The organism is Pseudomonas sp. HY2-MNA-CIBAN-0224 (genome assembly GCF_040310285.1).
In the GTDB taxonomy this organism is placed as follows: Bacteria; Pseudomonadota; Gammaproteobacteria; order Pseudomonadales; family Pseudomonadaceae; genus Aquipseudomonas; species Aquipseudomonas helleri.
The window spans coordinates 1-87,248 of sequence record NZ_JBEOPQ010000015.1 but is presented as its reverse complement, the minus strand read 5'-3'; the positions used below and the strand labels follow the sequence as shown (position 1 = coordinate 87,248).

Sequence of the window (87,248 nt, the reverse complement as noted above, 5' to 3'; positions counted from 1 at the left end):
TCCGGAAGGCAAACTTAGCGTCTGCCACCCTGATATGTGCGTTTGTCGGGCAAAGCGAAAGACAGTTGGCTCCTACAGGGCGATTGGGGGTGTCAGGAGGTTGCAAGCGCCTCTGCATTGGCCTTGCGCCGCTGGATGACATACCCCAATACCGCCAGCGGTGCCGTCGCCAGCATCACTTCGACGGTGATTTGCAGCGGCTGACTGATGTAGGTCGAGACCAACAAGCTGCTCAAAAAACACAAGCCAAGCTGTAAGGTGTTTTGCAGCCCGGCCGCTTTGCCCGAGTTCCCGGCAAAGGGCATCAGCGCATTGGCCACCACAATCGGATAGCTCGCCCCGTTAACCAGCGCCATCAGGCAAAACGGTATCAGCAAGGTCGCCAGCGTCGGCTCGGTTTGCGTCGCCACCCAATACAACCCCACCATGCTCGCGCAGTACGCCACCAGCAGCCACGGCAACAGCGTGCGGCCCTTGATGCGCTGCAAGGCACTGCGGCAACCATAACCACCGGCCATAAATGCCAGCGTCGGCAAGGCGTAGCTCAAACCTATATCACTCGGGCTATACCCCATGTCCCCCAGAATGAACGGCGACGCGGTCAGCCAGGCGAAGAAGCTCGCCGAGCACGCCGCAAACATCATCACGTTGCCGCTAAAACTCGCCGAGCACAGTAGCTTCCAGTAGCTGACCTGAGTTGCTTGCGGGGTACTGACCACGCTTCGGGCTTTTTCTTTGAGCAACAGCGTCGGCACGATCAGCAGTAACGCCAACCCCAGCAACACCGCAAAAATCGCCTGCCAGCCTAGATGGTTGAGCACCACGGCGCCCAACAGCGGAGCCAATGCAGGTGACAAGCCCATCAGTGGCATGATCCCGGCAAACACCCGGTTGGCTTTCTCAGACGGATAGCGATCGATCACCAGCGCTTGCCAGGTTACCGCCGCCGCGCAAATGCCGATGGCCTGAATAAACCGCAGGGTCAGCAACAGCGCGGCATTGTCGACAAACAACATCCCCACGCAGCCCAGGGCAAACATGGACAGGCCCGCCAAAAGTACTGGCTTGCGCCCCAGGCGGTCAGACAGCGGCCCCCAGAGCAATTGCCCAAAGGCGAAACCGGCCAGAAAGATACTCAGGCTCGCGCCTACAGCCCCGGCAGACAGGCCCAATTCGCTGCGCAATGTGCCGAATGCTGGCAGGTACATATCCATCGCCAGATAGCCGAGCATGCTCAGCCCGGCGAGATAACAGGTAAAACCAAAAGAATTCTTCATGTGCACCCAAAACTTGCCATCAAACAATTTGTTGACTGACGCGCATTATCCGGCTGAGGATTGCCTTGTGAAGCGAGAATTATTGCCTGATGGCATCAAATATTTCGAAGGCAAGCTATGTGGTCTGAATACTCTCTGGATGTCATTGACGCAGTCGCCCGCCACGGGAGCTTCAGTGGCGCCGCACAAGAGCTGCATCGGGTGCCCTCCGCCGTCAGTTACACCGTCCGCCAGCTGGAGCAATGGCTCGCTGTGCCGTTGTTTGTCCGTCGTCATCGGGATGTAGAGCTGACACCCGCCGGGCGCGTGTTCGTCAAAGAAGCCCGCGTTGTGATGAAAAAAATGCACGGCACCCGGCGTCTGTGCCAGCAGGTGGCCAATGGCTGGAGCGGCCAGTTGCGGGTCGGCGTGGACGCCATCGTCAAACACCCCCGCTGCCAGCAAATGCTGCTGGATTTCTACCGACACTTTCCCGACGTGGAATTGCTCGTGAATTACGAGGTGTACAACGGCGTGTGGGATGCCCTGGTCGACGGGCGCACGGACATCGTCATCGGCGCGACCCGGGCAATCCCCGTCACGGCCAGCTTTGCCTTCCGTGATATGGGTTCGCTGCACTGGCTGTGTGTGGCCAGCCCGGCACATCCTTTGACGTCACTTCAGGGCCCGTTGAATGACGAGCAACTGCGCCCCTACCCGTCATTGTGTATGGATGACACCTCGCGCAGCCTGCCAAAGCGCGATACCTGGACGCTGGATAACCAGCGACGAATGATGGTGCCCGACTGGCCCACGGGCCTGGCGTGCCTGAGTGATGGGTTGTGCGTTGGCATGGTGCCTGCGCACCTGGCGCAGCCCTTGATTGCACAAGGTCGACTGGTCGTCCTGCCGTTGCAAAGGCCCTTCCCCTCCAGCCCTTCTTGCATCGCCTGGAACCAGACTCATCAGTCTCCCGCGATGAACTGGCTGCTGGAGTATTTGGGCGATACACCCACGTTGAACCAGGAGTGGCTCAACGAACACGACTTTGAAGCTAAAGGAGAGATTGCATCAGACTCAGCGTTTTGACGACATGGTTTTCACACCACTTTCACATCGCCAGGGCTACTTTGAACCTACTCCTTTAGTGAATCCCGTTCAGCCCGCTCCCCCCAGCGGGCTTTTTTTTGCGTGTGACAAAGCGCTGTTAATCTTCCAGCGCCTTGACCGCTTTGGCGGGTTTTGCAGGCTTGGTGCCTTTGCCCGGCTTCTCCGGGGCTGCGGCCTCTGGCGGGGCCTGGGTTTCTTTCTCGCTGGCCGGCAAAGCATCGATGGTGGCGAACAATTTAGGGAGGTCGGCATCGCCCTCGCCTTCAAATTTCCTCTCACCGTCCTTGCCGATCAGAATCACCTTGGCCTTATCAATGATCATCCCGGGCTTGAGCCCGCGTATCAGTGACATCGTGGACTGCGTTTCAAGGTCTTTGCCATCGCGCTTGCCGGCAATACCGACAACCTCATAGAGCACCAGGTTACGGTCCTTGAAGCCTTGCTGAATCGCTGGATCCTCCAGTTCCTTCTTGAGAGCGGTCAGTGTTGGGTCAGCCGGTGTACGGGCAACAATGATTAACGGGCGGGACTTGCCGCGATCCTGTTCAAGTGGGCTGGGAACCTCAATGGCCTGGACCGTGCTGGTGACAAGCACACTGGCGAGGATCAATAAACGGATAAACATCCAGATCTCCTTTTCTTATCGGACCGGGTCCGCGAATGTACCGCCAAGGACCTGAAACCCTCGGCGCTGAGCCTGTTGTAGGAAGCATAGGCGCAACCGGTGTCCGGACTTTGCCTTTCACGTTTATTTATTGCAACCACACCTAAATATCTTGAAATACCTGAGTCATGAGACGGTTTTGGCCGTAGAGCGACGCTTGGCCCGGTGATGGCGAATCAGGCCAATGCCCACCATCAATCCGATGACACACAGCGCAATCGGCAATCGGTATGGCTTAAGGTCGCCAAAAACGCCTTGTAAAAACTCCCCGGCCCAATACCCCGCATTGACGAACAGCGTTGCCCAGACCACCGCACCCAGCAAGTTGATGACACTGAATTTCAACGGCGACACCTTGCTCGCACCGATCACCATCGGCCCAACCAGGCGCATGCCGTAGAGAAAACGTACGGAAAAAATCGACACCGTCGGGTACTGGTTGATCAACTGCGATACCCGATCGATGGCGGCTTTCTGCTTGTGCAAGCGGGGCAACAATCGCTCGCCAAAATAGCGCCCGACCCAGAACAGCAACTGATCGCCGAGCATCCCGGCCAAACTGGCATACCCAATCACCGGCAACAGTTTGAGCACATGTTGGTGCGCTGCCATCCCTCCTAGAATCAGGATGGTTTCACCTTCGAGCAGGCAACCAATAAAAATGGCCAGGTAGCCATAAGTGGCCAGCAAGTGGTTCAAATCGATGTGTTCAAACATGTGCGCTCTGGCGCTCCATTCCAATAAAAAGTGTTACTGCTTCCTGCAAGAGGCGCTCTGTTCAGTGCGTGTGCCGGTGATGAATATCCGGAAAATGCGGGTGATTGTGCTCAATTGCCGCATGTTGATGCGTATGACTGTGCGCGATGCCCGCAGGTTCATCCCCATCATGTTCATGCTGATGGTGCTCGTCATGGGTGTGACGGTGCGTATGCACAAGCGGTTGATGCTGATGCAGGTGAGCATGGGATTCGGTCAGGTGCAGCCACACCCCGAACAGCATAAAAGCCGCAGCCAGCCAAAACAGCAGCGAAACCGACTCGCCCAGCACCAGAATCGAGATGGCCGCGCCCAAAAAAGGCGCCGTCGAAAAATAAGCCCCGGTGCGTGCCGCACCCAGGCCACGCAGTGCCAGCACGAACAGCACCAGACTCACGCCATAGCCTAAAAAGCCAATCAGCAGGGTTGGCGTCAACACCTGCATCGGCACCCACTGCGCGCCCAATGTGAGCGCGACCGTACAATTCACCAAACCGGCGAACAAGCCTTTGGAACCGGCGATATACAACGAATCAGAAGCCGATACTTTGCGCGTGAGGTTGTTGTCCACCGCCCAGCAGAAACAGGCAAAAGCGACCGCAATGGGTCCCAGCCACGATTGCGAAACATCCAAGGTGTGCCCGGCTGGCCAGGACAACACAAGGCCGCCGGCGATAATCGCCAACATGCCCAGAACAATTCGGCGGTCAGCATTTTCCTTGAACACTACCCACGCCAACAGCGCGGTCAGCACCGGTTCGAGGTTAAGCATCAGCGACGCGGTGGCACCACTGGTGCGGGTCAGGCCAAACATCAGGGCAACCGGCCCCAACACCCCGCCGAACAGAATCGCCCCGGCCAGCGACGGCCATTCGCCAGCAGGCAGACCCGAGGGTTTCCAGCCTCGGTCGCGCAGACAACGCACCAGCACCAGGCCCACTCCGCAGCCTAAATACAGCAAACCGGCCAGCAGCACCGGCGACACCTCAGCCCCTAACACCTTGGCCAGCGGCGTGCTGGCGCCGAACAGTGCGGCCGCAGCCAATGCATAAATCACGCTGGTATTCATGGTGCCAACCCGTTCAGGACCTGAGTGCATCCTAGCCTACCCATGCAGCCCTGAACGACAGCTAACGCGTGTGATGACTTATGGCGTTGCATCCCGCCATCGAGTCAAAGGGTCAGGCACAAAAAATCGGGCCTGATTCCAATTCATCGAACGCGCAATGAAACAGAACCAGGCCCGGCTTTGCGTGGCAAACCGCTTAGTCTTCTGGATTATTCTCGGCCAGGGTTTTATTCAAATACTCCTTGATGGCCGCCTCAGGCGCACCCAAGAGCTGTGTATTGAATGACTGACCATCAGCCGATCGCGTGGCCAACAAGCCCCAGGCTTTTTTCTTGTCGGAGCTGAACATAACAATCAGCTGATTATCCGCACAGTCATGGGGCTTACACATTTGGCCCAGGGTGTATTTCTGCCCATCAATGACCACTTCTTGCAGCGGCGTCGAAGTGCCTTGGCCGGTGCGCACCCATTCAGGGAACGCCAGCATGTCCTGATAGGCCTGTTTGTACGGGCTCTTGCCCGTCACATCAAACAAGTATTGTGGCGTCTGTGCATTGGCAACACCTGACAGTAAAGAGGCCCCCACAAAAGCCAACGTAATAGCTGTTTTCACTGATTTACTCCTTTTCGACACACTCAACACTGTTCAATCCAGTAATTGATAACTAAAGGTGTGACATTGATTGAACTTGCACTGAACCCCAACCGAGACAAAATTGACCACCCCGATTGCAATCACATAAAAACTGAGCGCACATGCAATAGTCTTCAGGCCCGGATAAAGCCCAATGCTTTTATCGGTGACCTGCTTATTGGCGCCCCAGATAATCAGTTGCAAAGCGATCGCGGTAATCAGACAGAGCGCAATAATCACTGACCAGACCGGCATATGCAGGCCAAACACCGCACTGCCCACATAGGCATGCCCTGGGCGCGGGTAGATATCCAGCAAGGTTTGCCGAACCGAGATAATCAGCAGCAACACCGAAAACGCCAGGCAAATGCCGGTATTGAACCAGGAGTACCCATGCCGCAATTGCTGCATGATCCCGAAACATACACCCAGCATGGCCGCGCGCTGCAACAGGCACAGCGGGCAAGGCAACTCACCGTCGACATATTGCAGGGTCATGGCAGTGGTCAATATCCCCGCAAGCACCGCCATCATCCCCAGCAAATAGACATAGAGCAGCGGCGACGCGTACTCACCCCACCCCGCCGCTAATTTATTAGAAAAACGATTCATGGCATCCGGCGCTCCATCGCTGGTTTTCGAGAAAACTTGATTACGCACGTGTACTGGCCGGGAACTCATTACCCGCGTTATTCACCTGAATCCAAGGCATTCTGTAACCGTATTCCGGGCTATATATTTCCCAGAGAAATAGCTTGATGGCCAAAGCAAAAAACACAAACAGCAGTATCAGCGCCCACTTCCTGCGACCAAACCACCCCACAACCAGCGCCAATGCAAGTACGGCAAAAACGACAAACATCATGGTGGCATCAACTCCCTTTGATTAACCTTGCACTGCATTAGCGCTTACCGAAGAGGCGACTCGCTTTGAATGGCGAAACTGAAGAGCGCCAAGGAAATCAGGGTAGACCAGCACTTTTTAAAAGCAAGATGCCCTAGTGCTCACGCTCTACCCTTCATCGAACCTGGAGAACCATCCGCTTCAAGGTTAGTCCTCAATGCCGCTGGTATTCGCCGTCAGGCCATATTTTTTGTGAGGGGGATGCTGGCTGTGCCTGGCCCATAAACCTCGACTGCCAATACGCTTTTAAACAAACCCGCAGCAATCGCCAGCCCGAGCAGCCACTCGGTCCTACACACAATCGCGATAAATCCGACCAAACCTTTCCGCTAATTCCCTAGCTCTCTGATTTTTCGACGATTTTAATCGAGGGGATTTCAAAAAAACTTGCTTAAAAAGCACTAACCAACTTGCCTCAACGTCGCAGGGTCTATATATTCGTCCACCTGTCACGCAGGCTACTGAGTACTTTGAACGTCAAAGCACCTCCTGCATGACCCGCTTTACAGCGCTACCGCCCGAATGGCGAAATTGGTAGACGCATGGGACTTAAAATCCCCCGTTCGAAAGGACGTGCCGGTTCGATTCCGGCTTCGGGCACCAAACAAATCAAGGGCTTGCACGCTTTCGGCGTGCAGGCCCTTTGTTTTTTGTTCCGCAATTCTGAGAGCTGTTCCGCAATTCCTGATAGTACAAATTTTTATCAGGCCGGTAAGTCGGAAAAACCAATTGCAGAAAGCACTCAAGCCACGCAGCAACCTATGACCGAAAAGAAAGCGCCATAGATAAGTCCGGCCAAGCGCCGGGCTTTTTGTATCTGGCTTAGCGTTTCTCTGTCTGCTCATACACTGAGCCGCGCTCTCGCTTGCCAATAGCAAGCACAAGGATGACAATTCGCTCATCCTCGACGCGATAAACCAATCGGTACCCTGCCCCGCGCAATTTGATCTTGTAGCACTCCTTTAAGCCATGAAGCGCATCGCCAGGCACTCGCGGGCGGCCTTGGCGCTCTTCAAGCTTTCGCAATACTGAAGACGTACAGCACCGTCCAGCTTGCGTAATTCCTTCAACGCCTTTGGGTCCCATTCGACGGTGTACTCAACGGCCATTTGCGATATCGGCCTCAGCCTCGCCAATCAGATCGTCGAGCGATACACGGACAGGCTCCTCGCCCGCCTCAATACGAGCTTTGGCTACTTGCGCCAGCTCAAGGTCGTCCAGTCGCTCAATCATGGCCTCATAGACTTCGGCTGGAACCATGTAACCCATAACGCGGTTATGGTTCAGGACAGCCACAGTGGCGCCGCCTGCCCCGCTCAGCACCGCCGAAGGGTTCTTCTTGAGCTCGGACACGCTCACAGCCACGTCAGCGAAAACGTTTGGCATAGATTATGCCTCCTGAAAAGGTCTTTATTTTGGTCTTTATGCTTAGTTGTGGCAAGCGAATGGCGCTACCTTCTCTCAACTCTCAACTCTCAACTCTCAACTCTCAACGCCAAATGGTGGCCGAACGCCACAAATGGTAAAGTTCCCACTCAACTAAGGAGGGAATGCGAATTGCGCACATATGGATACTTTCTGGTTTTTTGGGCCGTCTTCATGCTTCAAGGCTGCACAGAGAAAGAACTCACTCAGGAACAAAAGGCTTACGTCTCACAATTGGAGAGCGAGCTATCAAAGACGAAGCAAGAAATTGATTCAGCGAATCAGTCGTCAGCCAACTATAGCGGGGGGCTGATAAAGGATCTAATTACTACTCGAGTTGAGGTTCTTAAAACTAATCAAGCACTCTTAGAGCAACGAATATTGGCTGTCCAATCAAAAAGTAGCGTAACCGTAGCTACAGTTGCCTCTAACGCGGATGAGGAACTCGCCAGCAAACTAGCTGCCGAAATAGCACAAACCAAGGTGGATATCGCTTCTGCAAAGGCTGAAGCCGCGCAATACAGTGGAGGACTTATTCAGGCACTGAAGCTTTCAACTATTGCGACTAGTGAGCAAACCCTTGCGATGCTTGAGCAGCAGTACTTGGTTTCAAAATACGGCCTACTCCCTGTTCGCGCAGCTATGCAGGTATTGCCTACAAAGAGCTCAGTCCCTGTCCCCTCGGTTGCGGCAATTCAGCCAGCCGCCGCACCTGATCTTTTACCGACCGGCACAGGGCCTTTCGGTTTTGAGTCAGGTATAAGTGCAGAAATCATTGAGAAAATGACAGGAGAAACTCCAAGGCTCATTAAAGAATCTGAAAATCTGTATTTGCTCGATAAGGCTCCGAAGCCGAACGATGCTTTTGAGCAATACGGATTGGTTATCTCGCCCACGGTCGGGCTTTGCGTGATTAGAGCAATTGGGAAATCTATACAAACGAATGACTTCGGGCATCAGTTACAATCAAGCTACGATTCTATGAGAGATGCCCTGACCGCAATCTACGGAAAGCCAAAAATCTATGACTTCTTGATGCCTGGAAGCATTTGGAAGGACTCAAATGACTGGATGACCAGCCTTTACAAGCAGGATCGAACGTTGGCGGCTGAATGGAAAGGGCCTGGAATTAAGAATGACATCAGCAGCATTGCGATTGATGCCAGAGCAGCTTCCAGAGACAAAGGCTACTTCGTAGTGCAGTACGATTTCAACAATAAACCTGAATGCACAGCTGAACTAAAAAAGCAAAAGAATGATTCTTTGTAAGTCTTAGCTAGAAAAAAGAGCCCGCCGTCGAGCGGGCTTTTTTGTGTCATTTAAAAAGGTGCAGAGTCTGCATCGGGCTCAAATTCGTCTGCTTCGCTCTGACAATATTCATCAGCAACCATTTCCCATTTAAAAGTGATCGTGCCGTCATAAGTGATGATCATACTGACCACCTCAAGCATCCCTAGCGAAATTTCACGCAGCAATGGCTTCGTTAGCCTCGTTCATGCACTGTTCAGGGCGTTAGTTTTGGTCGTTCACCCTAAAAACCAGGCGGAATATAACCGGGAACGTAAGGAATATTCTGGCACTTGCCATGCAGTATTTTCCCGTCCTGAATTTTAAACAGGACTATTTTCTTGGCCTGATTGACCGTCGCTTCCAGTTTGCAGTCCGAGCCATGGCCCACTTGCTCATAATATTCCGTATGAGTCATGCCATTAGCTCCATGGGTCATGGATGTACCGGCCGCTTCGGTAGTCGTCCACTGAGAGGTTTTATACCACGTCATCACAACGAGTTTCCCTCCAGCAGCATCTTGCGTTGCTTTCATGGTATCGGGCCTGCCGAATAAATTCAGTGCCTCTTGGGCATCGCGACCTTCCCAGCGATTCTGAGCAATCAACGAACAGCCGCTGGCCACCATAAAACCGGGCACTAGCATTATAAAAAAAAACGTTTTAAGCCATTTATAAACTTTCATTTCATCTCACCAGGAACGTGCGGCTTATCATTACCCAACATCTGCTCCAACTCTTGCATCGGCGTTTTCGGCGGTGCTTGTAACTCCGCGATAGTTTCCAGCAGCTTTTTATGAGTGAACTTCCCCAACGACAACATGCCGTTGAAGACTCGATCCCGCGGATTACACACAAATCCAAACGTGTATAACAGTGCATTATCGTCCAGCGTGAGCCACTCATTGGACACTTCCAGATCCCGACGTACGTTGCTGGCTCGATCAGTAGATGTGCCTTTAACAAAACGAGCCCTGTGTTTGGCGCATTGAACTTCAATTGTATAGACGTCCACCAGCGGTTTTGATGAATCAGCGAAGATCTGGCTAACCTCGACAAACTGTGTACCGCCCTTTTTAACGGGTGGTGTCATGGAGGTGAGGTCGGCGACAAACACAATGTTGTTTTCCCCCGTGCCGACACTGTAAACAAGCCACCAGTCGCCAACAGGGTCTTTACTGTCGGCCAGTGCCGAATTAAACCCCGTCAATAACGACGCCAACACTATTAGCACACCACCCAACCTGAATATCCCTGACATACACTTACCGAACCTTCCAGAATAATGAGCAGACGTTAAATATTTTTGCTTTTAATCAAAGCACGTAATATTTCGAACATTACCAATACAAGAAAAACGATAACATCAAAACACTCTTCTTCAATTAGCACACCTGTACTAATCCACTCCTGTGGTTAGAGAGTGATTCGCCATTATCGTCAGACTGACCAATACTCTGTGCACTCGGTCAATGAAGGGCGGCACATGGACATCACCATTCATCGAAAGAAGGGGTTTCTAAACAATGCTTTTGGCCGGAGCGCGCCACTTGCCGTCTTTTTTGAGAGCGCGTGTATAGGTCGGTTGGCAACTGGCGAGACCTTGTCCTTGAGCCTTCCAGACGTTAATGGAACATTACAGGTCGGTCTTCTCGACACCAGGAATTCGCCCTACATCGGAAGTGCGCATCAATCGCTCGTATCGATCAGTAATCCGCTTGCCATTTCACACAGCCCCGCCGTTCAGGCGTTTTCAGTGAGGACCCGGGTATGGGTTACTTTTGATGTGATTGATTTGGCGTATTGGGGCCCACTTCGGCGCTGGATATTTGCGCTCGAGCGCCGTGCTGAGGGGTGAGTCAAACCACTGCTGACGAAACGCAATGCGATGTAGGAGCTGCCGAAGGCTGCGATCTGTTGATCTTGAACGTCAAAAGATCGCAGCCTTCGACAGCTCCTACAAGATCTCTGCAGGGCGTACCCTCGACTGTTCACACGCTTCTCTCAGACGCTGCATCGCATCCGGGGCCATGGGGGCGGTCATCATTGATCGGTAGGTCATACACGCTTGGGTGTCGTTAAGTTCGGGCTGTTTTGGCTGATTCGCCGAGCATCCGACCAGGAGGGTCAGCGCCGCCAGGCCTATGAATTTTTTCATTCTCTCCCTCCGTTTCGACGTTGGCTGTAAAACTGTCAGCAGACGAAGTTACTTGGACTCGATGGCACGCCGATAGTTGAGTGTAAATTTACGTATCGGCGAGGGTCTGCCTGAGAAAACTCAAAGCATCTTTGAAGATCTGATGCCAGTTGTCTGACGGTTCACTCATCAACGGGTGCCAAAAAAACCGGAATTCATGCCCTCCGTCATCGTCAGCAAAATGTGCCCACGTCTCGGGGAGTTCCTGGTCAACATGACATTCATGAAACGCCCAAGTGTGCCCCGTTAGCGTCGATCGCCACTCGCCCAGAGCGTGTTTTGCAGTGGCGGTAATCCCCGCTTCTTCGAACAATTCTCGTACAGCTGCCACGTCGGTCGGCTCTCCCGGTTCGACGCTGCCTTTGACCAGTTGTAAGCCTGCCAAAGGGTGCTCAAACGCAAGGATTTCCAGCGTTTGAGCACGTCGTAAGACCACCGGGCACGCTTTGTCTGCTGTCATGCAATGACTCCTTTATTGTTGAATTTCAGGGGCGTGTCGGGCGCGCAGTTTATGGCGAATTCCAACCTCGCGCGCGGCCTCCAGATGGCATTCACAGCACTCGCCAAAAACCTCAAAAACACCTGCAAAACCCCCGTATCCACGGGCTTTCTTAAATTTAATTTCATCTGCCAAAACCCGCTTTTGACTCCGAACTGTCACATAGGAATCGCCTAATTATGTGAAGCGTTTGACGCTTTAATTTCAGAATAATGACGGAGACCGGGATCAATGAAGAAGTTAGTAAGCCCTATGGTGGGGGTCGCCATGGCGAGCTTTATGCTGTCAGCACACGCAGACTTTATCGATGACAGTCACGCCGATCTTACCCTGCTTAACCGTTACCTCAATCAACAGGGTCGCGATGTAGTTAACAGCAACGCGAAGGCCCACAGCATTCGCGATTGGGGCCAGGGCTTTGAATTCAATTTCAAGTCTGGCTACACCGAAGGTCCGGTTGGTTTTGGTCTGGACTTGCAGGGGTTTTATGGTCTGAAACTGGACTCCGGTGGTGACCTCAACGACAAGTCCCACCAGGGTCGTTACCCGGGCAGTATGTTCCCGCTGGATGATGGCAAATCTGCCGATCAGTTCGGCGTTCTGAGCCCTACCTTCAAAATGCGCTTCGCTAAAGATGAGTTGCGCGTGGGTACGCTGTACGGCAACAACCCGGTCCTGGCCAACACTGACGGGCGCCTGTATCAGCAGACCAACACCGGCGTGCAACTGGTGTCCAAGGACCTGACGGATTTCACCTTCACTGCAGGTGACATTCTCAAGACCAAAATCCGTAACGAAACCGGCGATCAGGGCATGATCACCGCTGGCGGTACCAAGGAAAGCGATCGCTTCCTGTTTGGTGGCGCCGACTACACCGGCTTGCCGGGCACCACCGTCAGCCTGTGGTATTCCAACCTTGAGGATTACTACCAGCAGTTCTTCCTCGGCGCCAAGCGCCATGACGCGGTGGCTGTAGGTGCCTTTGACACCGACATACGTCTGTACCGCAGCCTGGGTGTGGGCGGCAACGCCGATGGCGACAAAGACTATGCCGCTGCCGGCCTGTATGACAATGGCGCCTCCAAAGGCCGTATCAACCAGTCCACCGTCAGCCTGCTCGAAAGCTACACCCTGGACGGTCACACCGTGGGCCTGGGCATCCAGAAAAACAGCGGCGACAGCGACTTCCCGTACCTGGATTCCGGCCTGAACAGCGGCGACAACCGTCAAGGCCCAGGTTCGGGCGCCGACACTCCGGCCCTCACCAACATGCAATTGAACAAGTTCCAGCATGCGGGTGAACGCACCTGGCTGGCGCAGTACAAATATGACTTCAGCAAGCTGGGCGTCAACGGCCTGACCTTCGCCACGTCGTATGCCCACGGTGATGACATCCGTACCGCGCAAGGCACCACCAGCGAGTGGGAACGCAACGTTACCCTCGCCTACCAGATCCCGACCGGTACCTTCAAAGGTCTGGGTGTGACCTGGCGAAATGCCCACGCCAGCCCGGATATTACTGGCGCGACCGTGCAAGACGAAAACCGTCTGTATGTCAGCTACGTGGTTCCACTCTGGTAGTCGATACACCCCGTCAGCGGCTACAAAAAAGGGCCTGCACGCTCATCGCGTGCAGGGCCTTTAGCTTTACCGCAGCGTTTACATCCCGAGCCAGTTCGGCAGTGCCAGAGACACAAACGGCACGTACGTCACCAGTATCAAGAACGCCAGCATCACCAGCAGCCACGGCGACACCGCACGCACCACACGGGTCAACGGCATGCCCGTGACCGCCGAGGTCACAAACAGGTTGAGCCCGGTTGGCGGTGTGATCAGTCCGATCTCCATGTTCACCACCATGATGATGCCCAGGTGGATCGGGTCGATGCCCAGCTGCATGGCAATCGGGAACAGGATCGGCGCCAGGATCAGGATGATCGCGGACGGCTCCATAAAAGTGCCCGCCACCAGCAACACGACGTTGACCACCAACAAGAACTCAATCGGCGTGAAGCCCTGTTCAACCACCCAGGCGGTGATCGACTGCGGGATCTGCTCGGTCGTCAACACGTGTGCAAACAGCATGGCGTTGGCGATGATAAACATCAGCACCACGCTGAGCTTGCCCGCCTCGACAATCACCTTCGGGCATTCGCGAAAGGTCATGTCCTTGTAGATGAAGATCGCCACAAAGGCCGCATACACCGCTGCTACGGCCGCTGCTTCGGTCGGGGTGAACATGCCGGAATAAATACCGCCCAGAATGATCACGATCAGCATCAGGCCCCAGCCCGCTTTGCGACCTGCGGTGACGATTTCCTTGAACGACGCTCGCGGCAGCGCGGGCATGTTTTTAACCCGTGCAAGGATGTAGATAGTGATCATCAACACTACACCCAGCAACAGCCCAGGGATCACCCCGGCCATAAACAGCTTGCCCACCGAGGTCTCGGTCGCGGTGGCGTAAACCACCATGACAATCGACGGCGGAATCAGGATGCCCAACGTACCGGCGTTACACACGATACCGGCGGCAAACTCCTGTTTGTAGCCAGAGCGCACCATCCCGGCAATCACGATAGACCCCACAGCGGCCACGGTTGCCGGTGAAGACCCGCTGAGTGCGGCAAACAGCATGCAAGCCATGATCGCCGCAATTGCCAGGCCACCCTTGATATGCCCCACGCAGGCGTTGGCGAAGTCGATCAAGCGACGGGCCACACCGCCGCTGGTCATGAAGGCGCCAGACAGCAGGAAGAACGGAATGGCCAGCAGCGTGTAGTGCTCGCTGGTTTCGAACAGCTTGATCGCCAGAGAACGAACCGAGTCGTTGCTGAAGAACAGGATGGTCATGGCCCCGGACAAGCCCAGGGAAATCGCCACCGGAATGCCGATAAACATCAGCACGAACAGAGCGACAAATAGAAAGCTGATAGTCATTTGGCGTTCTCCGAGGTGTCGTTTTCAGCCAGTTTCACGGCCTCATCCACTTCACTGTGCAAGCCCAGCCCTTGCTGCTTGCCCTGCACAACGCGAATGAACACCTGCAGAAAGCGCAGGAACATCAAAGCAAAGCCGATTGGCACGATCATTACGATCTGCCATTGGCGAATCCCGAAACGGTCGAGGTCTTCAGCGCTGGTGCCGACGGCGTACAGGGTGGCAACCCACTGTTCGCTGGAGTAAGCCATGAGTGCGCAATAGCCAAGGCAGATCACCAAGGCGAGCAACGCCACGCGCCGCTGGTTCTCAGGGCTGAACTGGCGCACCAACAAGTCGATACCAATGTGCGCGCCAATGCGCACGCCCCAGGCCAGCCCGACAAAGATCAGCCAACCGAACATGGCCTTGGTCAGCGCCACGCTCCAGGTCATCTCCTGGGCGATATACAGAATGCCGTCGCCGATGCTGAGCATGGCGTCGTTGGCGAAGGGCAGAGAATCGCCCAAAGAATAAAAAACACCGTAAAGGTTGTTGAAGACCACGTAGGAGAACGTCACCAGGGTCATGCCTGCAAGCAGGAATGCCACCAGTACTTCTTCCACACGATTCCAGACACGAAAAAATGCCTGCATGGGTAATCTCCCCTTGAAAGAGCGGTCGCAAAGCGACGACTAAAACCAATGAAGCCAAGGCGCGACAGACCTTGCAGGCTGTCGCTTTCGCCATTGACGCTGCCGCCGGCAAGCGCTCACGCGATTACCGGCGGCACTTCAGGTCTTAACTGCTTTGGTTGGATTGCTCCGCTGCCTTGATCAGGTCGACGCCGATGTCTTTTTCGAATTTTTTCCAGACCGGACGCATGGCTTCACGCCACTCTTCGCGCTGTTCAGGTGTGAGGGTGATGACTTCGCTGGTGCCCGAATCGACGATGGTTTTTCTGGAGGCCTGGTTCAGTTCCTCGGCCTGTTTGTTCACCTCGACCGTGACCTCAGTCATGATCTGATCCAGTGACGTGCGCACATCTTCAGGCAGGCTGTTCCAGAACTTGGTGTTGGTGATCACCATGTAGTCGATGGCGCCATGGTCAGATTCAGTGAAGTACTTCTGCACCTCGTTGACCTTCTGGCTCTCATAGTTCGACCAGGTGTTCTCGGTGCCGTTGACCACCCCGGTCTGCAGCCCTTGATACACCTCGGCAAAACTCATCTTGCGTGGCGCCGCGCGCAACGCCTTGAACTGCTCATCCAGCACCGCCGATGCCTGCACCCGGAACTTCAGGCCGCGTGCATCCTTGGGCTCGTACAGCGCCTTGTTGGCCGACAATTGCTTCATGCCGTTATGCCAATAACCAAGGCCGGTAATGCCCTTGCTTTCCATGGACTTGAGCAGCCCCTGGCCTTCCGGGCTCTGCTGGAAGCGGTCGAGTGCATTGATGTCGTTGAACAGAAATGGCAAGTCGAAGATCTGGATCGGCTTGGAGTAATGCTCAAATTTGGCCAGCGACGGTGCCAGCAACTGCACGTCGCCGAGCAACAGCGCTTCCATCTCTTTGCCGTCACCAAACAGCGACGAGTTTGGGTACACCTCGACCTTGACCTGGCCAGGCAGGCGCTCTTCAGCCAGCTTTTTAAACATCAGGGCGCCCTGCCCTTTGGGCGTGTGTTCGGCAACCACGTGGGCGAATTTGATACTGATGGGATCTGCCGCACTTACCAGACCGGCATACAGTGGCAGGGCGCAGGCCAAAGCCTTGAGGGTGTGTTTAAACATGGGGCATGTACCTCTTGTTGTTATTGTTTGGTCGTGCTTAGTTTTTCGTGGTGATGCTTTTGAATCAGGCAGGCGTCACGCCGGCCCGATGTAATAACTGTCGGGCATGCCCGATGACGGGCGCGTCAACCATCTGCCCATCGACCACATAAACCCCGCCGCCAGAGGCCACCGCATCCAGCACCCGGCGCGCCCAGTCCAGCTCTTCAGGGCCGGGCATAAAGGCCGCGTGAATCAGTGCTACCTGGCTGGGATGGATGCACAGCAAGCCGCCAAAGCCCATGTCCCGGGCATCGGCAGCCATGCAGGTCATGCCTTCGGTGTTTTTGATGTCGGGGAAAACGCTGTCCAGCGGCGGCGACAAATGCGCCAGGGTGCTGTGCAAGACAATGGCGTAGCGCGCCTGATCGAGCATGCGTTGGGCGCCAGCAGTGCCACTCATCAAGCCCAGGTCGAGGCCCAGATCCAGCGCGCCAAAACTCAAGCGCTCGACCCCGTTGGCACGGGCAATGGCCGGTAACTCAAGCAGACCTTTGGCGCTCTCGATGATGGGCCACACCGGCTTGGCGCAAACCGCCACACGCTCCACCTGCTCAGCGCTTTCGGCCTTGGGCAGCAGCACGGCGACCACGCCGGGGTAGCGAGCACACAAGGCCAGATCAGCGGCCTGCTGCTCATGGGCTGGCGCGTTGATACGTACCAGAATACGCGCCTGTGGGTTGGCCTCCAGATAAGCCTGCAGATTGCTGCGCGCTTCAACCTTGAGGTGTTCCGCCACAGCGTCCTCAAGGTCAACGATGACCGCATCGGCGCCACTGCCCAGCGCTTTGTCGATGCGCTCTGGCCGGGTGGCCGGCACAAACAGTGCCGAGCGGATAGTACTTCTGTCCATGAACTGCTCCATGCAGGAGGTGTGAGGCGCCAGCCTCACACCGCTCCTTGTTCGTGTAGGCGCTGAATGTCATGCGCCTTGTAACCCAACTCCGCCAGCACGCTGTCGGTGTGTTCGCCCAAACCCGGCACCGGATCCATACGCGGCTCGAATGCCGTGTTACGACCCGGCGGCAGCAGCGCCGCCAACTTGCCGGACGGGCTGTCCACTTCACGCCAGCGATCACGCGCCTGCAGTTGTGGATGCGCCCAGACCCCGGCCATGTCGTTGACATGGGCGTTGGCAATCAACGCCGTGTCCAGCCGTGTAATCACCTGTTCAGCCGTCATGTGGGCAAACGTCTCAACGATGAGGGCCCGCAACTCGGCACGGTTCTCTGAACGTCGCGCATTGGCATTAAAGCGCGAGTCGCGTGCAAGGTCAGGTCGCAGCAACACCTTGTCGCAAAACTGCTGCCATTCACGCTCGTTCTGCAAGCCGAGCATCACCGTACCGCCATCCCCTGTGGGGAACGGCCCGTAGGGGTAAATCGTCGCGTGGGCGGCACCGGCTCTGGGCGGTGGCGGCGCGCCTTCGTAGGCGTAATACAGCGGGTAGCCCATCCACTCCACCAGGCTTTCCAGCATCGACACATCGACGCGGCTGCCCTCGCCGGTCTTGTCACGCAGCAACAGTGCCGAGAGCACGCCGGTGTAGGCATACATGCCTGCGGCAATGTCAGCGATCGAACAGCCGGCCTTGGCCATCTCGTTTTCACCCGGCCCGCCGGTCACGGATAAAAATCCGCCCTCGCTCTGGATCAGCAGATCGTAGGCCTTTTTCTGCTCGTAAGGCCCGCCTTCGCCGTAGCCGGAAATATCGCAGACGATCAACCTCGGGAAGCGCTCATGCAGGTCAGCAAACGACAGCCCCATGCGTTGCGCGGCGCCCGGTGCAAGGTTCTGCACCAGCACATCAGCAGTGCTCAGCAGCTTGTCGAGCACCTGCCCGGCCTCATCCTGTTTTACGTTAAGGGTCAGGCTCTCTTTGGAGCGATTGGTCCAGACAAAGTGTGAGGCCAGGCCATTGACGCGCTCGTCATAGTCGCGGGCAAAGTCACCGGAACCAGGGCGTTCAACCTTGATCACCCGTGCGCCCAGATCGGCCAACTGCCGGGTACAGAACGGCGCAGCGATGGCATGCTCCAGGCTGACCACGGTAATGCCGTCCAGCGGACGGGGTTTGGCGGTGTTGTCGTTCATGCTGCGCTCCCGGCAAAGGTTGTGGTTCGCGTCAGCGCGCTCAAGTCATCGAGTTCGCGCAGGTTCCAGACCAGCCCGATCAGGCCCGTTGCCTGCTCGTCAGTGCGTGCCCCGGAGAACGCCAGCAGGCGTCGAAATTTGTCTTCCAGCTCAGCGCGGCTCAGGGTATTGCCCGGATCGCCCTTGGGCTCGTCGATGCGCCCGTACAAGGTCTGACCGGCCAGCGTGGTGACCTCGACCCGGCCCAGCCAGCGTTGCGGATACGCCCCGTCGACTTCCTCGTCCAGCACCATGCGCACCTTGTCTCGCACATCGCTCACCCGCGAATCGGTCAGCGCGTATTGATGAAACTCCGGCAATCCGGCCTTGCCATACACAGCGATCAAACCCAGCACCGTGCCCATGGAAAACTTGGCCTGATGCACGGTCTGCGGCACCTGCACGCGGCCCAGCACATCGATGGCGCCCTGGTGCACGCGGGTGGTGACCCCTGCGATGTCCTCAGCGTTCAGTTGCTCGCGCTGCATCAGCGCCAGCAGTGCATCGGCGGCCGGGTGCGTGTGTCGGCACGAGGCGTGAAACTTGAACGAGGTTTCTACCAGCGCCCAGCGTGTGCCCAAACCGTCTGACAACTTGCCTGGCTGCGCATCGCTGGACATACCGGCCGCCATGCCCTGCTCGCCTTCCAGAATGTTCTGTGCGCCGCTCAGCCCTTCAGCCGTCAGGTAAGCAGCCAGCACGCCATCGGCAGCGGCTTTGGCGGTATGCAATTGTTTGGAGTCTGCGGCGTCACGCAAGAACTCCCACAAGCCTGCCGCCTGGGTACCGGCCGTGCCGAGTACGTGGGTGAATTGCTCCTGGGTAAAGTCCATCAACTTGCCGACACCCACCGCCGCCGCTAACGTGCCTACCGTGGCGGTGGTGTGGAAGATGCGGTAGTGCGAGCGCCCGAGGAATTCACCGATGCGAATGCCCGCTTCATACCCGGCCACTGCCGCAACGATCAATTCGCGGCCGGTTTTACCCAGTGCCTGAGCCGCAGCCAGCACTGCCGGGAAGACCACGGTCGCCGGGTGCAGCACCGAACTGTTGTGCAGGTCATCCTGCTCAACCAGGTGTGAGCTGGCGCCATTGACCAATGCGGCGAAATACGCAGAACTGGTTTTGCCGTTGGCCAAAATTCCAGAAGGGCCGCTGGCGGGGCCCATCATTGCGGCATAGCGCTCGAACAGCGGAATCGGGTGCATGCCCTGGCTGGCCAGCGCCGAGCCCAGCCAGTCGAGAAACAACTCTTCAGTGCGATCAATGACCGCTTCAGGCAACTGCGCGTGATGCAAATTGGCCAAAAATTCTGTAAGCGCTTGCGTGTGCTGACTCATGCAGCGTTCCCCATGAAAGACGAAAGACCGTGGTCAGAAAGAACGCGGCAGTTCGAGCAAATGCTCAGCCACGTAAGACAAGATCAAGTTGGTCGAAATAGGCGCCACCTGGTACAGGCGGGTCTCGCGGAACTTGCGCTCAACGTCGTATTCATTGGCAAAACCGAAGCCGCCATGAGTTTGCAGGCACGCGTTGGCCGCCTCCCAACTGGCCTTGGCCGCGAGGTACTTGGCCATGTTCGCTGCCGCCCCGGCATTGCGCCCGTTGTCGTACTCGTCACAGGCACGCCAGCGCATCAGGTCCGCGGCTTCCAGCTCGATATGGGCTTCGGCAATCGGGAACTGTACGCCCTGGTTCTGGCCAATCGGACGGCCAAACACCACGCGATCACGGGCGTACTGCGCAGACTTTTCGTTGAACCAGCGACCATCACCGATGCACTCGGCGGCGATCAGCGTACGTTCGGCATTGAGGCCGTCGAGAATGTAGCGAAAGCCCTTGCCCTCTTCGCCAATCAGGCTGCTGGCCGGGATTTCCAGGTTGTCGAAAAATAGCTCGTTGGTTTCGTGATTGACCATATTGGCAATCGGTTGCACGGTCAGGCCGTTGCCGATGGCTTCGCGCAGGTCAACGAGGAAAATCGACATGCCATCGGCCTTTCTCTCGACCTCGGCCAGCGGGGTGGTACGCGCCAGCAAGATCATCAGGTCCGAGTGCTGAATCCGCGAGATCCAGACCTTCTGCCCGTTGATCACATATTTATCGCCACGGCGCACGGCGGTGGTCTTGATCTTGGTGGTGTCGGTGCCAGTGGTGGGCTCGGTCACGCCCATGGACTGCAAGCGCAACTCGCCGCTGGCCAGCTTGGGCAGGTAATGACTTTTTTGCTCTTCGCTGCCATGGCGCAGCAAGGTAAACATGTTGTACATCTGGCCATGCACGGTGCCGGAGTTGCCGCCACAGTGGTTCACTTCTTCGAGAATGATCGACGCTTCGGCCAGGCCCAAACCCGAGCCGCCATAGGCTTCGGGGATCATCGCCGATAACCAGCCCGCCTCGGTCATGGCGGCCACAAACGCCTCAGGAAAGCCCTTTTCTTCATCGATCTTGCGCCAGTACTCGGCCGGGAACTCGGCGCACAAGGCGCGCACGCCCTCGCGAATGGCGTTGTAGTCGTCGTTCAGATACGGATTCATCTCAGGTCCTTGTTGTATTTATTGTGCTGAATGCCACGGTCAGTCGAAGGTCACTTCGCCTTGCTGGGCGATACCCTGTGCATTGCCTGCCCACACCTGCGCCTTGCCCTGCGCGGTGACACGCCCGCCGACGACAAAGGGCTGCGGGGCGATCAACGGGTGCAGGCCGCGATACGTAAAACCGCGTAAACGCGCATCCGGATTGGCGCGGCAAAATGCCCGCAGGGCCAGCGTGGCGATCAACGGCCCATGCACCACCAACCCCGGATAGCCCTCGGTTTGCGTCGCGTAAGGCCAGTCGTAGTGAATGCGGTGACCATTGAAGGTGACGGCGGAATAGCGGAACAGCAGGGTTGGATCAGGGTCGACCGACTCCTGCCAAGTGCCAGCAGGCAACGGCTCGCCGCTGGTCAATTTAGGCGGCGTCGGTTCGCGGTAGACGATGTCCTGCTCTTCACGGATCGCCAGTTGGTCGTCTTGCAGGTAGTCATGCTGGACCGTGACAAACAGCAGCGAACCGGTCTTGCCGTGTTTTTCCTGAACGTTGGTGATGGTGGAAACCCGCGTTGCGTCGGTACCCACTTTGAGTGGCGCGTAAAACTCAAAACGCCCGCCCGCCCACATGCGGTTGCGGTTGTGCGCCGGGGGCAAAAAACCACCCCGGGCCGGATGCCCGTCGCCGCCCAGGCCGCTCGATTCAACGGCAGGCTGGAAGAAGCACCATTGCCACAGCGCAGGTAAAGGCTCGCCAGCATGTGGCACACGCTCACCCAACGTCGCGGCGATGCGGGTGACCAGGTTGAGACTGATGTGATCGTGGATCTTTTCAGTACGACCGATCCAGGTGGACAGTTCGTTATCGCTCATCGGTAATGTCCCGTGGCTTGTTGTTTTAGCCAAGATTGCTAAAAGCCCGGCGATCTGTGAATCTGCGATTTCGTAAGGGGGCGTTCGGATTTGCTTAACGCCAAGATTGTGGACCAGCACTCACGCTCAACGGATATCTGCCATGCACTTCGATTTAGTCGACCTGCGCCTGTTTATTCAAATCGCCGAATCCCCCAGCATGACCCAAGGCGCGCGCAAGGCATTCATGTCCCCTGCTGCGGCCAGCGCGCGCATCAAAAGCCTGGAAGAAAGCCTGGCCAGCCGCCTGTTGTACCGTGACAGCCGGGGTGTAGAACTGACACCCGCAGGCAAGCTGTTTTTGCACCATGCGCGGGTGATCATGCGCCAGGTGGACTACATGAAAAACGAGTTCACCGAGTACGGAGCCGAAGCCAGCGGGCATATCAAGATCTTCGCCAACACCACGGCCGCGACCGAATTCTTGCCGGAAATCCTTGCCGGGTTTCTCGCTGAACGACCGGGCGTTACCGTCGACCTTCAGGAGCGGCTCAGCCGTGACATCGTGCGCGGCGTGATGGACGGCTCCACCGACCTGGGCATCATCGCCGGGCCGATCAAGGCAGATGGCTTGCAGGTCATACATTTCAGCACCGACCAGTTGATTCTGGTCACCCCGCTCGACCATCCACTGGCAACACGCAAAAAGGTCAAATTGACCGAGACTCTGGCCTATCCGCATATCGGCTTGCATGAAGGCACCACGCTGCTGCGCTTTTTGAATGAACAAGTCGCCCTGAGCGGCCAGACATTGAACATGCGCATCAAGGTCTACAGCTTTGAGGCCATGTGCCGCATGGTTGAAGCCGGCGTTGGCCTGGCGATCCTGCCGGAATCCTCGGCCCGGCGTCATCAACAGACCATGGGCTTGCACATCGTAGAGCTCGACGAACCCTGGCGCGTGCGTGAGCGCAGCATCCTGGTCCGCGATCTGGAAGCGTTACCCGCGGTGATCCGCGCCTTGATCACTATTTTTCTGACACAAACTGACAAGGTTCAGCGTCGTTCCTGAATACGTCGAGGACACTTTTGAAGCGTTCCCCGCTCAGGGCTGCCCCGATAATCGATCGATCACGGATCCATTATCGAGGCTCATATGACCAGCACCACACCCGGGCACGTCAGCCCTAAAACGCTGAGAAAAGTGATTGTCGCGGCCTCGATCGGCAACTTTGTCGAGTGGTTTGATTTCGCGGTGTATGGCTTTCTCGCAACCACCATCGCCCAGCAGTTCTTCCCCAGTGAGGACGCCAGCGCGGCGCTGCTCAAAACCTTTGCCGTGTTCGCGGTTGCCTTTGCCTTTCGCCCACTGGGCGGTGTGATTTTCGGCATGCTCGGCGATCGCATCGGCCGCAAGCGAACCCTGGCCATGACTATTTTGCTGATGGCCGCGGCGACCACCCTGATCGGCGTGCTGCCCACCTATGCGGCGATCGGGGTAATGGCGCCGATTCTGTTGACGCTGATCCGTTGCGCCCAGGGCTTCTCTGCAGGCGGCGAATACGCAGGCGCGTGCGCTTATCTGATGGAGCACGCGCCGGACCATAAGCGGGCCTGGTACGGCAGCTTTGTGCCGGTATCGACGTTCTCCGCCTTCGCCGCAGCGGCCGTTGCGGCTTATGCCCTTGAGGCTTCGTTGTCGGCAGAAGCCATGAGCAGTTGGGGCTGGCGCGTGCCGTTTCTGATTGCCGCGCCACTGGGGCTGGTCGGCCTGTACATGCGTAACAAACTGGATGAAACCCCGGCGTTCCAGGCGGTCACCGAAGAGCACGACGTCGCCCATTCGCCACTCAAAGAAACCTTGCGCAACCATGGGGCTGCCATCTGCTGTCTCGGCGCCTTTGTATCGCTGACGGCGCTGTCGTTCTATATGTTCACCACCTACTTCGCCACCTACCTGCAAGTGGCCGGCGGTCTGAGCCGCGCCATGGCGTTGCTGGTGTCGTTGATTGCCCTGATCTTCGCCGCCGCCATCTGCCCGCTGGCCGGGCTGTATTCCGACCGGGTGGGGCGTCGGGCCACGGTCATGACCGCCTGCGCGCTGCTGATCGTTGCCGTGTACCCGTCGTTCCTGATGGCCAGCTCCGGCGGGTTCGCGGCGTCTGTCATCGGCGTCATGCTGCTGGCGATTGGCGCGGTGTTGTGTGGCGTGGTGACCGCCGCCCTGCTCTCGGAGACCTTCCCGACCCGCACCCGCTACACCGCCTCGGCCATCACCTACAACATGGCCTACACCCTGTTTGGCGGCACCGCACCGCTGGTAGCCACCTGGCTCATCAGCACCACCGGCAGCAACCTGTCGCCAGCGTTTTACCTGATGGCCGTTGCGGTACTCGCCCTGGCAGGCGGCTTGGCGCTGCCAGAAACATCGCGCATATCCCTGCACGACGTGCCGGGCCCGGAGAAAAAACACGCCTTGCGCACAGCCGCTTTATAGAGCGAACCCCCGCGCAGTCTACAAGCGCTGTTGCAGGCTGCGACCTGGCGCCCTAAGCCAGTGATGCCGTTCCGCCAGCACCCTCGTTATACTGACGCGCTACTGACGCCATATTGTCGACACAAACCTTGGACTGTGTTGTGGCATCTGATCATCGCCCCCTTAACAGAGGTGTTGTAGAAGTGGGTATCCTCCAGCGCAACAACGTTAAGCAATTGCTCCACGCGAATCCCGATGCACCGGTCATCCTTTACGCCCATGGATTTGGCTGTAATCAGGAAATGTGGCACCTCCTCACGCCGGAGTTTGCCGCCACCCACCGGCAAATATTATTCGACTATGTGGGCAGCGGCAGCTCGGATGCGCGCGCATTTGATGCGCTCAGATACAGCTCGCTGGCCGGTTATGCGCAGGACCTGATCGAGGTGTGCGACGCTTTGGGCCTGTCCAAAGATGTGATCTTCGTCGGGCACTCCGTCAGTTGCAGCATCGGCATCCTGGCGTCGATCCAACGCCCTGACCTTTTCTCACAAATGGTCCTGGTCGGGCCTTCGCCCTGTTTCTTGAACGACCCACCCGCGTATAGTGGCGGCTTCGAGCGAGCAGACCTCGAAGCGTTACTGGCCCTCATGGATCAGAACTACATCGGTTGGGCAGAGTACTTTGCCCCCGTGGTGGCTGGCTCACAGGCAGATCCGCCGATCACGGCTCAGTTGGCAGGCAGTTTCTGCTCAACAGACCCGGTTATGGCGCGGCAATTCGCCCAGGCCACTTTCTTCTCCGACATTCGCCAAGCGCTGGGCCGTTGCACAACTCCCAGCCTCATTCTGCAACATCGCCGCGATACGCTGGTGCCCCTGCCCGTCGGGGAGTACCTGAACGAACATCTGAAACACAGCGTCCTGCAAGTTCTGGACGTCTCCGGGCATTGCGCCCATATGAGTCACCCGCACCTGGTGGCTTCGGCTATACATCACTATCTGTCAGGGAGCGACAGTTGTGTTTTACCTTGAACGGTTGCCCTGCCCGGTAGTAGTCACAAACTGTAATGGTCACGTACTGCATACCAATCGGGACTTCAGGCAACTGGTGGCGTCTGAAAACTGCGATTACATGGACAGTTACTTCCCGCCCGCCTCACGTATTTTTCTGCACAGCTATGCCTGGCCGATGCTGCTAAAAAATGGTGAGTTCAGCGAGCTTTACCTGCAATTGCTGACCACCAATGGGCAACTGCTACCGGTGATGACGAACGCGCGGATCAGTCAGACCGAAAGCGAAAAGGTGGTGATCTGGCTGTTTTTCGTGGCCAAAGAGCGACAACGCTTTGAAGCCGAGTTGCTCAAGGCGCGCCAACATGCCCAAGAAGCCGCCTTGCAACTGACTGAAGTGAACACTGAACTGCAGTATGCCAATGCTCAACTGAGCGAGTATGCGCAAGAAGCCAGAATCAAAGCAGACAAGTTCGCCCACCTGAGCCTGACGGACCCACTGACCAACTTGGGTAACAGGCGCGCCCTGACGCGCAATGTCAAACAGTGGATGCTCACCGCAAACAGTCAATCGATCAGCAGTTTGTTACTGATAGACATCGACTATTTCAAGCAGATCAATGACCGGTTTGGCCATGCCGAGGGCGACAATGTTTTGCGCAACGTGGCCCAACGACTGTTAGAAAGTGCTCGCGCGCAGGACAGCGTCATTCGCCATGGCGGCGAAGAGTTTGCCCTGTGGTTGCCCAACTCGGACCTTGAAGGCGCAACACGTGCGGCCAAGCGTGTACACCAGCATATTTCCCGGGTCCAGGTGGCCGGTGAGAGCATCACCGTCAGCATCGGTGTTTCAAGCATGACGCAGAACGGCCACGAAGCCGGAGTACTGCTTGAACATCTACTGGCACAGGCCGATACAGCCGTTTATGAAGCCAAGGCACTCGGGCGTAACCGCACAATCTGCTTTGCCGATCAATCGCAGCCTTCGTGCCTGGGCAGCGACAACGTTGAGGGAAAGGCACTGGCAGAAAGCGCACATTCCCTCCCCGACATTCACCGCATCAACTGACGTTTTTACTCAGCAATCTGCGGAAACATGGCTTTACGAGCGGCAGCATCCATTTCGGTTTTGTAGCTGTGCTGTGTTTTCAGGGCTTCTGCACGCTGAGCTGCCGGGCGGGCATTGATCTCGTCCAGCAGGCGTTTGACGTGCGGCAGTTTTTCCCAGGCATCCTCCCCCAGAATGAAAGGCACCGCGCGGGCCCAACCCCATACGGCCATGTCCACCAAAGTGTATTCATTGCCCAGCATGTAAGGCTGGTTGGCCAGGCGATCGTTAAGAATCTGCCAGTGGCGCCAGGCTTCGTAGGTATAGCGGGTAACCGCGTAGTCTTTGGGCTCCGGGGCGAAGTGCTTGAAATGCACATGCTGGCCAGAGTAAGGGCCAATGCCGGTGGCCACGAACATCAACCAGGACAACATTTCACCGCGGGCTTTAAGGTTATCGGCAGGCAAGAACTTCCCGGTCTTCTCGGCCAGATAAAGCAGCATGGCGTTGCTGTCGAACACAATGTTGTCGTCGTCAACCAATGCCGGCGTCTTGGCGTTGGGGTTGATTTTGAGAAACGCCGGCTCGTGCTGCTCGCCCTTGCGGGTATCGACAGGCACCAGTTCATACGCGAGGCCTGATTCCTCAAGGAACAGCGCGACCTTGGCAGGGTTGGGAGACGGGTGATAGTAGAACTTGATCATGGTGACTCCGTGCAGGGGCTTTTAGTGAGCGTCGCAAGCGCCAAAGGCGTAAGCCCAAGGCTGTTAAGTGCAAGGTCAACCGCGTCTGTGACGCACGCGGGGTCGGGGTTGAGGCGCGCTAAAACGCGAATACCCAGTAACAAACTCAGTAAATGGTGAGCTCCCTGCTTCGCATCAATCTCCCTGACACCATCACCTTGCAGGCTAAAGGCCTGCAGACGGCTTTCGAAAAAACGGCGAATGGTCTCAAACTCTTCTGCGATGGCCTGGCGCAAGTCTGCGTCGTCTGTATTCGCCTCAAGCGCAGAGTTCACCAGCAGGCATCCACGATGAAGCGGATCGTTCAACGTACGATCCAGGACTTCTGTGAAGAATAGAGTGATGGCCGTTCCGGCATCCGGCAGCCCTTCAAGGCGCCGGATCCGCTCACGCACACTGCATTCCAGATAGTGCGTAAGGGCACGACGATACAGGCAGCGTTTGTCGCCAAACGCGTTATAGAGACTGGGCTGGTTGAGGCCCGTACACCTGACCAGATCCCGGGTAGACGTGCCTTCATAGCCACGCACCCAGAAGGCGTCGACAACGGCGCTGAGAACCTTTGCTTCATCAAATGTACGTGGACGCGCCATTGACCGACATGCTCCAGGAAGATGCCGGGGACGATATCACAGGTTTTGTATCAGCCGCCACAGAATGCGACTGATACGTTAACGCCACTGCGTAGCCATTAGATGGAACAGCTGCTGCCGCCATGTTTTTCGAGGTATCGCTGATGCTCTTCATCGGCGAGCACAAACTCAACTAACGGCACAATCACCGTCGCTACAGGCCGGTTCAACGCTCCCGACGCTTCCAGCGCCTGCCTGGCAACCGATGCGACCTTCGCCTGCTCTTCAGACCCGAAAAACAGCGCTGAGCGGTATTTGATGCCGACATCTGCACCTTGGCGGTCCACAGAAGCGGGATCGTGCACGGTCCAAAAGTGAGCGATCAGTTGGTCGTAAGTAATCACTTGGGCATCGAAGTCGACCTGTACCACCTCGATCAACGCCGACTCATCCTCGGCAAAGCGGGCAAAGCCCACCCGGCTGTCAATCACTCCGGGCAATGCCCGGAACGACGCCTCTGCGCCCCAAAAACAACCGGCGCCAAAGGTTGCCTGTTCAGCCAGTGCCTCTTCATTAAAATCCGTCATGCGCCACCCTTCTCTTTTTCTGGCAATAAACTCGAACGCAACTGCGCGATGTGCTCAGGGCCTATGCCGCAGCACCCACCCACAATACTGGCACCGGCCGCCACCCAGGTTCTCGACCAGCTCAGGTAAGCCTCAGGGCCAAGATCACGTCTGATTTCAAGCAACGTGCTATTGGCTTTGGCTTCGCTGCTGACAGGGGGGAAGGCATTGGCGTAAACCCCCAAGTCCAGGGTTTGACTCAGTTGTTCAAGTACCTCTCGCGCTTGCGCCAGCGCAGCGCCCATGACTTCCGGCTGGCTGCAGTTAAACAGCACCGCCTTTGCGCCCAACTCGATGGCCGCCCGCACAGCGTCGGCGACCGCTTCAGTCGAGCGTAAGCGTGGTGGCTCACCGACCTCGTCCAGCAAGGTAAACGACAGCCAAAGCGGTTTCGGATTGTTATCCAGAGCTTCAACCACCGCGCGGACTTCAGCGATGGAGCTTTGGGTTTCCGCCAGCCAGACATCGACATGGGCCTCAAGACCCGCGATCAACTGGCGATGAATCGCCACCGAACGCTGATGGTCAAATAAGTCTGGTCGATAAGAGCCCAAGGCTGGCGGCAACGAGCCGGCCACCGTGACCGGCTCCTTGCTGGCGGATGCAGCCTGGCGGGCGAGCGCCCCAGCACGCCCGGCTAGCGCTAACCCCTGCTCGATAAAGCGCTCATCGCCGATATGAAATGGCACCACCGCATAACTGTTGGTCGTGATGATCCGGGCACCGGCCGCAATAAACGCGCGATGGGCCTCAAGCACATACTCGGGTGCCTCGATCAGCGCAAGCGCTGACCACTCAGGTTGGCGAAACGGTGCCCCGCTCCGCTGTAATTCGCGGCCCATGCCACCATCCAGCAAACGCAAGGAGACGTGGCTCATGGGTTGGCACTCACGGTAGGCGCCGAGGCTGCAAGCCATTGATCAACCGTCGCTGGGTTGGCCTTGATCCATTCTTTGGCCGCGATATCAGCCGGTACTTTTTGCTTTTCGATCTTCAGGATCAGGTCATTCAGCTGCGCCGGGTCAATGGCTACGTTGCGCAGGAACTCGGCAATTTTCGGCGCGCGTTTCTGCAAGGCGGTTGATGCCAGGATATGCACTTTGGCGTCCGGATAAGCGCAGGTGATCTGGCTTTTGTTCAGCCAGTCAGGGTCAACTGTCGGGCTGATGAACTTCCAGCAGCCGTCGGCTTTGTACAGCGGGTCACCCTTTTTGTTGTCCTGGGCATAGCCATCGAACGCAGGCTCTTGCAGACGGCGCAGGTCAAAGGCCGAGAAAATCCAGTCCGGGGTGTAGGCGTAAAAGACCACGCCGCGCCCCGCCTTGTATGCCGCAGCCAGCTTGGCGTAAGTCACGGAGGCTTCGGTGGACACAGACTCGAACTTGTCTGCAAAACCGTAATCCTTGGCCTTGATTTCACCAATGTAGGTCGACTCCCAACCCGCCGGCCCAACCAACAATTGAGCCTTGCCGCCACCCAGCGGTTCGAAGAGCTTGGCGATTTCAGGTTTTTTCAGGTCGTAGACGGATTTAACGCCGTATTTGTCCTGCAAATACCCCGGAATATAAAAGCCTTGCTCACCCGCATAAGGCTTGAGGTTCGGCACCAGTGAGCGGGTGCCACCCGTGACATATTTGGCCCAGGCCGCCGACTGGTTCGGCAGCCAGATATCGGTCAGCACGTCCACCGAGCCATCGCCTTTGGCGGCAGCGCTGAACAGTACCGGGACGTCACCGGCCAGGTACGAGACATCGCCATCGAGGCGACTTTTGATCACCTCGCCGAGGATATTCTGAATAGCAATGGCACCGGTCCAGTTCTGCTCACCAATCACAATTTTTTCTTTGGCAAATGCGCTGGCCGGAAGAATCAGGGAGGCCAGCAGCGCGGCTGCCCCCAATGAACGCAACAGAGGTGTCTTCACGATAAGTCTCACAGTTAATGGTGCGCGCGATCTTGCTTGCGCAAGCTCGATTGAATGATTCGATCCGGAATTAATGCACACAGAACAATCGCCACCCCCGCGAGGATGCCCTCGCCGCCCTTGATGTTGCGCAGCGCCGTCATCACGTCGTAGCCCAGCCCGCCCGCGCCAATCAGCGCAGCGACCACCACCATCGACAAGCTCATGACAATGGTCTGGTTAATCCCCAGCAGCAGCGAACGGCGTGCCAGCGGCAATTGCACTTTGACCAGGGTTTGCCAAGGGCTGGCACCGTGGGCGACAGCAGCCTCGACGGCATCCTTGGGCACTTCCTGAATACCCAGCGATGTCAGGCGGATCATCGGCGCCAGGGCAAAAATGACCGTGGCAATGACCGCAGGCGTCTTGCCCACAGAGAAGAACGCCACGGCAGGAATCAGATACACAAACGTGGGTAGCGTCTGCATGGCATCCAGCAACGGCGTGACCACCCGGCGTATCCGCGCCCGTTTCGCCAGCACAATGCCGGTAGGCACGCCGATGACCAAAGCAATCAAGACCGATGAACCCACCAGCGCCAGCGTGGAAATGGTGCGTTCCCAAAAGCCGAACAGCCCGATGTAGAGCAGCGCAACGCTGCTGGTCAGGGCCAGCCCCAACCCCGCCGAACGCCAGGCCAGCAACACCAACGCCAGTGCCGAGACCGACCATGGCAACCAACCCAAGACGTTCTCTATGCCCTCGATAACCGTGCGCACCGCAACGATCACGCCGACAAACGCACCTTCGAACGCCACTTGGGACCAGCCAATGAATTGGTCGATGCTGTCGGCTGCCAGCAATAACAACTGCCGGTTCGCCGGAAACTCAAACAAGGCGTTGGCCGTGTCCGGGGTAAAGACGCGCCAGATCGCCAACGCCTGGCTGACCAGCAGCACGGCCAACGGTAACCCCCACCCCGACGCATTGCGCCGCACAGGTTGGCGGCTGACAGACAGCGCAGTGAATCGGCTGGCAGCGAACACCACTACCGCCGCCAACACCGCAAGCCACGATGCGCTGAGAATGCCTTGGCCGAACGTAGCCAGGGCTGCCAGTTCAGCGGCAAACGCCAGCCAGAACAAACCGCCTTTGCCGCGGTCGGCCAGCGCTGCCGGCCCCAGTAACAGGGCTTGCCAGCCCCGCAAACCTGGCGCATCCGGTGACGCCTGAGGCTCATTGCCTGGCGCCTGGAGGCTGACACTGGCAGCCTTTTGCGCGACCGAAGGCGCGGGCAGGGAATCACGGAAAAAGTCGGCAACTTCGGCATCAGCGGGGTGTTCGAGCAACGCCTCAGGGGTCCCCACTTGCACTAAACGACCATGGCGCAGCACGGCGATGCGATCCGCGAGGCGTAGGGCTTCTGCCGGGTCATGGGTGACGAGCAAGGTGGTGATGCCGCGCTCGTGCGCCAGCGCCAGAAAGTGATTTTGCAGGTCGCGGCGGATAGTCGGATCCAGCGCACTGAAAGGCTCGTCCATCAGCAGGATGTCTGGCTCTGTCACCAAGGCCCGGGCCAGGCCGACCCGTTGCTGCATGCCCCCGGAAAGCTCGTGGGGATAGTGCTCCCCCCAACCCTGCAACCCCACCGCCTGTAACTGCAAGGTGGCAGCGGCATGACGAACCGGCTCGGGTTCGCCACGCAACTCCAGCGGCAGCGCGACGTTATCCAGCACCGTACGATGGGGTAACAGGCCAAAGTGCTGAAAGACCATGCCGATACGGCGCGAGCGCAAATCCCGCAAGCCTTTGTCGTTCAGCCCGCTGATGGCTTGACCATCAATCAACACATCACCGCTGGTGGGCTCGATCAGGCGGTTGATATGGCGCAACAACGTTGACTTGCCGCTGCCTGAAGTGCCCATCAGGCACAAGACCTCACCGCGCCGCACTTGCAAGCTGACGTCGCTGACGGCCAATAACCCAGGGGCGGCTTTTTTCCCTGAATAGGTTTTGGTGACGCCCCGAAACTCAAGCACCACATCGCCCTTGTTGGCGAATTCGGTAGGCACTTGAAGAGGCCTTTGTGGCGATGGAGTTGGCTCCGCCGCCAAAGGAAGTTGAATGACTGTCACAGGTGCTCCTGACAAACGCCGCTTGAAAACGGGCATCTGGTTCGCCCACAGGCTGCAAAAGTTGAGCGTCAGCGCATGACCTGAGAACAGTTAGCCTGATGCAAAAAAGCGCCGGGCTTAAAGCCCGACGCTGTAGAGAGGCATAAAGCTAAACGATCTTAAAAAACAAAAATAAATACTATTTAATTATTAGCTTAAGCTTCTTAATTATTTCGGTTTGTGACAATCGCGCTGCCACAGTTGATTGTGGAACCGAGTGCCTGAATGTTTGGAATGTGCAGCCGATTATCTGAAGGACTTGGCGCCGTATATTGGCCCTGATCAGCGCCATGGAGCGCTCCACTTCAGAGGTCCCCTAATGAGCATTCTATTTTCTCCCTACACGTTGTCGGGCATAGAACTGAAGAACCGTGTCGTGATGGCGCCCATGACTCGCGCACGCGCGTTGACTACCGTGCCTGACGCATTGACGGTGCTCTATTACCGCCAGCGGGCAAGCGCAGGGCTGATCATCAGTGAAGGGGTTCCGGTTTCCGTTCAGGGCCGCGGCTATCTGTTCAACCCCGGCCTTTACACCCAAGAGCAAGTAGAAGGCTGGAAAAACGTCACCCGTGCCGTGCATGAAGACGGCGGCAAGATCTTCGCCCAGCTCTGGCACGTGGGCCGGGTATCGCACACCACCTTGCAACCCGATGGCGGCGCCCCGGTGTCCTCCAGCGCCAAGCTGGCGGCCAACTCGCTGGCCTATGCCTACAACCAAGACGGTCAGCCCGGACCGATTCAAGCCAGCCCTCCCCGTGCGTTGTCGACCGAAGAAGTTGAAGCGCTCAAACACGACTTTGTCCTGGCTGCCCGCAGAGCGGTTGAAGCGGGTTTTGACGGGGTGGAGATTCATGGCGCGAATGGTTATCTGTTTGAGCAATTTATCAATCCAACGGTCAACGACCGTACGGACCGCTATGGCGGCTCCATTGAAAACCGCATTCGCCTGCTGTTAGAAACCCTTGATGCGGTCGCCGATGCAATCGGTCGCAGCAAGGTGGGGGTGCGGGTTTCGCCCTTTGGCCGGCTGTTTGATATGGCGCCCTTTGATGACGAGGCAGAGACCTGGGTAGCCGTCGCGCGCGAACTGCAAAATCGGCGCATTGCCTATGTTCACCTGAGCGATCAATTGACCATTGGCGCCGAACGCATGCCTGAAGATTTTGCCCAGACCTTTCGCGATTCGTACCAAGGCACCTTGATTGCCGCCGGAGGCTTTGATCGCGAATCGGCCGAGGCGGCGCTGGCGTCAGGTGAGCTGGATCTGGTCGCATTTGGCCGACCCTTTATTGCAAACCCGGACCTGGTAGAGCGGATGAAAAACGACTGGCCGATTGCGCTGCCTGATCGCTCAACGTTCTACGGCAACAGCGGCGAAAAAGGCTACGTCGACTACCCGTTTTATACGCCCGCCCAGTAACCGAACTCACTTGAAGCGCCCGCCCGGGGCGCTTCAAGTCACTATTTTAAACTGCCGCAGGGCCCAAATCCGGTCGAAAAATCAGCACATCACGTTGTGCAAGTGCCAGCAGTTCATCCACGACCATGCGGACCTTGGGCTGAAGATAACGCGTCCGTGACCAGATCACGTGAATCGGCATTTCAGCCCCGGCACAGGCTTCAAGCACCGGGACCAACAGGCCCTGCTCAACAGGTGTTTGCACCAGCCAAGTGGGCAGTTGCGCCAGGCCGCCCCCGGCAAGGGTCAGGTTCAATAACATCTCCCCATCACCCACCTCATGCTTGACCCGCACCTCGTGTTCATGGGTCTGCCCCTTTTCGTCCTTCAACATCCAGGTTTTGCGGGTGCCATTACGCCAGCCGACAATGCAATCGTGATGCAGCAGATCATCGGGCGCCTGTGGCGTGCCATGCGCTTGTAGATAGGCCGGGGTCGCACAAATCAGCAGGCTCTGGCTGCCCAGTTTGCGGGCAACTATTTCGGCGTCATCTTTCAACACACCGATTCTGACCACCAGGTCGACACCCTCGTTGACGATATCTACCAGCCGCTCACTGAAGCTGACGGACAGATCGAGCTGCTGATAACGCACCGCCATGTCGATCAGCGTCGGCAAAATATGCCGACGGCCAAAGGCTGCAGGAAGATCGATGCGCAGCCGGCCGACAGGCGCTTGCTGGCCAGTGGTTAAAAAACCCTGCGTTTCGGCCAGCTCATCCATCACTCGCAGGCAACTGGCCAGATATGCCTCGCCTTCAGCGGTCAACACCAGACGCCGGGTGGTGCGATGCAGCAGCTTCACCCCTAAACGTGCCTCAAGGCGCGTGACACTTTTACCCACCGCCGAACTGGTCACACCCAGCTCAAGCGCGGCTGCCGTGAAGCTTAGTGACTGAGCGGCAGACACAAACTCGCGAATACCGTCAAAAGGGTTTTCAGACATTAGAGGCTCCAGGGCCTGGGGCTGTTTTCAGAATGGGATCGTCCCCCTACCAGCTTGATCGTGGCTTATTCACGGGCATTACGCTCAGGCCAGACCACCTCAAGGCGGGTATGGGTGATGCGCCACTCCCCGTCGATTCGCTGATACTGATCGGCATACAGGCCAAGCAACAGCAACGGGTTTGGATCGGGTTTCGAAGCCGTTTCAAAATCGATCAAGTAGCAGCGACCTTGCGCCGTATCGGGCCCGGTCAACTGGATCCAGTGGTTCACAATGGCATGCATAAAGGGATAACTCCCTTGCTTGTCCCGATCGAACAGCGTGAAAGCCTCAGCCAGGCCAGTACGTATAGCGTCGATGCCATGCATGTTGCCGACCGTGACTTGCACCACGGCGTCTGCCGAAAAAACCTGGTCCAGCGCCGCGATATTGTTGCTGTCCAGATGGTGTGCGTAAAGCGTGCGGAGTGCGCGAATCTCTTCGCGATCCAGCAGTGCCTTGAGTTTGATGTCCATGCCAGTGACCTCTTAAAGATGCATGCCTGGGGATTGGGTGCCAACGCCCAATCAGTAGAAAGGTCACTGTAGTCAAGATTAGGAGAAAGATAATGCGGGATTAATTCCAAACATTATGGAATTGAAGGATGGAATAGAGCACTGACGCAACGGCCAAGAGAGATGTAAGCGCACCCGACAACGATGGTTTTAGTAGGTGCGAAGAAACGAAAAAAGGACCCGAAGGTCCTTTTTTCAACGATTCACAGACTTCAGTTGAACTCTGTGAATCTTTATTTGGAGCGGGAAACGAGACTCGAACTCGCGACCCCGACCTTGGCAAGGTCGTGCTCTACCAACTGAGCTATTCCCGCGTTTTGGTGTTGCGCATTCTATAGATTTCAAAGAATGCGTCAACCCCTTGATTCAAAAAGTTTTATTTATTTTGTCGAGGTGGTCTTCAAATGCGGCCAGGCAGCCCGCAAGTATTGAACCATCGACCACAGCGTCAACCCCGCCGCGACCATCAGTAACCCATAGCCAATCAGGACCCAGAAGCTGAAGTCTGACGGGTTGGCCAGCAAAATGACCAACGCCAGCATTTGCGCCGCTGTTTTCCATTTGCCCATGTTCGACACGGCAACCTGGGCGCGCGCACCCAGCTCTGCCATCCACTCGCGCAAGGCCGAGATGACAATTTCACGGCCAATAATCACCGCTGCCGGCAAGGTCAGCCAGAAGTTGTGATGCTCTTGCACCAGCAACACCAGCGCGACCGCCACCATCAATTTGTCGGCAACCGGGTCCAGAAAGGCACCGAACGGCGTGCTTTGTTCCAGTCGGCGGGCCAGATAACCATCCAGCCAGTCCGTTGCAGCGGCAAAGGCGAACACCGAGCTTGCCGCGGCATAACTCCAGCTGTACGGGAGGTAAAACAACAGAATAAAGAACGGAATCAGAAGAACGCGTAGAACGGTGATCAAATTAGGGATATTCATCGGCACAACTGGCTACGAGGTGAGGGAGCATTCTACTCGCTGTGCAGGTTTGCATAAATCAACTCAGCGAGCTTTTTACTGATACCGGGTGCTTTGGCAATTTCTTCGATGCTGGCACGAGACAGCTCTTGTAATCCACCAAAATGTTTCAGCAGGTCACGGCGACGAGTTGGCCCCACCCCCGCAATCCCTTCCAGGGTTGACGTGTTACGGGTTTTACCACGTCGCGCACGATGCCCGGTAATGGCAAAGCGGTGGGCCTCGTCGCGGATCTGCTGGATCAAATGTAGCGCCGGCGAGTCACCTTTCAAGGTGAATTCATGGGCTGCATCGTTCAGGTATAGAGTTTCAAAGCCCGCCTTGCGCGTCGTGCCTTTGGCCACGCCGAGCAAAATCAGGTCCGGTACGGCCAGCTCATTGAGCACGTCACGGGCCATCGAAAGCTGCCCCTTGCCCCCGTCGACCAGGAGGATGTCGGGCAGCTTGCCCTCGCCTTCCTTGAGCCGACTGAAACGGCGCATCAAGGCCTGGTGCATGGCTGCATAGTCATCGCCCGGGGTCACACCTTCGATGTTAAAACGCCGGTAGTCAGATTTGATCGGGCCTTCCGGGCCAAATACCACGCAAGAGGCAACGGTGGCTTCGCCGCTGGAGTGGCTGATGTCGTAGCATTCCAGCCGCTGGGGGACTTCATCGAGCTTCAAGACTTGCGCCAGCGCTTCAAAGCGCGCCGCAACATGCAGACGGTTGGTCAGGCGCGCGCTCAACGCCTGCTCAGCGTTGGTCACGGCCAATTGCTGCCAGCGCGCGCGGGTACCGCGCACGCGATAACTGATGGCCATCTCGCGCCCGCGCAAGGCTTCAATCGCCTCGCTGATAGCAGCAAAGCTCTCGTGTTCGACGTTGACGATCAACTCGCTCGGCAAATCGCGCTCGGGGCTGCTGATGTAGTACTGCCCGAGGAACGCAGCCATGACTTCGGCCACCTCCTCCTCGATCCCCACCTGCGGGAAGAAGTTTTTGCTGCCCAGCACGCGACCACCGCGCACATTGATCAAATGCACGCAGGCACCGCCCGGGTTGACGAAGGCCGCGACGATATCCACATCGCCGGTGCCACCTTCCATACTTTGTTGGTCCTGAACCCGACGCAATAACGAAATCTGATCGCGTATTTCGGCTGCCCGCTCAAAATCGAGGGTGCTGGCGGCCTGCTCCATCTCGTTACCGAGCTCTTCCGTCAACGCACTACTGCGTCCCTCAAGGAACATCACCGAGTGGCGTACATCCTGAGCATAGACCTCTGGCTCAACCAGGCCCACACACGGCCCCTTGCAACGCTTTATCTGGTACTGCAAGCACGGCCGGGTGCGGTTCTTGAAATAGCTGTCTTCGCACTGACGGACCATGAAGGTTTTCTGCAACAGGCTCAAACTTTCACGGATTGCCCCCGCGCTGGGGTAAGGCCCGAAATACTTGCCCTTCTGCTTCTTGGCCCCGCGATGAATGCTCAGGCGCGGGTATTGACCATCCGACAGAAACACATACGGATAAGACTTATCGTCGCGCAGCAGGATGTTGTACGGCGGGCGCCACTCCTTGATCAGCGTCTGCTCCAGCAGCAACGCTTCGGTTTCGTTGGCGGTGATCGTGGTTTCGATTTGCGCGATACGGCTAACCAGCGCCGCTGTTTTGGGCGCCAGCCCGGTTTTGCGGAAATAGCTGGCCAGGCGTTTTTTCAGGTTCTTGGCTTTGCCCACATAAAGCAGACGCGCCTCACTGTCGAACATGCGATACACGCCGGGCCTGCCGCTACACGTCGACAGAAATGCACTGGAATCAAACACGTCAGTCATCGTCAGCCAGCATCAACCATGCCATGACGAACGGCCAGCAACGCCAGTTCAACATCACTTTTGACCGAGAGTTTTTCATAAATGCGATAGCGGTAGGTGTTGACTGTTTTGGGCGACAGGCAAAGCTTGTCGGAAATGACCTGGACCTTTTGACAGCCGACAATCATCAACGCGATCTGGATCTCGCGTTCAGACAATGCATCAAAAGGAGAATCACTGGCAGGCTGGAAAGACTTGAGCGCCAGCTGCTGAGCCACTTGCGGGCTGATATAGCGCTGCCCGGCAAACACCAGGCGAATGGCCTGAACCATTTCGGCCAAACCAGCCCCTTTGGTCATATAACCCGCAGCGCCTGCCTGCAACAAACGCGTCGGGAACGGGTCCTCTTCACACACTGTTACCGCGACGACTTTGATGTCCGGATGGCTGCGCATCATTTTGCGCGTTGCTTCCAGGCCACCAATGCCAGGCATCTTGACATCCATCAGGACGACATCCGGTTTCAACTCACGCGCCTTGGCGAGTGCCTCTTCACCAGACTCGGCTTGACCGACGACCTGCAGACCATCGATATCCGACAGCATTCGTGTAATGCCCGTACGCACAAGATCGTGATCATCGACCACCAGAACCCGAATCAAGTCGACACCTCGCAAATTGCGTCTAAGTTGGTGCCGACCACCTTAACAAAAAATAGTTGCGTCGACCTCTCTATCATTCTCGCGTGGCTCAATCCCATTCGTCGAACAATACAAAAACGATTCACTTAGAACGACTTATGCGTCATTAGGTTCTTGAAGCTTTCTCACTGATTGAGTAACCGACACTTTCGCCAGGGTGGTAGTCAACTGGCGAATGGCATCCTGATCATCTTTATGAAGGCCCCGGTAATTGACCAAAACTTTTTCTTCCAGTTGAGTCAAATTATCGACCAGCGTTGGGGTACGTGTACCGGTCAATACATATAGAACGTCCACACCCCGCTGCGCTACACGTGACAAATAATCAGCTTTTGGCGCACGATCACCATGTTCATACTTACCTTGGGCATTGGCCTCAACGCCTCCGATCTCGCCAAAAACTTTCTGCGAAAGGCCAAGACGTTCTCTTTCTTGCCTCAAACGCGAACCGATCTCACTCATTTGAATACTAGATCCCATTTTAAACACCCATAAGGATGGTATAATTCGCTGGAATTGAACCTTTTTGAACGGTTTTGAACTATGCCCGGAATCCGCACTGCCGCACAAGCCAAGGCCTGGCTTGAACATCAAGGAAAATCTGTTCAAGAGTTCGCTCGAGAACACGGCGTCGACGCAGCAACGACCTATCAAGTGCTCGCGGGCCGAAAAAAAGGGAAGCGTGGAGAGGCCCACAAGGTGGCTGTTCTTCTGGGAATGAAGGACGGCATCATTGCTCCGTCTATCAGCGAATCAACAGGTAATGAAAAAGACAAACCTGATTGAACGGATCAACTGTTCTAAGGTACAGGCGAGGAACCTGCAATCAGAGTAGCACTTTCTGCTCATCCACCTCGCTCTGTCGCAGATAGGGTGCCAAAGCCGCAGGTTTAAAGACATGATGCCGATAGCAATTTTTAATTGAATCGCGCTATCGCTCTCGAGTAAGCTCCTGACCATTCAGTGGAGAACACACATGTTGCATAACGTACACACAGCCATTAGCAAGCAGGTCGCTACCCAGCGCCAGGCTGCTGCTGTGCGCACGCACAATGCACACTCGACTGCACGATTTTATTTTGGGTATTGGTTTAGCCACTGGCGCGCCTGATACCCATCCGGCGGCCACTTTCAAGGGGTCGCCTACCAGAGAATTCTCACCCCCGGTCGGCTACCCGACCGGGGGTTTTGTTTTTTTAGCCCCTGCAAAAATGACTTATTTGAGGAATGCACACATGAACTACACCACTTATTACCGCTTCGACCTTTGCACTGCCTGGCGATTTATCAGCCGCCGTTCGGGACAGCCTGCCGCCTCCGAACGGACCCACATCGGTGGCACGCATGAACTCACAGCCAGTCTGGCCAATTGTCGAACACCCCAGTAGGGCTGAGCGCGCGGGAAAGCCCGCCGCCTGCCCAGGAAGCACACACCATGAACGCATCTGTATCTGCTCTGCCAAACACCGCTCACACCGACACCAAAGCTGCCCTGACCCAGCGCCTGCCCAGCGCCTCACAGCTCAAACAGCAGTTGCCACTGGGCGCAGAACTCAGCCAGTTGGTGAGTCAGCAGCGCCAAGCCATCCGCGCCATCCTCAATGGCGAAGACTCCCGCCTGTTAGTAGTCGTTGGCCCTTGCTCCCTTCACGATCCGGTCTCGGCACTGGAATACGCCAGCCAACTGGCCGCCCTGTCTCGCGACCTGAGCGAAGACCTGTTGCTGGTGATGCGTGCCTACGTCGAAAAACCCCGCACCACCATCGGCTGGAAAGGCCTGGCCTACGACCCGCATCTGGACGGCAGCGACGACATGGCCCACGGCCTGACTCTGTCGCGCGAGCTGATGATTGAAATGCTGCGCATGGGCTTGCCCGTATCTACCGAACTGCTGCAACCCATGGCGGCCGGCTACTTAGATGACGTGCTGGGTTGGGCGGCGATTGGTGCGCGCACCACCGAATCCCAAATCCACCGCGAAATGGCCAGCGGCCTGGACCTGCCTGTAGGCTTCAAAAACGGTACTGACGGCGGCGTAGGCATCGCGTGCGACGCCATGCGTTCATCCGCCCACGGCCACCGCCACTTCGGTGTCGACAGCCAAGGGCATCCGGCCATCATCATGACCTCCGGCAACCCGGACACCCACTTGGTCTTGCGCGGCGGCCACAGCGGCCCGAACTACGACCGCAGCAGCGTGGCCAAGGCCCGCGCCGGTCTAGAAAAAAACGCCATCCCTGCGCGCCTGATGGTTGACTGCAGCCACGCCAACAGCGGCAAAGACCCTCTGCGCCAGCCGCACGTGTTCAAAGACGTATTGGCGCAACGCCTGGAAGGTGATCACTCGCTGATTGGCGTGATGCTCGAAAGCCATCTTTTCGAGGGTTGCCAAGCGCTGGGCAACGACCTGCGCTACGGCGTCTCTGTGACTGACGGCTGCCTGGGATGGGAAGCCACCGAGCAGTTACTGCGCGATGCGGCAAGCCAACTGCAACTGCAACGCCGTGCGCTGCTGGCCGCCAGCTAAAAATCGTCCTGCCTGACTGAATGCGCACCGCTGGGCACTGCCCACGGTTGCGCGAAGTCGATCCCGTCTGACAGGCAAGCCGACAGATGCCGTCTGAAACACTCCCGACTTTAAACGATTACCGCCCTCGCGCACCTGGAATCATCCAGCGCCCGCTCTGCCTGTAGGCCCACAGCCTGGCGCGGCCGACGGTAATACCCTGCAACCCAATCTGCCCGCTTCATGTTGTCGACTAAGGTGTTTTTATGACCTCAAAACACTCTCTGGAGAAACAACATGCACCGCACCCCCAGCACTCGCTACCCCCTTTTATTGGTCCATGGACTGTTCGGCTTTGAACGGATCGGGCCACTGCATTACTTCAACGGCATCAAAGAAGCGCTGCACGATTCAGGCGCCCACGTATTCACGGCCTCCGTGTCCGCCGCCCACAACAACGAAACCCGTGGCGAACAATTGCTCGCGCACATCCATGACCTGCGCCAGCAAACGGGCGCCAAGCGGGTCAATTTGATCGGGCACAGCCAGGGCGCCCTCACCGCACGCTATGCCGCTGCTGTCGACCCTGAATCGGTGGCCTCGGTGACCTCCGTCAGCGGCCCCAATCACGGCTCCGAGCTTGCCGACCGCCTGCGCCTGGCCTTCACCCCCGGCCAATTGCCAGAGACTGCGGCGGCAGCCCTGATCACCGCCTTCAGCACCTTCATGTCGATACTCAGCGGCAAACCCAAACTGCCCCAGCATTCACTTGAAGCCCTCAATGCCCTGACCTCAAAGGGTGTTGCCGACTTCAACAAAAAATACCCGCAAGGCCTGCCAGCAACGTGGGGCGGTATGGGGGCAGCGCAGGTCAACGACGTGTTCTATTACTCCTGGAGCGGCATTATCAAAGGCTCGTTGCTCTCGGAATCTATGAACCTGTTTGATCCCATGCACAACGCCTGCCGCGTGTTTTCTAGCTTCTTTACCCGTGAAAGCAAAGCCAATGACGGCCTGGTTGGCCGCTTCAGCTCGCACCTGGGCACGGTCATTCAATCGGATTATGAGATGGACCACCTGGACACCATCAATCAAATGGCCGGCATGACTCGCCGCAAGGCCAACCCCGTGGCGCTGTATATCGAGCATGCGCAACGCTTGAAGAACCAGGGCCTTTGAGGCTGAACGCCGGATCATCAGCCCATGGGAACTTTGCCGAGAAAAAAGCCACTGAATCCGGTAGGCTCACCACTTTCTTGAAAGGAGTAACTCCCCATGGCCAAAGCCACTGCCCGTCACATCCTGGTTTCCAGCGAAGCCAAGTGCAACGAACTGAAAGCACAAATCGAAGGCGGCGCTGATTTCGCCGAAGTTGCAAAGGCCAACTCCTCTTGCCCGTCCAGCCGTCAAGGCGGCGACCTGGGTTCGTTCGGTCCAGGCCAGATGGTTAAAGAATTCGACACCGTGGTCTTCAGCGCGCCAATCAACGTGGTGCAAGGCCCGGTTAAAACCCAGTTCGGTTACCACCTGCTGGAAGTCACCAGCCGCCAGGACTAATCCCCCCAGGCTCTGCGTGAAAGCGGCCCACCTTTAGGTGGGCCGTTTCGTATCCGCAGTCGCGAAACGCGTGCTAAGTTTCCTCATCGATGAAATCACCGTGTCTCACCTGAGGAATTGATCATGAGCCTGAAAGGTAAAACCGCCTTGGTTACCGGTTCCACCAGCGGTATTGGTCTGGGTATCGCGCAAAGCCTGGCCAAGGCTGGCGCCGACCTGATACTCAACGGTTTTGGCGACGCCAGCAAAGTCATTGCCGAACTGCAACAGTTTGGCGGCAAGGTGGGGCATCACCCGGCCGATGTCAGCGACCCTGCGCAAATCGCCGACATGATCCACTACGCCGAACGCGAATTCGGCGGCATCGACATTCTGGTCAACAACGCGGGCATTCAGCACGTGTCCAGCGTCGAAGAGTTCCCGGTCGAGCGGTGGGACTCGATCATCGCGATCAACCTGTCCTCGGTGTTTCACAGTACCCGCCTCACCCTGCCCGGCATGCGCAAGCGCGGCTGGGGCCGCATCGTCAATATCGCCTCGGTTCATGGCCTGGTCGGCTCGGTCGGCAAAGCCGCCTATGTGGCTGCCAAGCACGGGGTCATCGGCCTGACCAAAGTGGTCGGCCTTGAAACCGCCACCAGCAATATCACCTGCAACGCCATCTGCCCCGGCTGGGTGCTCACGCCGCTGGTACAAAAGCAAATCGACCAGCGCATCAGCCAAGGGATCGACCCGTACCAGGCCCAGCATGACCTGCTGGCCGAGAAACAACCGTCACTTGAGTTCGTCACCCCGCCGCAACTCGGCGAGTTGGTGCTGTTTTTGTGCAGTGAAGCCGGCAGCCAAGTGCGCGGCGCAGCCTGGAATGTCGACGGCGGCTGGTTGGCGCAATAGTGGGCGCGCAATCCTGCTTGTTAGCCATGCAAAAATGCATGCCAAGCCTGCACGCATCCGGGTTGTCATCAGCAAATTTGCACTGTTAGCATCGACCATCGTTCGCCCGCGAACACATTCTAAAAATAAAGCACAGCAGGGAGTTAGTGATGACTGCTCAGGTTTCATCCTCGCCGACACAGGATGTCGAGCCGACCCAAAGCACGGTACTTGCCGAGGTCCGCAACCATATTGGCCACCTGACCCTCAACCGCCCCAGCGGCCTCAACGCCCTCGACCTGCCTATGGTCCGTAGCCTGCAACAGCAGCTCGATGCCTGGGCAGGCGATGCCAACATCAAGGCCGTGGTATTGCGCGGCGCGGGCGAAAAAGCCTTTTGTGCGGGCGGCGACATTCGCTCGCTGTACGACAGCTACAAACGCAAAGACACCCTGCACACCGTGTTCTTCGAAGAGGAATACGCCCTTGACCGCACGCTGCACCACTACCCAAAACCGCTGCTCGCGTTGCTCGATGGTTACGTTTTGGGCGGCGGTATGGGGCTGGCACAAGGCTGCGATCTGCGCCTGATCACCGAACGCAGCCGTCTGGCCATGCCCGAAGTGGCCATTGGTTACTTCCCTGACGTCGGCGGCAGCTACTTCCTGACTCGCACCCCCGGCCAGATCGGCACCTACCTGGGCGTCAGCGGCGTGCAAATCCGCGCCAGCGATGCGTTGTATTGCGGGCTGGCCGACTGGTACACCGACAGCAGCAAACTGCCTGAACTGGATCAAAGCCTCGACCACCTCCAGTGGCGCCAATCGCCTCTTGAAGACCTCAAGGCGCTGCTCGCCACCTTTGCCGTGCAAACGTTGCCCGACGCGCCGCTGGCCAACTTGCGGCCCTTGATTGATGAAGTGTTTGCCCACAACAGCGTGCCCGAGATCGTCGCTCACCTGCGCGCCGTGACTGCACCGCAACACCGCGAATGGGCCACCGAGACCGCCAACCTGCTGGAAACCCGTTCACCGCTGGGCATGGCCGTCACCCTCGAAATGCTCCGCCACGGCCGTCAACTGACCCTTGAACAATGCTTCGAGCTGGAATTGCACCTGGACCGCCAGTGGTTTGATCGCGGCGACCTGATCGAAGGCGTGCGCGCACTGATTATCGACAAGGACAAGACCCCGCACTGGAACCCGCCGACCTTGAGCGAACTGGACCCCAAGCACGTCGCCAGCTTCTTCACCGACTTCAAAAAGAGCGAGGTGTAAGCCATGCAAGACCTCGAACTGACTGAAGAACAAGTGATGATCCGTGACATGGCGCGTGATTTTGCCCGTGGTGAAATTGCCCCCCACGCACAAGCCTGGGAAAAAGCAGGCTGGATCGACGACGCGCTGGTATCAAAAATGGGCGAGCTGGGCCTGCTCGGTATGGTCGTCCCCGAGGAGTGGGGCGGCACATATGTCGACTACGTCGCTTACGCGCTGGCCGTCGAAGAGATCTCGGCCGGTGATGGTGCGACGGGTGCGCTGATGAGCATCCACAACTCGGTAGGCTGCGGGCCGATTCTAAAATACGGCAGCGAAGCGCAAAAACACACTTGGCTGGCCGACTTGGCGAGCGGCCAGGCCATCGGCTGTTTCTGCCTGACAGAACCGCAAGCGGGCTCCGAGGCGCACAACTTGCGTACCCGCGCCGAACTGCGCGATGGCCAATGGGTCATCAACGGGGCCAAGCAATTTGTCAGCAACGGCAAGCGCGCCAAACTGGCCATTGTGTTTGCCGTGACTGATCCGGAACTGGGCAAAAAAGGCATCTCGGCCTTTCTTGTGCCCACCGAAACACCGGGTTTTATCGTCGATCGTACCGAACACAAAATGGGCATTCGCGCGTCAGACACCTGCGCTGTCACCCTCAATAACTGCAGCGTGCCCGAAGCCAATCTGCTGGGCGAACGCGGCAAAGGGCTGGCCATCGCCCTGTCCAACCTGGAAGGCGGACGCATCGGTATTGCCGCCCAGGCGCTGGGCATTGCACGGGCAGCTTTTGAAGCAGCGCTGGGCTACGCCCGTGATCGCGTCCAGTTCGATAAAGCGATTATCGAGCACCAAAGCGTGGCCAACATGCTGGCCGACATGCAAACCCGCCTGAACGCCGCCCGCCTGTTGATCCTGCACGCCGCGCGCCTGCGCAGCGCTGGCAAACCGTGTTTGTCAGAAGCCTCGCAAGCCAAACTGTTCGCGTCGGAAATAGCCGAGTTCGTCTGCTCCAAAGCCCTCCAGATTCATGGCGGTTATGGCTACCTGGAAGACTACCCGGTGGAGCGTTATTACCGAGACGCGCGGATCACCCAGATCTACGAAGGCTCGAGCGAGATCCAACGCATGGTGATTGCCCGCGAGCTGAAGAACTACCTGATCTGACCCCGCAAACGTGTAGGAGCCAGCTCGCCTCGCGATCTTTTAAACATCAAAAGATCGCGAGACGAGCTCGCTCCTACAGTGGGTTGCGCAGACGCTTAGCTGTTCTTGAACTGCGCTTCGCGCTTGCCGACGAACGCCGCCATGCCCTCTTTCTGGTCATGGGTGGCGAACAGCGAGTGGAAAACCCGCCGCTCAAAACGCACGCCTTCGGTCAGGTTAACTTCAAACGCACGGTTAACGCTTTCCTTGGTCAGCATCAGCACCGGCAGGGATTTTTTGGCAATGGTCGCGGCCACTTTCAGGGCTTCATCCAGCAACTCATCCACCGGGATTACCCGCGCCACCAGGCCCGAACGCTCGGCCTCATTTGCATCCATCAAACGCCCGCTCAGGCACATTTCCATGGCCTTGGCCTTGCCTACCGCGCGGGTCAGGCGCTGGGTGCCGCCCATGCCCGGCAATACGCCGAGGTTGATTTCCGGCTGGCCAAATTTGGCATTGTCACCGGCCAGAATAAAGTCGCACATCATCGCCAACTCACAGCCGCCGCCCAAGGCAAAACCGGCCACCGCCGCAATGATCGGCTTGCGTCGGGTCGATACCCGGTCGCTGTCCGAGAACAGGTCTTCAAGGTAGATCTGCGGGTAGGTCAACTCCGCCATTTCCTTGATATCGGCCCCGGCAGCAAAAGCTTTTTTCGAGCCGGTGATCACGATGCAGCCAATGTTGTTATCCGCTTCCAGGCCGTCCAGAGCGTGATTCACTTCGCTTACCAACTGCGCGTTGAGCGCATTCAACGCCTGCGGCCGGTTCAGCGTGATCAGGCCCACTTGCCCGTGAATGTCCAACAAAATGGTTTCGTAGCTCATCGTTAACGTCCTCAATTCAAAGATTGCGCGAAATGACCATGCGCTGAATATCGCTGGTGCCTTCGTAGATCTGGCACACCCGCACATCGCGATAGATCCGCTCCAGCGGGAAGTCGTTCAAATAGCCATAACCTCCCAAGGTTTGCAACGCCTTGGAGCACACCCGTTCGGCCATCTCCGAGGCGAACAGCTTGGCCTGCGACGCTTCGACCAGCGCCGATTGGCCGCTGTCGCGCAGGGCCGCCGCGTACTGAACCATTTGCCGGGCGACGGCGATTTCTGTCGACATGTCTGCCAGGCGAAACGCTACTGCCTGATGCTCTACCAGCGGCTGGCCGAAGGTCACTCGCTCACGGGCATAATCACGCGCCGCTTCAAAGGCTGCGCGGGCCATGCCAACCGCCTGCGAAGCAATGCCAATGCGCCCGCCTTCAAGGTTGCTCAAGGCGATTTTGTAGCCCTGCCCTTCTTCGCCCAAGCGATTAGCCACGGGTACTTTAAGGTCGGTAAAAAGGATCTGGCAGGTGTCCGAAGCATGTTGCCCCAGCTTGTCTTCTACCCGCGCCACGCTGTAGCCGGGTGAGTCGGTGGGCACGATAAACGCGCTGATGCCGCGCTTGCCCGCCGACGGATCCGTCACCGCAAACACAATCACCACCCCGGCGTTTTGCCCCGAGGTGATGAACTGTTTGCAGCCATTAAGCACGTAATGATCGCCCTCAAGGCGCGCGCGGGTTTTCAGGTCGCTGGCATCAGAACCGGCTTGCGGCTCAGTCAAGGCAAACGCACCGAGCATGGAACCGCTGGCCAAGGGTATGAGGAACTCGCGCTTTTGCTGCTCGGTGCCGTATTTGAGAATCGGCACGCAGCCCACCGAGTTGTGCACGCTCATGATCGTCGAGCAGGCGCCATCACCGGCGGCGATTTCTTCGAGGGCCATCGCGTAGGCTTGATAGCCCGTGTCGCAACCGCCCCACTCTTCGGGCACTAACATGCCGAAAAAGCCCAGCTCGGCCATTTCGTTGACCGCTTCACGGGGGAAACGATGTTGCTTGTCCCACTCTGGCGCAAAGGGTTTCAAGCGCTCTTGGGCAAACTGCCGGGCCGCTTCGCGAATTTGTAAGTGTTCAGATGTAGGCAGCATAAAACTCCTTAATACAGGCATTCCACGGCAATCGCCGTGGCTTCGCCGCCGCCAATGCAGACAGCTGCAATACCGTGTTTTAACTGTTTCTGGCGCAAGGCCGAGAGCAATGTCACCAGAATCCGTGCGCCCGAAGCGCCGATCGGATGCCCCAGCGCGCAAGCCCCGCCGTAGACGTTGACCTTGTCATGGGGGATGTCCAGCTCGCTCATGGTCACCAGAGTCACCACCGCAAACGCTTCATTGATCTCAAACAGGTCGACCTCGGACAGGTCCCAGCCGGTCTTGTTCAACAACCGCTTGATCGCGCCGATCGGCGCAGTCGGAAAGAGCCCCGGCTCGTCGGCAAACGCCGCATGCCCATGGATCACCGCCAACGGCTTGAGGCCACGTTTCTGCGCGTCGGAGCGGCGCATCAGCACCAACGCCGCCGCACCATCGGAGATCGAACTGGAGTTGGCCGCTGTCACCGTACCGCCCTCACGGAACGCCGGTTTCAACGTCGGGATTTTCGCCAGATTGGCCTTGGGAGGTTGTTCGTCATCGCTGATAAGACGCTGTTCTTTGCCCACCGTGACCTGCACCGGCACGATCTCGGCGCTGAAGCTGCCGTCCTTGATCGCTTGCTGGGCACGTGTCAGCGACGCCACCGCAAAATCATCCTGAGCCTCGCGGCTAAAGCCATGGGCCTGCGCGCAATCTTCAGCAAAGGTGCCCATCAAGCGGCCTCGGTCGTAAGCGTCTTCGAGGCCATCGAGGAACATGTGATCGAGCACCCGACCGTGGCCCATGCGATACCCGCTGCGTGCCCGGCCCAGCAAATACGGCGCGTTGGACATGCTCTCCATACCGCCCGCAACGATCACCTCGGCACTGCCGGCCAGCAGTTGATCATGGGCCAGAATGGCTGCCTGCATACCCGAACCACACATTTTGTTCAGCGTGGTGCAACGCGTGCCCTTTTCCAGCCCGGCGCCCAAAGCGGCTTGACGTGCAGGTGCCTGGCCCAGGCCGGCAGACAGTACGCAGCCAAACAGCACTTCATCAACGCTGCTCGGCGCAATGCCCGCGCGCTCAACCGCCGCACTGATGGCTGCGGCGCCAAGCTGTGGCGAGGTCAAGCCTTTGAAGTCACCCTGAAACCCGCCCATGGGCGTTCGTACCGCGCTGACAATGACAATCGGATCATTGGCTAAAGTCATTTCTCACCTCTTATTTGGCGGCCATGCGCAAGGCACCGTCGAGACGGATAACCTCGCCATTGAGCATGCTGTTTTCAATGATGTGGCGTACCAGCGATGCGTACTCGGCAGGCTTGCCCAAGCGCGGCGGAAACGGCACACCGGCGGCCAGCGAATCTCGGACTTCAGGGGGCATGCCGGCCATCATCGGCGTTTCAAAAATGCCGGGGGCGATGGTCATCACACGGATCCCGAAACGAGCCAGCTCGCGTGCGGCAGGCAAGGTCAGGCTGGCAATGGCGCCTTTGGAAGCGGCATAAGCGGCCTGACCAATCTGCCCGTCAAACGCCGCCACCGACGCGGTGTTGATGATCACTCCGCCTTCGCCGTCAGCATCCGCAGCGGTTTCGGCAATGGCTGCTGCCGCCAGACGCAGCATGTTGAAACTGCCGATCAGGTTGACGTTAATCACTTGGCTGAAGCTCTCCAGCCCATGAGGGCCGTTTTTACCGAGGATTTTTTCACCGCGCACAATACCGGCGCAGTTGACCAGGCCATTGACCCCGCCAAATGCCGCAACGGTGGCCTCCACGGCCGCCTGAGCGGCATCCGCCTGGCTGATATCGGCGACCGTGCTCTGCGCGCCCAGCGTACGCGCCTGGGCGGCCACGGCATCGGCATTCAGATCAACCAGCATCACTTTGGCGCCCGCTTTAATCAGCATTTCTGCCGTTGCGGCACCTAATCCGGACGCACCACCGGTGACGATAAATACCTTGTTTTCAATTTGCATAAGGGTTCCTGACGACTGGATTTCAGGCTGTAACCTTGGCGCTTAGCGCCTGTTCAGCCTTGGCGATTTCTTGATTGCGCAAAATAAAGCGCTGCAACTTGCCGCTCGGGGTCTTCGGCAATTCGCTGACAAATTCAACTTCACGGGGGTAGGCATGCGCCGCCAGCCGCTGGCGCACGTGCAAGCGCAAGGTTTCGGCCAGTTGCGCGTCACCTAGGTATTGAGGGCTCAGCACCACAAACGCTTTGACCACTTCGGTGCGTTCCGGGCAGGGTTTGCCGACGACCGCGGCTTCGACCACTGCCGGGTGTTCGATCAAGGCGCTTTCTACGTCGAACGGGCCGACGCGATAGCCCGAGGTGGTGATCACGTCATCGCTGCGCCCGACAAAGCTGATACTGCCGTCCGGGTTCAACTCCACGGTGTCGCCACTCAAGTAGTAATTGCCGACAAACGCTTTGGTGGTGAAACCTTCATAGCCACCAAACCAGCACATCGGCGACTGGCTGCGATCGACGGCCAGAATCCCCGGCTGCCCCACCGGCAGTTCCTGATGATTGTCATCCAGCACCACAATCCGGTGGCCGGGCGAAGCAAAGCCGGCTGCGCCCATATGCACCGGGTGCTCCAGGCCATGGTGATTGCACAGCACCATGCCGACCTCGGTTTGCCCGTAGTGATCATGAATGGTGACGTTGAGTTCTTCGCCGAACCAGCGAATGACTTCCGGATTAAGCGGCTCACCGGCGCTGCTGACAGCCCGCAACTGGCCTTTGATCTTGCTTGAAAACGCCTCGCCGGCAGCGATCAGCATGCGGTAGGCGGTCGGGGAGCCGGTGAGGTTGGTAATGCCGTATTTCTTGATGACCCGGCAGGTGCTTTCGACGGTAAAAGGCCCGTCGTAGAGCGTGATCGGGTGGCCCATCGACAACGGCCCGGTGATCCCGAAGTAAATCCCGTAGGCCCAGCCTGGATCTGCGAGGTTCCAGAAGGAGTCCTCAGGGCGCAGATCCACCGCATCGCGGGTGTAACTCTGGAATGCGACGATGGCCTTGAGCGGCACCAGCAGCGGCTTGGCCGGGCCGGTAGTACCCGACGTAAACATCAACAGAAACGGGTCTTCCCCACTCAGCAGCACCGGTTCACAGACGGCCGGATAATTGTCCAGCTCAGCCCAGAAACTGAAATCGCCGCGCACCAGCCCCTGCCCTTTGGCGCCAGCCACCGTGACGATGGCCGGGCAGTCGTTGACTTCATCGAGTTTGGGCCGGTTAACCGCGTCTGTGACCACCAGCGCAGCGCCTGAACTGTTAAGACGGTGCTCAATGGCTTTGGGGCCGAAGGCAGTGAACAGCGGTTGATAGATTGCGCCGATGCGCCATGTGGCAAAAACTACTACCAGCAACTCGACATTACGCGGCAACAAGCCCGCGACCTTGTCGCCCTGCTTCACGCCCTGGGCCAGCAAGAAGTTGGCAAAGCGCGCGGCCTTGTCCTGCAAATCGGTGAAGGTATAGGTGGCGCTACTGCCGTCGCGCCCTTCCCAGAACAGTGCAATACGCCCTGGCAAAGCGTGCCGGTCGCAGCACTCAACGCAGGCATTGAGTGCAGACAAATGGCCGTTCAGTGCACCAGCCACCGTCCGTTGGTAGTCAAAGTCATTCATCGCGGTCAGATAGTCGCGCATCAGCAGAATCCCTCGGTCTTTATTGTTGGAGTGGGAACCGTGAAAAGTCCCACTGATAGTCGCCTCGGCAAGGCTCTACAACAATAGTCAAACCGCTCAAGCTGGCTGACTGTTTTGGCCAATCAAAAAACCGCGCCCTCTTTAAGCCTGTAACAGCGGACGCAAGCGCTTGCCGGGGATGACCGGCTTGCTCAAATACGACCCGCCAGTCACATATGTAGTGCTTAAAAATAAACACTACATATTTGTTGACGACACGAATTTCCCATCGCATTATGCAGACGTCTTCCCCACCGGAAGCGCTGGAAAGGGTTGTTGCAAGCATGCTCGACGAGCTGTCGGGCTGTTCCGGGATAGGTACTGCCCACAAGGCAGAATTGATGAAGCTGACCTGGCTTGATCGTCCGAGTTTAAGGCGTGAGAGGCTAGCGAAACGTCCTCAAGAGGCTTGTGGTGATGCGACATGTCGCTCAAGCATCCTGGTTAACGTTGCTCTCCCTCGCTGTAAGCAGCATGTTGTAGTGTTTTATTTCACTACTACATCTGACGGACTCAAGGCCAGATCTGCTTTAGATGGATATTACGTAGCGCTGCATGTGCAGTTGCGCGAATCAATTAGACAGATCAACGAGTGGTCAAGGAGTTAGCTATGAACCTGAATAATCAACCGACTGTTAACGAGCTGGCTCGACTCTTCGCTGCTCAGAAAGACACGCTGAACGACCACATTCTGTGGGTGTGCAATGAAGGCACAGTACGTATTGAACCGGTTGTTGCGTGCAAGGAAGAAACCCAATTCGAGAAAGAGCGCCCACACATGCGAGCTCATCTCAAGATGTACCGTCGTGGCCAAGGCTACGTGGGCAAAAAAGCCGCTGCCGATAAAGAGTTTATTGCACGCGTGCTGCAAACATTGACACTGACCTGGGAAAAAGCTCAAACCGAGCAAGCCCTGGTTAAAGTTAACAGCTACAGCTGATAACGTCCGCCCATAAAAAACCCCGGATAACCTCCGGGGGTTTTTATGGGTATTAAATAGACGGCGTTTTAATACACGTTTCAGTGCCGCGACCACCGGGCCCATAACCCTCCTGGCTACCGCGCATATAGTCGGGCAGATAATAGGATTTATGCAGAGTCGTCGTGTAATGGCCTTGACTGTCCTGATCGTGGGTGATGACGCCAAGCCCCACGCCACGGTCTGTCGGCGCCTCAGCGCTGTCATTGGCAAAGTAGATCGACAATAACTGCCCTTGCGCAGCGGCATACCCCGAGTAAGTAATGGGTACTTGCTCAGTTCCAACATTGAGCGTTAATCGATAAGTGCCAAAACTTTTCTCAAACTGACTGGCCTCTTCATCAAGCGTCAATACAAGATCACCCTTTAAAGGGCCGTCGTGGCTGTCAAATCCCGTGCACTTATAGTGACCGGCAATGTGCAGTGGGTCCGCAGGGAGCGGAGTGGCAACACTGCTGGTTGAAACAACGCAAACAAAGCATGCAGCGATAAACGTTTTTCCTGGCGTAATACTCAGCATGTTGAGTCCCTTGAACAAAATAATAGCAATTGGCCTTTTATTTTTTTAAGCCAATGCATTAAGAACAACGTCGGGCAAACTACACGCTAACTGACAAAGCCACAGCCACGATCTGACAGCAGATTGTTCCAAAGTTTTGCGAGATATACGGGATGTACTTTTATTTAATTAAGTCTGAATTTTTCACGGTGTAGCATCGCAGCCTACAAGAACGCCCCCCTACCCCCTGTAGGAGCGAGCTTGCCTCGCGATCTTTTGATCTTGGCCACGAAGCCTTTACGGCTGCTGCGCAACCGGACGTTGCCTCGCAAGGCTCGTCAACTGCTACAAAAACGCGCTACCGCGGCATGTAATCGCGCTGCCAACTACGCGGGATTTTTAGCGATACCAGCCCCAGGAACGCCGCCAACCCCGCACTGAACAACAGGGCCCGGATGCCGAATTGCGACTCCAGCGCAGCCCCCGCGACGGCACCGGCCAACATGCCCGTCCACGGCACCACCTGCAAATGCCAGTTGGGCCGCCGCTCACCCAGTATCCAGCGCCCCAGGCTACGACCAAACCGCGACAACGCACCCGTCACATAAGTCAGCCCTACCTGCAAGCCATTCACCTGCTCGACCGCCGCATTGACCATGCCCATGGCCAGCACCGCCGTCAGCAATATCGTCACTTGAGACTGCAACGGCAACAAAGCCGCCGTGCACAGCAAGGCCGAAATCAGCAACATCAAAGGCAACGCACGGCGGCCGCCCCAGCGTGCAAAAACCACCCCCAGCGCATTCCCGGCAACAAACGCCAGTACCGCAAACCCGAGGCGCAAGATCACCTGGGTATCACCTTGCGCTATGCCCACGGCCAGCCGCGTTGTGTTACCGCTCATAAACGAAATGAAATCACCGACCGCCAGAAAACCGATGGCATCGGTCATCCCCGCCAGCACCGACAAACAGGCGACAAACGTCAAACCCACACGGTTACGCAAGGCCCGCACGCGCACAAACGGGGAGGTTTTAGACGTTTCCAATGGCCCACGAGACATCCACTACAGTCCTTTTAGAAATAGGTGCGGGTTAAATATATGCAGTAAAGCGCTTTAAGGAAGCTGCCCACACGAAAATTCCGTTTTAATCGTAGGTCTAAGCGAACCAAGTCTGAAAAAGGCGTCTAATAATCACCACTCTCAAGGAGGAGACGCACGAGCTGCACTGACAGGGAACCGACAGGTAATCATCCAAACCACACGCGTGGCCTTGTATATGATTGCGCTTCAATACCCAACGCAGGGTTGGTATAAAGCGCGCTGAAAAAATCGGTCCTTTTAACAACGCAGAGCCAGACGTAGCGCTCAGCGGGCTCAACACTTAATTCGCAGACAGTTCAAGGTACACGTCGTATGAAGATCAGCATTATCGGTTTGCCAGTGGTCATGGTGGCGGTTTTGGCACTGGCTGGTTGCGCAACCCCCACTGTGGTGACCTTGCAAAACGGCACGCAGTACCTGACCAAAGACATGCCCAACACCAAAAGTACCAGCGGCTTTTATGAGTTCGAGGATATCGCCGGCAAGCACATCAAGGTCAAGGCCGCAGATGTAGCAACCATCAAGGCAAACAAGTAATCCTTCAGCTACCGCTCAAAATCAGACTGCGGTAGTGCCCCGGGTTGGTACCGGACCATTTGCGAAAGGCTTTGTAAAACGAGCTGGTATCGGCAAAGCCCAAACGCAGGGCGATGTCCGCAAAACTGAGGTCCGGTTCAGCCAGCCAACCAATCGCCAACTCTTTACGCACGCCGTCCTTGAGCCCCTGGAAGGTTTGCCCCTCTTCGGCCAGACGTCGGCGCAAAGTAGACGCCGACAGGTGCAGGCTTTGCGCCATATCTTGGGTTTCAGGCCACTGCTCGGCGGGTAGCTGTCGAAGGTCTTGTTTGATCTGGCTCGCCAGGCTTTGCGGATCGCGGTATTTGACCAGGATGTTGGCGGGGGCCTGGGCCAAAAACCGTTGCAACTCTTCGTTACTGCGCTTGATCGGCGCATCCAGGTAATCGGCCGCAAAGATCATCCGTGTGCGCGGCCGATCAAAACGCAGGTTCTCGGAAAACATCACCTCATAGTCGCCGCAGTAATCAGGCTGCGCACAGCGCAACTCAATGGCCAGAATCGGGATCCGCCGCCCCGCCAGCCAACAGGTCACGCCGTGCACGATCATCCAGTAGGCAAAGTAGGTGAAGGCACGGCTGGACTGCCCTTCAGGCTCATGCAAGACGATTTCTGCCACGCTCTGCTGGCGGACCAGGCGCGCCGGCAATCGCTCAAGCATCAGCGACAAAAAACCCAGCACCAGCTCCACGCCCTGCGCGAGGGTGGGCTGGGCCATGGCCGAGCGGCACATAAACTCCAGGCTGCCAGCACGCAGTTTGCGCGGGTCCATGCCGAAAAACTCGTCATCCAGCCGACGCGCCAACAGCCGCCACATGCGTGCATAGGCAATGGCGGGTACGCGCGCGTGCGGCGCGTCGAGCAGCGCCGGGTCAATGCCGACCTTTTGCAGCACTTCGTGCATGGCGCCAGTGGTTGCACAGCTGTGCAACAGCGCTTCGCGCACCAACTGGATAGAGATGGTGTCTTTGTTCAACATTGGCGCCGATCCCAGGCCGATGACAGTCAAGTGTCGGCCATCTTAAGCAGCGCCAGTCAAAAAGCCAGCCCTAGACCAACCGCTGAATCGGTTTATGCCGCCAAACCAGTCGGTAATAAGCGGTCTGCATGATCAGCATCGCGATGTACGTCACCGGAAAGGCCATCCACACGCCCTCCAGCCCAAAGTGTGCGTTGAGCGCATACGCCACCGGCAGTTCAATGCACAGCACGCAAAACACGGTGATGCTCATCGGCACCAGCACCACACCGCTGGCACGCATGATGCCGCCAATGGCCGACTGAAAGCCGAACACCAGAATGCTCCAGAGCATGATGTGCAGCAGGTGCTCGGCACGCATGTGCGCTTGCGCATCAGTGATGAACAACCCCAGCAACCAGTCGGACAACACATACCCCAGCAGGATCAAGGTGCCGGTCAGGCACAGGTTGATCAGCAAACCGGTGCGCAAGATCGGCCCGATACGTTCGACGCGCCCGGCACCGATCGCTTGAGCGCCAAGAATGGACGCGGTAATGGCAATCGACAGGGCCGGAAACTGCACGTAGTTGACGATTTGCGTCACCGCCCCATACGCCGCTGTGGCTTGCGAGCCGTGGCTATTGACCAGCGCCAGAATCACCAGCTCCGACAGCGACAGCACCACCATTTGCAGGCCCGTCGGCAAACCGATGCGCAGCACTTTGGCGAGGATTTCGCGGTTCAGACGCAACGCCAGCCACAACTCGCGATCCGGCGCCATCACGTGGTTTTTATGGCGTAAACGCAACACCAAAAACACCATCGCCAGCACGTTACCAAACAGCCCCGCCACCGCCGCGCTCTGGATGCCCATCTGCGGCAAACCGGCCCAGCCGAGGATCAGCGCCGGGGTCAGCAGCAAGCCCACGGCTGTAGAAACCATCAACGCCAGCAACGGCGACACGGTGTCACTGACCCCGCGCAGCAACTGGGTGAAGAGGATAAACACCAACAGCAACGGCATGATCAGCATCATCACCCGCGCATAGCCAACGGCATCGTCGAGAACGTCAACCGGCGTGCCCAGCGCCTGCATCGCCGGGCGCGCAAAGAGGCTGCCGAGCACAGCCGCCAGCAACCCGACCAACGCGCCCAAGGTCAGCGTGGCACCGGTGATCTGTTTGACCATCGAGGTCTCACGCGCACCCCAGGCCTGACCGATCAACACCGAGGCACCGGCGCCCAGGCCGATAACCAGCGCAATAAAGAAAAACACAATCGGAAACATACCCGAGACCGCTGCCAGCGCCTGGGTACCGAGCAATTGACCCACGTAAATCCCGTTGAGGGTGCCGGAAAAACTTTGCAGAAAATTGGACAGCACCATCGGCGCCAGAAAGATCAGATAGATCTGCCACAACGGCCGTTGCGTGGGGGTTTGCATAACACAGGGTCCTAAATCAAAAACGCTGACGGGTTATACCTCAACGCGACAGTGTACGGGCATCAAACAACCACTCGGCTACCCTATCCTGACGCAGGGCTGAACATGAAGAATTATTAAGAAACGTTTCAGCTTTTTGTGGGCAAAATGTGCTCACTGCTGACAAAGGCCTATCAGGTGACGGTATGACCCGCATTTTGACCATCGAAGATGATGCCGTAACGGCGAAAGAGATCGTGGCTGAATTGAGTAGCCACGGGCTGGAAGTTGACTGGGTCGCCAATGGCCGTGAGGGCCTGGTTCGCGCCGTGAGTGGCGATTATGACCTGATTACCCTGGACCGCATGCTCCCCGAGCTGGACGGCCTGGCGATTGTAACCACGCTGCGCACTATTGGGGTCAGCACGCCGATTCTGATGATCAGCGCCCTCTCCGATGTGGACGAGCGGGTACGTGGTTTACGCGCCGGCGGTGATGACTACCTGACCAAACCCTTTGCCAGCGACGAAATGGCCGCCCGGGTTGAAGTCTTGCTGCGCCGCAAAAGCCCGGTCGACAAGCACGAAACGTCGTTGCGGGTCGCTGACCTAGAGCTCAACCTGATCACCCGAGAGGCCAGCCGCGCCGAGCAGCAACTGAGCCTGCTGCCCACCGAGTACAAGCTGCTGGAATTTTTGATGCGCAATACCGGGCAAATCCTCTCGCGCATGATGATTTTCGAAGAAGTCTGGGGCTATCACTTTGACCCTGGCACCAACCTCATCGACGTGCACATTGGTCGCCTGCGCAAAAAAATCGACCCGCCGGGCCTGGTGCCCCTGATTCGTACCGTTCGAGGCTCGGGTTATGTCATTGCCGAACCCCTCTAAGGGCTGGCGCTCCTCCAGCAGCCGACTGCTGGCGCTGTACAGTTTTTTGTTCGTGGCCTGGAGCTGCATCCTCATGGGGGTGCTGTATTACGAGGTCTCGGACTACCTGGGCAACCTGGCCAAGCATTCGCTGATGCAGCGCCAACACCTGTTTGCCCGCTTTAAAGGCGAGCAACTGGATGACGCGCTCGCCACCAGCATGACGTTCGATCTTCGAACAGTAGATGCTTATGGGCTGTTCGATGCGCAACACCGGCCCATCAGCGGGCCGATCCTGGCCATTCCGCCGGACCTGCCCCTCGATGGCCAGATCCACGAACTGGCCAACTGCATCAACTCTGATGACCCTGACCTGCCGCGCGACAGTTGCGACGCGGTAGCCACCCAAACCCAAGATGGCCGCCTGCTGGTGCTGGTGCGCGATAACGGCTCGTTGTTCGCGGTAACGCGGATCATCTTGCACGCGCTGTTTTGGGGCCTGTCGTTGACCATCATCCCCGGCATTGCGGGCTGGCACCTGCTGCGTCGGCGACCGTTGCAACGCATTCGGGCCATTCAGGCCAGTGCCGAGGCGATTGTCTCCGGCGACCTGACCTACCGTTTGCCGCTGTCCAACCGGCGTGACGAACTGGACATGCTGGCCGCCATCGTCAACGCCATGCTCGACCGCATTGAGCGGCTGATGCACGAAGTCAAAGGCGTGTGCGACAACATCGCCCACGACCTGCGCACCCCGCTCACCCGCCTGCGCGCGCAGTTGTACCGGATCCAGCAGCAAGCGGCAGAAGGCTCGCCCGAGGCGCTGCAACTGGACGAAGTAATTGGTGAAACCGACACCCTGATGGCGCGCTTTCGTGGGCTGTTGCGGATTTCTGAACTGGAAGACCACCAACGGCGCTCGGGTTTCCTGCCACTGGACCCGCTGGCCTTGCTGCAGGAGCTGTACGATTTTTACCTGCCACTGGCGGAAGAAGGCCAGGTCACGTTGACTCTGGACACCCCGCCCGCGCTTCCCGGCATGACCGGCGACCGCGCCTTGCTGTTTGAGGCACTGGCCAATCTGTTGAGCAACTCGATCAAATTCACCCCACCGGGCGGCGAAGTGATCTTGCGCGCCGCCAACGAAGACGGCAGCACGCTGATTGAAGTGCTCGACACCGGCCCCGGTATTCCCGAGGCCGAACGTGAGGCGGTGTTCCAACGCTTCTACCGCTGTGACGACAAACACAGTGGCTTTGGCCTGGGCTTGTCCATCGTGGCGGCCATTGTCAATTTGCACGGCTTTAACCTTGAAGTCGGCAGCCGTAAAGGCGGTGGCGCCAGACTGACCCTGCACTGCCGGCAAAGCCTGATCAACGTCGGTTAATCACCACATCCTGTAGCCGCTGCCGCAGGCTGCGATGGGGGCGCAGCCCCCCAAAGGTCCTTCGGCCCTTATCGCAGCCTTCGGCAGCGGCTACAAAGATGTGCGTGGCGAAATTGTCTTTTTCTGTCCTCAGTAACAACTTGGCACATTTCTTTCTTGCGTTTGCGCGCTTGCATTTCTGCGACTACGTAAAGGGAAGTCATGTCTGAGTTTGGTGCTATCACTGTTCCACCTAAACGCCCGGCGGCTTTCGTCTGGCATTACATCCGCCAGAACCCCGGTTGGTATTGGGCTATTGCCTTGCTCCAGGTCGGCGCCGCAATGGCGGCCACCCTCATGCCGTATGCCATCGGCCGCATCACCGGCGCCGTCAGTGAAGGGCTGTGGGACCACACCGATTTGTTCCAGGCCAGCCTCCCGGCACTTGGCCTGTTGTTCGGCCTGGCCGTGGCGCAGATGGTGTTTGCCCGCGGCGCGACCTTCTGCATGATCATGGTGCGCCCGCAACAGAAGGTGCAGATCACCCGCGACCTGTTTGCCTACCTGCAACAGCACTCACCGCGCTATTTTGGCGAACACTTTGCCGGCAGCCTGGCCCAGCGCATCAGTGAAGGCAGCATTGGCCTGCTCGATGCCACGTGGGTGCTGATCGTCGAGATGTTGCCGATTCTGGTGGTGCTGACCACCAGCCTGGTGCTGCTCACCCTCGCCTCGCCCTGGCTCGGTCTGGGCCTGCTGGTGTGGGTCGTGAGTTACTCATTGCTCGCGTACGTGCTGTCACGCAAAGCCCAGGTGCTGGCCAATGACCACGCCAAGACCCGCAGCGTCACCACCGGCAAAATCGTCGACGCAGTGAGCAACCTCAGCAGCATCCGCCTGTTCGCCCGCCAGGATTTCGAACTCGGCTATTTAAGCCGTTACCAGTCCACCGAAAAAAAGGCCGCGCAACGCTCCTTCTTCTACCAGGAAAAAATCCGCCTGCTGCAAGACAGCCTGTCCATTGTGCTACGCGTGGGCCTTGTAGCACTGGCACTTTACCTGTGGCACCTGGACAAGATTGATGTCGGGCAACTGGTGATGGTGGCCACGCTGGGCCTGATGATCGTGGCGCAGTGCAGCTTTTTGAGCATGCAGTTCATGCACTTTTTCGAGTTTGTCGGAAACATCGAAAACAGCATCAACACCCTGCTGCAACCCCACGAAATGCCGGATCGCCAAGACGCCCAACCGGCGCTGATCGATAAAGGTTCGATTCACTTTCGCAATGTGGACTTCAGCTACAACCCCGGCAAACCGATTTTCCGGCACTTCAATCTGGACATCCCCGCCGGGCAGCGGGTCGGGATTGTCGGCCTGTCGGGCTCGGGCAAATCCACCCTGCTCAACCTGTTGTTACGCTCTTATGATCCGCAAGGCGGCACCATCGAAGTTGATGGCCTGAATGTGCTGGGGATGACCCAGCAATCGCTGCACACGCACATCGCCTTGATCCCGCAAGAGCCGGGGCTGTTCCACCGTTCACTACGCGAGAACATTGGTTATGGCGACGTGCAGGCCAGCGACGAACAAATCGCCCAGGCCGCGCAACGGGCCCATGCCCACGAGTTTATTCTGCAAATGCCCGAAGGCTACGACGCCTTGATTGGCGAACGCGGGGTCAAGCTGTCGGGGGGGCAACGCCAGCGCATCGCCATTGCCCGGGCGTTGCTTAAAAACGCGCCGATTCTGGTGCTGGACGAAGCCACCGCCAGCCTCGATTCCGAAACCGAAAGCCTGATCCAGAACAGCCTTGACGACATTATGGCCGACAAGACTGTATTGGTCGTTGCCCATCGTCTGTCCACCCTCGCCCACCTGGACCGCATCGTCGTACTGGATAACGGCTCGATAGTTGAAGATGGCAACCACGCACAACTGCTGGAACAACAAGGACTGTATTACCGTTTATGGCAACACCAGTCGGATGGTTTATTAAGCGATAGTGACCAACCCGAAACCATTACCGAACTTTAAACCCCTCTGTAGGAGCGAGCTTGCCTCGCGATCTTTTAAACATTCAAAAGATCGTGAGGCAAACTCGCTCCTAGCACCATAGAACCTTTAACACTAACGCTATAACCCAATAACTTCACTGTACTCATAGCTGTCAAACAAGTGTTTCAAAGGTGTTCCATTTTTAACAGCAAAGCCACGGCCCGCCTGATTGTCAGACAATGTACACGCTACCCGTTCCTGTTTAAAACCCCGCTCAAAACCCTCTGCATACCCCGCACCGCTTATTTATATAAAAAAATATAAAAAAGTTCACATGACTCACATCAATTAAACGTATTGGCACACCGGTTGCTTTATCAAAGTTAACAAAACTTAACATTGAGCTGTCATGCCTTAGTTAATAGTTCCCGTTGTAACCATGCACTACCAAGGCCGCGTGCGGACGCTGTTTGTCCGCACTGGGGGAGCGGCTTGCTTGAAAAAAGTGATTTGCCAGGGTCGACACAACCCAACCGGAGTCATGAGGGCCCACAAGGCCATTCCAATAAACATCTAAAAAAGTCGGATGGAACCATGCAGAGTAAGCGTTCTGGTTTTAACGTAAAGCCATTGGTTGCAAGCCTGCAACGGCATCGTTGGGTGCCGTTGTACCTGGTCGCTCTGGGGATGAGCGCTGGCCAGCTTCAGGCCGCAGAAACACCTGCGACAGATGAATCAGCTGCACCCACCACACAACTGCAACGCGTCGAGGTCACCGGGTCGGCTATTCGCCGGGTAGACGCCGAAACGGCAGTGCCCATTACCATTCTCAACATCGAACAACTGCGCAATGAAGGGGTCACCACCACGGCGCAAATCCTGCAACGGGTCACCGGCAACCAGTCGACGATCAACGCGGCCAGTTCCGTGGGTTCCTCATCGGGCGGTGCAAGCTTTGCCGACATGCGCGGCATCGGCTCCAATAAAACCTTGGTGCTGCTCAACGGCCGCCGCCTGGGCAACAACGCCATCGATGGCTCTGCCGTCGACATCAACACGATTCCCTTCGCGGCCATTGACCGCGTAGAGATCCTGCGCGACGGCGCCTCGGCGTTGTACGGTACCGACGCGATTGGCGGGGTGATCAACTTCATCACCAAAAAGTCCCTGACTGACGGCACCCTCACCCTCGGCGGCGAAGCCCCCGGCCACAGCGGTGGCGGCAACAGTCACGACCTGAACGCCAGCTGGGGTTACGGCGACCTGGAGCAAGACCGCTTCAACGTGTTTGGCGTGATCGGCTACAACAAGCAGGACAGCTTGAAAGCCACAGATCGTTCGTTCTCGAAAAGTTACGTCCCCGGCCGCGGTCTGGACCAGACCTCGGGCGTCTCCTACCCGGCCAACTACAGCCAGAATGGCGTGACCACCAACCCGCTGTCCGCCAGCAACTGCGACGGTCCCAACCTGGTCGCGCGCCAGGGTGTGTGCCGCTACAACACGCGCACCTACCTGGACCTGTTGCCTGAAACCGAAAAGACCTCCTTCTTCGGCCGCGCCACCGGCAAGATCACCGATGACGACAACGTCAACCTGGAGTACTTCTGGGCGCGCAACAACAACTCGGTGAACATTGCCCCGGCGAACCTGGTCGGCGTCACCCTAGACCCGACATCGCCGTACTTCCCGGGCAATGGCATCACCCCCGGTTCCACCAGCGCGTCTTTTGACCCCAGCCAACCGGTGGGCCTGAACTGGCGCGAAACCGCTGCGGGCGGGCGCTCGACCAAAGACCAGAACACCAGCCAGCGCGTAGTGCTGAGCTTTGACGGCGTGGCCAAGGGCTGGGACTACAACCTCGGCGCGTCGTACAACCAGAACCAGGTCACCGAAAGCCTCACGGGCGGCTTTGTCAGCGATTCGGCCATGCTCGACGGGATCGCCAATGGCATCATCAACCCGTTCGGCCCGCAAAGCGCAGCCGGCCAGCGCCTGATCGACGCCAGCCAATACCGTGGCCAGTACATCTCTTCGGTAGGGCGCGTGTCGGGCATCGATGGCCGTGCCAGCCGCGAAGTCGGCGACTGGTTCGGCGCAGGCCCGGCCGGGCTGGCCATCGGTGGCGAGTATCGCCACGAGGCTTACCAGCAGAGCTACGCAGCCTTCGCAGACGACCTGGCCAGCCTCGGTGTCGACCCTAACGCCCGCGTCTCGGCAGACCGCAACGTGAAGGCGGTGTACACCGAACTGAACGTACCGGTGCTGGACACCCTGGAACTGTCGGCCGCCGTGCGTCACGACAAATACAGCGACTTTGGCAGCACCACCAACCCGAAATACTCGTTCCGCTACCAGCCCCTCAAAGAGCTGGTGGTGCGCGGCGCGTACAGCGAAGGCTTCCGCGAGCCCTCGCTGTATGAGCTGTACAACCCCGAATACCTGACCTACACCCAGGGCTTCTACAACGACCCTAAACTGTGCACCAACGGCACCGTGCAACCGGGCGGCGATGCGGGCCGCGATTGCGGTCAGCAGTTCCACCGTCGCACTGGCGGCAACACCAACCTGTCGCCAGAAACCGCGCGCAACCTGACCCTGGGCTTTGTCTACCAGCCGGTTCGTGACCTGTCGGTTGGCCTGGATTTCTGGTGGATTCACATCGCCAACCAGATTGCCGAGTTCCCGGAATCAACGGTATTTGACGATCCAAATGCCTATGCCGATCGTTACATCCGCAACCCCGATGGCTCGATCAATTACGTGCAAACCGGCAACGCCAACTTGGGTGCGGTTAAAACCAGTGGTATCGATGTCAGCGCCGACTACAAATTCCCTAACACGCCTTACGGTCAATTTGGCCTGGGCCTGCAAGGGACCTACGTCACTCGCTACGACTACCAGACCACCATTGGCGGCAACTACACCGACAACGTGGGTGACTTCCAGGGTGTCGGCGTAGTCGCGCGTTGGAAACACGTGTTGAGCGGCACCTGGAACCTGGGGCCTTACCGTGGCTCGCTGGTCAACCGCTTCACCAGCGCCTACAACGACTTCGACCCAAGCACCCACAGCCGCGTGGCCTCGTACACCTTGTGGGATATTTCGGCCGGTTACACCTTCGACAAAACCGTCGATCTGGATGTGGGCGTGAAAAACCTGTTTGACCGCGACCCGCCGTTCACCAACCAGGCCTATAACTTCCAGAGCGGTTACGATCCACGCTACACCGACCCACTGGGCCGTACCTTCTTCGCCCGTGCGACTTACCACTTCTGATTCGTTCACGACGTTGATTGTGTGGGAGCCGGGCTTGCCCGCGATGGCATCGACCTGGTGCTGGATCAGGACCTTATCGCCTGAATCGCGAGCAAGCCCGCTCCCACAGTGACTCCCGCAGCCTTGCCAAGCGCAAGGCTGCGGGTTTATTCAACACAGTAGATGGCTCCACACGCGGCACAAGGAAACCCCATCATGTCTTCATTTTTCATGCCCCTGCTCCGCTCGCTGCTGGTGCCCGCACTGTCGTGCGTGTGCCTGGCTGTCAGCGCTGCGCCCGGCCCGGCCATGACGGTCTATGGCGAGGCGGCCAAGTACCCCGCCGACTTCAAGCATTTTGAATTTGTGAACCCCAACGCGCCCAAAGGCGGCTCGCTGAGCCGGGCCGCGATGGAAATCGGCCAGTTCAACCACATCGTGCCCTACGTAGACCAAGGCACCGGTGTCGTACAAGTAGATCAGTGGGTGTATGAGCCCCTGGCCTTTCGCTCACTGGACGAGCCTTACACGGTCTACGGATTGGTCGCGCAACAGATGGAGCGCGACCCTGACGGCCTTTGGGTGCGTTTTTACGTCAACCCTAAAGCCCGTTTTAGCGACGGCACAGCCATCACCGCGCAAGACGTCGCCTTTACCTACAACACCCTGATGACCCAAGGCAGCCTGAGCTATCGCATGCTCTACGGCGAGGTCAAAGACGTGGTCATCGAAGGCCCGAGGCAAATTCGCTTCGACTTTAAAAGCAACCAGAACCGCACCCTGGCGCTGGACCTGGCCAGCCTGCATGTCCTCCCCGAACACTGGTGGAAGACCCGCGACTTCGCCAATGGCGGCGGCTTCGAACCGCCCCTGGGCAGCGGCCCGTACACCGTGTCCAACGTCGACCCGGGTCGCAGCATCACGTTTGCACGCAACCCCGATTGGTGGGCCAAAGACTTGCCCGTGAGCAAGGGCTTGTACAACTTCGACCGCCTGACAGTGAATTTCTACAGTGACACTGACATCGCCCGACAACTGCTCAAAGCCGGTGCGTTTGATTACAACCGCGAATTCTCGGCCACCGGCTTCAGCATCGGCTACGACAGCCCGGCCCTAACTGACGGGCGCCTGCAACGAGGTGTGTTTGCCAAGGACAAACCGGGCGCGCCCCAGGGCTTTGCCTTCAATCTGCAAAACCCGGCGTTCCAGGATCGCCGGGTGCGCCAGGCGTTGAGCCTGTTGTGGGACTTTGAGTGGACCAACAAACAAATGATGCGCAACTTCTATGTGCGTCTGCAGAGCTACTTCCCGAAAAGCGACATGGCCGCCACCGCCCTGCCCGACGCCCGCGAGCTGGAAATTCTTGAACCGCTGCGCGGCAAGATCCCCGATGAAGTCTTCACGCAGGTCTATCAGGCGCCGAAAACCGACGGCAGCGGCTACATCCGCGACAAACAGCTGCAAGCCCTGGCACTGCTCAAGGAGGCAGGCTGGACGCCCAAGAACAACCAACTGGTGAATGCCCAAGGGGAACCGTTCACGTTCACCTTCCTCGATGGCCAGGGCGGCTTTGACCGCAAGGTCATGCCGTACAAACGCACCCTGGCGCAGATCGGTATCAACATGGAGATTCGCAAGGTCGATTCCGCGCAGTACATCAACCGCCTCAATGCGCGCGACTACGACATGATCGTGGTGGCGTTCCCGCGCAGCGGCCAGCCCATCGTCTCGCCGGGCCGCGAGATGTACGACATGTTCGGCTCAGGCAGCGCCACCCAGGTCGGCTCGTCCAACTCATTTGTGCTGCGCGACCCGGCGGTCGACACCCTGCTCGACGGGCTGGTGCAAGCCAACAGCCGCGAGGAGATGGTGCATTACGCCCGCGCCCTCGATCGCGTGCTGCAATGGGGCTACTACATGATTCCCAACTACTACTCCATCGGCACCCCGACCGTGTACCAGAACCGTTTCGGCCGCCCGACCACCGAACCCAAGTTCGATGAAGGCCTGGACACCTGGTGGGAAGTCAGCAAAACCGCGCAAACCAACGCGCAGCTGAAGGAGCATTGAGATGCTGCATTACATCAGTCGACGTTTGTTGCTCATCATCCCCACCTTGCTGTGCATTCTGGTGGTGAATTTTCTGATTGTTCAGGCCGCACCCGGCGGCCCGGTTGAACAGGCCATTGCACGTTTGCAGGGCTTCAGCGGTGCCGGAGTGGGCGGTGGCGGCGGTGAAATTGCCGCCGGGGGGTCCGGTGCCAGCCGCAGCAGCCGGGGCCTGGACCCGGCCCTGATTGAAGAAATCACCAAACATTACGGCTTCGACAAACCGATGCACGAGCGCTTGTGGCTGATGCTCAAGAACTACGCGCAACTGGATTTCGGCAACAGCTTTTTCCGGGGGGCCAAGGTCACTGACCTGATCTTGCAAAAGCTCCCGGTGTCGATCTCGCTAGGCTTGTGGGCCACCCTCATCACCTACCTGATCTCGATCCCGCTGGGGATTCGCAAGGCCATTCACAACGGCAGCACGTTTGATGTGTGGACCAGCACCGCGATCATCATTGGCTACGCCATGCCGGCGTTTCTGTTTGCCATTTTGCTGATCGTGGTGTTCGCGGGCGGCAGTTATGTGAGCTGGTTCCCGATCCAGGGCATGGTCTCGGACGACTTCGACAGCCTGAGCTTTTTCGGCAAGATCGCCGACTACCTGTGGCACATGGTCTTGCCGGTAAGCGCGCTGGTGATCGGCGGTTTCGCCACCCTGACCATCCTCACCAAAAACAGCTTCTTGAATGAAATCAGCCGCCAGTACGTGGTCACTGCGCGGGCCAAAGGCCTGACCGAAAACCGCGTGCTCTACGGCCATGTGTTACGCAACGCCATGTTGCTGGTGGTGGCCGGCGTGCCGCAGGCGTTGATCGAAGTGTTCTTTGCCGGTTCGTTGCTGATCGAAACCATTTTCAACCTCGATGGCATCGGCCGCATGAGCTACGAGGCGGCGATATCCCGCGATTACCCGGTGGTGTTTGGCACGCTGTTTCTGTTCACCCTGTTCGGGCTGTTGATCAAATTGATCGGCGACATTTGCTACACCCTGCTCGACCCCCGTATCGACTTCTCGGCGAGGAATGCCTGATGTTTACCCTCTCTCCCCTGAGCCGTCGACGCTTCGCCCACTTCAAGGCCAACCGCCGGGGCTGGTGGTCGCTGTGGCTGTTTATCGGCCTGTTTGTGGTTTGCCTGTGCGGCGAATTGATTGCCAACGACAAACCCTTGGCCATTCACTTCAAAGACCAGTGGTATTTCCCGATTGTCTCTAGCCACCTTGAAACCGACTTCGGCGGCGAACTGCCGTTCGAACCGGATTACCGCAGCGAATACGTGCAGACACTCATCACCGGGCAAGGCGGCTGGATGCTCTTTGCGCCCATCCCGTTCAGTTCCGATACGGTCAACTACGACCTCAAGGTGCCCTCCCCAAGCCCGCCCAGCAGCAGTAACTGGCTGGGCACCGATGAGCAGGCCCGTGACGTGCTGGCGCGGGTGATCTTTGGCGCGCGGATTTCGATCCTGTTTGCCTTGATCCTCACCGCCATCAGTGCGCTGGTAGGCATCACGGCGGGCGCCTTGCAGGGCTTTTACGGCGGCCTGGTGGACCTAATCGGCCAGCGGCTGCAAGAAGTTTGGGCCGGGCTGCCGGTGCTGTACCTGCTGATCATCCTCTCGGGTTTTATCGCCCCGAGCTTTTGGTGGTTGCTGGGCATCATGGCGCTGTTCAGCTGGCTGGCCTTGGTCGACGTGGTGCGCGCCGAGTTTTTGCGCGGGCGCAATCTGGAATACGTCAAAGCCGCCCGGGCCTTGGGCTTGACCAATGGTGCGCTGATGCGTCGGCACATTCTGCCCAACGCCATGACCTCAACCTTGACCTACATCCCGTTCATTTTGACCGGCGCAATTGCCACCCTCACCGCCCTGGATTTTCTCGGCTTCGGCATGCCGCCCGGCACCGCCTCGCTGGGTGAGCTGATTGGCCAGGCCAAACGCAATCTGCAAGCCCCATGGCTGGGCCTGACCGCGTTTTGTGTGCTGGCACTGATTTTGTCGCTACTGGTGTTTATCGGCGAAGCCTGCCGTGACGCGTTTGATCCAAGGAGTTGAGATGAGCGACACACTGATCGAAATACGTGACCTGCGCGTCGGCTTTGCCGGGCGTGAAGTAGTACACGGGGTCAACCTGGATATCCGCCGTGGCGAATGCCTGGCACTGGTGGGCGAGTCAGGCTCGGGCAAGTCGGTGACGGCGCACTCGATCCTGCGCCTGCTGCCCGGCAAAAACGTCGAAACCCAAGGCAGCATCCGCTACAACGGCATCGACTTGGTGAGCGCCAGCCCTGCGCAACTGCGCAGTTTGCGCGGCAACCGCATTGCGATGATTTTCCAGGAGCCGATGACCTCGCTCAACCCGCTGCACACCGTCGAAAAGCAAGTCAGCGAAGTGCTGATCACCCACAAGGGCCTGAAAAAACGCGAAGCACGGGCCAGAACCCTTGAACTGCTGGAACTGGTGGGGATTCGCGACCCGCAACATCGCCTCAATGCGTATCCGCATCAGCTATCTGGCGGCCAACGCCAACGGGTGATGATAGCCATGGCGCTGGCCAATGAGCCAGAGTTGCTGATCGCTGACGAACCGACCACGGCGCTGGACGTCACTGTGCAGCAAAAAATCCTCGAGCTGCTGATCGACCTGCAACAGCGTCTGGGCATGTCGTTGCTACTCATCAGCCACGACCTCAACCTGGTGCGCAAAATCGCCCAGCGGGTGTGCGTGATGCGCGGCGGTGAGATCGTCGAACATGCCACCTGCAAGGATCTGTTTAAAGCCCCGCAGCACCCCTACAGCCGCATGCTGATCGAGGCCGAACCCAGCGGCAGCCCGGTGCCTGCTGACGATCAAAGCAACCTGCTCCAGGTCGACGACCTTAAAGTCTGGTTCCCTTTGCCCAAGTCGTTGTTCAGCCGCGAGCGGCATTACGTCAAGGCCGTGGACGGAGTCAGTTTTGAGCTGAAAAAAGGTCGCACCCTGGGCATTGTCGGTGAGTCGGGTTCGGGCAAATCCACCCTCGGCCAAGCGGTGCTGCGGCTGGTGGAGTCGCAAGGGTCTATCCGACTCGACGGCCAGCAACTCGGGGCACTCAACCAAGACCAATTGCGGCCGTTGCGGCGGCATATACAGGTGGTCTTTCAAGACCCGTTTGGCAGCTTGAGCCCGCGCATGTCGGTGCAGCAAATCATCAGCGAGGGATTGCTGGCCCACAACATCGGCACCGTGCAGGAACGTGAAGCCGCGGTGATCCGTGTACTGCAAGAGGTCGGGCTCGACCCTGAGAGCCGCCACCGCTACCCGCACGAATTTTCGGGCGGCCAGCGCCAGCGCATCTCCATCGCCCGGGCGTTGATCATGGAACCGGAGTTGATCCTGCTCGACGAACCGACCTCGGCGCTGGACCGCACCGTGCAAAAACAAGTGGTGGACTTGCTCCGTGACTTACAGGCCAAACACGGCCTGACCTACCTGTTCATCAGCCACGACCTGGCGGTGGTGCATGCACTGGCCCACGACATGATCGTAATCAAGGACGGCAAAGTGGTGGAGCAAGGCAACGCGCAAAGCCTGTTCAGTAACCCGCAACACCCGTACACCCGCGAGCTGTTACAAGCGAGCAGCGTAACCCCCTGACCCGGCTGTAGGAGCGAGCTTGCCTCGCGATCTTTTGATCGTTGAAAAGATCGCGAGGCACACTTTAATTTTTTACAAAGCTTTACCAAAACTGGCACAGATTTTCCTTGTCATTGGGCGTTGGCAATTCACCGGTTGAAAACACAGCTTCCGGGGTGCGTAACCCGCACCAATTGCGAACGCGGACGTAAAAACTGTCCACATTCAGTGCAACGGCAGACCAAAAGTCATGCCATTGATCAGCTGTACAAAAGGAATAACAACGATGTCTGATGTGCACTCGCTGCAAATACTCCCCCGCCTTTACGCCTGCGCGTTCGCCTCGTGTACCCCGCCCGGCATCGATACATAGCCTGAGCTGCGCTATCAGCCGATAAGCGCTTTCCACCTGTTCGCCCCCCCCATTGGCCGTCTCTGCGCGAGCAGCCAACGCGGACCGCTTTGCTTTGAAAAAAGGTCAGACATGTCTGAATTTGACGCTATTTCCGTTCCTCCCAAACGGCCTTGGGCCTATGTGTGGCATTACGTGCGCCTGTACCCGCGCTGGTATTGGGCAATCGCGGCGCTGCAAATCGGCGCGGCAATGACCGCCACCCTCATGCCATATGCCATCGGCCGCATCACCGGTGCTGTGAGTGACGGCCTGTGGGACCACGCCGACCTGTGGCAAGCCAGCTTGCCCGCGCTGGGCCTGCTGTTTGGCCTGGCCGTGGCGCAAATGCTCTGCGCCCGTGGCGCCACGCTGTGCATGATCATGGTCCGGCCGCAGCAAAAAATACGCATCGTGCGTGACCTGTTTGCCTATTTGCAGCGCCATTCGGCCCGCTATTTCGGTGAGCATTTTGCCGGCAGCCTGGCCCACCGCATCGGTGAAGGCAGCATTGGCCTGCTGGAAATCACCTGGAACCTGATCGTCGATATGCTGCCGATTCTGGTGGTGCTGATCACCAGCCTGGTGCTGCTGACACTGGCCTCACCCTGGTTGGGGCTGGGCCTGCTGGTGTGGGTGCTGGCCTATACATTGCTGGCGTTTGTGCTGTCACGCAAAGCGCAAGTACTGGCCGCAGATCATGCCAAGGCGCGCAGCGTGACCACTGGCAAGATTGTCGACGCGGTCAGCAATCTGGCCAGCATCCGCCTGTTTGCCCGCCAGGACTTTGAACTCGACTACCTGAACCGCTACCAGACGCAAGAAAAACAGGCCGCGCAGCGCTCGTTTTTCTATCAGGAGAAAATCCGCCTGCTGCAAGACAGCCTGTCGATTGTGTTGCGCGTTGGCCTGGTGGCCGTCGCGCTGTACCTGTGGCACCTGGGCAAGATAGACGTCGGCCAATTGGTGATGGTGGCCACCCTGGGCCTGATGATCGTGGCCCAGTGCAGTTATTTGAGCATGCAGTTCATGCAGTTTTTCGAGTCGATCGGCAACATCCAGAACAGTATCGACACCCTGCTCAAGCCTCACGAAATGCCGGACCGTACCGATGCCCTGCCCGCGCGTATCGAAAAAGGCACTATCCGGTTTCGTGACGTGAACTTCGGCTACAGCCCGGACAAGCCGATTTTCAAACACTTCAACCTGAACATTGCAGCCGGACAGCGCGTCGGGATTGTTGGCCTATCAGGTTCGGGCAAGTCAACGCTGCTCAACCTGTTGCTGCGTGCCTACGACCCGCAAAAAGGTCAGGTCGAAGTCGACGGCGTAGATATTCAGGGCATGACCCAGCAATCGCTGCACAGCCACATCGGCTTGATCCCGCAAGAGCCGGGCCTGTTTCACCGCTCCCTGCGGGAAAACATCGGTTATGGCGACGTTGATGCCGACGAATCGGCCATTGTGCTGGCGGCCAAACGGGCCCACGCCCATGACTTCATCCTGCACATGCAAGACGGCTATGACGCCTTGATCGGTGAGCGCGGGGTCAAGTTGTCGGGCGGTCAGCGCCAACGCATCGCCATTGCCCGCGCCCTGCTCAAGAACGCGCCGATTCTGGTACTCGACGAAGCCACCGCCAGCCTCGATTCCGAAACCGAGAGCCTGATTCAAAGCAGCCTGGACGACATCATGGCGGACAAAACCGTGCTGGTTGTTGCGCACCGGCTGTCGACCATTGCGCATCTGGATCGGATTGTGGTGCTGGATAAAGGCTTGATTGTTGAAGACGGCAGTCATCAACACTTACTGGAACTTAAAGGCCTCTATTACCGACTGTGGCAACACCAGTCCGACGGTTTGTTAAGTGAAAAAGATGCCCGCGAAGATGAATTATTGGTCACGTAACTACTACGGCACTTTTAATGCCGCTTTTTATTAACTTATTAACCCAAAGCCCTCGCCATTAACACGCGGTGCTTTGCACTTGAAAGGACACTCATCATGAGTCACGCACAATCGTCACTCAGACGATTCATGCAAACATGTGCCGACATACCCGGTTTTATTTCATTGCGTCTGGTTGAACAACAAGCGCAAACATTGGGCGTGTCGCGCAATGTTATTGAACCTCCTTCACTGCGCCATAGTTGCGGGGTCATGGTCTGCGTACACATTGACGGCCAACAAGCCTTTGCAGCCACCAGCGATATCAGCGCGCCGGGTTTGCAACAGGCACTTGAGCGCGCCCAGCACACGGCCCAATCACTACGGGGCCGCAGCTTGCTGCACTATCCAGCGCCGCAAACACGGGATGTCCAGGCGCATTACCGCTCACCCGATCTGGACCTGCCGTTGCCGGACACCGCCGACTGGCTGGCCCTGTTGATGAAAACCTCGCAGAGCGTACCCGGCGACCCGCGACTGGTGCACTGGTCCGCTCGTTTGCGTGTGGTGCAAGAACAACAGCTGTACCTGGACAACCAGGGCAACGACATTCTGCGCAGCCAACAGCAGCTGTACCCCGAGGTGGGCGTCAATGCTTTTGACGGCCAGCAAAGCCAGCGCCGCACCTACAGCCTTGCCCAGCAAGGCGGCGCCAATGTGGTCACTCAATCGGCACTGAGCGAGCAGGCCCGCCGCATCGCCGACGAGGCCCTGCAACTGCTGCTGGCCCCGAACACCCCGCAAGGCCCGCGGGACGTGCTGCTGATGCCGGATCAAATGATCCTGCAGATCCATGAATCCATCGGCCACCCGCTGGAGCTGGACCGGATCCTCGGCGATGAGCGCAACTACGCCGGCACCAGCTTTGTCACCCCCGATATGTTTGGCCATTACCGTTATGGCTCTGACCTGCTGAATGTCAGCTTCGACCCCGGCGTGCCCGGCGAACTGGTGAGCTACAGCCACGACGACGAAGGCTTGCCGGCCGAAAAACACTTGCTGATCAGCCAGGGGATTTTGCAGCGACCCATGGGCGGCGCGCTGTCCCAGGCCCGCAGCGACTTGCCGGGCGTCGCCAACAGCCGCGCCTGCAGCTGGAACCGGGCACCGATTGACCGCATGGCCAACCTCAATATCGAACCCGGCGATCAGTCGATGGAGCAACTGATTGGCGGCATTGAGCACGGCATCCTGATGGCCAGCAACCGCTCGTGGTCGATCGATGATGCGCGCAACAAGTTCCAGTTCGGCTGCGAATGGGGCCAGTTGATCGAAAACGGCGAGCTGGGAGCCGTGGTCAAAAACCCGAATTATCGGGGTATTTCATCGCAGTTCTGGCGCAACTTGAGCGCCGTGGGCGATGCCTCGACCCACCAGATCATGGGCACCCCCAATTGCGGCAAAGGCGAACCCAACCAGGTCGTCACCGTGGGCCACGCTTCTCCGGCCTGTGTGTTCAGTCAGATAGATGTATTCGGAGGCCAGGCCTGATGAGCAATTGCCGATTCGCCAGCGCGTTCAAGGCGCTGGAACACTGGCTTAAGGGCCAGTTGCACACCGATGAACAGTTCACCCTGTGGTTTGAAGCCGAAGACAGCCAGTTCGTACGTTTCAACCACGGCAAAGTGCGCCAGGCTTACCCGGTGCTACAACTTGAATTGACCGTGCGGCTGATCCGCGGCGAACGCCACAGCAGCGCGCAACTTAACCTGAGCGGCGATTTTGCACAGGATGCCGTCACTCTCGGGCACACCCTGACCGAGCTTCGCGCACTGCTCAATGTGTTGCCTGCTGACCCGTATTTATTACTCGACACGCAAGAATGGAGCACAGAACGGCAAGTGCCGGGGCAGGTTCCCGAGTTGCAACAGGTCATCGACACGATCTGCGACTTGAGCCAAGGCCTGGACATGGTCGGCATTTATGCCGGTGGCACGCTGTATCGCGGCTTCGCCAATAGCTGGGGGGCTTACGGTTGGCATCAATGCGCCAACGCGTTGTTTGACTGGAGCCTGTTTGATGCCAGTGGCGAGGCGGTTAAAAGCACGTACGGTTCAGCCACATGGGATGCTCAAGCGTTAAGTGACGTGTTTGTTCAGGCCCGTGAGCAACTCACGCACCTGAGCACACCGCGCATCAGCCTCAAACCGGGGCAGTACCGTGCTTATCTGGCCCCTGCGGCACTGGAGGAAGTGCTGGGTTTGCTCAGTTATGACGCATTTTCAGCCAAGGCGTTTGCCAACCGCCAGAGCGCATTGCAGCAGTTGCAACTCGGAAAGCAGCAGTTATCACCCTTGGTCAGCCTGCGCGAACAACCGTCCACCGGTTTTGAACCCGGCTTCGGCCCGGACGGCACAGCACGCCAGGACATCGACCTGATCCAGGCCGGAAAGCTGGTCGGGCAACTGGTCAGCTCGCGCTCGGCCGCTGAATACGGCATGCAGGCCAATGGTGCCGACCGCAGGGAAATGCCCCACTCGCTGGTCATGGCCCCCGGCGAACTGGCCAGTAGCGACGTGCTGCGCGAACTGGGAACCGGCTTGTACATCAGTAACTTGTGGTACCTGAACTATTCGGATGTGGGCTCTGCCAGTCTGACCGGCATGACCCGCTTTGCCACCTTTTGGGTGGAGAACGGGCGCATCGTCGCACCCATCGAAACCATGCGGTTCGATGACAGCCTGTATAACCTGCTCGGCAGCAACTTGCTGGCCCTGACCCGCGAGCAAACGCTGTGCATCGATTCGGGGACTTATGATCGGCGCAGCCTGAACAGCCATGTACTGCCGGGCGCGCTGGTAGAGCGTTTAACCCTGACCTTATAGGCCGCACTGTTTATAGGCACGCCCTCTTACTTTGGTGCACTTTTTTTGACAACGCTTAACTTTCGTCAGATTGTCAGACAAAGAAATTGATTATCAACGTTTATAACTCAAGTTCAAAACCGCTATTAAGCCGCGTTAATTAAGTTCAGCACTTATTAACGCGGCTTAAGGCACAAAACTGCCTCTTGGCGCTTAAATATCCACCCGACAAAGCGGCTTTTTTTTGACTGTTGGCATAGCCGTTGCAATACATAATTTAACGAATTCTTACAAAAATCCGGATCCGTTGACTTAACCAACAGGAGCTCAACATGACCCTTTATTCGCGCAGTGATTAAGGCCTTTTGACAGGCAAACATTCACCTGTCAGTGCGCCATTGAAACAACCGTTGAACGACTAGTTCTCGTCCCTGCACGCAAGGGCGAACGGAGCCTTATTGCCCTTCATTTTGTCGAGGGACTCTTAATGAGTGACGAGGTAAAACATAAAGAACGGCCAGCCCCTCTATTGGCAGCTGAGCGTGTTCAACAGTGGACACATATCCCCCATGTGCCCAACACCTCACAGCCGGGCGGGCTGAGCAAGCCGCGCATTTTATTGTTGGTGGGTGTGGTTGTGCTGCTGCATGGCAGCGCCTGGTGGTTTTTCCAGCGCGCCAAAGCCGAGCCGGTGATTACGCCACCCGAAATCCCGGAAATGACCGTAGAACTAAACAGCCCTGCGCCACCGGCCCCGCCGGTCGAAGAGCCACCTCCACCACCGCCACCGCCGGAGCCCGTAGCGCCGCCAGAAGATGAAGATGCGCTCAAGCCACCGCCCAAACCCGTGGAGAAGCCCAAGCCCATCGAAAAACCCAAGCCGGTGGTCAAGCCCAAGCCGGTGCAAAAACCGCAACCGGTCAAGCCAGCGCCACCGGCTCCGGTAGCGCCACCAGCACCCGCGGCGCCTGCTGCACCCGCCGCCCCGGCCGCAGCGCCAGGCCCGGCCAAGGAAACAGCGGCCATTTCGGGGCTGGCCAGCCTCGGCAACCCGCCACCGGAATACCCGTCCATCGCCTTGCGGCGTAACTGGGAAGGCTCGGTAGGGCTGCGGATCAAGGTGCTGCCTAACGGCCGCGCAGGCTCGGTAGAGGTCATCAAGTCCAGCGGCAAACAAGCGCTGGATGACGCCGCCGTCGCCGCTGTACGTAACTGGAAGTTTGTCCCGGCCAAACGCGGGGACACGCCCATAGAAGGGTTCGCCACCCAGACCATTGCTTTCAAATTGCCGGAATAACCCCGCCGGGTCCCGACACTTATTAATTAGCGCGTTATTTAACCGCAGTGCGAGGTATAGCCATGAACGAGTCTCTGTCTTCCATGATTGTCCCTGGGGTACTTTGGGCCTTGGTGCTTTTTTCGGTGGTAAGTTGGGCCTTGCTGCTCATCAAGTCATCGCAATACCTGCGTCAAAAATCCCAGAACAACCAGTTCACCAAGGCCTTCTGGGCCGCCCCCGACCTGCTCACCGCCGCCGAACACGCCAGCCAGTACCCCGGCGCCCTGGCGCGCATCGCCAACAGCGGCTTTGAAGCCATGATTGTTGATGACACGCCGCGAACCACCCAGCAACTGGCCAACACCATCAACCGCGCCGATCGCCTGGAGCGCAACCTGCGCCAACAAATCCAGAAAGAACGCCGCGCCCTGGAAAGCGGCCAGGCGATTCTCGCCAGTATCGGCAGCACCGCGCCCTTCATCGGCCTGTTCGGCACCGTCTGGGGGATCATGGAAGCCTTGCAAAGCATCGGCGCCAGCGGTTCCGCCAGCCTGGAAACCGTGGCCGGGCCCATCGGCCACGCCCTGATTGCCACCGGCGTGGGGATTGCCGTGGCCGTGCCAGCGGTGCTGATTTACAACTTCTTCCTGCGTCGCCTGAAAATGGCCTCGGCCACCATGGATGACTTTGCCCATGACTTCGACGCCCTCGCCCAGCGCAGCGCTTTCGCCATCGACCGCCAACCTATTTCCACCAAGCGCACCGCTGTGCGGGAGGCAAGCTGATGTCTTTCTCAACTCAAGACAGCGATGAAGTACTCAGTGAAATGAACGTCACCCCGCTGGTGGACGTGATGCTGGTACTGCTGGTGGTGTTCATCGTGACCACGCCGATGATGACCAATGCCATCAAGATCAACCTGCCCAAGACCGACGCCGTGGCCACCGAGAAAAAGAAAGACCCGGTGGTGGTCAGCGTGGATCAGGACGGCAAGTTCTTCCTGGCCAAGAACGAAGTGGCCCCCGAGCTGCTGGAAAAAAGCCTGCAGGACGTCAAGGCCCAAGACCCGGAAGTACGGGTTCAGCTCCAGGCTGACGAAGGCGTCAATTACGGGCAAGTGGCCAAGGCCATGGCCTCGATTGAGCGCTCGGGCATCACCAAGATTTCGGTGATGACTGCTCGGTAACGCTCACCTCTGCAGCCGCTGCTGAAGGCTGCGATAAGGGCCGAGGGACCTTCAAGCGGGTCGCTTAGCAACCCATCGCAGCCTGCGGCAGCGGCCACAGAGACCGACTTCCCGCTGTAACCATGCCGCGCGCGAACGCTGTCAGTCCGCGCAGGGGAGCGGCTTGCTTGAAAAAAGTGTTTTGCCACGGGTCGACACAACCCAACTGGAGTCATGAGGGCTCACAAGGCCATTCCAATAATCGTCTGAAAAAGTCGGAAATAACCATGCAGATGAAGAGTTCAGGTTTCACCCTCAAACCGCTCGTTGCAAGCTTGCAGCGCCATCGTTTTGTGCCGCTGTATCTGGTTGCTCTGGGGATGAGCGCAGGCCAGTTGCAGGCAGCAGAAGCCACCGTGTCCGACGATGCGGGCAGTGCCGTCAGCAGCGCCGCCGTGAGCGCCGATGCAACGGCCGCCCCCGCCCCTACCACGCAGCTGGACCGTGTTGAAGTGACCGGCTCGGCGATCCGCCGGGTTGACGCAGAAACCGCCGTGCCCATCACCATTCTGCGCGCCGATCAACTGCGCAACGAAGGTGTGACCACCACTGCAGAAGTCATGCAGCGGGTCACGGGCAACCAGTCCATTCGTAACTCGGCCAGTTCTGTAGGGGCAGGCACAGGCGGCTCAAGCTTTGCCGACATGCGCGGTATAGGTGCCAACAAAACCCTGGTGCTGCTTAACGGACGCCGTTTGGGCAACAACGCAATTGATGGCTCGGCCGTTGACCTGAACACCATCCCTTTCGCCGCGATTGACCGGGTTGAAGTCCTGCGTGACGGCGCATCGGCTTTGTACGGCACCGATGCGATTGGCGGGGTCATCAACTTCATCACTAAAAAATCCATGACCGACGGCACTCTCTCACTGGGCGGTGAAGGCGCTGACGCAAGCGGTGGCGGCACCTCAAAAGACATAAGCGCCAGTTGGGGCTATGGTGACCTGGACAAAGACCGATTCAACGTCATGGGTGTTGTCGGATACAACAAGCAGGACGCTCTGCGGGCCAAGGACCGAACCTTCGCCACCAGCTACGCCCCGGGTCGTGGCCTGGATCAGACCTCGGGCACCTCCTACCCGTCCAACTACAGCCAGGGTGGCGTCAGCACTAACCCATTGTCAGCGGGTAACTGTAATGGTCCCGACCTGGTGGCACGCCAGGGCGTTTGCCGCTTTGATACACGTAATTACATCGACCTGCTGCCAGCGACTGAAAAGACCTCATTCTTTGGTAAAGCCACTGGCAAAATCACTGACGACGACAACGTCAATCTCGAATACTTCTTTGCACGCAACAATAACGCGACACAGGTCGGCCCTGCACCGCTGACGGGCATGACCATGGACCCGTCGTCCCCCTACTTCCCAGGTAATGGGATCACCCCGGCGTCAAGTAACCCCAACTTCGATCCGACCCAGCCAATCGACTTTAACTGGCGTGAAACCGCCGCCGGTGCGCGCGCATCTAAAGACCAGAACACCAGCCAGCGTCTGGTGCTGAGCTTCGACGGCATCGCCAAGGGCTGGGATTACAACGTCGGCGCCTCGTACAACCAGAACAAGGTCATCTCCAGTGTCACTGGGGGATATGTCAGCGACGCCGCCATGATTGACGGCATCGCCGACGGCATCATCAACCCGTTCGGCCCACAAAGTGCTGCTGGCCAGGCATTGATTGACGCCAATCGTTATCACGGCCAGTACTCGTCATCGGTAGGCCGGGTAACTGGAATTGACGGACGCATGAGCCGCGAAATCGGAGACTGGTTCGGTGCCGGTTCTTCAGGTCTGGCTATCGGTGGTGAATTCCGTCAGGAGAACTTCCATCAGAGCTATGAGCAATACGCAGCAGACATCTCCAGCCTGGGCGTCGACCCGGACGGCAGTGTCAAGGGTGATCGAACCGTGAAGGCGGTGTACACCGAGCTGAACGTACCGGTGCTGGACAGCCTTGAACTGTCGGCGGCCGTGCGTCACGACAAATACAGCGATTTTGGCAGCACCACCAACCCGAAATACTCGTTCCGTTATCAGCCGATCAAAGAACTGGTGGTGCGTGGCGCGTACAGCGAAGGTTTCCGCGCTCCGTCGCTGTATGAGCTGTACAACCCGCAATACACCACATTCACCCAGGGCTACTACAACGACCCGAAACTGTGTACCGGTGGCGTTGTACAACCTGGCGGCAATGCCGGTCGCGACTGCGGCCAGCAGTTCCATAACCGTACCGGTGGCAACACTGACCTGTCCCCAGAGAAGGCACGCAACCTCACCTTGGGTTTTGTCTACCAGCCGGTGCGCAACCTGTCGATGGGCCTGGATTTCTGGTGGATCCACATCGCCAACCAGATCGCCGAGTTCCCGGAATCCACCGTCTTTGATGACCCGAATGCGTATGCCGATCGCTATATCCGCAATGCTGACGGTTCGCTCAACTACGTACAAACCGGCCTGGCCAACCTGGGCGCAGTAAAAACCAGCGGTGTTGACGTCACACTCGACTACAAGTTTCCAAACACCCCGTATGGCCAGTTCGGCCTGGGCCTGCAAGGCACCTACGTGTCGCGCTATGACTACCAGACCACCATTGGCGGCGAGTACACCGACAACGTTGGCGCATTTGAAGGTACTGGCATGATCGCCCGCTGGAAACACGTGCTGAGCGGCACCTGGAACCTGGGCCCTTACCGCGCTTCGTTGGTCAACCGCTTCACCAGCGGCTACAACGACTACGACACCGACACTCACTCGCGCGTAGCCTCTTACGCTCTGTGGGACATCTCGGGTGGCTACACCTTCAACAAAACCGTGGACCTGGATGTGGGGATCAAAAACATGTTTGACCGCAACCCGCCGTTCTCCAATCAGGCTTACAACTTCCAGAGCGGTTACGACCCTCGTTACGCCGACCCGATGGGCCGTACCTTCTTCGCCCGTGCGACTTACCACTTCTAAGTGATAACACCCTGTTGGAGCGAGCTTGCCTCGCGATCTTTTGACCTTCAATAAAGATCGCGAGACTCGCTCCTACAGGGCTCCACACGCGGTACAAGGAAACCCCATCATGTCTTCACTCTTCCTGCCCCTGCTTCGCTCACTGCTGGTGCCTGCGCTATCGTGCCTGTGCCTGAGTGTGAACGCCGCGCCCAGCCAGGCGCTGACGGTGTACGGCGAAGCAGCCAAATACCCGGACAACTTCCAGCACTTCGATTACGTCAATCCCGACGCGCCCAAAGGCGGCTCGCTGAGCCGGGCCTCGATGGAAATCGGCCAGTTCAACTACATCGTCCCTTACATCGACCAAGGCACCGGCGTTGCACAGGTGGATGACTGGTTGTACGCGCCCCTGGCGTTCCGTTCCCTGGACGAGCCTTACACCGTCTATGGTCTGATCGCGCAAAAGATGGAACGTGACCCGGACGGCCTCTGGGTGCGCTTTTACCTGAACCCCAAGGCCCGCTTTGCCGATGACACTCCCATCACCGCGCAAGACGTCGCCTTCACCTACAACACCCTGATGACCAAGGGTAGCCTGGGCTACCGCATGGTCTATGGCGAGGTCAAAGACGTGGTCGTCGAAGGCCCGTTGCAAATCCGCTTCGACTTCAAAAACAACCAGAACCGCACCCTGGCCCTCGACCTGGCCAGCTTGCGGATCATGCCCGAACACTGGTGGAAGACCCGCGACTTCGCCACTGGCGGAGGCTTCGAACCACCGCTGGGAAGCGGCCCGTATTCGGTGTCGCACGTCGACCCCGGCCGCAGCATCACCTTTGAACGCAACAAAAATTGGTGGGCCAAAGACTTGCCCGTGAGCAAGGGCATGTACAACTTCGACCGCCTGACGGTGAACTTTTACAGCGACACCGACATCGCCCGGCAACTGCTCAAGGCCGGTGCGTTTGATTACAACCGCGAGTTCTCGGCCACCGGTTTCAGCATTGGCTACGACAGCCCGGCGCTGACCGACGGGCGCCTGCAACGCGGGGTGTTTGCCAAAGACAAACCGGGCGCTGCACAAGGCTTTGCCTTCAACCTGCAAAACCCGTTTTTTCAGGACCGCCGCGTTCGCCAGGCGTTGAGCCTGCTGTGGGACTTTGAGTGGACCAACAAGCAGATGATGCGCAACTTCTATGTGCGCCAGCAGAGCTACTTCCCGAAGAGTGAAATGGCCGCCACCGAACTGCCCGATCCCCGCGAGCTGGAAATTCTCGAACCGCTGCGCGGCAAGATCCCCGACGAGGTGTTCACCCAGGTCTATCAGGCGCCGAAAACCGATGGCAGCGGCTACATCCGCGACAAACAACTGCAAGCCCTGGCATTGCTCAAACAAGCCGGCTGGACACCCAAAGACAACAAACTGGTCAACGCCAAGGGAGAGCAACTGAGCTTCACCTTTCTCGACGGCCAGGGCGGCTTCGACCGCATGATCATGCCGTACAAGCGCACCCTGGCGCAGATCGGCATCAACATGGACATCCGCAAGATCGACTCTGCGCAATACATCAACCGCCTCAATGCCCGTGACTACGACATGATCGTGGTGGGCTTCCCGCGCAGCGGCCAGCCCATCGTCTCGCCGGGCCGCGAAATGTACGACATGTACGGTTCCAGCAGCGCCACCCAGCCCGGCGCGTCCAACGCCTTTGTGCTGCGTGACCCGGCGGTCGACACCCTGCTGGACGGACTGGTGCAAGCCAACAGCCGCGAGGAGATGGTGCATTACGCCCGCGCCCTCGATCGGGTCTTGCAGTGGGGTTATTACATGATCCCCAACTACTACTCCATCGGCACCCCGACCGTGTACCAGAACCGCTTCGGTCGCCCGGCGCTAGAGCCCAAGTACGACGAGGGCTTGAACACCTGGTGGGAAGTCAGCAAAACCGCGCAAAGCAACGCGCAGTTCAACAAGGCCAACGCGCCTGCTTCCAACACTCCGGCAGAGAATCATTAAGATGTGGCATTACATCAGTCGTCGCTTATTGCTCATCATCCCCACCCTGCTGTGCATTCTGGTGGTCAACTTTTTGATCGTGCAGGCCGCTCCCGGTGGCCCGGTGGATCAGGCCATTGCCCGCTTGCAGGGGTTCAGTGGTGCCTCCGTCGGCGGCGGTGGCGGCGAAATGGCCGCCCACAGCGCAGGCGCCAGCCGTAGCAGCCGCGGCCTTGACCCGGCCCTTATCGAAGAAATCACCAAACATTATGGCTTCGACAAACCGATGCACGAGCGCTTGTGGCTGATGCTCAAGAACTACGCGCAACTGGATTTCGGCAGCAGTTTTTTTCGCGGTTCCACGGTCACCGACCTGATCCTGCAAAAGCTCCCGGTGACGATTTCGCTGGGGTTCTGGGCCACGTTCATCACCTACCTGGTGTCGATCCCGCTGGGCATTCGCAAGGCCATTCACAACGGCAGTGCCTTTGACATGTGGACCAGCACCGCGATCATCGTCGGCTACGCCATGCCCGCGTTCCTGTTCGCCATTTTGCTGATCGTGGTCTTCGCCGGGGGCAGTTACCTGAGCTGGTTCCCGATTCAGGGGCTGGTCTCGGACAACTTCGACAGCCTCAGCTTTTTCGGCAAGATCGCCGACTACCTGTGGCACATGGTGCTGCCGGTGAGCGCGCTGGTGATCGGCGGCTTTGCGACCCTGACCATCCTCACCAAAAACAGCTTTTTAAATGAAATCAGCCGCCAGTACGTGGTCACCGCACGGGCCAAGGGCTTGACCGAAAAACGCGTGCTCTACGGCCATGTGCTGCGCAACGCCATGTTGCTGGTGGTGGCGGGGATTCCCCAGGCGTTGATCGAGGTGTTTTTCGCCGGCTCCTTGCTGATCGAAACCATCTTCAACCTCGACGGCATTGGCCGTATGAGCTACGAAGCCGCGGTGTCACGCGACTATCCCGTGGTGTTCGGCACGCTGTTTTTGTTCACCCTGTTCGGGCTGCTGATCAAACTGATCGGCGATATTTGCTACACCCTGCTCGACCCCCGTATCGACTTCTCGGCGAGGAATGCCTGATGTTTACCCTCTCTCCTCTGGGCCGTCGACGCCTCGCCCACTTCAAGGCCAACCGCCGTGGCTGGTGGTCGCTGTGGTTATTTGTCGGCCTGTTTGTGCTGTGCCTGGGCGGCGAATTGATCGCCAACGACAAACCGCTGGCCGTGCACTACAAAGACCATTGGTACTTTCCAATTGTGTCGCACTACAGCGAAACCGACTTTGGCGGCGAGCTGCCTTTTGAGCCGGACTACAGCAGCGATTACGTACGCAAGTTGATCACCGACCAGGGCGGCTGGATGCTCTTTGCGCCCATTCCGTTCAGCTACGACACGGTCAACTACGACCTCAATGAACCGGCGCCCAGCCCCCCGAGCACCACCAACTGGCTAGGCACTGACGAACAGGCCCGTGACGTGCTGGCACGGGTGATTTTTGGCGCGCGAATTTCGATTCTGTTTGCCTTGATCCTCACTGCAGTCAGCGCCTTGATCGGCATTACCGCCGGTGCCTTGCAGGGCTTTTATGGCGGTCTGGTGGACCTCATCGGCCAGCGTCTGCAAGAAGTCTGGGCCGGGCTGCCGGTGCTGTACTTGCTGATCATTTTGTCGGGCTTTGTGGCACCGAGTTTTTGGTGGCTGCTGGGCATCATGGCGCTGTTCAGTTGGCTGGCCCTGGTGGACGTGGTGCGCGCCGAATTTTTGCGCGGGCGCAATCTGGAATACGTCAAAGCCGCACGGGCCTTGGGTTTGACCAATGGCGCACTGATGCGTCGGCACATTCTGCCCAACGCCATGACCTCGACCCTGACGTACATCCCGTTCATTTTGACCGGCGCAATTGCCACCCTTACCGCCCTGGATTTTCTCGGCTTCGGCATGCCGCCCGGCACCGCCTCGCTGGGTGAGCTGATCGGTCAGGCCAAGCGCAACCTGCAAGCTCCGTGGCTGGGCCTGACCGCGTTCTGCGTACTGGCGCTGATTTTGTCGTTACTGGTGTTTATCGGTGAAGCCTGCCGTGACGCATTTGATCCCCGGAGTTGAGATGAACGACACATTGATTGAAATACGTGACCTGCGCGTCGGCTTTGCCGGGCGTGAAGTGGTGCACGGCATCAACCTGGATATTCACCGGGGTGAGTGCCTGGCGCTGGTGGGCGAATCGGGCTCGGGCAAGTCGGTGACGGCGCACTCGATCCTGCGCCTGTTGCCGGGCAATAGTGTGGAAACCCAAGGCAGCATCCGCTACAACGGCACCGACCTGGTAAACGCCAGCGACAGCCAGTTGCGCAGCCTGCGCGGCAATCGCATCGCGATGATTTTCCAGGAGCCGATGACCTCGCTCAACCCGCTGCACACGGTTGAAAAGCAAATCAGCGAAGTGCTGATCACCCACAAAGGCCTGAAAAAACGTGCCGCCCGTGAACGCACCCTGGAACTGCTGACCCTGGTGGGCATTCGCGACCCGCACAAACGCCTTAATGCGTATCCGCATCAGCTGTCTGGCGGCCAGCGCCAGCGGGTGATGATCGCCATGGCGCTGGCCAACGAGCCTGAACTGTTGATCGCCGACGAGCCGACCACCGCACTGGACGTCACCGTGCAGCAGAAGATTCTGGAACTGCTGATCGACCTGCAACAGCGTCTGGGCATGTCGTTGCTGCTGATCAGCCACGACCTCAACCTGGTACGCAAAATCGCCCAGCGCGTGTGCGTGATGCGCGGCGGTGAAATTGTCGAGCAGGCCACCTGCGAGGATCTGTTTAAAGCCCCGCAACACCCTTACAGCCGCATGCTGATCGAGGCCGAACCCAGCGGCAGCCCGGTGCCCTGCGACTACCGGCACAACCTGCTGGAAGTCGACGATTTGAAAGTCTGGTTCCCCCTGCCCAAGCCCCTGTTCAGCCGCGAGCGGCATTACGTCAAGGCCGTGGACGGGGTCAGTTTTGAGCTGAAAAAAGGCAAGACCCTGGGCATTGTTGGCGAATCCGGCTCGGGCAAATCGACCTTGGGCCAGGCGATCTTGCGATTGGTGGAGTCCGAGGGCGACATCCGTTTTGGCAACAAACAGCTCAACCTGCTTAACCAGGACCTGCTGCGCCCGTTGCGTCGGCAAATGCAGGTGGTATTCCAGGACCCCTTCGGCAGCTTGAGCCCGCGCATGTCGGTGCAGCAGATCATCAGCGAAGGGTTGCTGGCTCACGACATCGGCACCGAAAAAGAGCGTGAAGCCGCAGTGATTCGCGTGCTGCAAGAGGTGGGGCTCGATCCTGAGAGCCGCCACCGCTACCCGCACGAATTCTCGGGCGGCCAGCGCCAGCGCATCTCCATCGCCCGGGCGCTGATCATGGAGCCGGCCCTGATCCTGCTCGACGAACCGACCTCGGCGCTGGACCGCACCGTGCAAAAACAAGTGGTGGATTTACTCCGTGACTTGCAGGCCCGGCACGGCCTGACCTACCTGTTTATCAGCCACGACCTGGCGGTGGTGCATGCCCTGGCCCACGACATGATCGTGATCAAGGACGGCAAAGTGGTGGAACAAGGTGATGCGCAAGCCCTGTTCGGCAACCCGCAACACCCGTACACCCGCGAGCTGTTACAGGCGAGCAGCGTGACGGTTTAAACCGGCTGTAGGAGCGAGCTTGCCTCGCGATCTTTTGATCTTTTAAAAGATCGCGAGGCCACCGCGGGCGCGTATAA

The 87,248-nt window shown here is 58.0% G+C and carries 78 protein-coding genes, 2 tRNA genes and 1 pseudogene; 38 read left to right on the top strand and 43 right to left on the bottom strand.

The genetic code is table 11. From position 1 onward, the window contains the following. Positions 1-92: 92 nt before the first annotated feature. Positions 93-1,277, bottom strand: a complete 1,185-nt coding sequence (gene punC, locus AAEZ03_RS10135) for a purine nucleoside transporter PunC (RefSeq protein ID WP_350578213.1) — start codon at positions 1,275-1,277, stop codon at positions 93-95. 117 nt (positions 1,278-1,394) lie between these two features. Here punC and punR point away from each other — a divergent pair, with 117 nt between their 5' ends. After that, positions 1,395-2,345 (top strand): DNA-binding transcriptional activator PunR, encoded by a 951-nt coding sequence (punR, locus tag AAEZ03_RS10130; protein WP_350578210.1) that lies wholly within the window; start codon positions 1,395-1,397, stop codon positions 2,343-2,345. A gap of 118 nt (positions 2,346-2,463) precedes the next feature. Here the strand turns inward: punR and AAEZ03_RS10125 are convergent, their stop codons facing one another. The 6 genes from AAEZ03_RS10125 to AAEZ03_RS10100 all read right to left on the bottom strand — a co-directional run bounded on the left by AAEZ03_RS10125 (position 2,464) and on the right by AAEZ03_RS10100 (position 6,354). Further along, positions 2,464-2,991 (bottom strand): DUF4174 domain-containing protein, encoded by a 528-nt coding sequence (locus tag AAEZ03_RS10125; protein ID WP_262123149.1) that lies wholly within the window; start codon positions 2,989-2,991, stop codon positions 2,464-2,466. A gap of 165 nt (positions 2,992-3,156) precedes the next feature. Next, positions 3,157-3,747: a DedA family protein gene (locus AAEZ03_RS10120; RefSeq protein ID WP_350578206.1), complete on the bottom strand. Its 591-nt coding sequence runs from the start codon at positions 3,745-3,747 to the stop codon at positions 3,157-3,159. A 61-nt stretch (positions 3,748-3,808) separates the two neighbouring features. Next, positions 3,809-4,855 carry an EamA family transporter gene (locus tag AAEZ03_RS10115; RefSeq protein ID WP_350578203.1) on the bottom strand — a complete coding sequence of 349 codons (1,047 nt, stop codon included), beginning with the start codon at positions 4,853-4,855 and terminating at the stop codon, positions 3,809-3,811. Positions 4,856-5,051: 196 nt separating this feature from the next. Further along, positions 5,052-5,468 carry an Ivy family c-type lysozyme inhibitor gene (locus tag AAEZ03_RS10110; protein WP_262123143.1) on the bottom strand — a complete coding sequence of 139 codons (417 nt, stop codon included), beginning with the start codon at positions 5,466-5,468 and terminating at the stop codon, positions 5,052-5,054. 33 nt (positions 5,469-5,501) lie between these two features. Next, positions 5,502-6,101, bottom strand: a complete 600-nt coding sequence (locus AAEZ03_RS10105) for a disulfide bond formation protein B (protein WP_350578200.1) — start codon at positions 6,099-6,101, stop codon at positions 5,502-5,504. Positions 6,102-6,141: 40 nt separating this feature from the next. After that, on the bottom strand, positions 6,142-6,354 hold the full coding sequence (locus AAEZ03_RS10100; RefSeq protein ID WP_278937723.1) for a hypothetical protein: 213 nt from the start codon (positions 6,352-6,354) through the stop codon (positions 6,142-6,144). A 555-nt stretch (positions 6,355-6,909) separates the two neighbouring features. Here AAEZ03_RS10100 and AAEZ03_RS10095 point away from each other — a divergent pair. Beyond that, a tRNA-Leu gene (locus AAEZ03_RS10095) sits at positions 6,910-6,996 on the top strand. Positions 6,997-7,215: 219 nt separating this feature from the next. Here AAEZ03_RS10095 and AAEZ03_RS10090 read toward each other — a convergent pair. Together AAEZ03_RS10090 and AAEZ03_RS10085 are read right to left on the bottom strand one after the other, a co-directional pair. Next, positions 7,216-7,502 (bottom strand): annotated as a pseudogene (locus AAEZ03_RS10090) (type II toxin-antitoxin system RelE family toxin). After that, positions 7,492-7,779, bottom strand: coding sequence for a type II toxin-antitoxin system Phd/YefM family antitoxin (locus AAEZ03_RS10085; RefSeq protein WP_350578197.1), 288 nt, complete (start codon positions 7,777-7,779; stop codon positions 7,492-7,494). The pseudogene AAEZ03_RS10090 and the gene AAEZ03_RS10085 overlap by 11 nt, the downstream one beginning before the upstream one ends. 171 nt (positions 7,780-7,950) lie before the next feature. On the opposite strand from AAEZ03_RS10085, the gene AAEZ03_RS10080 reads away from it, so the two are divergent. After that, positions 7,951-9,087 (top strand): hypothetical protein, encoded by a 1,137-nt coding sequence (locus AAEZ03_RS10080; protein ID WP_350578194.1) that lies wholly within the window; start codon positions 7,951-7,953, stop codon positions 9,085-9,087. 262 nt (positions 9,088-9,349) lie between these two features. Here the strand turns inward: AAEZ03_RS10080 and AAEZ03_RS10075 are convergent, their stop codons facing one another. Together AAEZ03_RS10075 and AAEZ03_RS10070 are read right to left on the bottom strand one after the other, a co-directional pair. Further along, positions 9,350-9,790, bottom strand: coding sequence for a hypothetical protein (locus AAEZ03_RS10075; RefSeq protein WP_350578191.1), 441 nt, complete (start codon positions 9,788-9,790; stop codon positions 9,350-9,352). Next, a complete protein-coding gene (locus AAEZ03_RS10070) occupies positions 9,787-10,329 on the bottom strand; it encodes a hypothetical protein (RefSeq protein ID WP_350578188.1) in 543 nt (180 codons plus the stop codon). Before AAEZ03_RS10070 ends, AAEZ03_RS10075 begins: the two co-directional genes overlap by 4 nt. Before the next feature lie 261 nt (positions 10,330-10,590). On the opposite strand from AAEZ03_RS10070, the gene AAEZ03_RS10065 reads away from it, so the two are divergent. Next, positions 10,591-10,962, top strand: a complete 372-nt coding sequence (locus AAEZ03_RS10065) for a hypothetical protein (RefSeq protein WP_350578186.1) — start codon at positions 10,591-10,593, stop codon at positions 10,960-10,962. Between the two features lie 99 nt (positions 10,963-11,061). Here AAEZ03_RS10065 and AAEZ03_RS10060 read toward each other — a convergent pair whose 3' ends face one another. Continuing rightward, positions 11,062-11,262, bottom strand: coding sequence for a putative periplasmic lipoprotein (locus tag AAEZ03_RS10060; RefSeq protein WP_350578184.1), 201 nt, complete (start codon positions 11,260-11,262; stop codon positions 11,062-11,064). A gap of 88 nt (positions 11,263-11,350) precedes the next feature. Beyond that, positions 11,351-11,761, bottom strand: coding sequence for an NUDIX hydrolase (locus AAEZ03_RS10055; RefSeq protein WP_048370061.1), 411 nt, complete (start codon positions 11,759-11,761; stop codon positions 11,351-11,353). Between the two features lie 291 nt (positions 11,762-12,052). On the opposite strand from AAEZ03_RS10055, the gene AAEZ03_RS10050 reads away from it, so the two are divergent. Beyond that, positions 12,053-13,381: an OprD family outer membrane porin gene (locus AAEZ03_RS10050; protein ID WP_082148729.1), complete on the top strand. Its 1,329-nt coding sequence runs from the start codon at positions 12,053-12,055 to the stop codon at positions 13,379-13,381. 78 nt (positions 13,382-13,459) lie between these two features. Here the strand turns inward: AAEZ03_RS10050 and dctM are convergent, their stop codons facing one another. From dctM to AAEZ03_RS10010, 8 genes are all read right to left on the bottom strand, one after another. Next, positions 13,460-14,740, bottom strand: coding sequence for a C4-dicarboxylate TRAP transporter large permease protein DctM (dctM, locus tag AAEZ03_RS10045; RefSeq protein ID WP_048370056.1), 1,281 nt, complete (start codon positions 14,738-14,740; stop codon positions 13,460-13,462). Beyond that, the gene (locus tag AAEZ03_RS10040) at positions 14,737-15,375 is read right to left on the bottom strand and encodes a TRAP transporter small permease (RefSeq protein WP_048370054.1); all 639 of its coding nucleotides are present in this window, start codon (positions 15,373-15,375) and stop codon (positions 14,737-14,739) included. The genes dctM and AAEZ03_RS10040 overlap by 4 nt, the downstream gene beginning before the upstream one ends. A gap of 145 nt (positions 15,376-15,520) precedes the next feature. Next, complete coding sequence (locus tag AAEZ03_RS10035; protein WP_048370053.1) at positions 15,521-16,513, bottom strand: TRAP transporter substrate-binding protein; 993 nt, start codon at positions 16,511-16,513, stop codon at positions 15,521-15,523. A gap of 64 nt (positions 16,514-16,577) precedes the next feature. Then, on the bottom strand, positions 16,578-17,405 hold the full coding sequence (locus tag AAEZ03_RS10030; RefSeq protein WP_123749514.1) for an HpcH/HpaI aldolase/citrate lyase family protein: 828 nt from the start codon (positions 17,403-17,405) through the stop codon (positions 16,578-16,580). A 35-nt stretch (positions 17,406-17,440) separates the two neighbouring features. After that, positions 17,441-18,646, bottom strand: coding sequence for a CaiB/BaiF CoA transferase family protein (locus tag AAEZ03_RS10025; protein ID WP_350578181.1), 1,206 nt, complete (start codon positions 18,644-18,646; stop codon positions 17,441-17,443). Continuing rightward, positions 18,643-20,025: an MmgE/PrpD family protein gene (locus AAEZ03_RS10020; protein WP_123748880.1), complete on the bottom strand. Its 1,383-nt coding sequence runs from the start codon at positions 20,023-20,025 to the stop codon at positions 18,643-18,645. Before AAEZ03_RS10020 ends, AAEZ03_RS10025 begins: the two co-directional genes overlap by 4 nt. A gap of 33 nt (positions 20,026-20,058) precedes the next feature. After that, positions 20,059-21,222 (bottom strand): acyl-CoA dehydrogenase family protein, encoded by a 1,164-nt coding sequence (locus AAEZ03_RS10015; RefSeq protein ID WP_278937712.1) that lies wholly within the window; start codon positions 21,220-21,222, stop codon positions 20,059-20,061. A 39-nt stretch (positions 21,223-21,261) separates the two neighbouring features. After that, a complete protein-coding gene (locus tag AAEZ03_RS10010; RefSeq protein ID WP_350578178.1) occupies positions 21,262-22,089 on the bottom strand; it encodes an HTD2 family dehydratase in 828 nt (275 codons plus the stop codon). Positions 22,090-22,231: 142 nt separating this feature from the next. Between AAEZ03_RS10010 and AAEZ03_RS10005 the strand changes: the two genes are divergently transcribed. From AAEZ03_RS10005 to AAEZ03_RS09990, 4 genes are all read left to right on the top strand, one after another. Then, the gene (locus AAEZ03_RS10005; protein ID WP_350578175.1) at positions 22,232-23,140 is read left to right on the top strand and encodes a LysR family transcriptional regulator; all 909 of its coding nucleotides are present in this window, start codon (positions 22,232-22,234) and stop codon (positions 23,138-23,140) included. An 84-nt stretch (positions 23,141-23,224) separates the two neighbouring features. Continuing rightward, positions 23,225-24,565, top strand: coding sequence for an MFS transporter (locus AAEZ03_RS10000; protein WP_350578172.1), 1,341 nt, complete (start codon positions 23,225-23,227; stop codon positions 24,563-24,565). A gap of 182 nt (positions 24,566-24,747) precedes the next feature. Continuing rightward, entirely contained in the window at positions 24,748-25,578 is an 831-nt protein-coding gene (locus AAEZ03_RS09995) for an alpha/beta fold hydrolase (RefSeq protein ID WP_123748875.1), read from the top strand. Beyond that, positions 25,565-26,626 (top strand): GGDEF domain-containing protein, encoded by a 1,062-nt coding sequence (locus tag AAEZ03_RS09990; protein WP_350578169.1) that lies wholly within the window; start codon positions 25,565-25,567, stop codon positions 26,624-26,626. Before AAEZ03_RS09995 ends, AAEZ03_RS09990 begins: the two co-directional genes overlap by 14 nt. Positions 26,627-26,631: 5 nt before the next feature. Here AAEZ03_RS09990 and AAEZ03_RS09985 read toward each other — a convergent pair whose 3' ends face one another. From AAEZ03_RS09985 to AAEZ03_RS09960, 6 genes are all read right to left on the bottom strand, one after another. After that, on the bottom strand, positions 26,632-27,309 hold the full coding sequence (locus AAEZ03_RS09985; RefSeq protein ID WP_350578166.1) for a glutathione S-transferase family protein: 678 nt from the start codon (positions 27,307-27,309) through the stop codon (positions 26,632-26,634). Beyond that, a complete protein-coding gene (locus tag AAEZ03_RS09980; RefSeq protein ID WP_350578163.1) occupies positions 27,306-27,941 on the bottom strand; it encodes a TetR/AcrR family transcriptional regulator in 636 nt (211 codons plus the stop codon). Before AAEZ03_RS09980 ends, AAEZ03_RS09985 begins: the two co-directional genes overlap by 4 nt. Positions 27,942-28,039: 98 nt before the next feature. Then, a complete protein-coding gene (gene msrA, locus AAEZ03_RS09975) occupies positions 28,040-28,507 on the bottom strand; it encodes a peptide-methionine (S)-S-oxide reductase MsrA (RefSeq protein WP_123748871.1) in 468 nt (155 codons plus the stop codon). Beyond that, positions 28,504-29,424: a homocysteine S-methyltransferase family protein gene (locus AAEZ03_RS09970; protein ID WP_350578159.1), complete on the bottom strand. Its 921-nt coding sequence runs from the start codon at positions 29,422-29,424 to the stop codon at positions 28,504-28,506. The genes msrA and AAEZ03_RS09970 overlap by 4 nt, the downstream gene beginning before the upstream one ends. Then, positions 29,421-30,470, bottom strand: a complete 1,050-nt coding sequence (locus AAEZ03_RS09965) for an ABC transporter substrate-binding protein (protein WP_350578156.1) — start codon at positions 30,468-30,470, stop codon at positions 29,421-29,423. The genes AAEZ03_RS09970 and AAEZ03_RS09965 overlap by 4 nt, the downstream gene beginning before the upstream one ends. 14 nt (positions 30,471-30,484) lie before the next feature. Further along, entirely contained in the window at positions 30,485-32,521 is a 2,037-nt protein-coding gene (locus AAEZ03_RS09960) for an ATP-binding cassette domain-containing protein (protein WP_350578153.1), read from the bottom strand. 421 nt (positions 32,522-32,942) lie between these two features. Here AAEZ03_RS09960 and AAEZ03_RS09955 point away from each other — a divergent pair, with 421 nt between their 5' ends. Beyond that, positions 32,943-34,046 (top strand): alkene reductase, encoded by a 1,104-nt coding sequence (locus tag AAEZ03_RS09955; protein ID WP_123748867.1) that lies wholly within the window; start codon positions 32,943-32,945, stop codon positions 34,044-34,046. A 46-nt stretch (positions 34,047-34,092) separates the two neighbouring features. Here the strand turns inward: AAEZ03_RS09955 and AAEZ03_RS09950 are convergent, their stop codons facing one another. From AAEZ03_RS09950 to AAEZ03_RS09920, 7 genes are all read right to left on the bottom strand, one after another. After that, positions 34,093-35,031 (bottom strand): LysR family transcriptional regulator, encoded by a 939-nt coding sequence (locus AAEZ03_RS09950; protein WP_350578150.1) that lies wholly within the window; start codon positions 35,029-35,031, stop codon positions 34,093-34,095. A gap of 65 nt (positions 35,032-35,096) precedes the next feature. Further along, positions 35,097-35,546 carry a nuclear transport factor 2 family protein gene (locus tag AAEZ03_RS09945; protein WP_123748865.1) on the bottom strand — a complete coding sequence of 150 codons (450 nt, stop codon included), beginning with the start codon at positions 35,544-35,546 and terminating at the stop codon, positions 35,097-35,099. A 277-nt stretch (positions 35,547-35,823) separates the two neighbouring features. Then, positions 35,824-35,899: transfer RNA gene (locus AAEZ03_RS09940), tRNA-Gly, on the bottom strand. Between the two features lie 66 nt (positions 35,900-35,965). Then, on the bottom strand, positions 35,966-36,523 hold the full coding sequence (gene pgsA, locus AAEZ03_RS09935) for a CDP-diacylglycerol--glycerol-3-phosphate 3-phosphatidyltransferase (RefSeq protein WP_048370021.1): 558 nt from the start codon (positions 36,521-36,523) through the stop codon (positions 35,966-35,968). A gap of 32 nt (positions 36,524-36,555) precedes the next feature. Further along, the gene (uvrC, locus tag AAEZ03_RS09930) at positions 36,556-38,379 is read right to left on the bottom strand and encodes an excinuclease ABC subunit UvrC (protein WP_350578147.1); all 1,824 of its coding nucleotides are present in this window, start codon (positions 38,377-38,379) and stop codon (positions 36,556-36,558) included. A 2-nt stretch (positions 38,380-38,381) separates the two neighbouring features. After that, positions 38,382-39,020 carry a response regulator transcription factor GacA gene (gene gacA, locus AAEZ03_RS09925; protein ID WP_082148726.1) on the bottom strand — a complete coding sequence of 213 codons (639 nt, stop codon included), beginning with the start codon at positions 39,018-39,020 and terminating at the stop codon, positions 38,382-38,384. 135 nt (positions 39,021-39,155) lie between these two features. Beyond that, positions 39,156-39,521, bottom strand: a complete 366-nt coding sequence (locus AAEZ03_RS09920; protein ID WP_123748864.1) for a helix-turn-helix domain-containing protein — start codon at positions 39,519-39,521, stop codon at positions 39,156-39,158. 81 nt (positions 39,522-39,602) lie between these two features. Here AAEZ03_RS09920 and AAEZ03_RS09915 point away from each other — a divergent pair, with 81 nt between their 5' ends. The 7 genes from AAEZ03_RS09915 to AAEZ03_RS09885 all read left to right on the top strand — a co-directional run bounded on the left by AAEZ03_RS09915 (position 39,603) and on the right by AAEZ03_RS09885 (position 46,427). Beyond that, a complete protein-coding gene (locus AAEZ03_RS09915) occupies positions 39,603-39,845 on the top strand; it encodes a DNA-binding protein (protein ID WP_123748863.1) in 243 nt (80 codons plus the stop codon). A gap of 649 nt (positions 39,846-40,494) precedes the next feature. Further along, positions 40,495-41,586 carry a 3-deoxy-7-phosphoheptulonate synthase gene (locus tag AAEZ03_RS09910; RefSeq protein ID WP_278937695.1) on the top strand — a complete coding sequence of 364 codons (1,092 nt, stop codon included), beginning with the start codon at positions 40,495-40,497 and terminating at the stop codon, positions 41,584-41,586. Between the two features lie 276 nt (positions 41,587-41,862). Then, complete coding sequence (locus AAEZ03_RS09905) at positions 41,863-42,744, top strand: esterase/lipase family protein (protein WP_153374629.1); 882 nt, start codon at positions 41,863-41,865, stop codon at positions 42,742-42,744. A 96-nt stretch (positions 42,745-42,840) separates the two neighbouring features. Then, positions 42,841-43,122 (top strand): peptidylprolyl isomerase, encoded by a 282-nt coding sequence (locus AAEZ03_RS09900; RefSeq protein WP_048370005.1) that lies wholly within the window; start codon positions 42,841-42,843, stop codon positions 43,120-43,122. 123 nt (positions 43,123-43,245) lie between these two features. Further along, positions 43,246-44,016 (top strand): 3-hydroxybutyrate dehydrogenase, encoded by a 771-nt coding sequence (locus tag AAEZ03_RS09895; RefSeq protein WP_082148725.1) that lies wholly within the window; start codon positions 43,246-43,248, stop codon positions 44,014-44,016. A 149-nt stretch (positions 44,017-44,165) separates the two neighbouring features. Next, positions 44,166-45,272: an enoyl-CoA hydratase/isomerase family protein gene (locus AAEZ03_RS09890; RefSeq protein WP_350578141.1), complete on the top strand. Its 1,107-nt coding sequence runs from the start codon at positions 44,166-44,168 to the stop codon at positions 45,270-45,272. Between the two features lie 3 nt (positions 45,273-45,275). Beyond that, on the top strand, positions 45,276-46,427 hold the full coding sequence (locus AAEZ03_RS09885) for an acyl-CoA dehydrogenase family protein (protein WP_350578138.1): 1,152 nt from the start codon (positions 45,276-45,278) through the stop codon (positions 46,425-46,427). A 95-nt stretch (positions 46,428-46,522) separates the two neighbouring features. Here the strand turns inward: AAEZ03_RS09885 and AAEZ03_RS09880 are convergent, their stop codons facing one another. The 5 genes from AAEZ03_RS09880 to AAEZ03_RS09860 are packed head-to-tail and all read right to left on the bottom strand — an operon-like array spanning position 46,523 to position 52,101. Continuing rightward, complete coding sequence (locus tag AAEZ03_RS09880; RefSeq protein ID WP_262123067.1) at positions 46,523-47,296, bottom strand: enoyl-CoA hydratase; 774 nt, start codon at positions 47,294-47,296, stop codon at positions 46,523-46,525. Between the two features lie 16 nt (positions 47,297-47,312). Further along, positions 47,313-48,440 (bottom strand): acyl-CoA dehydrogenase, encoded by a 1,128-nt coding sequence (locus tag AAEZ03_RS09875; RefSeq protein ID WP_123748858.1) that lies wholly within the window; start codon positions 48,438-48,440, stop codon positions 47,313-47,315. Between the two features lie 8 nt (positions 48,441-48,448). Continuing rightward, positions 48,449-49,642, bottom strand: coding sequence for an acetyl-CoA C-acyltransferase (locus AAEZ03_RS09870; protein ID WP_350578135.1), 1,194 nt, complete (start codon positions 49,640-49,642; stop codon positions 48,449-48,451). A 10-nt stretch (positions 49,643-49,652) separates the two neighbouring features. Then, positions 49,653-50,414 carry an SDR family NAD(P)-dependent oxidoreductase gene (locus AAEZ03_RS09865; RefSeq protein WP_350578132.1) on the bottom strand — a complete coding sequence of 254 codons (762 nt, stop codon included), beginning with the start codon at positions 50,412-50,414 and terminating at the stop codon, positions 49,653-49,655. Positions 50,415-50,436: 22 nt separating this feature from the next. After that, positions 50,437-52,101 carry an AMP-binding protein gene (locus tag AAEZ03_RS09860; RefSeq protein WP_350578129.1) on the bottom strand — a complete coding sequence of 555 codons (1,665 nt, stop codon included), beginning with the start codon at positions 52,099-52,101 and terminating at the stop codon, positions 50,437-50,439. Between the two features lie 649 nt (positions 52,102-52,750). On the opposite strand from AAEZ03_RS09860, the gene AAEZ03_RS09855 reads away from it, so the two are divergent. After that, on the top strand, positions 52,751-53,080 hold the full coding sequence (locus AAEZ03_RS09855) for a hypothetical protein (protein ID WP_048369992.1): 330 nt from the start codon (positions 52,751-52,753) through the stop codon (positions 53,078-53,080). A 52-nt stretch (positions 53,081-53,132) separates the two neighbouring features. On the opposite strand, the gene AAEZ03_RS09850 is transcribed toward AAEZ03_RS09855, so the two are convergent. Both AAEZ03_RS09850 and AAEZ03_RS09845 read right to left on the bottom strand, forming a co-directional pair. Then, entirely contained in the window at positions 53,133-53,639 is a 507-nt protein-coding gene (locus AAEZ03_RS09850; RefSeq protein WP_278939557.1) for a hypothetical protein, read from the bottom strand. Between the two features lie 337 nt (positions 53,640-53,976). Next, on the bottom strand, positions 53,977-54,681 hold the full coding sequence (locus tag AAEZ03_RS09845) for a YoaK family protein (protein ID WP_350578124.1): 705 nt from the start codon (positions 54,679-54,681) through the stop codon (positions 53,977-53,979). A gap of 354 nt (positions 54,682-55,035) precedes the next feature. On the opposite strand from AAEZ03_RS09845, the gene AAEZ03_RS09840 reads away from it, so the two are divergent. Further along, entirely contained in the window at positions 55,036-55,260 is a 225-nt protein-coding gene (locus AAEZ03_RS09840) for a YgdI/YgdR family lipoprotein (RefSeq protein ID WP_048391386.1), read from the top strand. 4 nt (positions 55,261-55,264) lie between these two features. On the opposite strand, the gene AAEZ03_RS09835 is transcribed toward AAEZ03_RS09840, so the two are convergent. Together AAEZ03_RS09835 and AAEZ03_RS09830 are read right to left on the bottom strand one after the other, a co-directional pair. After that, positions 55,265-56,278 carry an AraC family transcriptional regulator gene (locus AAEZ03_RS09835; RefSeq protein WP_350578120.1) on the bottom strand — a complete coding sequence of 338 codons (1,014 nt, stop codon included), beginning with the start codon at positions 56,276-56,278 and terminating at the stop codon, positions 55,265-55,267. Between the two features lie 70 nt (positions 56,279-56,348). Further along, positions 56,349-57,704, bottom strand: coding sequence for an MATE family efflux transporter (locus tag AAEZ03_RS09830; protein WP_350578117.1), 1,356 nt, complete (start codon positions 57,702-57,704; stop codon positions 56,349-56,351). A gap of 185 nt (positions 57,705-57,889) precedes the next feature. Here AAEZ03_RS09830 and AAEZ03_RS09825 point away from each other — a divergent pair, with 185 nt between their 5' ends. From AAEZ03_RS09825 to AAEZ03_RS09735, 19 genes are all read left to right on the top strand, one after another. Next, positions 57,890-58,573 carry a response regulator transcription factor gene (locus AAEZ03_RS09825; protein WP_048369980.1) on the top strand — a complete coding sequence of 228 codons (684 nt, stop codon included), beginning with the start codon at positions 57,890-57,892 and terminating at the stop codon, positions 58,571-58,573. Beyond that, positions 58,551-59,939 carry a sensor histidine kinase gene (locus AAEZ03_RS09820; protein ID WP_048369979.1) on the top strand — a complete coding sequence of 463 codons (1,389 nt, stop codon included), beginning with the start codon at positions 58,551-58,553 and terminating at the stop codon, positions 59,937-59,939. The genes AAEZ03_RS09825 and AAEZ03_RS09820 overlap by 23 nt, the downstream gene beginning before the upstream one ends. A gap of 201 nt (positions 59,940-60,140) precedes the next feature. Next, positions 60,141-61,952: an ABC transporter ATP-binding protein gene (locus tag AAEZ03_RS09815; protein WP_350578114.1), complete on the top strand. Its 1,812-nt coding sequence runs from the start codon at positions 60,141-60,143 to the stop codon at positions 61,950-61,952. Between the two features lie 555 nt (positions 61,953-62,507). Next, positions 62,508-65,189: a TonB-dependent receptor gene (locus AAEZ03_RS09810; RefSeq protein ID WP_502947919.1), complete on the top strand. Its 2,682-nt coding sequence runs from the start codon at positions 62,508-62,510 to the stop codon at positions 65,187-65,189. 195 nt (positions 65,190-65,384) lie between these two features. After that, positions 65,385-67,238, top strand: coding sequence for an extracellular solute-binding protein (locus AAEZ03_RS09805; RefSeq protein WP_502947918.1), 1,854 nt, complete (start codon positions 65,385-65,387; stop codon positions 67,236-67,238). 1 nt (position 67,239) lies between these two features. Beyond that, entirely contained in the window at positions 67,240-68,310 is a 1,071-nt protein-coding gene (locus AAEZ03_RS09800; RefSeq protein ID WP_350578108.1) for a microcin C ABC transporter permease YejB, read from the top strand. Further along, on the top strand, positions 68,310-69,332 hold the full coding sequence (locus AAEZ03_RS09795; protein ID WP_048369974.1) for an ABC transporter permease: 1,023 nt from the start codon (positions 68,310-68,312) through the stop codon (positions 69,330-69,332). Before AAEZ03_RS09800 ends, AAEZ03_RS09795 begins: the two co-directional genes overlap by 1 nt. Before the next feature lies 1 nt (position 69,333). After that, the gene (locus AAEZ03_RS09790; protein WP_350578105.1) at positions 69,334-70,914 is read left to right on the top strand and encodes an ABC transporter ATP-binding protein; all 1,581 of its coding nucleotides are present in this window, start codon (positions 69,334-69,336) and stop codon (positions 70,912-70,914) included. A 463-nt stretch (positions 70,915-71,377) separates the two neighbouring features. Next, on the top strand, positions 71,378-73,192 hold the full coding sequence (locus AAEZ03_RS09785) for an ABC transporter ATP-binding protein (RefSeq protein WP_350578102.1): 1,815 nt from the start codon (positions 71,378-71,380) through the stop codon (positions 73,190-73,192). 96 nt (positions 73,193-73,288) lie between these two features. Further along, positions 73,289-74,722 carry a TldD/PmbA family protein gene (locus tag AAEZ03_RS09780; RefSeq protein WP_410174358.1) on the top strand — a complete coding sequence of 478 codons (1,434 nt, stop codon included), beginning with the start codon at positions 73,289-73,291 and terminating at the stop codon, positions 74,720-74,722. After that, positions 74,722-76,056, top strand: a complete 1,335-nt coding sequence (locus AAEZ03_RS09775; protein WP_350578099.1) for a TldD/PmbA family protein — start codon at positions 74,722-74,724, stop codon at positions 76,054-76,056. The genes AAEZ03_RS09780 and AAEZ03_RS09775 overlap by 1 nt, the downstream gene beginning before the upstream one ends. Before the next feature lie 466 nt (positions 76,057-76,522). Further along, entirely contained in the window at positions 76,523-77,332 is an 810-nt protein-coding gene (locus tag AAEZ03_RS09770) for an energy transducer TonB (protein WP_350578097.1), read from the top strand. A gap of 62 nt (positions 77,333-77,394) precedes the next feature. Beyond that, positions 77,395-78,099: a MotA/TolQ/ExbB proton channel family protein gene (locus tag AAEZ03_RS09765; protein ID WP_088500391.1), complete on the top strand. Its 705-nt coding sequence runs from the start codon at positions 77,395-77,397 to the stop codon at positions 78,097-78,099. Next, positions 78,099-78,500, top strand: coding sequence for an ExbD/TolR family protein (locus AAEZ03_RS09760; RefSeq protein ID WP_048369966.1), 402 nt, complete (start codon positions 78,099-78,101; stop codon positions 78,498-78,500). Before AAEZ03_RS09765 ends, AAEZ03_RS09760 begins: the two co-directional genes overlap by 1 nt. A 266-nt stretch (positions 78,501-78,766) precedes the next feature. Then, a complete protein-coding gene (locus AAEZ03_RS09755) occupies positions 78,767-81,496 on the top strand; it encodes a TonB-dependent receptor (RefSeq protein ID WP_123748844.1) in 2,730 nt (909 codons plus the stop codon). Between the two features lie 109 nt (positions 81,497-81,605). After that, positions 81,606-83,495 carry an extracellular solute-binding protein gene (locus AAEZ03_RS09750; protein WP_123748843.1) on the top strand — a complete coding sequence of 630 codons (1,890 nt, stop codon included), beginning with the start codon at positions 81,606-81,608 and terminating at the stop codon, positions 83,493-83,495. Between the two features lies 1 nt (position 83,496). Beyond that, complete coding sequence (locus AAEZ03_RS09745; RefSeq protein WP_048369962.1) at positions 83,497-84,567, top strand: microcin C ABC transporter permease YejB; 1,071 nt, start codon at positions 83,497-83,499, stop codon at positions 84,565-84,567. Next, positions 84,567-85,589 carry an ABC transporter permease gene (locus AAEZ03_RS09740; protein WP_350578093.1) on the top strand — a complete coding sequence of 341 codons (1,023 nt, stop codon included), beginning with the start codon at positions 84,567-84,569 and terminating at the stop codon, positions 85,587-85,589. The genes AAEZ03_RS09745 and AAEZ03_RS09740 overlap by 1 nt, the downstream gene beginning before the upstream one ends. Before the next feature lies 1 nt (position 85,590). Further along, positions 85,591-87,171, top strand: a complete 1,581-nt coding sequence (locus tag AAEZ03_RS09735; RefSeq protein ID WP_278939567.1) for an ABC transporter ATP-binding protein — start codon at positions 85,591-85,593, stop codon at positions 87,169-87,171. Positions 87,172-87,248 lie beyond the last annotated feature (77 nt).

Coding starts and splice junctions, on each gene's coding strand:
- AAEZ03_RS10005 (WP_350578175.1), top strand. CDS start 22,232: ATGCACTTCGATTTAGTCGACCTGCGCCTGTTTATTCAAATCGCCGAA.
- AAEZ03_RS10020 (WP_123748880.1), bottom strand. CDS start 20,025: ATGAGTCAGCACACGCAAGCGCTTACAGAATTTTTGGCCAATTTGCAT.
- AAEZ03_RS09980 (WP_350578163.1), bottom strand. CDS start 27,941: ATGGCGCGTCCACGTACATTTGATGAAGCAAAGGTTCTCAGCGCCGTT.
- msrA (WP_123748871.1), bottom strand. CDS start 28,507: ATGACGGATTTTAATGAAGAGGCACTGGCTGAACAGGCAACCTTTGGC.
- AAEZ03_RS10010 (WP_350578178.1), bottom strand. CDS start 22,089: ATGAGCGATAACGAACTGTCCACCTGGATCGGTCGTACTGAAAAGATC.
- AAEZ03_RS09765 (WP_088500391.1), top strand. CDS start 77,395: ATGAACGAGTCTCTGTCTTCCATGATTGTCCCTGGGGTACTTTGGGCC.
- AAEZ03_RS09955 (WP_123748867.1), top strand. CDS start 32,943: ATGAGCATTCTATTTTCTCCCTACACGTTGTCGGGCATAGAACTGAAG.
- AAEZ03_RS09805 (WP_502947918.1), top strand. CDS start 65,385: ATGTCTTCATTTTTCATGCCCCTGCTCCGCTCGCTGCTGGTGCCCGCA.
- AAEZ03_RS10000 (WP_350578172.1), top strand. CDS start 23,225: ATGACCAGCACCACACCCGGGCACGTCAGCCCTAAAACGCTGAGAAAA.
- AAEZ03_RS10055 (WP_048370061.1), bottom strand. CDS start 11,761: ATGACAGCAGACAAAGCGTGCCCGGTGGTCTTACGACGTGCTCAAACG.
- AAEZ03_RS09835 (WP_350578120.1), bottom strand. CDS start 56,278: ATGTTGAACAAAGACACCATCTCTATCCAGTTGGTGCGCGAAGCGCTG.
- AAEZ03_RS09740 (WP_350578093.1), top strand. CDS start 84,567: ATGTTTACCCTCTCTCCTCTGGGCCGTCGACGCCTCGCCCACTTCAAG.
- AAEZ03_RS10025 (WP_350578181.1), bottom strand. CDS start 18,646: ATGAACGACAACACCGCCAAACCCCGTCCGCTGGACGGCATTACCGTG.
- AAEZ03_RS09790 (WP_350578105.1), top strand. CDS start 69,334: ATGAGCGACACACTGATCGAAATACGTGACCTGCGCGTCGGCTTTGCC.
- AAEZ03_RS09850 (WP_278939557.1), bottom strand. CDS start 53,639: ATGCTGAGTATTACGCCAGGAAAAACGTTTATCGCTGCATGCTTTGTT.
- AAEZ03_RS09860 (WP_350578129.1), bottom strand. CDS start 52,101: ATGCGCGACTATCTGACCGCGATGAATGACTTTGACTACCAACGGACG.
- AAEZ03_RS09970 (WP_350578159.1), bottom strand. CDS start 29,424: ATGAGCCACGTCTCCTTGCGTTTGCTGGATGGTGGCATGGGCCGCGAA.
- AAEZ03_RS09910 (WP_278937695.1), top strand. CDS start 40,495: ATGAACGCATCTGTATCTGCTCTGCCAAACACCGCTCACACCGACACC.
- AAEZ03_RS10065 (WP_350578186.1), top strand. CDS start 10,591: ATGGACATCACCATTCATCGAAAGAAGGGGTTTCTAAACAATGCTTTT.
- AAEZ03_RS10040 (WP_048370054.1), bottom strand. CDS start 15,375: ATGCAGGCATTTTTTCGTGTCTGGAATCGTGTGGAAGAAGTACTGGTG.
- AAEZ03_RS09735 (WP_278939567.1), top strand. CDS start 85,591: ATGAACGACACATTGATTGAAATACGTGACCTGCGCGTCGGCTTTGCC.
- AAEZ03_RS10105 (WP_350578200.1), bottom strand. CDS start 6,101: ATGAATCGTTTTTCTAATAAATTAGCGGCGGGGTGGGGTGAGTACGCG.
- AAEZ03_RS09905 (WP_153374629.1), top strand. CDS start 41,863: ATGCACCGCACCCCCAGCACTCGCTACCCCCTTTTATTGGTCCATGGA.
- punR (WP_350578210.1), top strand. CDS start 1,395: ATGTGGTCTGAATACTCTCTGGATGTCATTGACGCAGTCGCCCGCCAC.
- AAEZ03_RS10120 (WP_350578206.1), bottom strand. CDS start 3,747: ATGTTTGAACACATCGATTTGAACCACTTGCTGGCCACTTATGGCTAC.
- AAEZ03_RS10035 (WP_048370053.1), bottom strand. CDS start 16,513: ATGTTTAAACACACCCTCAAGGCTTTGGCCTGCGCCCTGCCACTGTAT.
- AAEZ03_RS09920 (WP_123748864.1), bottom strand. CDS start 39,521: ATGAGTGAGATCGGTTCGCGTTTGAGGCAAGAAAGAGAACGTCTTGGC.
- AAEZ03_RS09775 (WP_350578099.1), top strand. CDS start 74,722: ATGAGCAATTGCCGATTCGCCAGCGCGTTCAAGGCGCTGGAACACTGG.
- AAEZ03_RS09745 (WP_048369962.1), top strand. CDS start 83,497: ATGTGGCATTACATCAGTCGTCGCTTATTGCTCATCATCCCCACCCTG.
- punC (WP_350578213.1), bottom strand. CDS start 1,277: ATGAAGAATTCTTTTGGTTTTACCTGTTATCTCGCCGGGCTGAGCATG.
- AAEZ03_RS09895 (WP_082148725.1), top strand. CDS start 43,246: ATGAGCCTGAAAGGTAAAACCGCCTTGGTTACCGGTTCCACCAGCGGT.
- AAEZ03_RS09890 (WP_350578141.1), top strand. CDS start 44,166: ATGACTGCTCAGGTTTCATCCTCGCCGACACAGGATGTCGAGCCGACC.
- AAEZ03_RS09800 (WP_350578108.1), top strand. CDS start 67,240: ATGCTGCATTACATCAGTCGACGTTTGTTGCTCATCATCCCCACCTTG.
- AAEZ03_RS09875 (WP_123748858.1), bottom strand. CDS start 48,440: ATGCTGCCTACATCTGAACACTTACAAATTCGCGAAGCGGCCCGGCAG.
- AAEZ03_RS09750 (WP_123748843.1), top strand. CDS start 81,606: ATGTCTTCACTCTTCCTGCCCCTGCTTCGCTCACTGCTGGTGCCTGCG.
- AAEZ03_RS10030 (WP_123749514.1), bottom strand. CDS start 17,405: ATGGACAGAAGTACTATCCGCTCGGCACTGTTTGTGCCGGCCACCCGG.
- AAEZ03_RS10050 (WP_082148729.1), top strand. CDS start 12,053: ATGGTGGGGGTCGCCATGGCGAGCTTTATGCTGTCAGCACACGCAGAC.
- AAEZ03_RS10015 (WP_278937712.1), bottom strand. CDS start 21,222: ATGAATCCGTATCTGAACGACGACTACAACGCCATTCGCGAGGGCGTG.
- AAEZ03_RS09950 (WP_350578150.1), bottom strand. CDS start 35,031: ATGTCTGAAAACCCTTTTGACGGTATTCGCGAGTTTGTGTCTGCCGCT.
- AAEZ03_RS09830 (WP_350578117.1), bottom strand. CDS start 57,704: ATGCAAACCCCCACGCAACGGCCGTTGTGGCAGATCTATCTGATCTTT.
- AAEZ03_RS10075 (WP_350578191.1), bottom strand. CDS start 9,790: ATGAAAGTTTATAAATGGCTTAAAACGTTTTTTTTTATAATGCTAGTG.
- AAEZ03_RS09915 (WP_123748863.1), top strand. CDS start 39,603: ATGCCCGGAATCCGCACTGCCGCACAAGCCAAGGCCTGGCTTGAACAT.
- AAEZ03_RS09810 (WP_502947919.1), top strand. CDS start 62,508: ATGCAGAGTAAGCGTTCTGGTTTTAACGTAAAGCCATTGGTTGCAAGC.
- AAEZ03_RS09815 (WP_350578114.1), top strand. CDS start 60,141: ATGTCTGAGTTTGGTGCTATCACTGTTCCACCTAAACGCCCGGCGGCT.
- AAEZ03_RS09780 (WP_410174358.1), top strand. CDS start 73,289: ATGAGTCACGCACAATCGTCACTCAGACGATTCATGCAAACATGTGCC.
- AAEZ03_RS09885 (WP_350578138.1), top strand. CDS start 45,276: ATGCAAGACCTCGAACTGACTGAAGAACAAGTGATGATCCGTGACATG.
- dctM (WP_048370056.1), bottom strand. CDS start 14,740: ATGACTATCAGCTTTCTATTTGTCGCTCTGTTCGTGCTGATGTTTATC.
- AAEZ03_RS09865 (WP_350578132.1), bottom strand. CDS start 50,414: ATGCAAATTGAAAACAAGGTATTTATCGTCACCGGTGGTGCGTCCGGA.
- AAEZ03_RS09985 (WP_350578166.1), bottom strand. CDS start 27,309: ATGATCAAGTTCTACTATCACCCGTCTCCCAACCCTGCCAAGGTCGCG.
- AAEZ03_RS09870 (WP_350578135.1), bottom strand. CDS start 49,642: ATGACTTTAGCCAATGATCCGATTGTCATTGTCAGCGCGGTACGAACG.
- AAEZ03_RS09820 (WP_048369979.1), top strand. CDS start 58,551: ATGTCATTGCCGAACCCCTCTAAGGGCTGGCGCTCCTCCAGCAGCCGA.
- AAEZ03_RS09880 (WP_262123067.1), bottom strand. CDS start 47,296: ATGAGCTACGAAACCATTTTGTTGGACATTCACGGGCAAGTGGGCCTG.
- AAEZ03_RS10060 (WP_350578184.1), bottom strand. CDS start 11,262: ATGAAAAAATTCATAGGCCTGGCGGCGCTGACCCTCCTGGTCGGATGC.
- AAEZ03_RS09760 (WP_048369966.1), top strand. CDS start 78,099: ATGTCTTTCTCAACTCAAGACAGCGATGAAGTACTCAGTGAAATGAAC.
- AAEZ03_RS09855 (WP_048369992.1), top strand. CDS start 52,751: ATGAACCTGAATAATCAACCGACTGTTAACGAGCTGGCTCGACTCTTC.
- AAEZ03_RS09825 (WP_048369980.1), top strand. CDS start 57,890: ATGACCCGCATTTTGACCATCGAAGATGATGCCGTAACGGCGAAAGAG.
- AAEZ03_RS09755 (WP_123748844.1), top strand. CDS start 78,767: ATGCAGATGAAGAGTTCAGGTTTCACCCTCAAACCGCTCGTTGCAAGC.
- AAEZ03_RS09795 (WP_048369974.1), top strand. CDS start 68,310: ATGTTTACCCTCTCTCCCCTGAGCCGTCGACGCTTCGCCCACTTCAAG.
- AAEZ03_RS10100 (WP_278937723.1), bottom strand. CDS start 6,354: ATGATGTTTGTCGTTTTTGCCGTACTTGCATTGGCGCTGGTTGTGGGG.
- AAEZ03_RS09785 (WP_350578102.1), top strand. CDS start 71,378: ATGTCTGAATTTGACGCTATTTCCGTTCCTCCCAAACGGCCTTGGGCC.
- AAEZ03_RS09840 (WP_048391386.1), top strand. CDS start 55,036: ATGAAGATCAGCATTATCGGTTTGCCAGTGGTCATGGTGGCGGTTTTG.
- AAEZ03_RS09900 (WP_048370005.1), top strand. CDS start 42,841: ATGGCCAAAGCCACTGCCCGTCACATCCTGGTTTCCAGCGAAGCCAAG.
- AAEZ03_RS10125 (WP_262123149.1), bottom strand. CDS start 2,991: ATGTTTATCCGTTTATTGATCCTCGCCAGTGTGCTTGTCACCAGCACG.
- AAEZ03_RS09770 (WP_350578097.1), top strand. CDS start 76,523: ATGAGTGACGAGGTAAAACATAAAGAACGGCCAGCCCCTCTATTGGCA.
- uvrC (WP_350578147.1), bottom strand. CDS start 38,379: ATGACTGACGTGTTTGATTCCAGTGCATTTCTGTCGACGTGTAGCGGC.
- AAEZ03_RS10115 (WP_350578203.1), bottom strand. CDS start 4,855: ATGAATACCAGCGTGATTTATGCATTGGCTGCGGCCGCACTGTTCGGC.
- AAEZ03_RS10085 (WP_350578197.1), bottom strand. CDS start 7,779: ATGCCAAACGTTTTCGCTGACGTGGCTGTGAGCGTGTCCGAGCTCAAG.
- AAEZ03_RS09945 (WP_123748865.1), bottom strand. CDS start 35,546: ATGGACATCAAACTCAAGGCACTGCTGGATCGCGAAGAGATTCGCGCA.
- AAEZ03_RS09845 (WP_350578124.1), bottom strand. CDS start 54,681: ATGTCTCGTGGGCCATTGGAAACGTCTAAAACCTCCCCGTTTGTGCGC.
- pgsA (WP_048370021.1), bottom strand. CDS start 36,523: ATGAATATCCCTAATTTGATCACCGTTCTACGCGTTCTTCTGATTCCG.